Annotated in this window: 112 protein-coding genes, 1 tRNA gene and 2 pseudogenes (1 of these 115 only partly in view); 61 read left to right on the top strand and 54 right to left on the bottom strand. The window is 71.8% G+C overall.

Translation table 11 applies throughout. The features are described from left to right. Positions 1–166 precede the first annotated feature (166 nt). The 3 genes from ACPXBU_RS29120 to ACPXBU_RS29130 all read left to right on the top strand — a co-directional run bounded on the left by ACPXBU_RS29120 (position 167) and on the right by ACPXBU_RS29130 (position 4810). Positions 167–1204, top strand: a complete 1038-nt coding sequence (locus tag ACPXBU_RS29120; protein WP_425760582.1) for a lactonase family protein — start codon at positions 167–169, stop codon at positions 1202–1204. Between the two features lie 157 nt (positions 1205–1361). After that, positions 1362–3119 carry a substrate-binding domain-containing protein gene (locus ACPXBU_RS29125; RefSeq protein ID WP_425760584.1) on the top strand — a complete coding sequence of 586 codons (1758 nt, stop codon included), beginning with the start codon at positions 1362–1364 and terminating at the stop codon, positions 3117–3119. A gap of 209 nt (positions 3120–3328) precedes the next feature. Further along, on the top strand, positions 3329–4810 hold the full coding sequence (locus tag ACPXBU_RS29130; RefSeq protein ID WP_393373955.1) for a sugar transferase: 1482 nt from the start codon (positions 3329–3331) through the stop codon (positions 4808–4810). A gap of 10 nt (positions 4811–4820) precedes the next feature. Here ACPXBU_RS29130 and ACPXBU_RS29135 read toward each other — a convergent pair whose 3' ends face one another. Continuing rightward, positions 4821–5951, bottom strand: a complete 1131-nt coding sequence (locus ACPXBU_RS29135) for a PP2C family protein-serine/threonine phosphatase (protein ID WP_425760586.1) — start codon at positions 5949–5951, stop codon at positions 4821–4823. Between the two features lie 59 nt (positions 5952–6010). On the opposite strand from ACPXBU_RS29135, the gene ACPXBU_RS29140 reads away from it, so the two are divergent. Beyond that, the gene (locus tag ACPXBU_RS29140) at positions 6011–6676 is read left to right on the top strand and encodes a MarR family winged helix-turn-helix transcriptional regulator (protein WP_425760588.1); all 666 of its coding nucleotides are present in this window, start codon (positions 6011–6013) and stop codon (positions 6674–6676) included. A 36-nt stretch (positions 6677–6712) separates the two neighbouring features. Here ACPXBU_RS29140 and ACPXBU_RS29145 read toward each other — a convergent pair whose 3' ends face one another. Further along, complete coding sequence (locus tag ACPXBU_RS29145; protein ID WP_425760590.1) at positions 6713–8323, bottom strand: SpoIIE family protein phosphatase; 1611 nt, start codon at positions 8321–8323, stop codon at positions 6713–6715. A 126-nt stretch (positions 8324–8449) separates the two neighbouring features. Further along, the gene (locus ACPXBU_RS29150) at positions 8450–9688 is read right to left on the bottom strand and encodes an ROK family protein (RefSeq protein WP_425760592.1); all 1239 of its coding nucleotides are present in this window, start codon (positions 9686–9688) and stop codon (positions 8450–8452) included. A 78-nt stretch (positions 9689–9766) separates the two neighbouring features. Between ACPXBU_RS29150 and xylA the strand changes: the two genes are divergently transcribed. The 3 genes from xylA (at position 9767) to ACPXBU_RS29165 (ending at position 13975) form a co-directional block, all read left to right on the top strand. Next, positions 9767–10954 carry a xylose isomerase gene (gene xylA / locus ACPXBU_RS29155; protein WP_425760597.1) on the top strand — a complete coding sequence of 396 codons (1188 nt, stop codon included), beginning with the start codon at positions 9767–9769 and terminating at the stop codon, positions 10952–10954. A gap of 9 nt (positions 10955–10963) precedes the next feature. Then, entirely contained in the window at positions 10964–12391 is a 1428-nt protein-coding gene (xylB, locus tag ACPXBU_RS29160) for a xylulokinase (RefSeq protein ID WP_393373938.1), read from the top strand. A 129-nt stretch (positions 12392–12520) separates the two neighbouring features. Then, entirely contained in the window at positions 12521–13975 is a 1455-nt protein-coding gene (locus ACPXBU_RS29165) for an MFS transporter (RefSeq protein ID WP_393373935.1), read from the top strand. A 493-nt stretch (positions 13976–14468) separates the two neighbouring features. On the opposite strand, the gene ACPXBU_RS29170 is transcribed toward ACPXBU_RS29165, so the two are convergent. From ACPXBU_RS29170 to ACPXBU_RS29190, 5 genes are all read right to left on the bottom strand, one after another. Continuing rightward, positions 14469–16142 (bottom strand): glycoside hydrolase family 13 protein, encoded by a 1674-nt coding sequence (locus tag ACPXBU_RS29170; protein ID WP_425760758.1) that lies wholly within the window; start codon positions 16140–16142, stop codon positions 14469–14471. Between the two features lie 30 nt (positions 16143–16172). Further along, positions 16173–17219, bottom strand: coding sequence for a LacI family DNA-binding transcriptional regulator (locus ACPXBU_RS29175; protein ID WP_393373933.1), 1047 nt, complete (start codon positions 17217–17219; stop codon positions 16173–16175). Between the two features lie 69 nt (positions 17220–17288). After that, entirely contained in the window at positions 17289–18257 is a 969-nt protein-coding gene (locus ACPXBU_RS29180) for a carbohydrate ABC transporter permease (protein ID WP_393373931.1), read from the bottom strand. Position 18258: 1 nt separating this feature from the next. After that, on the bottom strand, positions 18259–19305 hold the full coding sequence (locus ACPXBU_RS29185; RefSeq protein ID WP_393373928.1) for a carbohydrate ABC transporter permease: 1047 nt from the start codon (positions 19303–19305) through the stop codon (positions 18259–18261). Between the two features lie 70 nt (positions 19306–19375). After that, positions 19376–20722, bottom strand: coding sequence for an ABC transporter substrate-binding protein (locus ACPXBU_RS29190; RefSeq protein WP_393373925.1), 1347 nt, complete (start codon positions 20720–20722; stop codon positions 19376–19378). A gap of 250 nt (positions 20723–20972) precedes the next feature. Here ACPXBU_RS29190 and ACPXBU_RS29195 point away from each other — a divergent pair, with 250 nt between their 5' ends. Continuing rightward, on the top strand, positions 20973–21746 hold the full coding sequence (locus ACPXBU_RS29195) for a peptidoglycan DD-metalloendopeptidase family protein (RefSeq protein ID WP_393373923.1): 774 nt from the start codon (positions 20973–20975) through the stop codon (positions 21744–21746). A gap of 49 nt (positions 21747–21795) precedes the next feature. Here ACPXBU_RS29195 and ACPXBU_RS29200 read toward each other — a convergent pair whose 3' ends face one another. The 5 genes from ACPXBU_RS29200 to ACPXBU_RS29220 all read right to left on the bottom strand — a co-directional run bounded on the left by ACPXBU_RS29200 (position 21796) and on the right by ACPXBU_RS29220 (position 24228). Continuing rightward, positions 21796–22290, bottom strand: coding sequence for a TspO/MBR family protein (locus ACPXBU_RS29200; RefSeq protein WP_425760602.1), 495 nt, complete (start codon positions 22288–22290; stop codon positions 21796–21798). Between the two features lie 160 nt (positions 22291–22450). Then, positions 22451–22594 (bottom strand): GPGG-motif small membrane protein, encoded by a 144-nt coding sequence (locus ACPXBU_RS29205; protein ID WP_007464364.1) that lies wholly within the window; start codon positions 22592–22594, stop codon positions 22451–22453. Then, entirely contained in the window at positions 22585–23361 is a 777-nt protein-coding gene (locus ACPXBU_RS29210) for a metallophosphoesterase family protein (protein ID WP_393373917.1), read from the bottom strand. The genes ACPXBU_RS29205 and ACPXBU_RS29210 overlap by 10 nt, the downstream gene beginning before the upstream one ends. A 10-nt stretch (positions 23362–23371) precedes the next feature. Next, on the bottom strand, positions 23372–23647 hold the full coding sequence (locus ACPXBU_RS29215) for a hypothetical protein (RefSeq protein WP_393373915.1): 276 nt from the start codon (positions 23645–23647) through the stop codon (positions 23372–23374). Next, complete coding sequence (locus tag ACPXBU_RS29220; RefSeq protein WP_393373912.1) at positions 23644–24228, bottom strand: nucleotidyltransferase; 585 nt, start codon at positions 24226–24228, stop codon at positions 23644–23646. The genes ACPXBU_RS29215 and ACPXBU_RS29220 overlap by 4 nt, the downstream gene beginning before the upstream one ends. 183 nt (positions 24229–24411) lie before the next feature. Here ACPXBU_RS29220 and ACPXBU_RS29225 point away from each other — a divergent pair, with 183 nt between their 5' ends. Beyond that, on the top strand, positions 24412–25083 hold the full coding sequence (locus ACPXBU_RS29225; RefSeq protein WP_393374043.1) for a thymidylate kinase: 672 nt from the start codon (positions 24412–24414) through the stop codon (positions 25081–25083). Here ACPXBU_RS29225 and ACPXBU_RS29230 read toward each other — a convergent pair. Beyond that, entirely contained in the window at positions 25068–25760 is a 693-nt protein-coding gene (locus ACPXBU_RS29230) for an SDR family NAD(P)-dependent oxidoreductase (protein WP_425760605.1), read from the bottom strand. The genes ACPXBU_RS29225 and ACPXBU_RS29230 overlap by 16 nt on opposite strands. Positions 25761–25932: 172 nt before the next feature. Here ACPXBU_RS29230 and ACPXBU_RS29235 point away from each other — a divergent pair, with 172 nt between their 5' ends. The 4 genes from ACPXBU_RS29235 (at position 25933) to ACPXBU_RS29250 (ending at position 30287) form a co-directional block, all read left to right on the top strand. Continuing rightward, a complete protein-coding gene (locus tag ACPXBU_RS29235; RefSeq protein ID WP_425760607.1) occupies positions 25933–26949 on the top strand; it encodes an NAD-dependent epimerase/dehydratase family protein in 1017 nt (338 codons plus the stop codon). Positions 26950–27025: 76 nt separating this feature from the next. Next, a complete protein-coding gene (locus ACPXBU_RS29240) occupies positions 27026–27940 on the top strand; it encodes a MurR/RpiR family transcriptional regulator (RefSeq protein ID WP_393373903.1) in 915 nt (304 codons plus the stop codon). Further along, on the top strand, positions 27937–28893 hold the full coding sequence (gene murQ / locus ACPXBU_RS29245) for an N-acetylmuramic acid 6-phosphate etherase (RefSeq protein ID WP_393373901.1): 957 nt from the start codon (positions 27937–27939) through the stop codon (positions 28891–28893). The genes ACPXBU_RS29240 and murQ overlap by 4 nt, the downstream gene beginning before the upstream one ends. A 398-nt stretch (positions 28894–29291) precedes the next feature. Further along, entirely contained in the window at positions 29292–30287 is a 996-nt protein-coding gene (locus tag ACPXBU_RS29250) for a sigma-70 family RNA polymerase sigma factor (protein ID WP_393373898.1), read from the top strand. A gap of 71 nt (positions 30288–30358) precedes the next feature. Here the strand turns inward: ACPXBU_RS29250 and ACPXBU_RS29255 are convergent, their stop codons facing one another. Continuing rightward, positions 30359–31336 (bottom strand): NlpC/P60 family protein, encoded by a 978-nt coding sequence (locus ACPXBU_RS29255; RefSeq protein ID WP_425760611.1) that lies wholly within the window; start codon positions 31334–31336, stop codon positions 30359–30361. 508 nt (positions 31337–31844) lie between these two features. On the opposite strand from ACPXBU_RS29255, the gene ACPXBU_RS29260 reads away from it, so the two are divergent. Then, positions 31845–32345 carry a DUF6232 family protein gene (locus tag ACPXBU_RS29260; protein ID WP_425760613.1) on the top strand — a complete coding sequence of 167 codons (501 nt, stop codon included), beginning with the start codon at positions 31845–31847 and terminating at the stop codon, positions 32343–32345. A 48-nt stretch (positions 32346–32393) separates the two neighbouring features. On the opposite strand, the gene ACPXBU_RS29265 is transcribed toward ACPXBU_RS29260, so the two are convergent. Together ACPXBU_RS29265 and ACPXBU_RS29270 are read right to left on the bottom strand one after the other, a co-directional pair. Then, a complete protein-coding gene (locus ACPXBU_RS29265; RefSeq protein ID WP_425760615.1) occupies positions 32394–32723 on the bottom strand; it encodes a DUF3817 domain-containing protein in 330 nt (109 codons plus the stop codon). A gap of 25 nt (positions 32724–32748) precedes the next feature. Beyond that, positions 32749–33171 (bottom strand): hypothetical protein, encoded by a 423-nt coding sequence (locus tag ACPXBU_RS29270; RefSeq protein WP_425760617.1) that lies wholly within the window; start codon positions 33169–33171, stop codon positions 32749–32751. 131 nt (positions 33172–33302) lie between these two features. On the opposite strand from ACPXBU_RS29270, the gene ACPXBU_RS29275 reads away from it, so the two are divergent. The 3 genes from ACPXBU_RS29275 to ACPXBU_RS29285 are packed head-to-tail and all read left to right on the top strand — an operon-like array spanning position 33303 to position 34566. Further along, a complete protein-coding gene (locus ACPXBU_RS29275; RefSeq protein ID WP_393373887.1) occupies positions 33303–33638 on the top strand; it encodes a DUF6158 family protein in 336 nt (111 codons plus the stop codon). Next, positions 33638–33970 carry a hypothetical protein gene (locus ACPXBU_RS29280; RefSeq protein ID WP_393373884.1) on the top strand — a complete coding sequence of 111 codons (333 nt, stop codon included), beginning with the start codon at positions 33638–33640 and terminating at the stop codon, positions 33968–33970. The genes ACPXBU_RS29275 and ACPXBU_RS29280 overlap by 1 nt, the downstream gene beginning before the upstream one ends. Before the next feature lie 53 nt (positions 33971–34023). Beyond that, a complete protein-coding gene (locus ACPXBU_RS29285; RefSeq protein ID WP_393373881.1) occupies positions 34024–34566 on the top strand; it encodes a DUF1360 domain-containing protein in 543 nt (180 codons plus the stop codon). A gap of 56 nt (positions 34567–34622) precedes the next feature. On the opposite strand, the gene ACPXBU_RS29290 is transcribed toward ACPXBU_RS29285, so the two are convergent. From ACPXBU_RS29290 to ACPXBU_RS29300, 3 genes are all read right to left on the bottom strand, one after another. Further along, positions 34623–34817: a hypothetical protein gene (locus tag ACPXBU_RS29290; protein ID WP_393373878.1), complete on the bottom strand. Its 195-nt coding sequence runs from the start codon at positions 34815–34817 to the stop codon at positions 34623–34625. 23 nt (positions 34818–34840) lie between these two features. Beyond that, the gene (locus ACPXBU_RS29295) at positions 34841–35074 is read right to left on the bottom strand and encodes a hypothetical protein (RefSeq protein WP_393374041.1); all 234 of its coding nucleotides are present in this window, start codon (positions 35072–35074) and stop codon (positions 34841–34843) included. Between the two features lie 414 nt (positions 35075–35488). Next, the gene (locus tag ACPXBU_RS29300; RefSeq protein WP_393373875.1) at positions 35489–36583 is read right to left on the bottom strand and encodes a 3-deoxy-7-phosphoheptulonate synthase; all 1095 of its coding nucleotides are present in this window, start codon (positions 36581–36583) and stop codon (positions 35489–35491) included. Positions 36584–36857: 274 nt separating this feature from the next. On the opposite strand from ACPXBU_RS29300, the gene ACPXBU_RS29305 reads away from it, so the two are divergent. Further along, complete coding sequence (locus ACPXBU_RS29305) at positions 36858–37076, top strand: hypothetical protein (protein ID WP_393373872.1); 219 nt, start codon at positions 36858–36860, stop codon at positions 37074–37076. Here ACPXBU_RS29305 and ACPXBU_RS29310 read toward each other — a convergent pair. Further along, positions 37043–37780: a phosphodiesterase gene (locus ACPXBU_RS29310; RefSeq protein ID WP_425760620.1), complete on the bottom strand. Its 738-nt coding sequence runs from the start codon at positions 37778–37780 to the stop codon at positions 37043–37045. The two genes, ACPXBU_RS29305 and ACPXBU_RS29310, sit on opposite strands and share 34 nt — an antisense overlap. Before the next feature lie 101 nt (positions 37781–37881). On the opposite strand from ACPXBU_RS29310, the gene ACPXBU_RS29315 reads away from it, so the two are divergent. From ACPXBU_RS29315 to ACPXBU_RS29330, 4 genes are all read left to right on the top strand, one after another. Then, on the top strand, positions 37882–39171 hold the full coding sequence (locus ACPXBU_RS29315; RefSeq protein ID WP_425760622.1) for a M16 family metallopeptidase: 1290 nt from the start codon (positions 37882–37884) through the stop codon (positions 39169–39171). Then, the gene (locus tag ACPXBU_RS29320) at positions 39168–40505 is read left to right on the top strand and encodes a M16 family metallopeptidase (RefSeq protein ID WP_425760624.1); all 1338 of its coding nucleotides are present in this window, start codon (positions 39168–39170) and stop codon (positions 40503–40505) included. Before ACPXBU_RS29315 ends, ACPXBU_RS29320 begins: the two co-directional genes overlap by 4 nt. 243 nt (positions 40506–40748) lie before the next feature. Then, positions 40749–41774, top strand: a complete 1026-nt coding sequence (locus ACPXBU_RS29325) for an aspartate-semialdehyde dehydrogenase (RefSeq protein WP_425760626.1) — start codon at positions 40749–40751, stop codon at positions 41772–41774. 117 nt (positions 41775–41891) lie between these two features. Beyond that, a complete protein-coding gene (locus tag ACPXBU_RS29330; protein WP_425760628.1) occupies positions 41892–42332 on the top strand; it encodes a PPOX class F420-dependent oxidoreductase in 441 nt (146 codons plus the stop codon). A gap of 160 nt (positions 42333–42492) precedes the next feature. On the opposite strand, the gene ACPXBU_RS29335 is transcribed toward ACPXBU_RS29330, so the two are convergent. Then, the gene (locus tag ACPXBU_RS29335) at positions 42493–43074 is read right to left on the bottom strand and encodes a nucleotidyltransferase family protein (RefSeq protein ID WP_393373859.1); all 582 of its coding nucleotides are present in this window, start codon (positions 43072–43074) and stop codon (positions 42493–42495) included. 144 nt (positions 43075–43218) lie between these two features. On the opposite strand from ACPXBU_RS29335, the gene ACPXBU_RS29340 reads away from it, so the two are divergent. The 5 genes from ACPXBU_RS29340 to ACPXBU_RS29360 all read left to right on the top strand — a co-directional run bounded on the left by ACPXBU_RS29340 (position 43219) and on the right by ACPXBU_RS29360 (position 47893). Further along, the gene (locus tag ACPXBU_RS29340; RefSeq protein WP_425760631.1) at positions 43219–43926 is read left to right on the top strand and encodes a TMEM175 family protein; all 708 of its coding nucleotides are present in this window, start codon (positions 43219–43221) and stop codon (positions 43924–43926) included. 72 nt (positions 43927–43998) lie between these two features. Next, on the top strand, positions 43999–44415 hold the full coding sequence (locus ACPXBU_RS29345; protein WP_357067067.1) for a CBS domain-containing protein: 417 nt from the start codon (positions 43999–44001) through the stop codon (positions 44413–44415). Positions 44416–44621: 206 nt separating this feature from the next. Then, positions 44622–44993, top strand: a complete 372-nt coding sequence (locus ACPXBU_RS29350; RefSeq protein WP_393373853.1) for an SCP2 sterol-binding domain-containing protein — start codon at positions 44622–44624, stop codon at positions 44991–44993. After that, on the top strand, positions 44993–47053 hold the full coding sequence (locus ACPXBU_RS29355; protein ID WP_425760633.1) for a glycogen debranching N-terminal domain-containing protein: 2061 nt from the start codon (positions 44993–44995) through the stop codon (positions 47051–47053). The genes ACPXBU_RS29350 and ACPXBU_RS29355 overlap by 1 nt, the downstream gene beginning before the upstream one ends. Positions 47054–47137: 84 nt before the next feature. Then, positions 47138–47893: a lysophospholipid acyltransferase family protein gene (locus ACPXBU_RS29360; RefSeq protein ID WP_393373848.1), complete on the top strand. Its 756-nt coding sequence runs from the start codon at positions 47138–47140 to the stop codon at positions 47891–47893. Positions 47894–47923: 30 nt separating this feature from the next. Here ACPXBU_RS29360 and ACPXBU_RS29365 read toward each other — a convergent pair whose 3' ends face one another. From ACPXBU_RS29365 to ACPXBU_RS29385, 5 genes are all read right to left on the bottom strand, one after another. Next, positions 47924–48646: a hypothetical protein gene (locus tag ACPXBU_RS29365; protein ID WP_425760636.1), complete on the bottom strand. Its 723-nt coding sequence runs from the start codon at positions 48644–48646 to the stop codon at positions 47924–47926. Positions 48647–48718: 72 nt separating this feature from the next. Continuing rightward, the gene (locus ACPXBU_RS29370) at positions 48719–49432 is read right to left on the bottom strand and encodes a response regulator (protein WP_393373843.1); all 714 of its coding nucleotides are present in this window, start codon (positions 49430–49432) and stop codon (positions 48719–48721) included. Continuing rightward, a complete protein-coding gene (locus tag ACPXBU_RS29375) occupies positions 49405–50613 on the bottom strand; it encodes a hypothetical protein (RefSeq protein WP_425760638.1) in 1209 nt (402 codons plus the stop codon). The genes ACPXBU_RS29370 and ACPXBU_RS29375 overlap by 28 nt, the downstream gene beginning before the upstream one ends. After that, complete coding sequence (locus tag ACPXBU_RS29380; RefSeq protein ID WP_393373839.1) at positions 50603–51778, bottom strand: sensor histidine kinase; 1176 nt, start codon at positions 51776–51778, stop codon at positions 50603–50605. The genes ACPXBU_RS29375 and ACPXBU_RS29380 overlap by 11 nt, the downstream gene beginning before the upstream one ends. A 117-nt stretch (positions 51779–51895) precedes the next feature. Beyond that, a complete protein-coding gene (locus ACPXBU_RS29385) occupies positions 51896–52291 on the bottom strand; it encodes a VOC family protein (protein WP_425760641.1) in 396 nt (131 codons plus the stop codon). A 154-nt stretch (positions 52292–52445) separates the two neighbouring features. Here ACPXBU_RS29385 and ACPXBU_RS29390 point away from each other — a divergent pair, with 154 nt between their 5' ends. Next, positions 52446–53447, top strand: coding sequence for a hypothetical protein (locus tag ACPXBU_RS29390; RefSeq protein ID WP_425760643.1), 1002 nt, complete (start codon positions 52446–52448; stop codon positions 53445–53447). Positions 53448–53710: 263 nt separating this feature from the next. Next, positions 53711–54424: a GAF and ANTAR domain-containing protein gene (locus tag ACPXBU_RS29395; protein WP_425760759.1), complete on the top strand. Its 714-nt coding sequence runs from the start codon at positions 53711–53713 to the stop codon at positions 54422–54424. 65 nt (positions 54425–54489) lie between these two features. On the opposite strand, the gene ACPXBU_RS29400 is transcribed toward ACPXBU_RS29395, so the two are convergent. Then, on the bottom strand, positions 54490–54813 hold the full coding sequence (locus ACPXBU_RS29400) for a plasmid stabilization protein (RefSeq protein ID WP_393373832.1): 324 nt from the start codon (positions 54811–54813) through the stop codon (positions 54490–54492). 431 nt (positions 54814–55244) lie between these two features. Here ACPXBU_RS29400 and ACPXBU_RS29405 point away from each other — a divergent pair, with 431 nt between their 5' ends. Both ACPXBU_RS29405 and ACPXBU_RS29410 read left to right on the top strand, forming a co-directional pair. Beyond that, on the top strand, positions 55245–55991 hold the full coding sequence (locus tag ACPXBU_RS29405; protein WP_393373829.1) for a GAF and ANTAR domain-containing protein: 747 nt from the start codon (positions 55245–55247) through the stop codon (positions 55989–55991). Between the two features lie 308 nt (positions 55992–56299). Beyond that, positions 56300–56623, top strand: a complete 324-nt coding sequence (locus ACPXBU_RS29410) for an STAS domain-containing protein (protein ID WP_393373827.1) — start codon at positions 56300–56302, stop codon at positions 56621–56623. A 25-nt stretch (positions 56624–56648) separates the two neighbouring features. Here ACPXBU_RS29410 and ACPXBU_RS29415 read toward each other — a convergent pair whose 3' ends face one another. Both ACPXBU_RS29415 and ACPXBU_RS29420 read right to left on the bottom strand, forming a co-directional pair. Continuing rightward, on the bottom strand, positions 56649–57698 hold the full coding sequence (locus ACPXBU_RS29415; protein ID WP_425760646.1) for a hypothetical protein: 1050 nt from the start codon (positions 57696–57698) through the stop codon (positions 56649–56651). Continuing rightward, positions 57698–58195, bottom strand: a complete 498-nt coding sequence (locus tag ACPXBU_RS29420; protein ID WP_425760648.1) for a SigE family RNA polymerase sigma factor — start codon at positions 58193–58195, stop codon at positions 57698–57700. The genes ACPXBU_RS29415 and ACPXBU_RS29420 overlap by 1 nt, the downstream gene beginning before the upstream one ends. A 707-nt stretch (positions 58196–58902) precedes the next feature. Here ACPXBU_RS29420 and ACPXBU_RS29425 point away from each other — a divergent pair. Next, a complete protein-coding gene (locus tag ACPXBU_RS29425) occupies positions 58903–59187 on the top strand; it encodes a MerR family transcriptional regulator (protein ID WP_393374035.1) in 285 nt (94 codons plus the stop codon). A 130-nt stretch (positions 59188–59317) separates the two neighbouring features. Here ACPXBU_RS29425 and ACPXBU_RS29430 read toward each other — a convergent pair whose 3' ends face one another. Next, positions 59318–60403, bottom strand: coding sequence for a GTPase (locus ACPXBU_RS29430; protein ID WP_425760650.1), 1086 nt, complete (start codon positions 60401–60403; stop codon positions 59318–59320). Positions 60404–60576: 173 nt separating this feature from the next. Here ACPXBU_RS29430 and ACPXBU_RS29435 point away from each other — a divergent pair, with 173 nt between their 5' ends. The 3 genes from ACPXBU_RS29435 (at position 60577) to ACPXBU_RS29445 (ending at position 62289) form a co-directional block, all read left to right on the top strand. After that, a complete protein-coding gene (locus ACPXBU_RS29435) occupies positions 60577–61104 on the top strand; it encodes a hypothetical protein (RefSeq protein WP_393373817.1) in 528 nt (175 codons plus the stop codon). A 109-nt stretch (positions 61105–61213) separates the two neighbouring features. Continuing rightward, positions 61214–61711 carry a DUF4304 domain-containing protein gene (locus ACPXBU_RS29440; RefSeq protein WP_425760652.1) on the top strand — a complete coding sequence of 166 codons (498 nt, stop codon included), beginning with the start codon at positions 61214–61216 and terminating at the stop codon, positions 61709–61711. After that, positions 61690–62289 (top strand): hypothetical protein, encoded by a 600-nt coding sequence (locus ACPXBU_RS29445; RefSeq protein WP_425760653.1) that lies wholly within the window; start codon positions 61690–61692, stop codon positions 62287–62289. Before ACPXBU_RS29440 ends, ACPXBU_RS29445 begins: the two co-directional genes overlap by 22 nt. A gap of 91 nt (positions 62290–62380) precedes the next feature. Here ACPXBU_RS29445 and ACPXBU_RS29450 read toward each other — a convergent pair. Continuing rightward, positions 62381–62456: transfer RNA gene (locus ACPXBU_RS29450), tRNA-Arg, on the bottom strand. Positions 62457–62616: 160 nt separating this feature from the next. Here ACPXBU_RS29450 and ACPXBU_RS29455 point away from each other — a divergent pair. Continuing rightward, positions 62617–63312 (top strand): hypothetical protein, encoded by a 696-nt coding sequence (locus tag ACPXBU_RS29455; RefSeq protein ID WP_425760655.1) that lies wholly within the window; start codon positions 62617–62619, stop codon positions 63310–63312. Between the two features lie 68 nt (positions 63313–63380). Here ACPXBU_RS29455 and ACPXBU_RS29460 read toward each other — a convergent pair whose 3' ends face one another. After that, positions 63381–64430, bottom strand: a complete 1050-nt coding sequence (locus ACPXBU_RS29460; RefSeq protein ID WP_425760657.1) for an alpha/beta hydrolase — start codon at positions 64428–64430, stop codon at positions 63381–63383. A 153-nt stretch (positions 64431–64583) separates the two neighbouring features. Next, positions 64584–65006, bottom strand: a complete 423-nt coding sequence (locus tag ACPXBU_RS29465; RefSeq protein ID WP_393373806.1) for an HPF/RaiA family ribosome-associated protein — start codon at positions 65004–65006, stop codon at positions 64584–64586. A 304-nt stretch (positions 65007–65310) separates the two neighbouring features. Here ACPXBU_RS29465 and ACPXBU_RS29470 point away from each other — a divergent pair, with 304 nt between their 5' ends. The 3 genes from ACPXBU_RS29470 to ACPXBU_RS29480 all read left to right on the top strand — a co-directional run bounded on the left by ACPXBU_RS29470 (position 65311) and on the right by ACPXBU_RS29480 (position 68976). Beyond that, the gene (locus ACPXBU_RS29470; RefSeq protein ID WP_425760659.1) at positions 65311–66117 is read left to right on the top strand and encodes a single-stranded DNA-binding protein; all 807 of its coding nucleotides are present in this window, start codon (positions 65311–65313) and stop codon (positions 66115–66117) included. A 283-nt stretch (positions 66118–66400) separates the two neighbouring features. Then, complete coding sequence (locus ACPXBU_RS29475; protein ID WP_425760661.1) at positions 66401–67438, top strand: cobalamin biosynthesis protein; 1038 nt, start codon at positions 66401–66403, stop codon at positions 67436–67438. Further along, positions 67435–68976, top strand: coding sequence for a cobyric acid synthase (locus tag ACPXBU_RS29480; RefSeq protein WP_425760663.1), 1542 nt, complete (start codon positions 67435–67437; stop codon positions 68974–68976). The genes ACPXBU_RS29475 and ACPXBU_RS29480 overlap by 4 nt, the downstream gene beginning before the upstream one ends. 416 nt (positions 68977–69392) lie before the next feature. Here ACPXBU_RS29480 and ACPXBU_RS29485 read toward each other — a convergent pair whose 3' ends face one another. Further along, complete coding sequence (locus ACPXBU_RS29485) at positions 69393–69794, bottom strand: rhodanese-like domain-containing protein (RefSeq protein ID WP_088949799.1); 402 nt, start codon at positions 69792–69794, stop codon at positions 69393–69395. 565 nt (positions 69795–70359) lie between these two features. Between ACPXBU_RS29485 and ACPXBU_RS29490 the strand changes: the two genes are divergently transcribed. From ACPXBU_RS29490 to ACPXBU_RS29510, 5 genes are all read left to right on the top strand, one after another. Continuing rightward, complete coding sequence (locus tag ACPXBU_RS29490) at positions 70360–70983, top strand: uridine kinase family protein (protein WP_393374027.1); 624 nt, start codon at positions 70360–70362, stop codon at positions 70981–70983. 84 nt (positions 70984–71067) lie between these two features. After that, positions 71068–72201, top strand: a complete 1134-nt coding sequence (locus ACPXBU_RS29495; protein WP_425760665.1) for a M48 family metallopeptidase — start codon at positions 71068–71070, stop codon at positions 72199–72201. A gap of 21 nt (positions 72202–72222) precedes the next feature. Further along, positions 72223–73584, top strand: a complete 1362-nt coding sequence (locus ACPXBU_RS29500) for a dipeptidase (protein ID WP_425760667.1) — start codon at positions 72223–72225, stop codon at positions 73582–73584. Between the two features lie 123 nt (positions 73585–73707). Continuing rightward, positions 73708–73914 (top strand): hypothetical protein, encoded by a 207-nt coding sequence (locus ACPXBU_RS29505; protein ID WP_030333429.1) that lies wholly within the window; start codon positions 73708–73710, stop codon positions 73912–73914. A 149-nt stretch (positions 73915–74063) separates the two neighbouring features. Beyond that, positions 74064–75656, top strand: coding sequence for an ATP-dependent DNA ligase (locus ACPXBU_RS29510; RefSeq protein ID WP_393374023.1), 1593 nt, complete (start codon positions 74064–74066; stop codon positions 75654–75656). An 18-nt stretch (positions 75657–75674) separates the two neighbouring features. On the opposite strand, the gene ACPXBU_RS29515 is transcribed toward ACPXBU_RS29510, so the two are convergent. Continuing rightward, complete coding sequence (locus tag ACPXBU_RS29515; RefSeq protein ID WP_425760669.1) at positions 75675–76553, bottom strand: hypothetical protein; 879 nt, start codon at positions 76551–76553, stop codon at positions 75675–75677. 102 nt (positions 76554–76655) lie between these two features. Continuing rightward, positions 76656–77477 carry an SURF1 family cytochrome oxidase biogenesis protein gene (locus ACPXBU_RS29520; protein WP_393373790.1) on the bottom strand — a complete coding sequence of 274 codons (822 nt, stop codon included), beginning with the start codon at positions 77475–77477 and terminating at the stop codon, positions 76656–76658. A gap of 171 nt (positions 77478–77648) precedes the next feature. Here ACPXBU_RS29520 and ACPXBU_RS29525 point away from each other — a divergent pair, with 171 nt between their 5' ends. Further along, positions 77649–79052 carry a cobyrinate a,c-diamide synthase gene (locus ACPXBU_RS29525; protein ID WP_393373788.1) on the top strand — a complete coding sequence of 468 codons (1404 nt, stop codon included), beginning with the start codon at positions 77649–77651 and terminating at the stop codon, positions 79050–79052. Positions 79053–79082: 30 nt separating this feature from the next. On the opposite strand, the gene ACPXBU_RS29530 is transcribed toward ACPXBU_RS29525, so the two are convergent. Further along, positions 79083–81212, bottom strand: a complete 2130-nt coding sequence (locus tag ACPXBU_RS29530) for a transglycosylase domain-containing protein (protein WP_425760671.1) — start codon at positions 81210–81212, stop codon at positions 79083–79085. A gap of 121 nt (positions 81213–81333) precedes the next feature. Between ACPXBU_RS29530 and cobC the strand changes: the two genes are divergently transcribed. The 5 genes and pseudogenes from cobC (at position 81334) to ACPXBU_RS29555 (ending at position 86446) form a co-directional block, all read left to right on the top strand. Beyond that, the gene (cobC, locus tag ACPXBU_RS29535) at positions 81334–82419 is read left to right on the top strand and encodes an Rv2231c family pyridoxal phosphate-dependent protein CobC (protein ID WP_425760673.1); all 1086 of its coding nucleotides are present in this window, start codon (positions 81334–81336) and stop codon (positions 82417–82419) included. Beyond that, complete coding sequence (gene cobT, locus ACPXBU_RS29540; RefSeq protein ID WP_425760760.1) at positions 82419–83540, top strand: nicotinate-nucleotide--dimethylbenzimidazole phosphoribosyltransferase; 1122 nt, start codon at positions 82419–82421, stop codon at positions 83538–83540. Before cobC ends, cobT begins: the two co-directional genes overlap by 1 nt. Positions 83541–83580: 40 nt before the next feature. Beyond that, positions 83581–84087, top strand: a pseudogene (locus ACPXBU_RS29545) (precorrin-2 dehydrogenase/sirohydrochlorin ferrochelatase family protein); the annotation flags it as partial. 138 nt (positions 84088–84225) lie between these two features. Further along, positions 84226–85026: pseudogene (gene cobA / locus ACPXBU_RS29550) on the top strand (uroporphyrinogen-III C-methyltransferase); the annotation flags it as partial. A gap of 133 nt (positions 85027–85159) precedes the next feature. Next, entirely contained in the window at positions 85160–86446 is a 1287-nt protein-coding gene (locus tag ACPXBU_RS29555) for a hypothetical protein (protein ID WP_425760675.1), read from the top strand. Positions 86447–86524: 78 nt separating this feature from the next. On the opposite strand, the gene otsB is transcribed toward ACPXBU_RS29555, so the two are convergent. The 4 genes from otsB to ACPXBU_RS29575 all read right to left on the bottom strand — a co-directional run bounded on the left by otsB (position 86525) and on the right by ACPXBU_RS29575 (position 91349). Next, positions 86525–89104, bottom strand: coding sequence for a trehalose-phosphatase (otsB, locus tag ACPXBU_RS29560; RefSeq protein WP_393373776.1), 2580 nt, complete (start codon positions 89102–89104; stop codon positions 86525–86527). Positions 89105–89130: 26 nt separating this feature from the next. Further along, positions 89131–90531 carry an alpha,alpha-trehalose-phosphate synthase (UDP-forming) gene (locus tag ACPXBU_RS29565; protein ID WP_030488230.1) on the bottom strand — a complete coding sequence of 467 codons (1401 nt, stop codon included), beginning with the start codon at positions 90529–90531 and terminating at the stop codon, positions 89131–89133. 144 nt (positions 90532–90675) lie between these two features. Further along, complete coding sequence (locus ACPXBU_RS29570) at positions 90676–91068, bottom strand: hypothetical protein (protein WP_393242248.1); 393 nt, start codon at positions 91066–91068, stop codon at positions 90676–90678. Beyond that, entirely contained in the window at positions 91065–91349 is a 285-nt protein-coding gene (locus ACPXBU_RS29575) for a hypothetical protein (RefSeq protein ID WP_393373773.1), read from the bottom strand. The genes ACPXBU_RS29570 and ACPXBU_RS29575 overlap by 4 nt, the downstream gene beginning before the upstream one ends. Positions 91350–91559: 210 nt before the next feature. On the opposite strand from ACPXBU_RS29575, the gene ettA reads away from it, so the two are divergent. From ettA to ACPXBU_RS29595, 4 genes are all read left to right on the top strand, one after another. Then, entirely contained in the window at positions 91560–93236 is a 1677-nt protein-coding gene (gene ettA / locus ACPXBU_RS29580) for an energy-dependent translational throttle protein EttA (RefSeq protein ID WP_425760678.1), read from the top strand. 12 nt (positions 93237–93248) lie between these two features. Further along, positions 93249–93695 carry an acyl-CoA thioesterase gene (locus ACPXBU_RS29585; RefSeq protein WP_393373769.1) on the top strand — a complete coding sequence of 149 codons (447 nt, stop codon included), beginning with the start codon at positions 93249–93251 and terminating at the stop codon, positions 93693–93695. After that, a complete protein-coding gene (locus tag ACPXBU_RS29590) occupies positions 93692–94426 on the top strand; it encodes a hypothetical protein (protein ID WP_393373766.1) in 735 nt (244 codons plus the stop codon). The genes ACPXBU_RS29585 and ACPXBU_RS29590 overlap by 4 nt, the downstream gene beginning before the upstream one ends. Before the next feature lie 131 nt (positions 94427–94557). Next, positions 94558–95142, top strand: a complete 585-nt coding sequence (locus ACPXBU_RS29595; protein WP_393373764.1) for a YbjN domain-containing protein — start codon at positions 94558–94560, stop codon at positions 95140–95142. A 19-nt stretch (positions 95143–95161) separates the two neighbouring features. On the opposite strand, the gene ACPXBU_RS29600 is transcribed toward ACPXBU_RS29595, so the two are convergent. The 6 genes from ACPXBU_RS29600 to ACPXBU_RS29625 form a co-directional block, all read right to left on the bottom strand. After that, positions 95162–95590 (bottom strand): globin, encoded by a 429-nt coding sequence (locus tag ACPXBU_RS29600; RefSeq protein WP_393373762.1) that lies wholly within the window; start codon positions 95588–95590, stop codon positions 95162–95164. A 114-nt stretch (positions 95591–95704) separates the two neighbouring features. Beyond that, positions 95705–97090, bottom strand: a complete 1386-nt coding sequence (locus tag ACPXBU_RS29605) for an MFS transporter (RefSeq protein ID WP_425760682.1) — start codon at positions 97088–97090, stop codon at positions 95705–95707. Positions 97091–97324: 234 nt separating this feature from the next. Next, the gene (locus ACPXBU_RS29610; protein WP_393374018.1) at positions 97325–98347 is read right to left on the bottom strand and encodes a mechanosensitive ion channel family protein; all 1023 of its coding nucleotides are present in this window, start codon (positions 98345–98347) and stop codon (positions 97325–97327) included. Positions 98348–98433: 86 nt separating this feature from the next. Beyond that, complete coding sequence (locus ACPXBU_RS29615; RefSeq protein WP_425760684.1) at positions 98434–98841, bottom strand: arsenate reductase ArsC; 408 nt, start codon at positions 98839–98841, stop codon at positions 98434–98436. Then, on the bottom strand, positions 98838–99572 hold the full coding sequence (locus ACPXBU_RS29620) for an aquaporin (RefSeq protein ID WP_425760686.1): 735 nt from the start codon (positions 99570–99572) through the stop codon (positions 98838–98840). The genes ACPXBU_RS29615 and ACPXBU_RS29620 overlap by 4 nt, the downstream gene beginning before the upstream one ends. Continuing rightward, positions 99569–99940: an ArsR/SmtB family transcription factor gene (locus tag ACPXBU_RS29625; protein WP_393373755.1), complete on the bottom strand. Its 372-nt coding sequence runs from the start codon at positions 99938–99940 to the stop codon at positions 99569–99571. The genes ACPXBU_RS29620 and ACPXBU_RS29625 overlap by 4 nt, the downstream gene beginning before the upstream one ends. Positions 99941–100099: 159 nt before the next feature. Between ACPXBU_RS29625 and ACPXBU_RS29630 the strand changes: the two genes are divergently transcribed. Beyond that, the gene (locus tag ACPXBU_RS29630) at positions 100100–100546 is read left to right on the top strand and encodes an ArsI/CadI family heavy metal resistance metalloenzyme (protein WP_425760689.1); all 447 of its coding nucleotides are present in this window, start codon (positions 100100–100102) and stop codon (positions 100544–100546) included. 123 nt (positions 100547–100669) lie between these two features. Here the strand turns inward: ACPXBU_RS29630 and ACPXBU_RS29635 are convergent, their stop codons facing one another. Together ACPXBU_RS29635 and ACPXBU_RS29640 are read right to left on the bottom strand one after the other, a co-directional pair. Beyond that, positions 100670–101365 carry a cation diffusion facilitator family transporter gene (locus tag ACPXBU_RS29635; protein ID WP_425760691.1) on the bottom strand — a complete coding sequence of 232 codons (696 nt, stop codon included), beginning with the start codon at positions 101363–101365 and terminating at the stop codon, positions 100670–100672. Then, positions 101362–101724, bottom strand: coding sequence for an ArsR/SmtB family transcription factor (locus ACPXBU_RS29640; RefSeq protein ID WP_425760693.1), 363 nt, complete (start codon positions 101722–101724; stop codon positions 101362–101364). Before ACPXBU_RS29640 ends, ACPXBU_RS29635 begins: the two co-directional genes overlap by 4 nt. Positions 101725–102073: 349 nt before the next feature. Between ACPXBU_RS29640 and ACPXBU_RS29645 the strand changes: the two genes are divergently transcribed. Together ACPXBU_RS29645 and ACPXBU_RS29650 are read left to right on the top strand one after the other, a co-directional pair. Then, a complete protein-coding gene (locus tag ACPXBU_RS29645) occupies positions 102074–102610 on the top strand; it encodes an HNH endonuclease (protein WP_030333470.1) in 537 nt (178 codons plus the stop codon). Between the two features lie 130 nt (positions 102611–102740). Then, entirely contained in the window at positions 102741–103319 is a 579-nt protein-coding gene (locus ACPXBU_RS29650) for a nitroreductase family protein (RefSeq protein WP_425760695.1), read from the top strand. Positions 103320–103349: 30 nt separating this feature from the next. Here the strand turns inward: ACPXBU_RS29650 and ACPXBU_RS29655 are convergent, their stop codons facing one another. Next, a complete protein-coding gene (locus ACPXBU_RS29655; RefSeq protein WP_425760697.1) occupies positions 103350–104939 on the bottom strand; it encodes a DUF6194 family protein in 1590 nt (529 codons plus the stop codon). 55 nt (positions 104940–104994) lie between these two features. Between ACPXBU_RS29655 and ACPXBU_RS29660 the strand changes: the two genes are divergently transcribed. Further along, on the top strand, positions 104995–105771 hold the full coding sequence (locus tag ACPXBU_RS29660; protein WP_425760699.1) for a TioE family transcriptional regulator: 777 nt from the start codon (positions 104995–104997) through the stop codon (positions 105769–105771). Between the two features lie 266 nt (positions 105772–106037). Here ACPXBU_RS29660 and ACPXBU_RS29665 read toward each other — a convergent pair whose 3' ends face one another. From ACPXBU_RS29665 to ACPXBU_RS29675, 3 genes are all read right to left on the bottom strand, one after another. After that, on the bottom strand, positions 106038–106808 hold the full coding sequence (locus ACPXBU_RS29665) for a class F sortase (RefSeq protein WP_393374015.1): 771 nt from the start codon (positions 106806–106808) through the stop codon (positions 106038–106040). 75 nt (positions 106809–106883) lie between these two features. Next, complete coding sequence (locus ACPXBU_RS29670; RefSeq protein ID WP_425760701.1) at positions 106884–107408, bottom strand: hypothetical protein; 525 nt, start codon at positions 107406–107408, stop codon at positions 106884–106886. 134 nt (positions 107409–107542) lie between these two features. Then, complete coding sequence (locus ACPXBU_RS29675) at positions 107543–107995, bottom strand: Lrp/AsnC family transcriptional regulator (protein WP_393373736.1); 453 nt, start codon at positions 107993–107995, stop codon at positions 107543–107545. A gap of 148 nt (positions 107996–108143) precedes the next feature. Between ACPXBU_RS29675 and ACPXBU_RS29680 the strand changes: the two genes are divergently transcribed. The 3 genes in view from ACPXBU_RS29680 to ACPXBU_RS29690 are tightly spaced (at most 14 nt apart) and all read left to right on the top strand, a layout consistent with a single transcriptional unit that may run on beyond the window. Beyond that, positions 108144–109046, top strand: a complete 903-nt coding sequence (locus ACPXBU_RS29680; RefSeq protein WP_425760761.1) for a tryptophan 2,3-dioxygenase — start codon at positions 108144–108146, stop codon at positions 109044–109046. A 14-nt stretch (positions 109047–109060) separates the two neighbouring features. Next, positions 109061–110335: a kynureninase gene (kynU, locus tag ACPXBU_RS29685; RefSeq protein WP_425760704.1), complete on the top strand. Its 1275-nt coding sequence runs from the start codon at positions 109061–109063 to the stop codon at positions 110333–110335. After that, positions 110332–110862: the start of an FAD-dependent oxidoreductase gene (locus ACPXBU_RS29690; protein WP_425760706.1), read on the top strand. The gene runs 798 nt beyond the window's last position; only the first 531 of its 1329 coding nucleotides appear in the window; its start codon is at positions 110332–110334; its stop codon lies beyond the right edge, outside the window. The genes kynU and ACPXBU_RS29690 overlap by 4 nt, the downstream gene beginning before the upstream one ends.

The following is a 110862-nucleotide window of genomic DNA, read 5'->3' on the forward strand; positions in this document are numbered from 1 at the left end:
CCCGAGGCCAACCCGCCACCCGCCAACAACGCCTCACCTTCAACACACCCGACTGACAGCAAAGTGAAACGCGCTCTGAGATCCGGCCGGCAAAGCCGGTTAACCGGCGGGCGATGCGGGCAGCCTCTGGTTGGATCAGCGGAGGACGCCGGCTAAGGAGTGGGACGTGAGTGGTCAGGGTGAGGTCGTCCACATCGGGGGCTACACCGCGCAGAGTGGTGGGCGGGGCAGCGGCATCGTCGCCGCGCGTCGCGACCCGACGACCGGGGCGCTGACCCCGCTCGGCACGGTGGCGGTCACGCCGTCCCCGTCCTTCCTGGCGCGGCACCCCACCCGCCCGGTGCTCTACGCGGTGAACGAGTTGACGGCCGGGGAGATCAGCGCCTGGCGGGTCGGGCCGGACGGCGGGCTGGATCCGCTGGGCAGCCGGTCGACAGGTGGCGCGGAGCCCTGCCACCTCGCGGTGCTGCCCGACGGCGGCCACCTGGTGGCGGCCAACTACGGCAGCGGCAGCGTGGCGGTCTTCGCGCTCGACCCGCAGGGGGTGCCCGGCGAGCGCACCGACCTGGTGGTGCACGAGGGGCACGGCCCCGACCCGGAGCGGCAGGACCACGCGCACGCCCACATGGTCTCCCCGGGGGCGGCCCGGGGTCCGCTCCTCGCGGTGGATCTCGGCACCGACTCGGTCTACCGGTACGACCTGGACGAGGCGAGCGGACGGCTGGTGCCCCGTGCGCCACGCGTCCGCACGACACCCGGCACCGGGCCCCGGCACCTGGCCCGCCACCCGGACGGACGACGTTGCTACCTCGTCGGCGAGCTGGACGCGTCGGTCGCCGCGTACGAGCTGACCGACGACGGGGCGTTGCACAGGCGGGGTCGGGTCGAGGCGAGCGAGCGGCCGGGTCATGTGCAGCCCTCGGAGGTCGCGGTCAGCCCGGACGGCCGGTTTCTCTACGTCGCCAACCGGGGGGTGGGGACCCTGTCGGCCTTCACCCTGGCCGGGGAGCTGCCCACGCTGGTGGCCGAAGTGGAGACCGGTGGGGAGTGGCCCCGGCACTTCGCGCTGATCGGGGAGCACCTGTATGTCGCCGACGAACGGGCGGACATGGTGCGGGTCTTCCGGCGCGACATCGAGACCGGTGTTCCGGAGGCGGTCGGGGAGCCGGTGTCGGTGCCGAGCCCGACGTGTGTGCTGCCCTGACGGCCGACACCGGGACGTGCGGTTCGCGCTGAATCGACAACACCTCGGGGCCGCCGCGTCACACTGTGTTGCTAAATAGTGGTGAACTGTTTCTCATGCGTAACTTTAGGCCGAACGGATGTGGCAGAGACGGCACCTTGTACGCAAGATGGTCACCGTGTCAGCAGGCCGCCATCGCATGCGTTCGAAACTCCACCTAGCAGCCGCAGCCGCGACGGCTGCGGTGCTCGTCGTCACGGGCGGCGCGTGGTTCGGCTATCGGGAGTTGATCCAGTCCAAGTGCACGGGTGAGATCCGGCTTGCGGTGGCGGTCGCCTCGGAGCTCGCACCCGCCGTGGACGCCGCCGCGTCCCAGTGGGTCAAGGACGGCGCCGCGGTGGGCACCGACTGCATCCGCGTCGACGTCTCCGCGTCCGACCCGGTCGACGTGGCGGCCGTGGTGGCGGCCAAGCACGGCGCGGTCCTCGCCGGTGTGGGGCAGGCCAGCGGCACAGCGGTCAGCCCGGACGTCTGGGTGCCGGACTCCTCGACCTGGCTGTTGCGGTTGAAGAAGGACGCGACCGCGTTCGCCCCGACGAACGGCGCGTCCATCGCCCGCAGCCCCATCGTCGTCGCGATGCCCGAGCCGATCGCCACGCGGCTGGGCTGGCCGGACAAGAAGTTCAAATGGACCGACCTGCTCAACCAGGTGAACAACACCAGCACGCCGCTGCGTACCGGGATCGTCGAGCCGACCCGCGACGCCGCCGGTCTGTCCGGTCTGCTCTCGCTGACCGCTGCCGCCAACGGTGCCGGCGTTGACGCCCAGCGCAAGACCGTCGGTGCGCTACGCGCGCTGGCCACCGGGCGTTCCTCGCTCCGCAACGACCTGCTGGCCCGGTTCCCGAAGGCCAACGACGGGACCACCATCGCCAGTTCTCTCGGCGCGGCGGCCCTGTCCGAGGAAGACGTGATCGCCTACAACAGCGAGAAGCCGCCGGTGCCGCTCGCCGCGCTCTACATGGAGCCGGCCCCGATGCCGCTGGACTACCCGTACGCGGTGCTGCCCGGGATCGAGCCGAGCAAGGCGTCCGCGGCCCGGGTGCTGTTCGAGCTTCTCACCAGCCCCGCCTTCCGGGACCGGCTCGCCGCGCAGTCGCTGCGCGCGCCGGACGGTAACTGGGGCGAGGGCTTCAAGGCGCCGCAGGGGGCCCCGAGCCCGGCCAGTGGTGCGCCGACCACGCCAGCGAACGGTGGTACCGCCGCGGGTGGGCTGGACCCGGCCGCGATCCAGCGGGTCGTTTCCAGCTGGTCGATCGCCACCCAGTCCGGCCGGATGCTGGCCGTCATCGACGTCTCCGGCTCGATGAAGGACCCGGTGCCCTCCGCGAACAACCGGAGTCGGGAGGAGGTCACCGTCGAAGCGGCCCGTCGTGGCCTCGGCCTCTTCGACGACTCCTGGTCGATCGGCCTGTGGACCTTCTCCACCAAGCTGGTCGGCAACCGGGACTACCGGGAGTTGGTTCCCATCGGGCCGCTCTCCGGCCAGCGGGCCCAGTTGGAGGGTGCGCTCGGCGGCGTCAAGCCCTCCGATGGCAACACCGGCCTCTACGACACGACGCTCGCCGCGTACCAGGCGGTGCAGGACAACTGGCAACCCGGTCGGGTCAACTCGATCGTGCTGTTCACCGACGGAAAGAACGAGGACGACGACGGCCTCAACCAGCAGCAGTTGCTCGCCAAGCTCAAGCAACTCGCCGATCCGGATCGGCCGGTCCAGGTCATCATGATCGGCATCGGCGAGGGCGTCAGCAAGGCCGAGCTTGAGTCGATCACCAAGGTGACCGGCGGCGATGTCTTCGTCACCAAGGACCCGAGCGAGATCGGCAGCATCTTCCTCAGCGCCATCGCGCGGCGTCCGCCGGCACCGCGCTGAGCTGACGTACTCCACGTTGGAGGCCTGCCAACCGGATCTGGTAGGCAGGCCTCTTTTTGGCTTCCAGGTTGAAGAAAAGTGACGGCAATACGTCCGAAGCAATCGGCAGTCATAGTTATCGAGGCAGGATGTCGACTGTTCCGGCAGAGCCGGTCCGCCTCCGGTCCGACCCATTGGCCGGGGCCATCCTGAGCAGAGTGGGAGGGCCAGTGACCGCGGCGACACTGTTGACCCCCGCCACCACGGCGGAGCCGAACGACAAACGTGCCGGGCTGGTAGCGCGCGCCGACGAGCGGTCCTACGTACGGGTCATGGTGGTCCTGGACACCACCGTGCTCATCGTCGCGCTGCTCATCGGTTATGTCACCCGCTTCGGCGACGACCAGCCGTCCGGCTCCGAGGTCCCGTACGTGCTGGTGGCCCCCGGGTTGGTGCTGGCCTGGCTGATCTCGCTCAAGGCGCTCGGCTGCTACGACGACCGGGTGATCGGTTACGGGGCGGACGAGTACCGGCGGGTCAGCTCCGCGAGCCTGCGCCTGGCCGGCGCGATAGCCATCATCGGCTACATCACCGAACTCGGCGTCTCGCGGGGCTTCCTGGGCATCTCCTTCGCGGTGGGCACCGTCGGGCTGGAGGTGGCGCGGTTCGGCGCCCGAAAGCGCCTGCACCGGGCCCGCTCGATGGGTGCCGGCTGGTCGCGCCGGGTGCTGGTGGTCGGTGACACCGCCCACGTGTTGGAGTTGGTGCACACGTTGCGCCGCGAGCCGTACGCCGGTTACCAGGTGGTTGGCGCGTGCATCCCGGACGCGCTGCTCGCACCGGTGGCGCAGCGACTGGGCGACGTACCTGTGGTGGGGTCGTTCCGGGGCATTCCGGAGGCCGCCACGGCCATCGGCGCGGACACCGTCGCGGTGACCGCCTCCGGTGAGCTGACCGCGACCCGGCTGCGCCGCCTCGGCTGGCAGTTGGAGGGCACCGGCATCGACCTGGTCGTGGCGCCCGCGCTGACCGACGTCGCCGGCCCGCGAATCCACACCCGCCCCGTTGCCGGCCTGCCGCTGATCCACGTCGAGGCGCCGGAGTTCCGCGGTGCGCGCAAGTTGGTGAAGGGGCTCGTCGACCGGTCGGCCTCGTCGCTGGCGTTGGCGCTGCTGATGCCGCTGATCGCGGTCATCGCCCTGGCCATCAAACTGGACAGCCGGGGCCCGGTGCTCTTCCGGCAGGTCCGCGTCGGCCGGGGTGGGGAGGAGTTCGGCGTGTTCAAGTTCCGCACCATGGTGGTGAACGCCGACACGCTGCTCGCCGAGCTGACCGCGCGCAACGAGACCGACGGCCTGATGTTCAAGATGCGCCACGACCCCCGGGTCACCCGCGTCGGCCGGCTGTTGCGCAAGTGGTCGCTCGACGAGCTGCCGCAACTGGTGAACGTGCTGCTGGGCCAGATGAGCATGGTCGGGCCCCGGCCGCCGCTGCCCTCGGAGGTGGCCCGCTACGACGGCGACGTGGCCCGGCGGCTGCTGGTCAAGCCCGGCATGACCGGGCTGTGGCAGGTCAGCGGCCGCTCCGACCTGAGCTGGGAGGACGGCATCCGGCTCGATCTCTACTACGTGGAGAACTGGTCCCTCGCCGCCGACCTCACCATTCTCTGGAAGACCTTCGGCGCGGTCCTGAACGGCCGCGGGGCATACTGACGACCGCTTGTCACGCTTGCGGGCCGGCCCAGTCCAGGCAGACGACCACCGCGTCGTCGACCAGGTCACCGGCCACGAAGGCGCGCAGGTCACCGATCAGGGACCGGACGGCGTCCAGTGGCTCCATCGGCCCGGTCCGGCGCAGGAACCGGTCCAGTGCCGTCTCGCCGTAGCGCATGTGCTGCCCGGTGGCCTCCACCACCCCGTCACTGACGACGAAGACCCGGTCGCCGCGTTCCATCGGGAACTTCTGCTCGTGGTAGTCGGTCTCCTCGAACATGCCGAGTGGGAACTGCGCCTCCAGGGGCTGCTCGGTGACCTCACCGTCGCGCAGCAGGACCAGCCGGGGTGAGCCGGCGTCGACCACGGTCATCATCCCGGACCGCAGGTCCAGCTCCATCAGCAACGCGGAGAGGTGCTGCTCCCCCCGGTACAGGTCGTAGAGGGCCCGGTCGGCGAGGGCGGCCTGGTCGGCCAGGCTCAGCCCGGCCCGGCGCGCGTTGCGCAGCGCGTGGGTGGCCAACGAGGTGAGCAGGGAGGCGGCGACGCCCTCGCCGGTGCCGTTGATCGTGGACAACCACAGCCGCTGCCCGTCGTCGGACCAGTCGAAGCTGTCGCCGCGGACCGCGTACGCCGGCTCCAACTGCCCGGCCAGGCTGAACGAGGGACGGATCCGGCTGCGGCCGGGGAGCAGGTCCCACTGCATCTCGGCGGCCAGGGTGAGGCGCTGGCTGCGCCGTGCCGCCCGGTAGACGTCGGTGCCGGCGGAGACGGCCGTCACCTCGTGGGCGAGCGCGGTCGCGATGTCGGCCAGCTCGGCGAGGACGACCCGGTCGTCCGGGACGGGCGCCATGCGCAGCACCCCTCGACGCTCGCCACGCATGGTCACCGGGAACCAGGCGGTGCCGTCGGTCAGTATCGGCGACTGGTGGTCGAAGGCGCGCCAGGCGGGATGCCCGGGACTCGTGATCGAGTCACCCTCGGTGAGTGGCAGCAACTCCGAGAGCCGGTAGTCGACCTGGTACAGCTCGACGTCGGTGATCGCGTACGAGTGGGCGACCACCGCACCGATACCACCGACGAGCCGGTCCGCCGGTGTCTCGTTCAGGGCACGGCGTGCCTGATTGACCGGTTCGCTCATCGTCGCTCCTTCGCTGAAAGCTCGACCACCAGTGGTTTCGGAGTATTCTCGGGGCCACCATGGCTGAACTGCACCGTCGGACGGACCCCGAGACGAGTATGGCTGCCGCGTTGGACGCGGCGGCCGCTGCCCTGTTGGGCATCTGGGAATCCACCCGGGAGGGCGCCGCCGGCCGGGTGTCCGGCGCCCAGCTACGGGCGGTGACGGTGGTGGAGCAGCACGACGGGATCAACCTGCGCCGGCTGGCCACCCGGCTCGGCATGCTGCTCAGCTCCGCCAGCCGCCTCTGCGACCGGTTGGTCGCCGCCGGCCTGCTGGAGCGTGAGCCGGGCCGCTTCGACCGGCGGGAGATCTCGCTGCACCTCACCCCGGAGGGCAGCCGACTCCTCGCCGAGCTGCGGGCCGACCGTCAGGCGCAGCTCGCCGTCGTACTGGCCGGGATGAGCCCGGAGGGCCGCGACGCGCTGCTGGGCGGCCTGCGGGAGTTCGACGAGGTCACTCGCCGGCAGCAGGCGCAGAGCACAGCGGAGTCGGGTGAGCCGACGCAATCGGGGGACTGGCCGGACGACCCGGACCGGCCCGGTGGGCGCTCCGGAGACTCGTCGGTCGACCCGGACCGGCGGCCCCGCACGGCCTGGGCGGGCCCCTCGGGTGAGCCGGCGCTGTCGATCGGCACCGACCGGGACCGGCCGGCCGCCGAACCGCCGGTGGCGCGGACCGCCTGACCACCGCGTCGACCCGGCCCTGGGTGGGGCCGTCGGTCACCCCGTTGTCGAGGCGCCCACGGCCAGCATCGCGATGTCGTCGTGGGCCTCCCCGGCCAGCCAGTCGTCGACCGCTTGCCGCACGCGGTCGACGAGCGCCGTCGGCGACCGCCCGGCCACCGAGGCGAGCGCGGCGCGCAGCCGGGCCGCACCGAAGGTCGCCAGGTCGTGCGGCCTACGCGCCGCGGTCACCCCATCGGTGTACGCGAGCAGCAGGTCCCCCGGATCGAGGTGCACCCGGGTCTCGGTGAATCGTGCGACGGTCAGCGCGCCGACCGGCATCCCCCCGACCGGGACCGTGGTGACCCTGCCGTCGGCGGTGACCAGCAGCGGGGCCGGGTGGCCCCCTCCGGCGATCCGGATGTCCAGCCCGGTGGGCCCGCGGTCGATCGCGCCGAGCAGCAGGGTGGTCAACTGGCTGCGCCGCGCCGCGTCCGGGGCGTCGCACAACGCCTCGTTGAGGAGCTGGATCAGCTCCAGCGGGCGCTGCTCGACAAGTCGCAGCGTCCGCAACGACTGGCGGACCCGACCGGTCAACACGGCCGCGCCGACCCCCTTGCCGCACACGTCGCCGAGGGCGAACAGGGCCCCACGCGGGTGTGGGAACACCTCGTAGAAGTCGCCACCGATGCGCAGGGTGTCCCCGGCGGCCCGGTACCCGGCGGCCAGGGCCACGCCGGGCACGGTGGGCAGCTCGGGCGGCAGCAGGCTGGTTTGCAGCACCTGCGCCAGGTGGGTCTGCTCGCCATGGAGGTCGGCGCTTGTCAGCGCGGCGCCGGCCCGGGCGGCGAACTCGCGGGCCAGCTCGACGTCACGCGCGGCGAAGCCGGCCCGCCCGGCTCGGCGGATGAGCAGCAGGGCGCCCGCCGATCCGTCGGCGTTGAGCAGCGGGCTGACCAGCACCGTGCCCGGGCGGCCGAATCCGGGCGGCAGCATGGCGGCCAGGTCGGCGGGCTCGGCGTCCGGCCAGGGGTGCGGCTCGGCGACAGTGCCGGCCAGCGCCTCGGCGAGGCCGGGCACGGCGTCGGTACGTGCGGTGCGGGCCGTCCCGGTGACCGGGGCCGGCTCTCCGTCGGCGTACCGGATCCAGCGGGTGTGCGGCTCGGTCGGGGCGGCCGGTCGGGGCAGTGCCACGGCGACGTCGGCCAGGTACGGCACGGCGAGGGTGGTGGTGGCCAGGAGCACCCGGTCGCGGTGCAGGGAGAGCGCGAGCCGGCTGCCGGCCTGGGCGAGGAACTCCCGGTGGGAGCGTTCGGCCCGCAGGGCTGTGGTGTGGGCGTGCTCGTCGGTGACGTCGCGGACGTACCACGCGTACCGGGAGCCGGTGAGCTGTCGCCGGGTGCCGTGCAGCCGCCGGGCGTGGTGCTCGGTGTCGAACTGGGCGGCGTCGTCGGCGACCGCGCGGGCCAGGGCGGCCACCGGGCAGCCGGCCAGGTCGGTGCCGACGGTGATCTCCGGGAGCAGTTGCCTCGCCCTGGCGTTGGCCAGCGTGACCCGACCGGTTGGGTCCGTGGTCAGCACGGCCTCGGTGAGCCCGTCGAGCAGCTCGCGGGCGAGTCTCGTGTCGGCCGACCGGGTGGTGCCGCTGGGTTGGCGGGTCGCGGTCACCGCCCGACGTCACCGCGCGTCTGACGACCTGTGCGCATGCTGCTTCTTGCCTCCTCGCCGCGGATCGCTGCCTGGGGAAAGGCTACCGAGCCCCGTGGGCGCCCGACCAGCGAGCGAGGGCGTCGATCAGCCGGAGCGACCCAGCCAGCCGGCGGGCTGGGCGATGATCCGGCGGGCCACCGACCCGGCGGCGCCCACCGCGGCGGCCTCCGCGCCGAGCGTCGACGGTCGGACCGTGACCGGCGACCAGGCGGCGGTGAGCACCCGGCTGGCGATCTCGGCGAGCACCGGCGGGCACAACCAGGGCGCCAGCGCCGCGTAACCGCCACCGAGCACCACGGTGTCCAGGTCGAGCAGGTTGACGACACCTGCCACCGCGACACCGAGCGCCGTCCCGGCGTCGTGCAGCGCCCGCAGCGCGTCCGGGTCACCGGCCTCGGCCAGCTCGGCCAGGCGCGCTGTCGCGGTGTCCGCGGGGAGTTCCGTCCGAGCCAACCCGGCGGCGGTCACGATCGCCTCCTGGCCGGCGTACTGCTCCAGGCAGCCCTGGCCGCCGCAGCGGCACGGACGGCCCTCGGGGTGGACCGGAAGATGCCCGATCTCGCCGCTCCACCCGCGGACGCCCCGGAACAGCGCGCCGTCCAGCACGATGCCGGCGCCGATGCCCACCTCCCCGGAGATGTGCAGGAAGCTGGCCGGACCGGGTGGCCGGGAGTGCAGCTCGCCGAGCGCGGCGAGGTTTGCCTCGTTGTCCACCACAAGCGCCGGGATGCCGGGCACCTGCTCGACGAGCGGAGGGTGCTCGGCGAGCAGCGCGGGCACCGGCACGTCGCGCCAGCCGAGGTTCGGCGCGAGCCGGACCAGCCCGGTGTCGTCCACCAGGCCGGGCACCGCGAGCGCGGCACCGACCAGGGTGAGGCCCTCGCCGGCGGCGACGTCGCGGGCCGTCTCGGCGATCTCGACCAGCTGGGCGAGGGCGTCCGCCGGGGCCACCGGGCGCAGGTCGGCCCGGTGTACGGTGCGGTGCCGGACCTGTCCGGCGAGGTCCACCACGCAGACCGCCAGGTAGTCGACGTTTACCTCCAGGCCGAGCCCCGCCGGCCCCTGGTCGGCCAGGACGAGACCGCGGGCCGGCCGGCCGGCGCCGGCGCGGGGCGCGGGCTCGGACTCGCTCACCAACTGCCCGGCGAGCAGGTCCTCGACCACCGCGGACACGGTGGCTCGGGTCAGGCCGGTCGCGGTCGCCAGGTCGGCCCGGGACGGAGGTCGGTCGGCCGTGGCGATCCGGCCCAGGACCAGGGCGAGGTTGAGCTCGCGCAGACTGCCCTGACGGACTGCGCCGGCCGGGGCGTGGGTGAGGCTCACCCCTTGACAGTGCCATAGGGTGAGCAAATAATTCAATCGCTGAACAAATAGCGGACAACACCACCCCGGAGGTCGCTCATGGCACCCCGTCCCACCCCCGCCGACAAGTTCTCCTTCGGCCTCTGGACCGTGGGCTGGCAGGCTCGCGACCCGTTCGGTGACGCCACCCGTCCCGAGCTCGACGCGGTCGAGGCGGTGCACCGGCTCGCCGAGCTGGGCGCGTACGGCATCACCTTCCACGACGACGACCTGATCCCGTTCGGCGTCGACGCCGCGACCCGGGACCAGCACATCGCCCGATTCCGCAAGGCCCTCGACGAGACCGGCCTGGTGGTGCCGATGGTCACCACGAACCTCTTCACCCACCCGATCTTCAAGGACGGCGGCTTCACCAGCAACGACCGCGACGTCCGCCGGTACGCGCTGCGCAAGGTGCTGCGCCAGGTCGACCTGGCCGCCGAGCTGGGCGCCAGCACGTTCGTGATGTGGGGCGGCCGCGAGGGCTCCGAGTACGACCTCGCCAAGGACGTCCGCGCCGCCCTGGACCGCTACCGCGAGGCCGTCGACCTGCTCACCCAGTACTCCATCGACAAGGGCTACAACCTGCGGTTCGCCCTGGAGCCCAAGCCCAACGAGCCGCGCGGCGACATCCTGCTGCCGACCATCGGGCACGCGCTCGGCTTCATCTCCCAGCTGGCCCACCCGGAGCTGGTCGGCCTCAACCCGGAGGTCGGCCACGAGCAGATGGCCGGGCTCAACTACGCCCACGGCATCGCCCAGGCGCTCTGGCAGGGCAAGCTGTTCCACCTGGACCTCAACGGCCAGCGCGGCATCAAGTACGACCAGGACCTGGTCTTCGGCCACGGTGACCTGATGAACGCGTTCGCCCTGGTGGACCTCCTGGAGAACGGCGGCCCCAACGGCGGGCCGGCCTACGACGGGCCGCGGCACTTCGACTACAAGCCCTCCCGGACCGAGGACATGGACGGTGTCTGGGCGTCGGCGGCGGCCAACATGAGCACGTACCTGCTGCTCAAGGAGCGGGCCGCCGCGTTCCGCGCCGACCCCGAGGTGGTGGAGGCGCTCGCCGCCAGCAAGGTCGGCGACCTGAACACGCCGACGCTCAACGCGGGTGAGAGCTACGAGGAGTTCCTGGCCGACCGGTCCGCGTTCGAGGACGTCGACGTCGACGCGGTGGCCGAGCGGGGCTTCGCCTTCGTCCGGCTCAACCAGCTCGCCGTCGAGCACCTGCTCGGCGCCCGCTGAGGCCCCGCCATGCCGTTGGTCGCAGGCGTTGACTCGTCCACCCAGTCCTGCAAGGTGGTCATCCGGGACGCGGAGACCGGCGCTCTGCTGCGGCAGGGCCGGGCACCGCACCCGGACGGCACCGAGGTCGACCCGGAAGCCTGGTGGCAGGCGCTGCGAAGCGCCGTCGACCAGGCCGGCGGGTTGGCCGACGTGGCGGCGATCTCCGTCGCCGGCCAGCAGCACGGCATGGTGTGTCTCGACGAGGACGGCCGGGTGGTCCGCCCGGCACTGTTGTGGAACGACACCCGATCCGCCGACGCCGCCGCCGACCTCGTCGAGGAGGCCGGCGGCGGCGCGGCCGGGCGTCGGTTCTGGGCCGAAGCCGCAGGCAGTGTCCCGGTGGCCAGCTTCACCATCACCAAACTGCGGTGGCTGGCCACCCACGAGCCGGAGGCGGCGGCCCGCGTGGCCGCCGTCTGCCTGCCGCACGACTGGCTGACGTGGCGGCTGGCCGGCGCACCGGGGTTGGGCGCGCTGCGCACCGACCGTGGTGACGCCAGCGGCACCGGCTACTGGTCGCCGGCGACCGGCGACTACCGACCGGACCTGTTGGAACGGGCCTTCGGCCGGCAGTTGGTGCTGCCCGAGGTGCTCGGTCCGGCGGAGTCGGCCGGCAAGCTGGCCGACGAGCTGGGTGGGTCGGGCGGCGCGCTGCTCGGCGCGGGCACCGGGGACAACGCCGCCGCCGCGTTCGGCGTCGGTGCCGGCCCCGGTGACGTGGTCGTCTCGATCGGCACGTCCGGCACCGTGTTCAGCGTGGCCGACGTGCCGGCCGCCGACGAGAGCGGTGCCGTGGCGGGTTTCGCCGACGCGTCCGGTCGTTTCCTGCCGCTGGTCTGCACGCTCAACGCGGCCCGGGTGCTGGACGCCGCCGCCGCGCTGCTCGGCGTCAGCCTGGACGAACTGGCCGACCTGGCGCTCTCCGCGCCGGCCGGTGCGGACGGGCTGGTCATGGTGCCCTACCTGGAGGGCGAGCGGACGCCGAACCGGCCGCTCGCCACCGGCGCGGTGCACGGGCTGACCCTGCGCACGTCGACCCCCGCGCACCTGGCGCGGGCCGCCGTGGAGGGCATGCTCTGCGCGCTCGCCGACGGCCTGGACGCGCTGACCGCGCAGGGTGCCACCGTCCGCCGGGTCATCCTGGTCGGTGGCGGAGCCCGGTCGGCCGCCGTGCGTCGGATCGCCCCGCAGGTCTTCGGCTGCCCGGTCGTCGTGCCGCCGGCGGGGGAGTACGTCGCCGACGGCGCCGCCCGGCAGGCCGCCTGGGTCGCCCTGGGCGGCCCGACGCCGCCGAACTGGGCGGTCGAGGGCACCGAGGAGTACGCGGCCGAGCCGGTCCCCGCCGTGCGCGACCAGTACGCGGCGGCTCGCGGGTTGGTGCTCGACAGGCGCTGACCGGGTGGCTCGCCCAGCGGTCCCTGATCGGCCTGAGCGTCGGGATCGACGCGGGTGGGTGCCGGCGCAAGCCGACCGGCACCCACCCGCGTGACGGCCCCCTCGGCGGGGTCTGGTTGGCTGCCGGTCATGACGGTGAGCAGTGGCGGGCCCGACCGGGGTCGGGCGACGCCCGACTCACGCCCGCCCGGCCGGGGCGGCGGTCCGGCGCACCGGTTGTACAGCGTCGTGGTGTTCGTGCTGCTCGCCTCCCTGGACAACGTGGCGATCGGGCTGGTCCCACCGCTCTACGGCCCGATCTCCGACGCGTTCGCCGTGTCGGGGCGGCTGCTGGGTCTGGTCACCGCGGTCAGCTTCCTGGTCAGCGCCGTGGCCGCGGTCGGTTGGGCGTACGTCGGTGACCGGACCAACCGCAAGCGGCTGCTCATGGTGGGCACGCTGCTCTGGGCGGCCGGCACCGGCGGCAGCGCGCTCGCCGGCGGCTACCTGACCTTCCTGGCCGCACAGTTGGTCGCCGCCGTTGGCCTCGGCGCGGTCGGCTCGGTCGGGTTCTCCGTGGTCACCGACCTGATCTCACCGACCCGGCGCGGGCTGGTGATGAGCTTCTGGGGCCTCTCCCAGGGGATCGGCACCCTGGCGGGCACGCTCGTCGGTGGGCTGCTCGGGGCGACCGACTGGCGCCGACCGTTCCTGATCCTGACCGGCGTGGGCCTGGCCGCCACCGTGGCCTACCTGTTCACGTACGACGTCCGGCGTGGCCAGAGCGAGCCGGAGCTGGCCGACCGGTTGGACGCCGGCGCCGAGTACGACTATCGGATCAGCCGCGCCGACCTGCCGCGCATCCTGGCCCGACGGACCAACAGGTGGCTGATCCTGCAGGGTCTGACCGCGCAGGCCGCGTTCGGCTCACTCGTGTGGCTGCCGGTGCTCTTCGCCGAACGGGCCGAGGCCCAGGGCTACTCGACGTCGACGGCTGTGGTGGTGGGCAGCGTCTTCGCCACGCTGTTCCAGCTCGGCGGGGTGCTCTCCATCGTGGGCGGCCTGATCGGCGACGCGGCGCAGCGGCGTACCCCTCGGGGTCGGGCGTTGGTCGCCGCGGTCGGCATCCTCGCCGCGCTGCCGTTCTACCTGGTGCTGTTCTTCGTCCCGGTGACCATCGACGTGCCGGACGGCGCCAGCGGCGGCGCGGTCGTGGGCGCGGTGCTGACCAGTGTGGTCACCGAGCCGTCGGTGGGCCTGAGCCTGCTCACCGCGATCGTGGCGCTCGCGCTGACCTCGGCCAACTCGCCGAACTGGTTCGCGCTGATCGCCGACGTGAACCCGCCGGAGCACCGGGGCACCGTCTACAGCCTGGGCAACCTTGTCAACGGGGTCGGTCGTGCGGCCGGCAACGGGTTGGTCGGGGTGGCCTTCCAGGGGCTGCGGGTGGCATTCCCGCCGCCGTTGAACTTCGCCGTCGGGTTGGCCGCGTTCCAGCTCTTCTTCATCCCCACCGGCGTCATGTACTGGCTCGCCTCGCGCACCTCACCAGCGGACATCGAGAACGTGCACGACCTGCTGCACACCCGCGCCAACCGCCTCTAATCCCGCACCGCGCGACCGCACTAGGTGATTGCCGGGCTCGCACCGCCCTGCTCCGCGATCTTGCACTTCCTGTCCCGACACAAGGGGCATATCACCTATATGAACAACCGAAACCGCAAGATCGGCGCGAACGTCTCGCGAGACACGCCCCGACCTACTGCACCCCCCAGGAGTCCCGTGATGCCTGCCCCGCCGACCGGCACCCCACGCACCCCTGGCCGACCAACTGGGTCGAAGGACAAGACCACCCCGGCACACCAGCATGATCGGCGAGACAGTGCCCATTGACGAACAACCGCTCGCCCTGACACAACGGCGTTGTCGTTGAGGTAGTGGTATCCCGCGGTCTTGAGGCCACTCCATCATTGATATTGCGCGATCTTGAGGCTACGGGCGCGGCGAGACGACCGCGTCGGCCTCGGCGAGGGGCGCGGCCCGTCCGGCCCGTCCGGCCCGTCCGCGAGTACCGCGGGACGGGCCGGACGGCTCAGGGTCAGCCCCGCAGCCAGACGGTGACGTCGGTGGGCACCGCCCCGTCGTCGTCCAGGGGTGCGCTGGTGGCCAGCACCTCGGCGCCGGCCGGCACCGGCACCGACGCCGTACCGAAGTTGGTCAGCACGGTCAGGTCGCCGTTGCGGAAGGTCAGCGACTCGTCGTCGGACGACACCCACTCCAGGGTGCCGCGACCCAGCCCGTGCTCGCGGCGCAGTCGCAGTGCCGTGCGGTACAGCTCGTACGTCGAGCCGGGAACGTCGCGCTGGCGGTCCAGCGCGTACTCCGCCCAGAGCGCGGGTTGCGGCAGCCAGCTCGCGTCGGTGGGCCCGAAGCCGTACGAGGGGGAGTCGGCCTCCCACGGGATCGGCACCCGGCAGCCGTCCCGGCCGCGCTGGGTGTGCCCGCTGCGCGCCCAGGTCGGGTCCTGCCGGGCCTCGTCGGGCAGCGTGGTGTGCTCGGGCAGCCCCAACTCCTCACCCTGGTAGAGGTAGGCCGAGCCGGGCAGGGCGAGCATCAGCAGGGTGGCCGCCCGGGCCCGGCGCAGGCCGAGCGCGGCGTCCGGCTGCGGGTCGCCGATGCCGATGCCGTTGGGCCGTACGGTGCCGATCGGCAGGCCGAGCCGGGAGGCGTGCCGCACCACGTCGTGGTTGGACAGCACCCAGGTGGTCGGCGCGCCGACCGAGTCGGTCGCCTCCAGCGAGCGGGTGATCACCGCGTACTGGGCCGGCGCGGTCCACGCGGCGAGCAGGTACTCGAAGTTGAACGCCTGGTGCATCTCGTCCGGGCGGACGTAGCGGGCCAGCCGCTCGGCCGGCTCCACCCACGCCTCGGCGACCAGCACCCGTTCGCCGGGGTAGCTGTCGAGAACCTGCCGCCACTGCCGGTAGATCTCGTGTACGCCCTCCTGGTCCCACATCGGCGGGCGCGGCTTGTCGATCTCGTTGCCGGAGAGGATCTCCTGTGGTTCCTGCCAGTCGGCCAGGTCGGCCTGCTTGATCAGGCCGTGCGCCACGTCCACCCGGAAGCCGTCCACCCCACGGTCCAGCCAGAACCGCAGCACGTCCAGGAACTCCGCGTGCACCTCCGGGTTGTCCCAGTTGAGGTCCGGCTGGCCGGTGTCGAACAGGTGCAGGTACCACTGGCCGGGTTGCCCGTCGGCGTCCACCGTCCGGGTCCAGGCCGGGCCGCCGAAGACGCTCTGCCAGTCGTTCGGCGGCTGGTCGCCGGCCGGTCCGCGACCGTCCCGGAAGATGTACCGGGAGCGTTCCGGGCTGCCGGGCGCGGCGGGCAGCGCCGCCTGGAACCAGCGGTGCGCGGACGAGGTGTGGTTGGGAACCAGGTCGACGATCACCCGCAGGCTGCGGGACCGGGCCTCGGCGATCAGCTTGTCCGCGTCGGCGAGGGTGCCGAACAGCGGGTCGATGTCGCGGTAGTCGGCCACGTCGTAGCCGGCGTCGGCCTGCGGCGACGGGTAGAAGGGGGAGAGCCACACCGCGTCCACGCCCAGCTCGGCCAGGTGGTCGAGGCGGGCGGTGATGCCGGGCAGGTCACCGATCCCGTCACCGTCCGAGTCGGCGAACGAGCGGGGGTAGATCTGGTAGATGGTCGCCTCGGTCCACCAGCCGGTGACCGGGTGGCCGGAGGCGTTCTGCTGCGTCGGGTCGGTGTTCAGGGTCGTCTCCCGTGGTGCGGTGTGTGGATTTCAGTGTGCCCGGGGTGGTGCGGTCGAGTCCCGGACCACCAGGCGGGTGGGCAGGATCACCGGTGTGTCGCGGCCGGCGTTCCGTTGACTCAGGATGGGGCCCGGAGGGCGTGCCCCGAGCGGGTCGAGCAGCATGCGGGCGGCGAGTCGTCCCTGTTCGGCGGCGGGCTGGGCGATGGTGCTGAGTCCCAGCACACCGGCCAGGTCGTGGTCGTCGATGCCGATCACGCTGACGTCCTGCGGCACCCGCAGCCCGGCGTCGCGTACCGCGGTCATCGCCCCCATCGCCATCTCGTCGCAGGCGGCGACGATAGCGGTCGGCGGTTCGCCACTGGCCAGCAACTCGGCGGTGGCCCGGTTGCCGCCGTCGATGGTGAAGGTGGACTCGACATCCAGGCTCGGGTCGGGCCGCAGGCCGGCGGCGCGCAGCTCCGCCCGGTAGCCACGGCGTCGGTCGAGGTGGGTGGTGAAGGCCAACTCGTCGTCCGGGTCGCCGGAGATGTGCGCGATCCGGTGATGGCCGAGGTCGATCAGGTGCCGGGTGGCGGCCCGGGCGGCCGCGACGTCGTCGATGCGTACGCAGGGCCAGTGGGGAACCCTGCTGCCCGAGCTGATGGTGACCCCGGGCAGGTCCAGGGTGGCCAGCGCGGTCAGGTCGGCCGGCCGGAGTGGCGTGGCGACGAGCATGATGGCGTCCACCCGTTTGTGCAGGTTGGCCGTGCGGAGAACCCGCTGGCGGACCTGCTCCCGGCCGCCCAGGTTGTAGAGCAGCAGGTCGTAGCCGGACTGGTGGAGGTACTCCTCGACCGCCTCGACGACGGTGCTGAAGAACCAGCGGGTGATCCGGGGGACCACCACCGCGACGGTGCCGGTCCGGCCACCGGCGAGCCGGGACGCGCTCGGTGAGACCGCGTAGTCGAGTTGCTCGGCGGCGGCGAGCACCCGGTGCCGGGTGGCGGCGGAGACCGTCGGGAGCCCGCGCAGGGCTCGCGAGACGGTGGCCGTGGACACGCCGGCCAACCGGGCCACATCATCGATCCTCGTCACGGTATCCCCCGCTCGGTGCCCGATGCGCCCGCCGCCGCCCGAGGGGCCAGGCGGCGGCGGGCGGGCGGGTCAGCCCTTGACGCTGCCGGCGAGTAGACCTCGCACGAAGAAGCGTTGCAGGGACAGGAAGACAATGAGCGGTACGACGATGGAGACGAACGCGCCGGCGGTGAGGCGCTGCCACTCGTTGCCCCGCGTGCCGGCCATCTCGGCGAGCCGGACGGTGAGCGGGGCGGTCTCGTTGCCGCCACCGGCGAAGATCAGCGCGACGAGCAGGTCGTTCCAGACCCAGAGGAACTGGAAGATGCCGAACGCCGCGAGGGCCGGGGTGATCAGCGGCAGCACGATGCTGCGGAAGATCTTCGGGTGGGTGGCCCCGTCGACCCGGGCCGCCTCCATCAGGTCCCCGGGCAGCTGCGAGATGAAGTTGTGCAGCAGGAAGACGGCGAACGGGAGCGCGAAGCAGGTGTGGGCGAACCACACCTGGACGAACTTCTGTTCGTCGACCAGGTCCCAGGCCGGCATCAGGGTGACCCCGCCGAGGGTGACGCCGGTGGAGAAGAACTTCAGCAGTGGCACCAGGGCCATCTGCAACGGCACGATCTGCAACGCGAAGATCGCGATGTAGACCCAGTCCCGGCCGCGGAAGTTGATCCAGGCCAGCGCGTACGCGGCCAGGCACGCGAAGGCGAGTGGGAAGAGCACCGACGGAATGGTGATCGCCAGGGAGTTGATGAAGGACCCGGCGAGCTGCCCGGAGGACGACGACCGCCCGAACAGGACCTGCTGGTAGTTCTCGAAGGTGAACTGCGGGTTGGTGAACGCGGTCCACCAACCGGTGGTCTTGATCTCGTCCTCGGGGCGGAGGGACGAGACGAGCAGGCCGAAGGTCGGGATGGTCCAGACCACCGCGATGATGACCGAGACGAGGGTCGCGGTGCGGCTGTTCAGCCGCTTGCGGACCCGTCCGGCAGCGGTGGTCGGGGTGCCGTCGGTCTTCTGGGTGCCGGCGGCGACGGTGGGCGTTGCGGTGGTCATCTCAGCCCTCCCGCTGCTGACGGAGGTTGCGGATCTGGTAGATCACGACCGGGATGACCAGGATGAAGAGGAAGACCGCGAGTGCGGAACCCTGCCCGTTCTGGCCGTACCGGAACGCCTGGTTGTACATCTCGCTGGCGATCACGCTCGTGTCGTAGTTGCCGTTCGTCGAGGTCCGGACGATGTCGAAGACCTTGAGCGTGGCGATCGTGAGCGTCACCACCACGACGATCAGCGCCGGCCGGATGCTCGGCATGGTGATCCGCCAGAACATCTGCCAGGCGGTGACCCCGTCGAGTCGGGCGGCCTCCACGATGTCGCCGGGGATGGCCTTGATCGCGGCGGAGAGCACCACCATGGCGAAACCGGCCTGGATCCAGACCATGATGACGATCAGCAGCAGCGTGTTCAGCGGTGATTCCAGCAGCCACTGCTTCGGCTCACCGCCGACGCTGACCACGATCTGGTTGAGCAGACCGATCTGGTCGCCGTCACCCCGGTAGGCGTAGACGAACTTCCAGATGATGCTGGCGCCGACGAAGGAGATGGCCATCGGCAGGAAGATCAGTGACTTGGCCACCGCCTCGAACCGGGCCTTGTCCACGAGTACGGCGTAGATCAGGCCGAACCCGGTCGCCACCAACGGGACGAGGAGCACCCAGACCAGGGTGTTGATCAGGACCCGGACGATCGAGTCGTCGGAGAACATCCAGCCGTAGTTGCGCAGACCCACCCAGTTGGTGCTGCTTCCGTCCATCAGGGAGAGCAGCGTGGTGCGGATGGCCGGCACGACCAGGCCGATGATGAGCAGCAGCAGCGTCGGCAGCAGGAAGAAGAACGCGAAGAGCCCCTCCCGCTGCTTGCGTCGGCGGGGCAGCGGGCCCCCGCCCACGGAGGCCGCGACGAGCTGGGCCTCCCGCCTGCGGGCGAACCAGGCCGGCACCACGTCGAGCAAGAGGAGCAGACCACCCACGACCACCACGAAGGCGACCAGCCCGTACATCAGCATGAGGAACTTCGGCTGCTGATCGGCGAAGTCGAACTTCATCAACCCTCCCTTCCGGGTCCACCTCGGCCGGTGGCCCGGCCCGCGATCGCGGACCGGGCCACCGCCGGGATCACTTAGGCCAGCTGCTCTCGATGCCCTGGAGCACCGGGGCGGTCGGCTTGCCGTTCAGCCACTCGACCATGCCCTTCCAGAACGTTCCCGCGCCGACGGCAGCCGGCATCAGGTCCGATCCGTCGAAGCGGAAGGTGCCCGTCTTGTCCTGCAGGATCTGGACGGACAGCTTGTCGATCGGGCTGGCGACGTTGGCGATGTCCAGCTTGTTGTTCGCCGTGACCCAGTTGCCGAGCTTCGCGCGGCTGTTGACGTACTCGGCCGAAGCCAGGTAGGTCTGCACCGCCTGGACCTCGGGACGGTCGGCGTAGCCGACGACGAACTCGCCCGCGCCCAGCACCGGCTTGCCCTTGGCGGCGTCGATGGCCGGGAAGTAGAAGGCGAACGCGTCGCCGTCCTGGGCCACCTTGGTGCCCTCGGGGAACTGGTTGGCGTAGAACGACGCCTGTCGGTGCATCGCGCACTTGCCGGTGGTCACCGGCAGGCCCGCCTCCTGGAAGGCGGTGGTGGTGATGCTCTTGACGCCGCCGAAGCCGCCGTTCATGTACTTGTCGTTCTTGAGGATGCTGCCGGCGCGGTCAACCGCGTCGACGATCTTCGGGTCGTTGAACGGGATGGCGTGGGTCGTCCACTGGTCGTAGACCTCGGGGCCCTGGGTCCGCAGGACCACGTCCTCGATCCAGTCGGTGGCCGGCCAGCCGGTGGCGTCACCGGACTCGACGCCCGCGCACCACGGCTTCATGCCACTGGCGGCGATCTTGTCGCTCAGGGCGATGAGCTGGTCCCAGGTGGTCGGAACCTCCCAGCCCTTCTCCTTGAACGTCTTCGGCGAGTACCAGACGAAGGACTTCACGTTGGCGCCGAGCGGCACGCCGTAGAGCGTTCCGTTCACGGTGCCGTACTTCAGCCAGTCGGCCGGCATGTTCTGCTCGGCGAGGGCCTTGGTGTCGGCGCTCAGGTTCTTCAGCTTGCCGGCGTCCGCGAAGCGCTTCACCAGGCCCGGCTGGGGTACGAAGGCGATGTCGGGGGCGTTGCCGCCGTCGACCCGCACGGGGAGCTGCGCTTCGAACTCGCCGCTGCCCTCGTAGTCGATCTCGATGCCGGTGCACTTGGTGAAGTCCGACCACGAGCGCTCCAGCAGGTCGGCCTCGGCGTCACGGATGGACGCGTAGATCGAGACCTTCTTGCCGTCGTGGCCCTCGTACTTGTCGTATGCGGCGCACTCGGCGGAGCCCGCGTTGTTGCTCTTCTTGTCGTCGCCGGTACCGCAGGCGGTGGCGCTGAGCGCCAGCCCGAGTACGCCGGCGATCACGAAGGCCTGGCGTGGTCTGGTAAAGACCGCCATGCCGTCCTCCTTCCTAGCCGGCGCGGTCGTGCTGGTGACCCGTCGCCGGTCCGATTGGGCGTGCACACATGTAAGCGCTTGCATTCGCTCCGGTCCACCCCCAGTCAGACACGAGCGAGTAACAATCCCGAAACCTGCGGTCTGCCTGGTGAGCGCGCTGCCGGGACTGATCTTCGGCCCTTTCGAAGTTTGACGATATCTGTCAGGCTGAGCGCACCGGATCGAAGGTTTTCGACATAGGAGGAGCTGTATGCGCAAGCGGTGGATGAGCCTGCTGGTGACGGGCCTGCTCGTCGGGGGAGCGCTGGTGCCGGCGAGCCCGGCGCTGGCCGCGCCGACCTTCAAGGTGCCCTTCCCGTGCGGCCAGTCCTGGTCCGGCCAGACGAGGTCGGACCACAGCCCGGCGTACGCCGTCGACTTCAACCGCACCGACGACGTCGGCGACCCCGTGGTGGCCAGCGCCCCGGGCACCGTCGACCGGGTGACGGATCTCGGCGGCACCAGCTACGGCAAGTACGTCCGAATCAACCACGGTGGCGGTTACAACACCTACTACGCCCACCTCAACGGCTTCAACGTCTCGGTCGGGCAGACGGTCGGCTACGGCAAGGTGCTCGGCTGGGTCGGCAGCACCGGTGGCTCGACCGGCCCCCACCTGCACTACGAGCAGCGCCTCAACGGCGGCGACGTCCAGGTCCGCTTCAACGGCACCCTCGGCCTCTACTGGGGCACCAAGACCTACACCAGTGACAACGGGTGCTCCTCGGGCAGCGGCAACGGCACCGTCGACACCAGCGGCACCGCGTTGACCGTCCGCTCCGGCCCCGGCACCGGGTACGCCTCGGTGGGCACCGTCGCCGACGGGACCCGGGTGACCATCGCCTGCCAGACCAGCGGCACCAGTGTCACCGGCACGTACGGCACCAGCTCGATCTGGGACCGCATCGGCTCCGGCAGGTACATCGCCGACGCGTACGTGTACACCGGTTCGGACGGATACATCCCCGGCGTCCCTCGCTGCTGACCCGGAAACGGCAACGGTCCCGGCGGTCGGCGCCGCCGGGACCTGTCGGTCAGGAGTTCAGCCGCCAGATCGACAGGTTCAACGCGGCGGCGAAGGTGACCCAGGCCCAGTAGGGCAGCAGCAGCGCGGCCGCCACCCGGGACACCCGGGCGAACAGCACCACGGTGAGCCCGATCGCCAGCCACATCACCACGATCTCGGCGAACGCCAGCCCGTACTGCCCCGCGCCGAAGAACAGCGGGGTCCAGATGGCGTTGAGCACCAGTTGCGCGGTCCACGCCCAGAGCGCGGTCGAGAAGCCGACCCGCCGCCACACCAGCCAGCCGGCCACGGCGATCAGCGCGTAGAGCAGCGACCACACCGGGCCGAACAGCCAGGAGGGCGGCGCCCAGTCGGGCTGCCGCAGGCTCGCGTACTCGTCGGTGGTGCCCTGCACCCCCAGCCCGCCGATCGCCGCCGCGACGAAGACGGCCGCGGCGAAGCCGACGAGGGCCCACCACCGTCGCCGGCCGGAGGTCCTCGGCGCGTCCTGAGATATCTCCATGGTCGAGATAGTTTCCCTTCGGCGGCAGCTCAAACCGCCGACGGTGGCACGAACGCCCACAAAAAAGCGCCGGGATCGCCGCGGCCGGTGCTCCTGTCGGGAGGACGGAGCTCCGGTCGCGGCGACCCCGACGGGTCCCGGTTATGACGTCGTGCGAACGCTAATTGAAGATGCTGACACCACCCGGGCCGACCAACAGCCCGACAACGATGAGGACGATGCCCCACAGGATCTGCCGGCGGAACAGCGCGAGGATGCCGGCGACCACGAGTACGACTGCGAGAATCCAAAGAATCAGCTCCATGACCTCTGAATACCCGACGGTCCGAGCGTGGAAACCTGGTCGGTATCAAGTTGATCGCCGACATGGAAGACGCTGTACGCCTGCTTGATCACCGGGTGCGCGACGTTGCGGACGCGTACCCCGCCGGGGGTCGTGCCGCGCTCGCTGCCGGCGTGCGCGTGCCCGTGCAGGGCCAGCGCGGTGGGCGCCGAGTCGATCGCCTGTCCCAACTGGTACGACCCGAGGAACGGGTAGATCTCCAACGGCTCGCCGACGAGCGTGTCCGGCACGGGCGCGTAGTGGGTGAGGGCGACGAGCATGTCGCAGTCGAGCGAGCGCAGCGCGGCGCCGAGGCGGTCCGCGCTGTCGGTGGTGGTCCGTACGAAAGCCTTCATCTCCGGCTCACCGAAGTCGCTCGCGCACCGCCCGGCGAACCCGCCGCCGAAGCCCTTGACCCCGGCGATGCCGAGCCGGCCGCCCGCGCAGTCCAACACCACGCCGTTGCCCTCCAGCACGGTGATGCCCGCGTCCTCGAGCACCTTGACCACCTGGGGCACCTGGTCACACTGGTGGTCGTGGTTGCCCAGCACGGTCACGACCGGTACGGCCAACCCACCGAACTCCTGCGCCACGCAGCGCGCCTCGGCCTCGGTGCCGTGCCGGGTCAGATCCCCGGCCAGCAGCAGCACGTCGGCGCACTCCGGCAGTTCTTCCAACGCCGGTCGGAACCGTCCGACCACGTCCTCGTCCAGATGCACGTCACCCACCGCGGCGATCCGGATCACCATGGAACCTCCCTCAGGGCAGTTGCTCGATCTCCGTTGGCGCCTGGGCGCGGATCACCCCGATGTCGCTGGCGATCGGTACGTCAGGAAAGCGCTCGGACACCCGGCGCAGGATCTCCGCGCGCCGGTGCGGGCTCTCCACCTCGCCGTACAGCACGAGGGCGCGGTCCCGTCGGACCACCGTGATGCCCTGTTCGGCGACGGCGGGGTCCTCGGCGAGCAGGCGCTGGATCTCGGCTTCGACGTACTCGTCCGGTGGCCCGGCGCCGATGTCGTGATGATGGGTCACGGTGTCCCCTCTCCTGGCTGGGTGCCGACCGCCGGCACCACCTCCAGCCGGTCCAGCAGCACCAGGAACGCCTCGGCGTACGGCGAGTGCTGCGTCTCCTTGCGTACCCTTTCCCAGTCGATCTGCTCCCGCAGTGACCGGGCCAGCGGCAGGCCGCGGGCGAAGTCGCAGTAGTGCTGGGAAAAGCTGAGCAGTTTGTGCACCATCAGCTGGGTGGCGGACAGCACCGGCATGTGGATCGCGTCCACCGGCCGGATGACCGTGTCGGCGAACGTCTCCTCGGTCACCGGTGTCTCGATCGGCCGGTGGATGAGGTCCACCATCCGGCCGTCGTCGAAGACCTTCACCAGCCAGTCCTCGGGTGGTCGCTGGGCGACGAAGCCGGCGGCCACCAGGGCCTCCAGGGCCTGCTCCACGTCGGCCTCCCGGATCAGGAAGTCGACGTCGTGCTCACTGGAGTGCCCCCCGTGGGCGTAGACGGCGAAGCTGCCACCCAGGGCGAACGGGATCTCGGACTGCTTGAGCACGGCGGCGACCTTCTTGAGGGTGTGCACCAGACTCTCGTCCCCGCGCTCAGCCATCTGGATCTCCCGTCGTCGTGTTGGTGGACCGGCGGTTTGGGTTTCAGACTCCCGTACCCGGCATTCCGGTCGGCCACACCTGCTGGGGACTCGGTCGGGCGTCAACAGGGCCGAAACAGCACAAACCTCGCGGGGTCGGTGCGGCGGTCGGATAATCTGTGGAGGGTGGCCAGATCATCGGGGATGCGACGCGGCAGGGCCCGGTTGCGCACCGTCGCCCTGATCGGCATCGACGGTTCGGGCAAGACCACGCAGGCGCACCGGCTGGCCGACGCGTTGACGGCCGCCGGGAGCCCCGCCACCTACCGCCGCAACGCCAGCGGGCGCCGCTGGCTCGGCCGCGTCGCCCACCGGCTCGGCCGGCCGGACGCGCAGCGGCTCGTCGGGCGTGACGGCATGCTGGCGGTGGAGTCCGTGCTGCGCTGGCTCGCCATCGCCGTAGCCCTGGTCACCTGCCTGCTCACCGGCCGGACCGCGGTGATGGACCGCTACTCGGCCTGCCAGTACGCGAGCATCCGCGCCCACGGCGGACACCGCTGGGAGCGGCTGGCCCGAGCCGGCTACCGACTGTTCCCGACCCCGCAGGTCACGTTCCTGCTCGCGGTCGACCCGGCGGAGGCGTACCGGCGTATCGAGGAGCGCGGCACCGACCACGAGACGATGGGCTGGCTGACCGCGGCGGACACCGCCTACCGGGCCCTGCCCGAATATCCGAGCTTCGTGCTCGTGGACGCGGGCCGTCCGGCCGAGGAGGTGACCGAGCAGATCCAGGCGCACCTGGGGACCTGGCTGCCGGCGTCCCCCCGGGCCGCGGAGGGGGATGGTGACCCGGTGGTGGCTCAGGCCCGCCCGTAGACCGGCACGGTGGCGCCGCTCGTCGGCGCGGACTCGGCCGACGCGAGGAACCGGATCACCGACGCGATCTCGGCCGGGGCCACCCAGCGGGAGTGGTCGGCGTCGGGCTGGGCGGCCCGGTTCGCCGGGGTGTCGATGACGCTTGGCAGCACCGTGTTGCAGCGCACGTCGCGGGACCGGTACTCCACCGCGATCGCGTTGGCCAGAGCCAACACCGCCGCCTTGGCCGTCACGTAGCCGGCGGCGCCGGGGAACGGGGCGACCGCCGCGCGGGCCGCCACGCAGACCACCGCGCCGCCGCCGGCCGCCACCAGGTGGGGCAACGCGGCCTGGGTGACCAGGTAGGTGGGTCGCAGGTTGACGGTGAGCATCCGCTCGAAGTCCTCGACCGGCGTCTCGTGCACCAGGCCGCCGCTGGCGTACCCGCCGACCAGGTTGACCACCGCCCGCAGCGGCGCGGCCGACTCGCCGGCGGCGGCCTCGACCGCCCGCGCGGCGCCCGCCGGCTCGCTCAGGTCCGCGACCAGTCGGACCAGGTCGTCCGCCGCCGGGCCCGACCCGGGCCGGGCGGTCCGCTCCGGTACGACCACCCGCCAGCCCGCCTCGACGAACGCGCCCACCACGGCCCCGCCAAGCCCACCGGTACCCCCGGTAACCAACACACTCCGCCCCGCCATACCCCCAACCTACTGCCCCCACCCACCCACCCCCCACCCCCACCCCACCGCTCCGTCGATCATGGAGTTATTGCCGTGACACGCCGATCGGAGTGGCAACAACCTCATGATCACCGTCTGCGGTGGGCAGATTCGTTGGGGCGTTCGGAGGTTGAGGGCGCAGGATCGGCCGATGCGGATCCTCGTTCTTGGCGGTACCCGGTTTCTCGGCCGGGCGGTGGCTCGACTCGCCGTCGCGCGGGGGCACGACGTGACCTGCGCGGCCCGGGGCGTGTCCGGAGCCGTGCCGGCCGGCGTCCGGTTCGTGTCTGTGGACCGGGACGATCCCGGGGCGCTGGCGCCGCTCGCCGACGCCGGTTTCGACGCCGTGGTCGACGTGACCCGCCAGGTCAGTCACGCCCGGTACGCGCTCACCGCCCTCGCCGAGCGGGTCGGACACTGGTCTTTCGTGTCGACGATCTCGGTGTACGCGGACAACACCACCCCGGGTCAGACCGCGTCGGACGCACCGGTGCTGCCGCCGGCCCCACCGGAGGTGGACGGCCTGCCCGACCCGGACAACCGCTGGTACGGCGAGTGCAAGGTGAGCATCGAGCGGCTGGTCCGGGAGCGGATGGGTGTGGACCGCTCGTTCATCTGCCGGGCGGGGCTGATCGTCGGCGCGGAGGATCCGAGCGACCGCTTTCCGTACTGGGTGCGGCGGCTGTCGGCCGGCGGAGAGGTGCTCGCGCCCGGCCGGCCGACCGACCGGGTGCAGTTCGTGGACGTGGCCGATCTGGCCGGCTGGCTGCTGCACGCCGCCGGCACCCGCCTCGCCGGCACGTACGACGGCACCGGGCCGGCGATGTCCCGCGCCGACCTGCTGCACGGGGTGGCCGCCGGGCTGGGAGTCGCCGATCCGGTCCTCACCTGGGTGGACCAGGAGTTCCTGCTGGCCCACGACGTCCGCGAGTGGTCGGGAGAGCGGGCCCTGCCGCTGTGGGTGCGGCTGCCGGAGTCCGGTGGCCTGATGGACCGGGACGCGCGACCGGCCCTGGGCGCCGGGCTGGCGGTCCGTCCACTGTCCGACACTGTTCGGGCGACGGCGGCCTGGATGACAGCGGACCCGGCCGCCGTCCGGCAGGGGGGACTGGACCCGGCGGGTGAGGCGGCGGTGCTGCGGGAGTGGCAGGCTGTGCGGGACCGGTGATCCGGCCGTCGAGGTGTTTTCGTCGTCCCGGCCGGTCATGGTTGACGCTCACGCCAGGTGAAAGTAAGTTTCATCCGTGGCGAAGAGTCCGAAGATTTCTGCGAGTCAGGAGCCCGGTGGGCTGATCGTCCACATCAGCGGGCTGCTGCCGTCGCTGTCGCCCGCCGAGCAGCGGGTTGCCCGGCTGGTCGTCTCCGACCCGGCCGCCGCGTCCCGGCGGACCATCACCGACCTCGCGACCGCGGCGGAGACCTCGGAGGCGACGGTCATCCGATTCTGCCGCTCGGTCGGCATGGACGGTTACCCCCAACTGCGGATCCGGCTCGCTGCCGAGGCCGCCCGCCGGATCGAGCCACCGGACGCCCGGGTGGTCGGCGGTGACATCCCGCCCGGCGCCGACCTCGCCCAGATCATCGCCACCATCGCGTTCAACGACGCCCGTGCGGTCGAGGAGACTGCCGAGCAGCTCGACCCCGCCATCTGTGAGCAGGTGGTCGAGGCGATCAACAGCGCCGGTCGGATCGACATCTACGGTGCCGGCGCCAGCGGGTTCGTCGCATCGGACTTCCAGCAGAAGCTGCACCGCATCGGCCGGATCGCCTTCTACTTTCCGGACGTGCACACCGCGCTGACCTCGGCCGCCCTCCTGGGCCGGGGCGACGTGGCGATCGGCATCTCGCACAGCGGCACGACCTCCGACGTGATCGAGGTGCTGGAGCAGGCGCGTACGCGGGGTGCCGTCACCGTGGCGCTCACCAACTTCCCGCGCTCGCCGATCACCGACGTGGCGGACTTCGTGTTGACCACGGCGGCCCGGGAGACCACCTACCGCTCCGGGGCGACGGCCAGCCGGCTGGCCCAGCTCACCGTGGTCGACTGTCTCTTCGTCGGGGTGGCCGCCCGCAACCGGGCTCGGGCCCGCAAGGCCCTGGAGTCGACCGCCGAGGCGGTCCAGTCGCACCGGGTGGGTGCCAACCGGAGGCGGCCGTGACGCCCGGTGCGGTGGAACCGGACGAGGACCTGCCCGCACCGCACGCCCGCCCGACGGTCCGGGTGGGCGCACCCACCGAACGCCGCAACCCGCTGAGCGTCGACCTCGACCTGATGTCGACCCGGGACGTGCTCACCGTGATCAACGAGGCGGACCGGCGGGTGCCGGCGGCGGTCGCCGCGGTGCTCGACGAGATCGCCGCCACCGTCGACCTGGCGGTCGAGGCGCTACGCGGCGGCCACCGGGTGCACTACTTCGGGGCCGGCACCTCCGGTCGGCTCGGCGTCCTCGACGCGGCCGAACTCGCTCCCACCTTCAACTCGCCCCGGCACTGGTTCTGCGCCCACCTCGCCGGTGGCCCGGACGCCATGTGGCGGGCCGTGGAGGACGCCGAGGACGACGACCGGGGCGGCGCGGTCGAGGCGGCCAGTTGTGTACGCACCGACGACCTGGTGGTGGGTCTGGCGGCGAGCGGACGCACGCCGTACGTGCTCGGGGCGCTCGCCGCGGCCCGCGCCAAGGGCGCCTCGACGGTGTTGCTCTGCGCCAATCCGGAGGCGGAGGCCGCGCGGTCGGTGGACGTGTTCATCGGGGTGGACACCGGACCCGAGGTGGTCACCGGGTCTACCCGGATGAAGGCGGGCACGGCGCAGAAGTTGGTGCTCAACACGTTCTCGACAGCCGTCATGGTGCGCCTGGGGCGGGTCTACTCGAACCTCATGATCGATATGGTGGCCACCAACGCGAAGCTCCGCGGACGAATGATCTCGATTCTCATCGAGGCCACCGGCTGCTCCGAGGAGGTTTCCCGGCAGGCGCTCGCCGAGGCCGACGGTGACCTGAAGACGGCGCTCGTCTCCCTGGTCTCCGGAGCCGAGGTGGACGCCGCCCGGGCCGCGCTGGCCCGCTCCGCCGACCAGGTACGCGGTGCCCTCGCCCTGCTCACCCCCTAGGGCCTCGACGACACAGGCCTAGGCTCACCGCGCCCCGGGAAGCGAACGGGGCTTCGGATTGTTCATCTGGCCGGGGGGTAATACACCCCTGAGGATGAACCGACCGGTCCTTCGACGCGTATCTGGCAGTGACCAGGATCGCAGCGTGGTGGTGACCCGGGTCGCTGTGCCCCCACGGCGGGCGGTGTTGCCATGGTGTGTGACCCGTGCGTGGTGCCCAGCGGCGAGCCATCCGACGGGATGCTGACAGCAAACGTGGACCGTGCTCTCAGCTAAGACTCAGGCATTCGTGACACTTTCGACTCACCACACGGAATCCCCGACACGTCTCATCTGTTGTGTAGGTGTCAGCACCGATGCGCACAGCAGAAGTTACCAGGGGTTGACGGACGTGGGGTATGGCAAGGAACCGGGCAACCGGCGCGAGCGAGGGGACCGTGGGCAACGTGGACAAGAACATCGGCATGCGCACCGATCAGGTGGCCGAGGAGCGCGACCTGGTCGGCGTCTACCTGCACGAGATCTCTCGGACGCCACTGCTGGACGCCGCCCGGGAGGTCGATCTCTCCAAGGCGATCGAGGCCGGCCTCTACGCCGAGCACCTGCTCGGTGAGGATGCCGCCCCCGGCGGTACCGACCGGGATCGGGCTGACCTGGAGTGGCTGGTCGTCGAGGGGGAGCGCGCGAAGGATCTCTTCATCCGCGCCAACCTCCGACTTGTCGTGTCGATCGCCCGCCGCTACGTGCGGTCGGGCATGCCCATGCTGGACCTGATCCAGGAGGGCAACACCGGCCTGGTCCGGGCGGTCGAGAAGTTCGACTACGAGCGCGGCTACAAGTTCTCCACCTACGCCACCTGGTGGATCCGTCAGGCGATCAGCCGGGCGATCGCCCAGCAGGAGCGCACCGTCCGTCTGCCGGTGCACCTGGTGGAGGACGTCAACCGGATGCGCAACGTGGCCCGGCAGTTGACCCGTGAGCTGGGCAGCGACCCGGAGCCGGAGCAGATCGCTGCCTCCCTCGGCGTCACCGTCGAGCGGGTCAACGAGCTGCGCCGCTGGTCGCAGGACACCGTCTCGCTGGACACCCCGGTGGGCGACGACGGCGACACCAGCCTCGGCGACCTGGTCGCCGACAGCGACGCGCCGTCGCCGGAGGACATCGTCCTCAGCGGCCTGGAGCGGCAGCGCATCGAGGGGCTGCTCAACCACCTCGACGACAGGTCCGCCGGCATCATGCGGGCCCGCTACGGGCTGGAGGACGGCCGGGAGCACTCGCTCACCGAGGTCGCGTCCCGGTTCTCGCTGTCCCGCGAGCGGATCCGGCAGTTGGAGATCCAGGCCCTCGGCCGGCTGCGTGAGCTGGCCCGGGCGGAAGGGCTGCAGGCAGCCTGACCTGGTAGTAATGACGGCGAACGGCCGGCGTCCGATAGGGGGACGCCGGCCGTTCGCCGTTGCCGGGTCCGCTAGCGGACCCGGCCGTAGCCCTGGATGGACATCATGTTCATGCCCCGCTTGAGCACGTTGCGGCCCGCGCTCGGCGCGTCGATCACCTGGCCGTCGCCCACGTAGAGGGCGACGTGCCCGAGCCCGCTGTAGAAGACGAGGTCACCCGGGCGCAGGTCGCCCCGCCCGATGTGTGCGACGGCACCCCACTGCATCCGGGTGTTGTGCGGCAGGGACTTGCCGGCCGCCCGCCAAGCCGCCGAGGTCAGCCCGGAACAGTCGTAGCCGTTGGGCCCGTCGGCTGCCCAGACGTACGGCTTGCCCACCGCGCCGAACGCGTAGCGCACGGCGGCGCCGGCGTCACCGGCCACCGCGGGCACGTCCTTGGCCACGGTGGCCGCGGCCTTCGGCTCGGGACGCTCGGTGGCCGCCCCGTACGCCTGCCGACGCAGCTCGTACAGCTTGGCCAGGTCCTGTTCGATCTGCTTCTTGCCCGTCGCGAGCTGACGGGCCCGCGCGGCCTGCCGGGCCAGGGTGGCGTCCAGGCTGGCCTTCTCGTCCAGCAGTCGTCGCTGGTCGGCGGTGAAGCCGGAGATGCTCTCCTGCCGCTGGCGGGTGAGCTGGTCGAGCGTGCCCAGCCGATCCAGTAGGGCGGCGGAGCCGCCGGCACGCAGCAGGGCGTCCGCGGTCCGTAGGCCTCCGCTCTTGTACGCCGTGGTGGCCAACTCGGTCACGTCGGCCCGGCTCTGCTCGGCCTGCTGCTCCAGCGGGCCGATGCGGGCCTTCAATCGGGCCACCGAGGCCTCGTTGGCCTTGATCTCCTCACGCAGTTTGTTGTACGACTCCACCACCCGTTCCAACTCGGCCGAAGATGTCTCGATCCGGCGGGTCAGGTCGGCGGGGGACGGCTCGGCGCGTGCCACCGCCGTCGGGGCGATAAGCGCGGCCGACATGCCGGCCAGCGCCACGGTACGCAGCAGGTTTCTCAGGGATGACAAGAGCGAAAGGCCCCTCTCCCACGGCCGCCGGGGCTGCTGACGCCCTCGGCGACACCGGCCGGGGCCACCCGGGCGGACGGCACTGGGCCGGACCGGCGCACACAACCTAACCCGGGACGGATGTCGCTCGCAGTTGAAGCAGGGGCGAAAGTTGGGCGAGTGGCTGCTCGTGTTCCTGCGCTGGATGGCGCTGCGGACACCTGCTGCGGCCGGGTAGCGCCCCTTTTAGGCCTGCTGACGGATATACGACTTTCGTCGTTCCGGGCGTATGCCGTCGGATGATGGCTGGCCATAACCGATAAAAGGCGAAATGGATGCTGTTTCTGGGCGATGTCCCTCGTCGGGGTGAGCTGTCGAGAACCGGTAACTGCCCAGGTCGGCTGGCGTTGCACAAACACAATGGGTGCTGACGCCGGGAATCCCGTCGGCAGACAGCGGTAGTCGTCACCGTCGGGCACCTCGGCCAAGCGTCCATGCGGGAGGAACCGTGAATCGTGAAGGCGCAAGGGTGCGACCGCCGCGAACGGTGCCGGGTAGCCGGTCCACCCTGCTGTACGCCCGGCCCGGCATCATCGTGACCGTCGACAGGTTCACCGTCGGCCGCACCAGTTACCGGGTCGCCGACCTGACCCATCTGCGCACCACCCGGGGCCCGCACGACCGGATCGCCGTCCGGGCCGTGATCATCACCGCCAGCATGCTCGGCGGCGTCGGGCTGCTGCTCGGCTTCACCGGCGGGCTGCACCGCCTGACCGCAGGGGCCTACCTCATCCTCGGTGCGGTGTTCCTGCTGCCGGCTGCGCTGGCCCTGGTCGGCGATCGCTGGCGCCCACCGCCGCACGAGCTGTGGGGGTGGTACGGGGGAGCGGAGGTGCTGCTGTTCAGTGCCGACGACGAGCGGCAGTTCGGCCAGGTCACCCGGGCGCTGTTGCGGGCCCGGGAGGTGAACAGGTACGGCGGCTGGGTCGACCCGCTCGCCTCCGCCGAGCCGTGGCGGCCCAGCCGTTGAGTCGACGGACGGTGGGCCCGCGCTCGCTGGGCGTCGGCACCCAGCCGCTCAGCGGGCGGCCGGCTCCGGGGCCCGGGTCTCCTGCGGCGCGGCCACCCAGGCGCTGACCCGGCGCTCGGCGTAGAACGAGACGAACGGCACGGTCCCGGCCAACATCACCAGCAGCATCCGCTTCAGCGGCCAGTCGGCCCGACGGCTCAGGTCGAACGCGGCCACCAGATAGATCATGTAGAGGAACCCGTGCGCGGGCCCCACCGTCTCCACCACGACCGCGTTGTCGAACACGTACTTCAGCGGCATGCCGATCACGACCAACAGGATCAGCACGACGCCCACGATCCAGGCGATCGCGCGGTAGCGGGTAAGGGCAGCGCCCACCTTCGTCCGTCCTTCCGAGCCCGGCTCAGCCGGGATAGTCACCGGGTCGGGCGCCCGGATTGGCGCTCAACCATGACAGGTAGTTGTTGTAGGCGGCCAGGTCCGTGTCCTCGACGGCGTCGCCGCCGGACGGCATCCGGGACACCCGCACCGGTCGGCGTACCGCCGGTCGGGACCCCGCGGTGACCGCCGGCGCGGGCTCGGCGGCCGGCTCGGCCGAGGGCACGTCGGTGTCGGTCGCCCGGCGACGGGCCAGCTTCACCTCACGCCACCAGACATAGACCACGAAGCCGGCGAAGATCGGCCACTCGACCGCGTACCCCCAGCTCAGGCTGTTGCCGGCGGCGGCCCGGCTGATCTGCCACCAGCCCAGCCCGAGGAAGCCCACGACCAGCACGACCATGGCCACGTGACGTGCGATCCACGCCGGGGTCCAGAGCCGCCTCATGGCACCGAGAGTACCGGGGGCACCGCCGGTCTCCGACACCGTGTCGTAGTTGTCGCGCGGCCGGGAGGGTTTGGCGTCACCACGCCTGGGCAATCGTCTAGACGCCAGCCCAAACGAGATCAAGGGGGGCGATGATGACCGGATCGGTACGTGAGGACGGCTTTGCGTCCAACGGCAGCACGGATATGAGCCCGGAGCAGCGGGTGCCCGAGTGGGGTGGCGATCACCTCGCCGACCCGGCGGGCGCTCTCGACGGCGACCTGCTCGGCATCGACCCGACGGAGTTGACCGACGAGGACCTGATCCGCGAGATGCACAGCCTGCACCGCACCCGCCTGGACACCCTGCGACACGCGGCGGACTCCGCGCTCGCCAACCACCTGCGGCGCACGGCGGAACTCGAGACCGAATACCTGGCGCGTCACCCGGGCCGGGAGGTCGACCCCAACCGTCTGCGGGACTCCTGATGCCGGCGCGCGCCGTGCGCGGGATGTCCGCGCCACCCGAGGTGGTCTTCAACACCGCCACCGACCCCAACCGGGCCGCTGCCTGGCTGCCGGAACCGCTGCGCGGAGGCGGCGCCCCCGCCGCGGATATCAACGGTGCGGAGTTGCGAGCCCGGTGGGGTGGCGACGCCGACTGGTCCGCCGAGATCCGGGTCGAGTCGGCCGATTCCGGCGGCGCCCGGATCCAGCTTGACCTGGCCGACGGTTCGGACGGTTCGGGTCCGGACCAACTGGCCGACGAGGCGCTCACCAACCTGGCACGCGAGGTCGCCGACAACCTTCAGGCCGGCTGAGGCGGCCCCGCGGCACGCCGCTCCCACACCACCACGAGATGTAAGGAGACCGGGTGAGCGACACTGGCCTGCGACAGAAGGCGGCGCGGCTGCGCCGGGCGTACGCGCCGCACGAACACCGGCCGCTCGGCGGCTATCTGGTGGCGATGGGCGCCTACGCCGGAGTGACCGGGGCACTCGCCGGTCTGGTCAAGGTGACAGGTCGACAGGTGCCGGAGCGTCCCGCCCCGTCCGACGTCGTGTTGCTCTCCATCGCCACGCACAAGCTGAGCCGGCTGCTGTCCAAGGACGCCGTGACCAGCCCTCTCCGCGCGCCGTTCACCCGCTACGACCGCCCGATCGGCAGCGGTGAGGTGATGGAGCAGGTCCGTGACTCGGGCAGCCCGACCCGGCATGCCATCGGCGAGCTGCTGAGCTGCCCCTTCTGCCTGGCCGTCTGGGTGGCCACCGGGCTGACCGGGGGCCTGGTGCTGGCACCCCGGCTGACCCGGCTGGTGGCCACCGCGCTGACGGCGGTCGCCGCGTCCGACTTCCTCCAGATGGCGTACGCGACGGCACAGCAGGCCGCCGAGGGTGGGCACCACGACGACGACTGATCGAACAGACGCACGAAGGGGGCCGGCAGACGCCGGCCCCCTTCGTCGTACCTGCCTCAGCGCTCCATGCCGGACCAGCCGTGCGGCGACTCCGGCTCGCGTTCGTCCTCGTCCGCCCCGGTGACGACGTCCCGGTCCACGGCGGTGCGGTCGTGTTCGTTGGCGAAGTCCGGCTCGGGCGTGGTGTCCCTGCCCTTCGGCGGTTGGCCCAGCGCCGGCACCTTCTCGTCGTGGTCTTCGTGGTGCGTCATGTCGGTGTCCCTTCTGCGGTGACTCAGCCGATGGAACCGCCCAGCAGGTCGCTGGCCTCGTCCACCGAGTACTCGCCCTCGGGCAGCGCGTCGATTCGGGCGAGCAGATCCGGCGAAAGTTCGGCGGCCACCGCCTGTCGGTAGATCTCCGCCTGGGTGACCCGCTCCTGCGCCCGGTAGACGTCGTTCAGCAGGTCGTCGAGGGCCCGGGTGTCCGGCTCGTCGGTCACGAATGCGTCGTCGGTCACCTCGATCAGCTACCCGGGGCGGAATCGGTCAAACGCACCGCTGACTCGTCTGCGCCGCCGGGCGATGGCGCTGTGAGGTTCCCTTTGCTCTGCACCCGCGCATGCGACAGTCACCGCCCGTAGGCGGCGCGCGGGTGGGTGCAGAGCAAAGAACGCGGCTGCTGCTGGTCGGTCGACTCGGCCTGTCCGGTCTGCTCGGAGTTCGGGCAGACCGACAGAGACAGCGCCGCCCCCGGCCTTGTGGGCCGGGGGCGGCGCTGGTGTCGGTGTGCAGGTCGCCTCTCGGCGAGTGGCACTACGCGGCTCCAGCCGGACGGTATTCCGCGAAGGCTATTTAGGTGAGGCCCGGGGACACATGACACACCGACACCTCGGTCAACGAGTCGACCCCCGCCCGTGTTCCACGCGCCGCAGTGGCGGCGGTCACACCGTCGCGGGCAGGGTGGCCCGCCGGGCCCGCACGGCGGAGGCCAGGTGGTCGAGCACCTCGACGGTGTCGTCCCAGCCGAGGCAGGCGTCGGTGACCGACCGGCCGTACTCCAGCTCCCGGGTCGGGTCGAGATCCTGCCGGCCGGGCAGCAGGAACGATTCCAGCATCACGCCGGTGATCCCGCGCTGGCCGGCGGCCAGCTGGGCGGCCACGTCGGCGGCGACCCGCGGCTGGTTGCGGTGATCCTTGCCGCTGTTGGCGTGACTGGCGTCGATCACCAGCCGCTCCGGCAACCCGGCCGCGCGGAGCAGGTCGAGCGCTCCGGCGACCGAATCCGCGTCGTAGTTGGGCCGGCCGCCCCCACCGCGCAGCACCAGGTGGCCGTCGGTGTTGCCCCGCGTGTGCATGATCGCCGGGGTGCCGGAGAAGTCGATGCCGGGGAAGACGTGGGGCACCCCGGCGGCGCGGATCGCGTCGACAGCGGTGCTGATGCTGCCGTCCGGGCGGTTCTTCATGCCGATCGGCATGGACAGACCCGAGGAGAGCTGGCGGTGCACCTGACTCTCCACGGTACGGGCGCCGATCGCACCCCAGGCCACCGTGTCCGCGATGTACTGCGGCGTGATCGGGTCGAGGAACTCGCAGCCCACCGGCAGGCCGACGCGCAGCACGTCGAGCAGCAGCGCCCGGGCCAGCCGCAGACCGGTGTTGACGTCCCCGCTGCCGTCCAGGCCCGGGTCGTTGATCAGGCCCTTCCAACCGACAGTCGAACGCGGCTTCTCGAAGTAGACCCGCATGACGATCAGCAGGTCGTCGGCCAGCCGGTCGGCTGCCGTACGCAGACGCCGCGCGTAGTCGAGGGCAGCGGCGGGGTCGTGCACCGAGCAGGGGCCGACCACCACCAGCAGGCGGTCGTCCTCGCGATCGAGCACGCGACCCACCGCACGGCGACCGGTCAGCACGGCCGACGCGAGCGAGGCGTCCAGGGGCAACTCGTGGTGTAAGAGGGCGGGCGTGGTCAGCGGCACGACACGGTCGATTCGCTGATCGCTGACCCGATCGGTCTCCGGGGTCGTCACGGTGGGCATCCTTCCGCCGACCGTGCCCGGGGCCGGTGCCCGGGACGAGCCGGCTGCTCGTACGCAAAAGGGCAGGAACGACAGCTCCTGCCCAGCCGGCTCGGTCCGTGGTGACGTCAGTTCATGGTGAAGTCACCGGCGTGCGAGCCGGCTGCCTAAACCATCGATAGGAACGCGTCACGGGGACCAGCCTACCCGACCGGACGGGAACCGCCGGCCCGTCGTCCCAAGATGCGGGGCGGAGACCGCGTGCCAGGGGCGGGGTCGGGGTAACAGGGGTGCCATGACTGACGAGCAGAGCGATCAGGAACGGGTGGAGTCCCGCGCCCACCACCTCCTGCCCGAGGAGGCCGCCGTGGGCAGCGACGACCCGGAGGCGCAGGCCGAGGCCATCCTCGCCGAGTCGGACATCCGGGAGGCGGACCAGAACGCGGCGCCCGACACGGTGCTGGAACGTCGTACCTCGGATCAGACGGTGGTCGCGGTCGAGCCGCCGGACTGAGCGGCGGCCCCGCGTGCCCGGCGGGACCCCCGGTAGGTGTGCTCCCGCAGCCAGGCCAGCGGACCTGCCGCCCGCAGTTCGGGTGGCAGGTTCCGCACCGGGTCGAACGCGAGCGCTGCGTCCTCCTCGGCGCTGAGCGGGGCACCGAACTCGACCTGCCCCACCGGCCGCCACGGCCCGACGGCGGACGCGACCGCCAGCACCAGGCGTGGCGCGTCCGTCCTGGTCGCGGCGGCCACCGTGTGCAGGCTGCGCCCGAGGTCGATGGAGTCGGGGTCGGCGAGCGCGGCCAGCCAGAGCCGGCGCCGGCCCGCGCGGTAACCCACGATCGTGCTGTACGTCCCGGTGAAGCAGCGTCGGGGCAGCGGCAGGTTCCGCAGCAGCGGGGCCGCGCCGCTGGAGCTGACCAGCAGGTCGAACGGTCGACCGGTGTCCCGGTGCAGGCGCAGCGCGACGCCCAGCACGTCCGGCCAACCGCCGGGCGTGGGGGTGCCCTTGGAGAACCGGACGGTGGCCCGGTACCGGCCGGGGTCGTCGAGCAGGCCGACCCCGATGGGTGGTCCGGGCGTACCCCAGATCACCACCTCGCCGACGAACGAGCGACCGGCCGGATGCAGCAGCCGGCCGTGGCGCAGCCGGCCGAGCGCGGCGCTGGCACGTTCGACGACGGCGGCGGACCGGGACGGGGGCGGGGTGACGGTCATGGCCCTCCGGTACCCCGGACGGCGGCCTCGATGCCCGGGGTCGGCGCGCTCGACCCACCACACGTCACCTTTCCGCCCGCGAGATCGGATAGCGTCGGGGTATGCCCGACAGTGGTTACCCCTGGCCCATTGAGACGTCCCGACTGGACAACGGCCTGCGCGTGGTGGTGAGTGAGGACCGCACCGCGCCCGCCGTGGCCGTCAACCTCTGGTACGACGTCGGTTCCCGACACGAGCCGACCGGGCAGACCGGCTTCGCCCACCTCTTCGAGCACCTGATGTTCGAGGGCTCGGTCAACGTGGCGAAGACCGAACACATGAAACTGATCCAGGGCTCCGGCGGCTCGCTCAACGCCACCACCAACCCGGACCGGACCAACTACTTCGAGACGGTCCCGACCGAGCACCTGGAGTTGGCGCTCTGGCTGGAGGCCGACCGGATGGGCGGCCTGGTCCCCGCGCTCACCCAGGAGACGCTCGACAACCAGCGGGACGTGGTCAAGAACGAGCGCCGGCAGCGGTACGAGAACGTGCCGTACGGCGACGCCTGGCTGCGTCTGCTGCCGCTGCTCTACCCGGCGGGTCACCCGTACCACCACGCGACGATCGGCTCGATGGCCGACCTGAACGCCGCCGACCTCGCCACCTTCCAGGCGTTCCACCAGACCTACTACGCGCCGAACAACGCGGTGCTCACCGTGGCCGGCGACGCCACCGCGTCCGACGTGTTCGCGCTCGCCGACAAGTATTTCGGCGCGCTGCCGGCACGCGACGACATCCCGGCCGCCCCGGACGGTCGCAACGTCCCGGCGACCGGGCAGACGGCGATCGAGTCGGTAAGCGCCGACGTGCCGGCGCCCCGGGTGTACGTCGCCCACCGCACCTACCCGTTCGGCAGCCCGGAATACCACGTGATCAACGTGCTGGCCACCGTCCTCGGCAGCGGTCGGGGCAGTCGGCTCTACCAGCGCCTCGCCGACGGTGAACGGATCGCGCAGCCGGACCTGGTCGGGGCGTACGGGGTGGACCTCGCGCACGCCCCGGCACCGCTGATCGCCACCGCCACCGCCCGCCCCGGAGTGAGCGCCGAGCGACTGGCCGAGGGGCTGGCCGAGGTCGTCGACGAGTTGGCCACCGTGCCGGTCACCGCCGCCGAGCTGGATCGGGCCAAGGCGATGCTCAGCACCGGATGGTGGCGTCAGCTGTCCACCGTGGACGGCCGCGCGGATCTGCTCGGCCGGTACGCCACGCAGTTCGGTGACCCGGCCCGCATCGCCGACCAGTTGCCGGGTCTGCTCGCGGTCACCGCCGAGCAGGTCGCCGAGGCCGCCGCCGACGTGCTCGCCACCGACCGGGTGCTGCTGACCTACCTGCCCGAGGAGACCTCATGACGCTGATCGCCGACCGTCCCGCCCCGGGTGCCGCCCGTCCGTACCGGTTCCCGCCGGTGGTCCGCCGCGCCGTGGCCGGTGGCCAGGTCGTCGCCGCGCACCTGCCGGGGCAGAACCTCGCCGTGGCCCTGCTGCTGCTCGACGTGGGCGCGAGCCAGGAGCCGGTCGGCAAGGAGGGCCTGTCCGGCGTGCTGGCCAAGGCGTTGGAGGAGGGGACCGCGCAGCGGGACGCCGCCGCGTACGCGCTCGCCGTCGAAGGGCTGGGCACCGCGTTGTCGACCGGGCTGGACTGGGACTCGTTCCAGGCCAGCGTGGTGGTCCCGGTGGACCGGCTCAGCGCCGCCGTGGAGTTGCTCGCCGAAGCGGTCCGGACGCCGAGGCTGGACCCCGCCGACGTGCGTCGGGTCCGGGACGACGAGGCGACCGCGCTGCGGATGGACTGGGCCAACCCGGGTCCCCGCGCCGACGCCGCGCTGCGCGGTGACCTGTTCGGCGCACAGAACCGGTGGGGCCGGCCGATGTACGGCGACCCGGAGTCGGTCGCCGCGCTGGACGTGGAGGACATGACGGTCTTCCACTCCGAGTGGTTCCTGCGTCCCGGCACCCTGATCGTCGCCGGCGACCTGGACCGGATCGACCTGGACGCGCTGGCCGCCGCGGCGTTCGCCGGCACCGGTGGCGGCCCGGCCGAGCGGGGTGGCCCGATCGACGTGCCGCTGCACGCCGGACGGCGGATCATCCTGGTGGACCGACCCGGCTCGGTGCAGTCCACGCTGCGGCTGGGCCACCCGTCGCCGCACCGGGCGCACCCCGACCACGTGCCGATGACGCTCGCCGGCACGGTCCTCGGCGGGGCGTTCACCTCCCGCCTCAACCACCTGCTCCGCGAGGTGCACGGCTACACCTACGGCGTCCGGGGTGACTTCGCCTCGTCCCGCCGCTTCGGTCGGTTCGGGGTCAGCTCCGGCGTGCAGACCGCGGTCACCGTGCCGGCCCTGGTCGAGGCGGTGGGTGCGATCAGCCGTACCCAGGCCGGTGGGGTGACCGAGGACGAGCTGGCGGTGGCCCGGTCCTGGCGGGCCGGGCAGCTCTCGGTCGAGTTGCAGAGCCCTCGGGCGATCGCGTCCGCGCTGACCACGCTCGTGGTGCACGACCTGCCGGACGACTACCACGCCCGACTGCGGGAGTCCTTGCTCGCCGCCGACGTCGACCAGGTCTCCGCGGCGGCGGCCACCCACCTGCACCCGGACGCGCTGACCCTGGTCATCGAGGGCGACGCAGCCGTCATCCGCGACGACCTGACCGCAGCATCCCTAGGCGACCTGCTCCCCTAACCCGCCGCCCAGCGCCCCCCGCGCTCCGCGCCCCCCACGCGCCCCGCGCCCCGTCCCTCGTTGATCATGAGGTTGTTGTCACGCGCCGCGGCGTGTCGCGGCTGTAACCTCATGATCAACCGGGGGTGGGGGGTGGGCCGGGGGTGGGTGAGTGGGTGGGTGGGGGGTGGGGTTCTGTGATGTGCGGCCCGGCGGTGGGAAAGGGGTGCCGGGTTCGGGGGTGGGGTCGGTAGCCTCGCGGGCATGAGGATCGGCATTGTGGGGGCCACCGGCCAGGTCGGTGGCGTGATGCGGCAGGTGCTGGCGGAACGGGAGTTCCCGGCGGAGCAGGTGCGGTTGTTCGCCTCGGCGCGGTCGGCCGGGCGGGCGCTGCCGTGGCGCGACGGTGAGGTGACAGTCGAGGACGCCGCGACCGCTGACTATTCCGGGCTGGACATCGTGCTCTTCTCCGCCGGCAAGGGCACCGCCCGGGAGTTGGCCCCCCGAGTCGCCCAGGCCGGCGCCGTGGTGATCGACAATTCCTCGGCGTTCCGGATGGACCCGCAGGTGCCGTTGGTGGTCGCCGAGGTCAACCCGCACGCGGCCCTCGATCGTCCCAAGGGCATCATCGCCAACCCCAACTGCACCACGATGGCCGCGATGCCGGTGCTGCGCCCGCTGCACGCCGAGGCGGGGCTTGTCGGTCTGGTCGTCTCCACCTACCAGGCGGTCTCCGGTGCCGGGCTGGCCGGCGTCGCCGAGCTGGACGAGCAGGTCCGCAAGGTCGCCGAGCACGCCGCCGGGCTGGCCTTCGACGGGTCGGCCGTGGAGTTCCCCGCGCCGCGCTCGTTCAGCCAGCCGATCGCCTTCAACGTCCTCCCGCTGGCGGGTTCGATCGTCGACGACGGCTCGTTCGAGACCGACGAGGAACAGAAGCTGCGCAACGAGAGCCGCAAGATCCTGGAGATCCCCGACCTCAGGGTCTCCGGCACCTGCGTCCGGGTGCCGGTCTTCACCGGCCACTCGCTGCAGATCAACGCCCGGTTCGCCCGGCCGCTCACCCCGCAGCGCGCCCACGAGTTGTTGGCCGACGCGCCCGGCGTGGCGTTGACCGACGTGCCGACACCATTGCAGGCCGCCGGGCAGGACCCGACCTACGTGGGTCGGATCCGCGCCGACGAGACCGTCGAGTACGGGCTGGCCCTGTTCTGCTCCAACGACAACCTGCGCAAGGGCGCCGCGCTCAACGCGGTGCAGCTCGCCGAGCTGGTCGCCGCCGAGCGACGCTGACCGTCGCGGTCACCCGAGCCCTCGCCGACGACCGGCGAGGGCTCGGTCGTGTTCGGGCGGAGCGGCGGTCGGATGGGCGTGCTTTGATGGGACGAAGCCGACCCCCTGGAGGAGACCGTGCCGGATGACCGCACCCAACAGGCGCTGACCGACCTGATCTCCGGCCGTTCGATGGGCGTGCTGGCGACGATCAAGCGGGACGGGCGGCCGCAGCTGTCCACAGTGGTCTACTCCTTCGATCGGGACGCCGGCCTGATCCGGGTCTCGGTCACCGCCGGCCGGGCCAAGACCGCCAACCTGCGCCGGGACCCGCGCGCCAGCTTCCACGTCGGCAGCGAGGACGGCTGGGCGTACGCCGTGGTCGAGGGGCGCGCCGAGCTGACCGCGCCCGCCGCCGAGCCCGGCGACGAGACGGTGGAGGAGCTGGTGGCGCTCTACCGGGCGCTCAGCGGCGAGCACCCGGACTGGGACGAGTACCGCCAGGCCATGGTCGACGACGGGCGGCTGGTGTTGCGCCTGCGCGTGGAGCGGATCTACGGAATTCCGCCCCGGGGCTGACGCGCGCCCGCCGCGGTGGGCTTCCGCGCCCGGCGCGGCGGGGCCGGGCTGCCAGCGCCCGTCGCGGTGGGCTACCCACGCCCGTCGCGGTCGGCTGCCTGCGCCCGTCGCGGTGGGTCGACGCGCTCGTCATCGTGGCTGATGCGCCCCTCGCTGCTGGTCAGCCTGGTTCGATCACGGTCACCCCGGGCCAGCGCCGCGCCGGCCGGTGCCGGGCCAACCGCTGTCGAGACCCGGCCACGTCCACCCGGGCCGGGTTGTGCCGCCAGATCCCGCCCAGCAGATCCGCCAGACCGTACGGGGCGCAGACCTCCAGTCGATCGGCCGAGTCCAGGCGGACGGCCACCGCTGTCGCGTACTCCGGCCAGGTGGCGATCGCTTCGGCGACGCTGCGGTACGGGGCGATCGGGTCACCGCCGAACGTCGCCGCGTACCAGGTGTGCACCGCCGCCTGGTTCCGTGCCTCCCACGGCGGCTGCGGCCACGCCCGCGCGAGGAGGGCGGTGGCCTCGTGGTCGTCGTCGCGGGTCAGCCTCGCCGGGTCGAAGAAGACCACGTCCACGTCCCGGACGGTCGTCGGGTCGAACCCTTCGCCGTAACGTTCGCCCCAGACCAGGTCGCGCAGGACGCCCGCGCCGATCCAGGCGTCCGGCAGCCCGGAGTCACGTACCACGCCCAGCGCCCGGGTCAGCCAACGGCTGTCGTCGACAAGTTCCCGCAGTTCCCCCTCGCCCGGTATCACCCGCCCACGTAGGCGGCGGAGCCGAGGAGTGTCGCCCACGGGCGGGTGTGCCGCCCGCCGACGGGTATAACGCGCTGCCGCGCGACTCGCGGAAGGGCAGGCACGCGGGAAGGCGGAAGAGCAGGAACGCGGGGAAGGAGTGGGATGGGTGACGACACGACACGTGACGAGACCCGCCCCGGCGGCCCGACCCTGCGTCGGGAAACGTCCCGTCTGCTGTCGTTCAGCGACGGTGTCTTCGCCATCATCATCACGCTGCTGGTGCTCGACCTCCAGCCACCCCGGGTGGGGCGCGGTCAGTTGCTGCACGCGCTTGTCGAGCAGTGGCCGGCGTACCTCGCCTACGTCACGTCGTACGTCATCGTGGCGGTCAGTTGGATCAACCACCGGGCCACCTTCAATCGGGTGACAAGCAGTGGCAAGGGCCTCCAGTGGTACAACCTCGGGGTGCTGTTCAGCACCGCGCTGCTGCCGTTCGCCACCTCGGTGCTCTCGCAGGCCCTGCGGGAGGGGGACCGGGCGGACCAGCGGACCGGCGTGGTCCTCTACGGTCTGGCCGGCGCGTTTCTCTCGGTGACCTGGCTGGGGCTGTACCACTACCTGGCCCGACATCACGATCTGTTGGACGAGGCCGTGACGGGTTCGTTCTTTCCCAGCGAACGGGTACGGGCCGCGGCCGGCGTCCTGGGGTACGGGCTGGCGGTTCTCGTCGGATACCTGGTCAACCCGCTGTTCGCGCTTGTGGTCTTCCTGCTGCTGCCGATCTTCTTCTCGCTGACCAGCAGCGGCCTGTACGAGTTGCGGCGCCTGCGGCACCCGCGGCACTCACACCCGCGGCACCCGCGCAGATAGACACCGGCGGTCGGCGTTACCCCCTCCCGGGCGGCGGGTAGACGGCCGTGCCGACACCGAGAGGGGAGCACCATGACAACGGTCGGAGAGTTCATGACGACCCGGTTGGTGACGATGGACGGCAACGAGACGCTCATCGCCGCCGCGCAGGAGATGCGCGACAGTGCGATTGGTGACGTGGTGGTGACCGATGGCGACAACGTGGTCGGCATCGTCACGGACCGGGACATCACGGTGCGTGGTGTCGCGGAGAACATGGAACCCGGCTCGACACGACTGGGCCAGATCACCACCCGCGATGTGATCACCGTGAGTCAGTACGACGACGTGGTGGCCGCCGCGGACCTGATGCGCACGTACGCCGTACGCCGGCTTCCGGTGATCGACGACGGGCGCCTGGTCGGTCTGATCTCGATGGGTGACCTCGCGGTCGAACGCGAACCGCAGTCGGTGCTCGCGGACATCAGCGCCGACGATCCGAACAACTGACCGTCCGCCGCGGGCGCGCGCCGGCTCTCCCCTCGCGGGAGGGCCGGCGTCGCGCTGCCGGGACGACGCCGCCGCTCACCCGATCCGGGCGAGGTTGACCGGAGGAGCGGCGGGGACCCGTGCGGGGACGTGCAACGCCGGCCGGCCGCGCGACGCGCGAGCGCGGTGCGGGATCTGGGGCCCGGCAACTGGGAGGAGTGGACTCGATGGTGGACGCGACCACGAGGTTCTTCGAGGACCTGGACCGGCGGGGGTACGAACCCCTGCTGGCGAAGACCTCCGGGACACTGCGTATCGACCTGCACGAGGGGGCGCAGACCCGGCACTGGCTGCTGAGAATCGACCACGGCCGGGTCGACGTGAGCCAGGAGGACCGGGAGGCCGACACGGTCATCGGCGCGAGCCCCGTCCTTTTTGACGACATCGCCGCGGGCCGCGAGCACGGCCTCGCCGCGCTGTTGCGGGGGGACATGACGGTGACCGGTGACGCCCGGCTGGTGGTGCAGGTGGAGCGGATCTTCCCGAGTTCACCGGACGCCCGGGGGCCCCGTCGACGCTTCGCGGGGGAGGGGTACTGATGGGGCAGTCCAACACGGTTCGGATCCTGGACGGCAACACGTTCGTCGTCTGCGAGGACACCGGCGACATCGAGGCGACTCCGAGCGAGCCGACCGGGCTCTTCTCCCTCGACACCCGGTTCCTGTCCACCTGGGTGCTGACCGTCAACGGTGAGCGGCTCAACTCGCTCTCCTACGACGATCTCCAGTACTTCGAGTCCCGGTTCTTTCTCGTCCCGGGGATGGCCACGCACTACGTGGACGCGAAGCTGTCGATCATCCGCGAGCGTGCGGTGGGCGGCAGTTTCTGCGAGCAGCTCACCATCCTCAACCACGACGAGAAGCCTGTCGATCTGGAAGTCCGGATGGACGCGGCGTCGGACTTCGCCGACCTGTTCCAGGTCAAGGACGAGATCCTCAACAAGAAGGGCGAGATCTACACCGAGGTCGAGTCCGACCGGCTTCGGCTGGGCTACCGCCGGGGCAACTTCCGGCGGGAGACGGTCATCTCCTCGTCGATGTCGGCGCGGTACGACCGTGAGGGTTTCGCGTACACCGTGCACCTGGAGCCCAACGAGCAGTGGGAAGCCTCGATCGACGTCCAGACGCACGCGGTGGGTCCGGGCGGCCGGGACCTGCGGTTCGGGCTGCGCGTGCACGGCAACGAGCGGCTCGCCCTCCAGCACGACCTGGAGCAGTGGATCGCCGACGCTCCGAAGGTCAACAGTCAGCACGGTCGGGTGGCCAGCACCTACCGGCGCAGCCTGATCGACCTGGCCGCGCTGCGCTTCTCGCCCCTGTCGCTGGGCGGCGCCACCCTGCCGGCCGCCGGCCTGCCCTGGTTCATGACCATGTTCGGTCGGGACAGCATCTTCACCTGCCTGCAGACGCTGCCGTTCACCCCGCAGTTGTCGAAGACGACGCTGCGGATCCTCGCCTCGTTGCAGGGCAGCCGGTTCGACGACTTCCGCGACGAGGACCCGGGGCGCATCCTGCACGAGATGCGGTACGGCGAGACCGCCGCCTTCGAGGAGCAGCCGCACTCGCCGTACTACGGCTCGGTGGACGCGACGCCGCTGTTCGTGGTGCTGCTCGACGAGTACGAGCGGTGGACCGGGGACGTCGCGCTGGTCAAGGAGTTGGAGCAGGAGGCCCGCGCGGCGCTGCGCTGGATCGACAACTACGCCGACCTGGTCGGCAACGGCTACATCTGGTACGAGCGGCGCAACACCGACACCGGCCTGGAGAACCAGTGCTGGAAGGACTCCTGGGACTCCATCTCCTACTCCGACGGCACGCTGCCACCGTTCCCGCGGGCCACCTGCGAGGTGCAGGGGTACGCGTACGACGCGAAGGTCCGCGCGGCCCGGATGGCCCGCCAGTTCTGGGGCGACCCGGAGTTCGCCGACGAGTTGGAGCGCGAGGCGGCAGCGCTGAAGGAGCGGTTCAACCGGGACTGGTGGGTCGCCGACGGCGAGTTCTACGCCCTGGCCCTGGACCCGGACGGCCGCCAGTGCGACATCCTCAGCTCCAACATCGGCCACCTGCTGTGGAGTGGGATCGTCGAACCCGAGCGGGCGGAGAAGCTCGCCCAGCACCTGGTGGGGCCGCGGCTCTTCTCCGGTTGGGGCGTGCGGACGCTCGCCGAGGGGGAGGTCCGGTACAACCCCATCGGCTACCACAACGGCACGATCTGGCCGTTCGACAACTCGTTCATCGCCTGGGGCCTGCGCCGGTACGGCTTCGCCGAGGAGGCCGCCACCATCGCCAACGGCATCCTGGACGCGGCCACGTACTTCGACGGCCGGTTGCCGGAGGCGTTCGGCGGCTACCCGCGGGACCTCACCAAGTTCCCGGTGGAGTATCCGACAGCGTGCAGCCCGCAGGCCTGGTCGACGGGCACCCCGCTGCTGCTGCTGCGGACCATGCTCGGTCTGGAGCCGCACGACGGTCACCTGGCGGTCGAGCCACGACTGCCGGTGGGCATGGGGCGGATCGAGGTGCTGGACATCCCTGGTCGCTGGGGTCGGGTGGACGCGTTCGCCCGGGGCCGACTGGACCTGGACAAGCTCGCCGACTGACCGACCGGCCCGCCGAGCCGGCGGCGGCGCGCGACCCGCGCCGCCGCCGGTCCGCCACCCAGCCGGGCAGGGTAGATTCTGCGGATGCCGGAGCTCGTGTACCCGCCCGTTATCGCCGCTGCCAAGACGATGTTCCGTCTCCTCGATCTGAAGATCACCATCGAGGGCGCCCACCACGTGCCGCGTACCGGCGGGGCGGTGCTGGCCGGCAACCACATCAGCTACCTCGACTTCATCTTCGCCGGTTTCGGCGCGAACGCGTCGGGTCGGCTGGTGCGTTTCATGGCCAAGAAGTCGGTCTTCACGCACCGGGTCTCCGGCCCGCTGATGCGCGGGATGCGGCACATCGAGGTGGACCGGGACGCCGGCGCGGCCTCGTTCCGCACCGCCGTCGCCGCCCTCAAGCGCGGCGAGATCGTCGGCGTCTTCCCGGAGGCGACGATCAGCCAGTCGTTCACCGTCAAGGAGTTGAAGAGCGGCACGGTCCGGATGGCCCGCTCGGCGAAGGTCCCGGTGCTGCCGGTCGCGCTGTGGGGGACCCAGCGGCTCTGGACCAAGGGCCGCCCGCGCACTCTCACCCGCCGGCACACGCCGATCACCATCCTGATCGGTGAGCCGATCGACCCGGCGGACTTCCCGAACCCGAACCTGCTGGCCACCGAGCTGAACACCCGGCTCGGCGCGCTCGTCGACCGGGCCCAGCGGGAATACCCGGACGCGCCGGCCGGCCCGGACGACACCTGGTGGCTGCCCGCGCACCTGGGCGGCAGCGCCCCCACTCCGGAGGAGGCCGCCGCCCTGGAGGCCGCCGAGGAGCAGCGACGCGCCACGAGCGTCTGACGTCACGGTGGCCGGATCCGGCCGTCGGCTTCACCGCTGCCCGGATGCCGCGCCGCCTGCGAGCCCGCCCCACGGTGCCGGGTCCGGCCCGGAGCGGTAGTAGTCGTCTCGGGAGTAGAACTCCACCGGGAGCGAACCGGGCAGCGTGACCCGGGAGTCCCCGGCCAGCAGGCCGGGCCCGGCCCGCAGCAGCAGCACGTCGCGCTCCTGGGCGGAGAGGTCGACAAGTTGGGGACGGGTGAGCCGGAACTCGGCCACCGCCCGGCGGACCTGCCGGGCCAGCGCCGCCACCGCCGCGGACGGCCCACCGAGGGCCAGCGCCGGCTGCTGGATGGTGCGCAACGCGTCGCACACAATGAACAACTGTGTCGGCGCGTCCGGCTCGGCTGTCGGCAACTCCAACCGGGACGGCCACTGCCAGCGGATCTGCCCGCTCATCAGGCCGCTCAGCCGCGCGGGCGGCCGTGCCCGGGGCGTGTCGTCGACGACAAGCGACAGTTGGGCGCCGCTGCCCACCCAACAGATCCGCTGGTCGGTGACGGTCACCGAGACCGGCCCGGGTAGCTGCCAACGGCGCCGTGCCTCGCTCGGCCCGAGCAGGTAGCCCGCGACCAGCAGCCGGTGCCGCCCGAGCACCCGCTCACCGGGCGCGGGGCGCAGGTCGTAGCGGCGATCCAGGATTGGCCCCACATCGTCGTCCAGTGCGTCGAACCGGTGGGGACCGATAAAGAAGGGGGACGTGTCGGCGTGCATCGTCACGACCTTCCGGTCAGCTGGCTTGTGTAAGCAGCCTGGCGGATCGGAGGGACGCTGTCATGACGCCTGTTAGGGGGTCGGCCGGTCGTGTGTCGCGTGTGACCGGTAGATGCCGATCTCCTCCGGGCGGACGAGGCCGTCCTCGATCGCGCGGGCGAGCAGCGCCGACTTCGTGGCCGCCGGCCGCCCCGCCCGGGTGTACTTGATCCGCGCCCGGTCGACGTACTGCTTCACGGTGTGCTCGCTGATCTGCATCCGGCGGGCCACCGACGCCTTGGACATCGACTGGAACCAGAGCAGCAGCGCCTCACGCTCCTTGTCGGACAGCATCGGCCGGTCCGGCCGTGGGTCGCCGACCATCGCCCCGGCCAGCGCGGGCGGCACGTACGGCCGGTCGCTCGCGGCGGCCAGCACTGTCGCCACGCAGTGCTCCCGGCCCTCGTGCTTGGCCAGGAACGCCACCGCCCCGGCGTCCAGCGCGGCGAGCATTGTCGGCGGGTCGGTGTGCTCCGAGTAGACCACCACCCGCCGCCCGGCGGCGCTCAGCTCGGCCAGCTTGTCCAGCGCCATCCGCCCGTGCAGCCGCAGGTCGAGCAGGATGACGTCGGCGTCCGGCGCCGTCCGCAGCACCTCGTCCGGGTCGTCCCCGGTGGCCAGTACGGTCAGCCGCGGCTCGGTGGCGAGCCAGGCGCGGACCCCCTCGACCACCACCGGGTGGTCGTCGACGATCGCCACCCCGATCGGCCGGTCGCCGGTCACCGCCGCCACTGGGTCTGCGCCCATCTGATGCTTCCGTCCCGTTCGTAGAGGTGCTCCACCCGTCCGTCGTCGTGCTCCCCCGGGGGTGGACCCGTGGCGTCCGGACCCTCCCGGTCCGGTGTGACCAGACTGACCACCACCTCGTCCGGACCGGAGACCACGGTCAGCCGGGCCCAGTCGCGGGCGTCGGCGAGGACGCCGGTGAGCGGGTCGGCGAGCCGACGTCGGATCTCCACCGGCAGCGGCGGCGGCGTGCCGATGGTGACCAGGTCGATCGGCAGGCCGCCGCGTTCGGCGAGGTCGGCGGCCGCTCGCAGCTCGTGCAGCAGCGGGTCGGGCACGTCGTCGGACTCGGCGATCAGTCGGCGCAGCCGGGCGGCGGCCAACACGCAGCGCCGCTGCACCTCGGGGTCGTCCGGGTCGGCCTGGCCGACGGCCAGCTCCCCGAGCACACGCCCGGCCGTCGAGCCGACCAGGGCGAGCCGGTCCCGGCGTTCCCGCAGGCCACGCTCGGCGGCGTCGCGCTCCGCCGCCATCGCGTGGCCGGCGGCGGAGACGGCCGCCCGTTCACGCGCCAGGCTCACGATCGTCGCGCTGCCCACGAACACCGCCACCGGCAGGGAGAACGTGCCGTAGACGTACATCACGTAGCGGGCCACGTCGGCCGGGTCGGGGCCGTGCCCGAGCACCGCGAGCAGCGCGATCGCCGCGTGCGTGCTCAGCAGCGCGACCAGCCCCGGCACCCGCCGGCCCCAGAGCGCCAGCACGAAGAACCAGCCGAGCGTGCCCCAGACCCAGTTGGCGGCGGTGAACAACTGCCCCTCGCCGACTGCGGCGAAGACGGCCACGTCGACGGTCAGCAGCAGCCCGGCCAGCGGCCACGGCGGCAGCGGCGAGCCGCGCAGCAACCGCACTCCGGCCACCGCGCCGGCCACCGCGACCACCACCCAGCCGCCGAGCACCACAGCCGGCGCGGTGAACTCCGCGCGGGCGGCCAGCACCGCCGGCAGCCCGATGGCGACGTGCCAGGCCAGTGCGATGGCCACGGCGGCGATCCGGGCGCCCCGGTCGGACGCCTGCGCCACGGCGGCCGGCGCGGCGACGCCCGCCGTGGTCGCCGGCTCCCGGGGTGGGGGCACGCTGGTCCGGTCCGGCGCCTCCGTCGCGACGGTGGGGGGCGCCGGAGCGCCGAGATCAGCCGACACCGGGCCACTCCAGTCGGATCCGGGTGCCAGCCCCGGGTGCCGATCGCACGTCGGCCCGCCCGCCGACCGATGCCATCCGGCCGTGGATCGACTCGCGCAAACCGTACCGGTGGGGCGGGACGGTGGCCGGGTCGAAGCCGGGGCCGTCGTCGTCGACCTCGACCGCGACGCCGATCGCGTCCCGGCTCAACCGCAGCCTGACGCGCGCACCCGGCGCGTGGCGGACCACGTTCGACAGCGCCGCGTAGGCGCTCTCGCTCATCGCGTCGGCCACACCGGAGGGAACCGTGCAGGGCGCCAGGTCCAGGTGCGCGGAAAGCTCGGGCAGGCGGGCCGCCACCGCCCGCAACCGTCCGTCCAGCGGCACCGGCCCGTCGCCGGCCACCGGGCCGACCTCGCTGAGCGCGACAAGGGTACGCAGGTCGCCGCCGCACCGGTCGCGGAAGCTGGCCGAGGACCCGGCCACCGCGCCGAGGCCCACCATGGTGAGGGTGCCGAGCACCGTGTCGTGCAGGTCGCGGTTCTGCTGGCGTTCGGCGTCGCGGGCGGCGCGCGCGACGAGCGCCTCCCGGGTCAGCCGCTGGTGCTCGACGAACGCGCGGTCGGCACGACCGATGCGTCGACGCATCACCGCCACCATCATCGCCGTGCAGGCGGTCTGCACCAGCAGGGTGGCCGCGTGCGCCCGAGCCTCGGTGGGGTCACCGGCCGCCTGCGCGCCCGTCGCGTACGTGGCGGTGACGAGCAGCCCGGCCGGGATCGACCAGCGCGCCGGGGCGGCGGCCTGTGCGTTGATCACCGTGGTGCTGGCCAGCACGGCTATCCAACTACCCTCGCCGGGCAGCACACCGGGCGCGACAAGCACGGGGATGAGAAGGCAGGCCACCGCGGTGAGCGCGACGTCGGCCGCGACCAGGTGCCCGGTGATGCCGTGGCGTATCGCCCGGTAGGCGTACCAGAGGGACCAGCCGGTGAGCGTGGCCACCACGGGCAGCAGCACGGCCGGATCGACAGGCGGGGCCTGCACCGACAGCGCCACGGCCCCGCCGATCACGCCGCAGGTCAGGCGCAGCAACGCCGGGATGGTGGTGAAGATGAGGCCCAGCGCGCCACCGGCCGGATTGTCCAGCGTGGGCGGCACGGCGGGGGCGGCAACGGCCGGCATCGGGAAGTGTCCTTCCGACAACGACCCGGTAGGGGTCCGCGCGGCAGAAATCGACATCGGAGAATAGCACGAGCTAGGTGGAGCGTAACCCACTGTACGTGCAATATCGCCGATGCGTCACGGCGTGCTGCGGGGTTGCAGCAGGTCCCACCGATTCCCGTAGAGATCGGTGAAGACCGCCACCGAGCCGTACGCCTCGTGCCGCGGCTCCTCCAGGAAACGCACCCCGGCAGCCACCATCCGGGCGTGGTCGCGCGCGAAGTCCTCGGTGTAGAGGAACAGCCCGACCCGGCCACCGGTCTGGTCGCCGACCCGGGCCCGCTGCTCGGCCGTGCTCGGCCGGGCCAGTAGCAACGCCGTCTCCCGGGCGCCCGCCGGGCGCACCACCACCCAGCGGGAACCGTCCGGTCGAGCGGTGTCCTCCAGCAACTCGAAACCGAGGTCGCCGACATAGAAGTCGATCGCCTCGTCGTACTCCCTGACCAGCAGCGCGACAAGTCCCAGATGTGCCATTCGGTCATCATGCCGGCGGACGTCACCCCTCTGCCCGGCGGCGTCCCCGCCGGTCACCCGCGTCACGCCCGACGGCATGCCGTCGCGACCAGGTGGTCGGAACCGAGCGCGCCGGTCGCTCGTCTGATCCCCGGGTGGAAAGGTGGTGAGCCGGATGCGCTCGGGTCGAACGACACTGACGGTGGCACTGCTCGGCGTGGCGCTGAGTGGCTGCGGTGGCACGGACAACGGGCCGGGCGGCGGTGACAGGCCCGGCCCGGCGCAGATCGTCGAGAAGTGGACCTCCTGCGCCGAAGCGGCACCACAGGCTGGCGCGATCCTGTCCGTGCCGACCACCGGGGCGCCGACACCGGCCGGGGTCGAACCGAGGATCGGGCGCATCGATTCCGCGTTCACCCCGGTCGCGGCGGTGCTCTGCGGGCGGGAGATCCGTCCGGGCACCGGCGGAGGGCAGGACCAGGTCGCCACCGAGCGACGCGCCACGCAGATCGACTCGCTCGTCGCCGCGCTGCGTCTGCCCGATCAGGAATCCGGCCGGGACACCGCCTGCAGCCTGGAGATGCTCGTCCCGCCGTGGTTGGCCCTGCTCGACGACCGGGGCCGTTGGCTGCGGCCGTCCCTGCCGTCGGGCGGCTGCGGCAAGCCACGCCCGGAGGTGCTGGCCGCACTTGCCGAGCTGTCCACGACCACCGTGGACAGCCGGGTTGTCGAGCAGGTCGAAGACCCGGCCGCCGAGGCCGCCGGATGCCCGCAGCGGTGGACGGACCTGGTGTCTGTGGAGACCCGCGACGGCCGGCCCAGGCCTGCCGCGCCGGCCACCTCGCCGGCCGCCGGGCCGCTGCGCCTCTGCGTCTACGAGGTGCCCCCGGCACAGCGGGGCGGTGGCAAACCGGCAGGCGACTTCGTGTACGGCGGGCCGCTGCCCGCCGAGCGTCAGGCGGGTGTGCTGCGGGCGCTGTCCAATCGCCGGGCGGTGGCCGACTGCGCCACCCCGGCGTCCCGCTTCGCGGTGCTGCGCCCACTGGACGGCGGCACCGGCCCCGACCGGTACGTGGAACTCGACGGCTGCCGACGTTTCCTGGTCACGGCGTCGACAGGTGGCGGGCAACTCGGTCAGGGCGACGACGCGCTGGCGGCCCTGTTGGGGCCGGTCTGAGCCGGCCCGCCGGGCCCCCGTCGGGTGGCACCCGCCGCGCCCTCGGTCGGGGCGCTGTCGTGGGACGCCTGGCGGCCAGGGGGGTAGGGTGAAAATTCTGTAGCCCACACCCCCCGTGGGGCGAGGCGAGCCGACGTCAAGAAAGCGGCGTCAGTCCCAGGTCTATCCGAGGATCTGTGCAGCAGCGCGCCACGCGTGCTGCCATCCGCGCGCCCATCGGCTCCGCTGCCCGGCGGGCGCGCCGGCCCGAGGACCTGGTGCACATGCCCCGCCTGCCGATCGACCCTGCCGGCGCGTTCGCCGAACTCGGGAGCATCAAGCTCGCCGAGGTCAATCTCGACGAGGTCCTGCAGCGGGTCGCCGAACTCGCGAAGCGTGTCCTGCCCATGCCGGTGGAGGCGTCGGTCACGTTGATCCGCGGTGGGGTCGGACACACGGCGGCGTTCACCAACGAGGTGGCCCGCGAGATGGACGAGCGGCAGTACGCCCAGGGGCGGGGTCCCTGCCTGGAAGCCGCGGCCAGTGGCGACGTCGTGTCCGTCCCCGATCTCGCACACGAGGACCGGTGGCCCGAGTGGGCCGACCGCGCGCGGCAGCAGGGCCTGGGCAGTTCACTGTCGATCGGCCTGCCGATCCAGGAGGCTGTCGTCGGAGCGCTGAACGTCTACGCGCACACAGCCAGGGCCTTCGACCACGAGACCGTGACGGTGCTGGAGACGTTCGCCTCGTACGCCGCGGTTGCCCTGTCCAACGCGCAGCTCTACGACAGCACCGCGAACCTCGCCCGACAGATGCGCGAGGCGATGGCCAACCGGGCGGTCATCGAGCAGGCCAAGGGCATCATCATGGGCGAAAGACGCTGTGGCCCGGCCGACGCGTTCGCGATCCTGTCGAAGGTCTCACAGGACTCCAACCGCAAGGTCCGCGACGTCGCCCAGGCCCTCGTCGACCGGGCGGCCGGGACGTCCGAGGCCTGACGGACCCGACCGTGGTGGGGCGCCGGCAGCCGACGTGCGCCGGCGCCGCCCACCCCGAAGGCTCGCTACTTCGACAGGGCGCGCTCCAACTCCGACTTCGACATCGAGGAGCGCCCCTTGATGCCGCGCTGCTTCGCCTCGTTGTAGAGCTGCTCCTTGGTGCGACCCTGCGCGCCGCTGTGTGAGCGCTTACCGCCGCGATGCCCGGACGACACGTCGTTTCGCGACGACCGGCTCGACGTGCGCGCCTCACCCGAGCGGGCCCGTTCCTTGTTCACCGTGCGGGCGGCGATCTCCTTCGCCCGGCCGGTGGAGGCGCCGCGCTCCTGCGCGCTCTCCTTGATGTGCTCGTACTGCCGCTCCCTCTTGGGGCTTGATCCTGCTGGCATCGGTGCCTCCCGCAGCCGCTGTCGGGTGAGGTCGAGACCCGGCTCGCACGCCCGAGGTGCGATCGAGACAGCCCAGGCCGGGTCGTCGCGCTCACGCTTCTCGGGCCACCATGCCCAGTCGCCACTGTGCTCAAACGACTGACGCGAAGGGTCCGGCCCGATCGGTACGCCGCATGCCGTCCACGTAACCCGTCGTCGGAGCGCCCGCGCTGGGAACGATGGGCTGCGCCTTCGCCGCCGCCCCAGGTGGCGTCGTATAGTTGTTGCCGCAGCCGACGCCTGGGCGTCGGCCACTCAGCGTCCAGCAGCGGGCGCCGGGCTCGGTTGGCGAGCCTGTGCGGCGTCCCGTGCTCGCGGTGCGCCATCACCACGCGCGCTGCCGTCGCCTTCCTGCAACCGGTACGCGCCCCGGGCACGAGGACTTTGAAGTCATGGCACAGCAGCGCATTGATCCCAATGCGGCGATCGTCGAACTCGGCCAGATCAAATTGGGCGAGACCGACCTGTCCGGAGTGTTGACCCAGGTCTCCGGGCTCGCGCGGCGAACGATCCCCGGCGCGGAGGAGGTGTCGGTGACGTTGTTGAAGCAGGAGGGGGCGCACACCGCCGCGTTCAGCGGCGAGATGGCGCTTCGACTCGACGAGCTGCAGTACGAGTTCGACCAGGGTCCGTGTCTGGAGGCGGCCAGACGGGCCACCGTCGTGTCGGTTCCGGAGATGGCTCAGGAGGCTCGCTGGCCGGAGTGGGCGGCCCGGGCCGTGCAGGACGGAGCGCTCAGTTCCCTGTCGATCGGGTTCCCCATCCAGGAGACCGTGCTCGGCGCGCTGAACATCTACGGGATCGAACCGGGCGCCTTCGACGACGAGGCGGTCACTCTCGCGCAGACGTTCGCCGGGTACGCCGCCGTCGCCCTCGCCAACGCGCACCTGTACGACACGACAGTCAACCTGGCCGCGCAGATGCAGTCGGCCATGCAGAGCCGCGCCGTCATCGAACAGGCGAAGGGCATCATCATGGGCGAACGCCGCTGTACCCCGGACGAGGCGTTCGCCGTCCTCGCGAAGGTCTCCCAGGACTCCAACCGCAAGCTGCGCGACGTCGCGGCCGCGCTTGTCGAGAGGGCCGCCCGACCGGCGAGCCCCAAGCGTGATCGCGGTGACGCGGGATTCCTGCCGTGAACCCTCGACGACGGGCCGCTGGCGCAGCCCCGCCACGGCGGTCGGACACGGGTGGTTCCGGCTGAATTCGGCACCGGTGCACGAGTCGACTGGCGGTCGTCGGCCCTTGCTATTACCGTTGAGTTCGGGTCAAGCCACGCGCCCATCCTGTTACAGATCTTGACAGGAGGCGCGAGCCTATGATTGAACGTCGCTCACTTTTTCCGACCCAGTTCGCCCGTCCCCCTGCGGCAATCAGCCCGGGGCGGGCCGCCCCAGGGACACTCGGCATCCGCCCGACTGCTGCCCCCGCTGAGCAGTCGTTCCAGGTGACTCGCTTCACCGAGCCCATCGACCTGAGCGCGACCATCTCCGCCGACCGGATGGTCGTCGCCCCGGTCGGATACGTCGACATGGACACCGCGCCACGCCTGGCGACGGCACTGTTCAACGCGGTCGACAGCCACCCCGAAGTCTGCTGCGACCTGACCGGCGTCGGCTTCTTCAGCGCCGCGGGTGTGCACGTCCTCCTCCTGGCGCTCGACCGGGCGGAGCGGGTCGGTTCCCGCTTCACGATCCGAGGCGCCAGCGGAGTCACGATGCGGGTGCTGCGGATCACCGGGGTGGCGCCTCTGCTCATCGGCCCCGAATGAGGCTGGGTCCACGGCTGCGGTGGCGTCACCAGGTGTCGGGGCGGTCCAGGTCGCGGGTCGGCTGGTAACCGCCGAGGACCACCAGGCCGTCCGACTCACCGTAGCCCTGACCCCAACCCTTGCGGAACGCCTCGACGACGCAGGGCTTCACGGTCATCTCCAGGACGTCACTGCCCTGCCGGCGAGCCCGGTAGGGGCCCGCGACGAGATCCCCGGACCGGGCCTTGTCGCCGTCGGGGGCGAGTTGCGCCCGGACGGTCAGCCAGCGACCGCCATCGTCACCGACGACGAGCGAGCCCTTGACGAAGTTGCCATGCTCCGACCGGCCGAACGTGACCGAGCATTCGCGCACCCGTGCGCCGGGAGGCAGCGACTCCAGGCGGAACGGCACGACACAGCGGTGGGCCGCGTCGAACCGGACCCGGCTCGCCGTGGCTGTCGCCTCGTCGCGGCTGCCGGCGTACGTGTCCAGTTGGGCCCAGAGCCCGTCGCCGGGTTGCCAGCGCACGAACCAGAGCTTCTGGTCACCGGACGTGTCGAACCAGGCGACCCCCGGGCGGTCACCGACTCGCACGTCGGTGCGGGCCTGCGGCCGCCCGGCCGAGGACAACGTCTGCTGCAACTCGTCCAACGCCGCCACCGTGCGCGCCAACGCGAACCGGGCCTGACCGGTCGGTCCCCGAAACTCGACGCTCTCGACGCCGCGCCCGGCGCGCCAGGTCGCGTACTCGGCGCCGTCGGCCAGGGAGTCGGTCGAGAAGTGCACCGTGTCAGGATCGGCGCCGACGTCCTCGGGGCGTGCGGTGGCGCCGAGCTGCCCCGCCGCTTCCGGCAGCATGAGCGCCGAGACCGGCACGATCGGGTCATCGGTGCTCCCGTCGATCGGCATCGTCAGCACCGCCGCGGTGAGGGCGACGCACATCGCCGCCGCGCCCCCGGCGACGAACCCACGGCGACGCCGTCGAAGCCGTCGACCCCGACGGCGGGCCTGTTCCACGATGGGTGTCGGGTCGATGTCGCCACCCGCGCGCTGCGTGAGCGTCGCGGTGAGCCGCTGATCGAGGTCGCTGAACATCAGAACCCTCCTGTCCGGGCGGGGATCGTGGCTTCCTGCCGCTTCCTCAGCGTCGCCAGGGCACGCTTCGCGTGGGTGCGAACGGTGCCTGCCGAACACGCCAGGATCTCGGCGATCAGCACGTCGTCCAGATCCTCGTAGTAGCGCAGAACGATCACGGTGCGCTGACGGGTCGGCAGCTCACGGACGAGCCGCCACAGCGCGTCGCGTTCGGCGACCACGGCGGCCTCGTCCGCACTGCCCGCCCGGTCCGTCACGGCGGCGACCGAGACCTCCCGGCTGCTGCGCCGACGCCACCACGAGTTGTGGGCGTTGACGAGCATCCGTCGGACGTAGGCATCCGGTCGGTCCGTCCGGGAGATGCGCCCCCACCGGGCGTACGCCTTGGCGAGGACCTCCTGAACGAGATCCTCGGCTCGGTGCTCGTCGTCGGTCAGCAGCCGGGCGAGCCGGATCAGCGCCGAAGTGCGAGCGAACGCGTACTCCTCGAACGTCACGCCCTATTAACGCCGTAGCTCGGCCGGCCCGTAGACATCCGCCGGGCCTTTCCGTCGGCTGCGCGGCGTCGGCCCGGCCCGGCGGCGTCACCCTTCTCCGCACGGCCGACGGGCTGCTCTCGGCGGCAGAGAAAATCTCTGCGCGAAGCGCTAGATATTCTTGCCGCCGTGGGGTAACGTTCCTGAGGTCGAAGACGGAGCACGTAAAGACGCTGACGTGACCGCCCCACCCGAGGGCGAAGGAGCTAGGCCAGGAAGTTCGTGGCCCGCTCGGTTCTGTCGCAGTTGGTTTTACGCACGAGAAGTCGCGGGTGAGGCCGAGGCTCGTTCAGGGCTTCACCCGAGGTAAGCAAGGTTCGTCGTACGTGTCAGGGCCATGAAGTCGCGTGGGGCTCGGACACCGACGGACAGCACGAGGAATGACAGAGGAAATCAGAGGCAAGGGAGGGCATTACACCGTTGGATCGCCCGCTGCCAGCCGCACTCGTGGGCTGGATGCGGACACCGCAGTTTCCATCGAACGAGAGGTGGTCTCCGGTCACGCTTATGCGATCCTCGCACCCGATGCCGTCGTCGACGGCCGGTGCGGACAAGACAAGCCGACGTTCTGTCGGCAGATGGTGTTCCTGACCCACAACCCTTGGGCCCCGGTGCTTTCGAGCACCGGGGCCCTCGTGATGGAGGTTTTCTTGACCCAATCCGACGACATGCTCGACGACGAGGACTACCCCGCCTACACCATGGGTCGCGCCGCCGAAATCCTCGGCTGCTCGCAGGACTTCCTCCGTCGGCTCGGCGACGCCAAACTGATCGACCCCCAGCGCTCCAGTGGCGGGCACCGCCGCTACTCCCGCTATCAGCTGCGCCTGGCCGCGCGCGCCCGGGAGATGTGCGACCAGGGCACCGACATCGCCTCGGCCTGCCGGATCATCATTCTCGAGGACCAACTCGAAGAGGCCCTTCGACGCAACGAGCGCTACCAGCAGGGCTGAACACACCCCACGCATGCGGCCTCCCGCACCTGTGACGCCGAGCGCCACGCGGTCCCTCCCACCCGGGCAGGGGCCGTTCGTCGTCCCGGAGGGTCTCGGTCGGGTCCGGATCGATCGGATCGGCGGACCGCTACTGTCCCAGGAACTTGACGGCTGCGGCCACAATTCCAGAGACAAGCCAGGAGCCGGCAGCCTTCAGTTTGTCCAACAGGCCGGTCGACGCTCTCGTGGCGATCACGGACTCAGTGGTGTTGATCTGCTGAGTGTTCACGGTGATGTTGGCGGTACCAGCCCCCACGTTGATCGTCGTGTGTTGAACGGGTACCCCGTCGGAGACGTACGACTGGGTGTTCGTGGGTGGGGTGGACGTCGGGCGCCGACCGGCAGGCCGGACAACGGCCGCCGGCGTCGCGACATCCGGCGTGGTCGCCCGTCGCGGAGCCGGCGTGGGCGTGGTTGCCGGCGCGGGCGTGGGCGCCGGGGCGACTGCGGCACCCTTGCCGCGTCGGGGTTTGGTCGGCTGCCGCGGCGGGTCAGGGTCGCCCTCATCCGAGGCGTCCTCGGTGGTGACCCGCGAGATGGTCGACAGCACGAACGCGTCGAACCCAGGCGCGCTCACGCGCTCCAACATGGCGAGCCAGAGCTTTGCCATCCATCGCGACCGGTCAGGGGTACGTTCGCGAGTGTTCGTCACCGGGACGAAGGGAATCCGGTGGGCGCGGTCGCCGACCACCTTCTCCATCGCTTCGCGCAGCGCCGCGCTCCGCTGGGCCAGTTCTTCGGGATAATCGCGGCGGGTGAACTTGTCCGCACGGGTGAGCACGACGACGGCACGGTCCCACACGCCGTGGCCAAATTTTCTGGTGAGCGCTCCGAGCGTGTCGTATTCGCTGCGCTCGACCCGGGTGTCGTCGAGCTTGGTGACGAACAGGACAAGATCGATCTCGCCGGCCTCCTGCTCGATCAGCGCCAGATAACGCTCGTCGTTGGACCGGTCCCACCCGGCGTCACCGAACCCCGGCGTGTCGATGAGGACCATCGTCGATTCACGATATTCGGCGTCGTACCGCTCGATCTTGGCGGTTGTCGGTCGGTATTTTCCGGTCTCGGCGACCGCCGCGCCGACAACAGAGTTGATGATGCTCGACTTGCCCACGCCGGTCCGGCCCACCACCAGGATCCGGGTCGAGCGCTGCTTGGGGGGTTTGTGGCTCACCAGACTCCTGTCTGTGCAACCGGATCCCTACTGACAGCGAGCGTCCCACACAACGTCAAGCGTGCCGCTGTGCCGCCCTCCCCAGCACCTTCCACGAGAAGCCGATCCTCGATGCCGTCAAGCCGTCCTCTCCTCGTGACCACCTGGTGACCGTCGGTGCTCACGCTGAAGGGATGCGACGGACGGGGATGCTGGGACTGATCTGCGCGTTGGTGCTGGCAGGGCTGACCGGCTGCAGCCCGGTCAAGGAGGGCGCGGTCGGGGTACGGCTGGACGCCGACGGCCGGCTGGTCGGGGTGTTCGACTGGTGCCAGGGCAAGAAGGGGACTGACGACATCACCCTCTTTCTCGGCAGTGACGACGGTGGGGTCACCGACACGGTGATTCAGCTCGAGCGGGATCCCGGCCGCAGCGCCCGCACGGCAGAGGAAGTTGTGCTGCTCAACCCGGCGGACGGCTGGCAGACGAAGCTGGCACCGTCCGCGCTGGACGACGACCAGATCTACGACCTGCGCTCGTGGAACAGCGACGGCGGGCCGGTGGAAGACTTCCCGTTCCGGATCAGCGAGCTGCGCGGCCGGACCGGCTCCGCCGTGATCCTCACCAAGCGGTGGGAGGGCGAGGACCAGGGCGGCTACGTCGCGACGTTCCATACGCTCGGGAGCTTCGCCCGCTACGCCAAGACGGTGTGCGACGACTGAAGGGGTCGCGCCTGACGATGGACACCTGCCGGTGGCCGCCGGCTCGATCTAGCCGGTCGTCCATGCTTGACTTCGGGTTCCGGCTCTCCGAGCACGAGCGGGTGAGGACATGGGCGACGTGCAGGCTGCCTATCGAGCGATGCTGCGCGACGATGTCGCTCCTGCTCTGCGTGCCCTCGGCTTCACGGGGTCGGGCTCGCGGTACACCCTGCCGGACCCGGAGTCCTGGGCGCTGCTGGGCTTCCAGTCCTCGCGGTACAACACCGGAGAGCACCTGACGTTCACGGTCAACCTCTGCGCCGTACCCCTGATCCTCTGGGAGTCCCGCAGGCGTGAGCAGAGCCAGCTACCCCTGAAGCCCTCGCCGGGCACCTACTACGGTGACTTCGTGTGGTCCTGGCGGCTCGGCCACCTGATGCCAGTGAATGAGGACGTCTGGTGGGACCTCGACGAGGACGCTGAGGTCGCGGACGTCGCGAGCGAGGTCGTCACCGCCATCGAGGCGTACGGCCTTCCCGCTCTCCGCGAACACCTTCGAACAGGTACGGGCGGCCGGCCGGTCCCGCAGAGCCCTAGGCTGACCCAATGTCGGCCGAGCACCACGTAATTGACCTCGTCGAGACCGACCGTCAGCCGGCGGACCGAGCCGCCCCTGCCCGCCGTGCGGCCAGCCGGACGTGGAACGTACGGCTCGTGGCCGCCTTCGCGGTCGGCATCGTGCTCGGCGGTGCCGGTGTCGGTGTGTTGCGTTCGTCGCGGGAGGAGCGACAGCGAAACGCGACGGTCTCCCTCGTGGCGTTTCCCGCATCCACCAGCAGCAGTTCGGGTGGGGACACCGAGGTCGTCCAGATGGACGGGCAACTGGCGGTCATCAACGCCGGCCCCGCGCCCGTCACGGTGAAGTCGGTCAGCGGTCAACGACCTGGTGTCCAGGTCCAGGACACCGGCCACACTCGACTCGTGCGCCCCGGCGGCACCGCCTGGATCAGTGTCGAGCTGCGCATCGAGTGCGCACTCGCCTTCGGGAGCGAGCCGCTGTCGATACGGTTCTCCGTCGAGACCGCCGACCGGCAGGTCAGAGAGGTCAGCTATTCCGTGGCCGTAGCGGGAAGCGCCTGGCACCAGGGGGCCGAGCGTCCCTGCGCGAGCCTCGCCGAGATGGCGAGGCGCCAGGGCCAGCGCTGACGCGGACCAGGTGATCCGCCTCCCCGGGGGGCAGGTCTCCGCCGAGCGGGGTGCGGGCGACGTCCCACGGTCCGCTGACCTGCGGTGAGGGTGGTGCGCCCGGCAGGATTCGAACCTGCGGCCTTGGGATTAGAAGTCCCCTGCTCTATCCGCTGAGCTACGGGCGCGTGTGGCGTGGATGTCGCGCCCAGAGGGTACCGCCGCCCTGCTGCCCGGCGGCGAAAAGGGTGCCCGCGTCCACGTTGCCGAGCAGGGTCTCACGTTGACCGCGCGGCGGGCATCCGGGTTCCCGCGGTCGGACCTGGCCTCGGACCGTACCTTTGGCTGGTGCTGCTGGATCCCGACGTCGAGAACGACGTCGCCTACGAGCTGTGCCAGATCGTCGGTCGGGCCATCCTCCCGTACCGGTCGGGCGATGATGTCGGCACCGCGTTCTTCTTCCGGGGCGGCGAGGACCCGGTGGGGGAGTCGCTGCTGACGGCGGCCGACCTGGTCGGCGCGCCGGGTGGCGAGCTGGGTTTGCGGGCGAGTATCACCGAGCCGGCCGGGGTCGCCCCGGCCGCCGTCCCCGCGGTCGAGATCGTGCCCGGCTGGTCCCGTTTCCCGGGCGACGGGGTCGCGGTACTGCCGACCGCCGGCCTGCACCGCTACGCCGGGGACGGCGGCTGGCGGTGGCGGGTCCAGCCGGTGCCCGCGGGGATCGCCGCCGGGCCCGAGGTGGTCGCCCGCCTCACCGCCGACGCCGGTTCCGCTTTCGTGCTGGCCCATGGGGTACGCGAAGACGGGTCGCGCCCGCTGGAGGTCGCGATCGAGCGGGTGGTCCGCGACGGGGACGCCGCGCGGATCACCACCGAACTGCCGAAGGGGTACGTCGGCGCGCCGGTCTTCGTCGTCCAGCCCGACGCCACGGGGGAGTTGTCGCCGTACTGCCTGGGTCTGGTGCTGCCCGGCACCGGAGAGCACCCGGTGGCGACCTTCGACCGCATCCGCGCGGTCCTCCCCGCGACGCCGGGCGACGTCTAACCCCCAAGTGCCGCCACCCTCCGCTCCGCAACCGCCGGGCGCCGGTGCCCGGCTAGTTGATCATGAGGTTATTGCTCCGACACGCCGATGGGAGTGGCAATAACCCCATGATCAACGGGGTCGGGAGGGTGGGGGACGGCTGGGGCGGTCGGGGCGGCCGGGGCGGTGGGGCCGGCGGCGAGGAATGCCTCGGCCCAGCGGCCGACCTCGTCGAAGACCTTCTTGCGGACGGCCGGGCCGGAGAGGGTCAGGTCGTGCATCCCGCCGTCGAAGCGGGCCAGGGTGACGTGGCGGCCGAGGCGGGGCGCGTACCGGACCATGTGCTCGACGTCCAGCACCGCGTCGGCCAGGGTCGCGTTGTCGTGCCACCGGGTGCCTCGGAAGGAGCGGGTCGAGCAGGCCAGCAGCACCGGCACCTGGATGTCCAGACCGGCGCGCAGCCGGCGCTGGCCGGTGCGGATCGCGTTCAGCCAGCCGGCCCGGACCGGGAACCCGGCCAGCGGCTTCCACGCCAGGTCATAGGTCCACTCGCCGCGGTGGTCGGAGTGGAGGCTCTCGCCGTACACGGTGCCCAACCCGAGCGGCAGGATGCGGTGCGGCGCCCTGCGGCCCAGCCGGGAGACGGCGGCCGCGAGGGGTCGGCGCACCGCCCAGGGAGCGTTCAGGTCGAAGAAGGGGCTGTTGAGCACCAGGCCGTCGACGGTGCCGGTGTCGCGGCGGGCGTCCGCCCAGAGCGAGATGATCAGACCGCCGGTGGAGTGGCCCATCGCCAGCAGGGTGTCGTGCCCGTCGTCGGCACGGATGATGTCGGCGGCGGCGTCCAGCTCGGGGAAGTAGTCGCTGATGTCGCGGCAGAAGTTCGGGGTCTGGCCCGGGAGCAGACTGCGACCGTACTTGCGCAGGTCGAGCGCGTAGAAATCCCAGCCGCGCTCGGCGAAGAAGTCGGCCAGATGCGTCTGGAAGAAGTAGTCGACGAACCCGTGGACGTAGAGGACGGCCCGCCCGGTGGGGCGCTCGGCCCGCCGCCGGACCAGGGTCGCGACGACAGGTCCCTCGTCGTCGGTGCCCAGGTCGATCGTCTGCCGCTCGTACGGCGGTCCCAACACGTCCGGTTCCACGACCGCGACGCTACGCCGCCAACCTACCCAACGGTAGCCCTCGTCCCGCCCACCGCGCCCCGCCCTCGCGATCTTGCACTTACTGCGGCGACATAACAAATAAAAGGCCGCTTTTCGGGATGCGAAAGTGCAAGATCGCGGGGCGGGGTGGGGTCAGGCGGTCTCCGCGTCGGCGCGCTCGGGGTCCTGCTCGTCGGTGAGGTCCAGCCCGCCCTGGGGCTGGGGGATGTCGCGCAGGTGCTTGTTGTGCCGGGGCTCCTGACGGGTCTTGGCGTCGTTGAGCCGGCGGCGCAGATCGTCGCGGACGTCGTTCAGCGCGGCGTGCAGGTCCTCCTCCGTGGAGGTGGTGACGATCTTCTGTCGGCCAGCGATCCAGCACTCCAGGGTGACCTTCTGGCCACGCGCTTCCCGGTCCTTCACCGACACCTCCAGCTCGGTGGCGTCAGCGTGGAAGCTGGCCAGCCGGGCGTCGAGCGTGGTGAATTGCTCGGCGATCCAGTTGCGGTCGCCCTGCGAGAACCCCGCGCCCACCCGCAGGCACTCGGCGACGGTGGCCGGGTTCGCCGCGGCGCTCATCGCCGCGCCTCGGAAACGATCGCGGAGCCGATTCTGGTGATCATCATGGCGCTGACCTCTCGTCGACGTGGAGCTGTCGGTGGTGCGTTGATCAAGTGCTTACCCACTGTGGTTGGTCTCGGAAACCGCCGACGCCCGACTGGGCGGGTCGGCCGTACCACATCAGGGCGTGATCAGGGCGTTGTCCACAGGTGGATTCGTTGTCCACAGGTTCGAGCGGGGCGCTGGCGATGCTCGCCCGCAGCACCGAGGCTCGATGTCGAGTCGACTCGCGCTGGCAGGCCCCGATCCCCCTGGAGGGACGATGTTCGACACCTACGTAACAATTGTCGGCAATGTGCTGACTGCTCCCGAATGGCGACGCACCAGCCAGAGCAACACGCTCGTGGCCAACTTCAAGGTCGCCTCCACCGCCCGCCGACTCGACCGCGACAGCGGCCGGTGGGTCGACGGCAATTCGCTCCGCGTACGCGTCAACTGCTGGCGCAAGCTCGCCGAAGGCGTGGCGGCCTCCGTGATGGTCGGCGATCCGGTGGTGGTCTGCGGCCGGCTCTACACCCGCGACTGGACCGACGACGCGGGCAACCACCGCACCCTCTACGAGTTGGAGGCGGTTGCCGTCGGCCACGACCTGTCCCGGGGTCGAGCCCGGTTCCTGCGCAACCGGCCGAGCATGACCACCAGCACCACGGAGGACGCCGAGGCCGAGAGTCGGGTGCACGGCGAACCCACCGAGCCGGTGCCGCCCGGCCACGAGCCCGTGCTGCCGGACGACCGACCGCTGGACGACGACTTCGAGCTGCCCGACTACGCCGCGCTGCGGTCCAGCCCGTTCGCCGACGACCCGCTGGACGCCGATGTTCCTCCGATCGACTCGTCCGACGCGCTGTCGTCGTCCGACCGGGTTCCCCCGACCAGCGGGCAGATCGGGCAGGGCACCGGCCCGACCGGCCTCGACGCCGAGGTGGGGCTCCCGATCGAGGCGAATGACAACGGCAGCGACCGCGACCCGGACGACGAGTTGGGGCCGGTGCCGGACGAGGGGCAGCCTGAGCCGGTGCCGGCCGGCCGGGGGCGGCGTGGCCGAGGCCGGATCCCGCAGCCGGCCTGACCGGTCGTTTCGACGAGTGCGGCAGTTTGGCGATCACGAGCCGGGCGACACGAGGTTCCGGTGCTGATCGTCATGGCTGCGGCAGGACGGGCCCACGTGGCCTGGCACGACGGGGGCGGGGTGGCGGCGCGGCCAGCGCCGTCACCCCGCGTGACACAGTTGTGGGGTCGGCGGAGCCGCGTCGGCCGCGGCCCGCTACGAGGTGCTGCCCGCCCGAGCGCGCTGTGGGTCAGGCTGGTTTTCGGGACGCTCGTCTAGGCTGGCCGGCTTGGAGGTGGTGTACGTGCGACGGACCGCGCCGGTGGCGAACGCGGTGGGGCTGCTGGCCGGGTACGCGCTGGACAGGCTGCTCGGTGATCCACGCCGGTGGCACCCGGTGGCCGGCTTCGGGCAGGCCGCGGGTGCTCTGGAGCGCCGCCTCTACCGCCCGGACCGGACGGCGGGCGCGGCGTTCACCGCGCTGGCCGTGGGCGGGCCGGTGCTGCTCGGGGCGGTCGCTGCCGCGGCTACCCGGCACCGGCCGGTGACCCGGGCGGTGCTGGTGGCCGCGGGCACGTGGACGGTGCTGGGTGGTCGTACGCTGCGCCACGAGGCCACGGCCATGGGTCGGACGCTGCGTGCCGGTGACCTGCCCGCTGCCCGGCGACGCCTCGGCCACCTCTGTGGGCGGGACCCGTCGACGTTGGGCGAGTCGGAGTTGGCCCGCGCCACCGTCGAGTCCGTCGCCGAGAACACCTCCGACGCGGTCGTCGCCCCCCTGGTCTGGGGTGCGGTCGCCGGCCTGCCCGGCCTGCTGGGCTACCGGGCGGCAAACACCCTCGACGCGATGGTCGGGCACCGGTCGGCACGCTACGCCCGGTTCGGCACCCCGGCCGCGCGGTTGGACGATCTCCTCAACCTGGTGCCGTCGAGGATGACCGGGTTGCTCACCATCGCCGTCGCGCCGGTCGCCCACGGGGATCGGCAACGGGCCTGGCGGGTATGGCGGCGTGACCGCAACGACCACCCGAGCCCCAACGCCGGGCAGTGCGAGGCGGCGATGGCCGGCGCGCTCGGCGTCCGCCTCGGCGGGCGCAACGTCTACTTCGGGCGCTCCGAGGTGCGGCCGTTCCTCGGCGACGGCCCTCGCCCGGAGGCGCGCCACCTCAAGCGGGCCGCCCGGATCTCCGGCGCGGTCGGGCTGGCCGCGGTCGGGCTGGCCGCCGCCTACCCGGTGACCTTCGGCCGTCTGGTCGGCGCCGCGAGTCGGCGCGGGCTGTCTGCCCTGACCGCGGGGCGTGGGGTGTCTGCCCTGACTGCAGGGCGGGGGAGCGGGCGGTGAGCGGCGGGCTGCTGGTCGCCGGCACGACCTCCGACGCCGGCAAGAGCGTGCTCACCGCAGGCATCTGCCGCTGGCTGCACCGACAGGGCGTGAAGGTGGCGCCGTACAAGGCACAGAACATGTCAAACAACTCGGCGGTGGTCGTCGGGCCGGACGGGCGCGGCGGCGAGATCGGACGGGCCCAGGCCATGCAGGCCGCCGCCTGTGGCCTCGCACCCGACCTGCGGTTCAACCCGGTCCTGCTCAAGCCGGGCAGCGATCTGGCCAGCCAGGTGGTCCTGCTCGGCGAGGCGGTCGACACGATCACCGCGGGCACGTTCCGGCACCTGCGCCCCCGGCTCGCCGAGACCGCGTACGCGGCACTCGCCGAGCTGCGCGACACGTACGACGTGGTGATCTGCGAGGGCGCCGGCAGCCCCGCGGAGATCAACCTACGGGCTGGGGACTACGTCAACATGGGGCTGGCCCGGCACGCCGACCTGCCCACCATCGTGGTCGGCGACATCGACCGGGGCGGTGTCTTCGCCTCGATGTTCGGCACCGTGGCCCTGCTCGACCCGGCCGACCAGGCGCTGATCGCCGGTTTCGTGATCAACAAGTTCCGGGGTGACCGCGGGCTGCTCCAGCCGGGGCTGGACATGCTGCGCCACGTCACGGGTCGGCCCACGTACGGGGTGCTGCCCTGGGCACTTGACCTGTGGCTCGACGCGGAGGACTCCCTCGCCTACGGCCGGGTGCTCGGCCGCCCCGCGGCCCCGCACGGCAGCGAGTGGTTGGACGTGGCGGTCGTCCGCCTACCCCGGATCAGCAACGCCACCGACGTGGAGGCGCTGGCCACCGAGCCGGGCGTTCGCGTACGCCTCACCATCGAGCCGGCCGAGTTGGCCGCCGCCGACCTGGTCGTCCTGCCCGGCTCCAAGTCCACCGTCGCCGACCTGGCCTGGCTGCGCGAAACCGGCCTCGCCGACGCGGTGATCACCCACGTGGCGGCCGGTAAGCCGCTGCTCGGCCTCTGCGGCGGTTTCCAGATGCTCGGCCGCGCCATCCACGACACGGTGGAGAGCCGACGAGGCAGCGTAGCGGGGCTTGGTCTGCTGCCCATCGAGATCACCTTCGATCCCCGCAAGACCGTCCGGCAGTCGGTGGGCACCGCCCGCGGCGACGTCGCGGTGCGCGGTTACGAGATCCATCACGGGTACGTCTCGCACACCGACCCCACCCTGGCCCCGTTGCTGACGGCCGACGACGGTGTCGGTGAGGGAGCCGTGCTCGGTGTGGTGCACGGCACGCACTGGCACGGGGCGTTCGAGTCCGACGGGTTCCGCCGCTGGTTCCTCACCGAGGCGGCTCGCCTGGCCGGGCGCACCGGGTTCCGGGTCGCGCCGACGACGAGCTTCGCCGCCGCCCGGGAACGTTCCCTCGACCTGCTCGGTGACCTGGTCGAGGAGCACCTGGACACCGCTGCCCTCTGGCGTCTCATCGAAGCCGGCCCACCCGTCGGCCTACCCTTCATTCCACCCGGCGCCCCGCCGTCCTGACCCACCCACCGTCCCCTGCGGAGTGTCGGGGGCGGGGCCGCACGCGGGGCGTTCGAAGCCTGGTCGTGCGCCGGACGATGTCACGGGTCACCACCTCCGCATGATCGTGCACGATCCTGGTTGTAGTGGCCTCGTGGGCGACAGGAGGGGACTGGATCCTGGATCGAGCACGATCTTGAGCCCGGCCCGGGCGTGCGAGCCCGCGACGCAGCGAGGTGGCGGGTCTGTGACGTGGCGGGTCGGTGACGTGGCGGGCTGTGAGGTGGCAGGTCAGCGACGTGGTGGGTCCGTGACGTGGTGGGTCGGTGAGGTGGCGGGTTTGTGACGTGGCGGGCCGGTGAGGTGGAGGGCTCGCGACGCGGGTGAGCGCCGGCAGGTGGGTGCTGAACGTGGCCTGGGGTTGGGCGCGGCGGGACTCAGGGGCGGATGTCGGCTGGCCGGTCGGTCGTGGGCAGGCCGGCGGCGAGCCAGGCGTCCACACCGCCGATCATGTCGGTCGCCCGGCGTAGACCGAGGGTCTGCAGGCTGGCGGCGGCGAGGCTGGAGCTGTAGCCCTGCCGACACACCAGCACGATCTCCCGGTCGTATCCGGTGGCTTCCGGGATCCGCCAGGCGCTGGCCGGATCGAGCCGCCATTCCAGTACGGTCCGGTCGATGACGACCGCCCCCGGCAGGTCGCCCTGTTCACGGCGCTGCAGGTCGGTGCGGGTGTCGACAAGCAGCGCGCCGCCGCGGACCGCCTCGACGGTCTGCTGCGGAGTCAGTCGGTGCAGCCCGGCGCGGGCCTGTTCGAGTAGGGCGTCGATACCGGGGCTCATCACGTCTCGGAGCACCACCCGATCATGCCGATTTGGTGGCGCCCCGGGCGGCGAACGGGCCGCCCGTCACCCGTCGCCGCCCCAATTCCCCCGGACGTGACGGCACCCGGCCAGGGCGGTCAGCCGGACGTGTCAGCGCGGCCGACGTCGAGCACCGTTGCAACCTGATCCACTCGCCCTCAGGGATGTCGGGGTGTCCCGCTAGCCAGATACCGCGACATCAATGATGTGGAGTCGATCATCCCGGACTGCGGTCGCGCCGGCATACTTCGGTCATGCACCGGGCGAGGCTGTGTTGAGTCCCGACACCGGCCGTCCGGTGTCGGGCCGCGAAGCCCTGAACAGCGCAGGACTCCCGCCCGACAAGGCCGCGCCGGCCGACGAGCTAGAGGGCGCAGACAATCCCAGGCACACCGACGAGCCCGGGAACACCGACAAGCCCGAGAACACCGACAAGCCCGGGAACATCGACGGGGCCGGGAGCGCCGACGAGGGCGGCGGGGTCGGGAACACCGACGAGCCCGGGAATACCGACGGGGAGTTGGTTGGCCGTCGGGGTGGCGGGTTGGCCGTGGTGGTCGTCGAGGCGTACGCCGAACTGGCTCGTCGGGTGCTCGCGGACCCGGCGCGGTTGGGGCGGACCCGGCTCGTCGCGGTCGACGGGCCGAGCGGCGCGGGCAAGAGCCGGTTCGCCGCGCACCTCGCGGATGCCCTGGCGGCGCGGCTCGGCGGTGACCGCCCGCCCGTGGTGCACACCGACGACCTGCTCGACGGTTGGGACGATCAGGTCACCTTCTGGCCCCGGCTCGACGGGCAGGTGCTCGCCCCGCTGCGCGAGGGGAGACCCGGTGCCTACCGGCGCTACAGCTGGGTGCGGCAGCGCTTCCTGGACCGGCCGGTGCCGGTGCCGGCAGCGCCGGTGCTGGTGGTGGAGGGGGTGAGCGCCGCACGCGCGGTGGTCCGGCCGGAGTTGACCCTGGCGGTGTTCGTCACCGCGCCCGCGTCGTTGCGGCTGGCCCGCGCGGTCGCCCGGGACGGGTCGGAGATCCTGCCGGAGCTGCGTCGCTGGCACGCCGGGGAGCGGGCGCACTTCGCCGCCGATGGTACGGCCGCCCGCGCGGACCTGTTGGTGGACGGCGCGCCGACGCTGCCGTACGACGCGGACCGGTACTACACGCGCATCCGCTGAGCGGGCAGTGGACGACCGGCATCGGCTGCGGCACGATGCGAGGAGGCCGCGGCACGATGCGCGACGGCGAACGGGGGACTCATCATGTCGGCAACGGACCCGCCCGCGCGGCGCCGGATCACGCTCACCGGGATCAGCTCGCGGGCCTGGGAGCACCCGGCCGACCGGGGCGCCCTTGTCGCGTTGCGGGAGCTGCGCGGTTTCGACGACGTGGTGCGGTCGTTCTTCGGCATGTGGAACGAGCGCGGCTTCCGGCTGTCCGTGCTGGCCTCCGGCATCCGGGTCGACCATCGGCAGTATCCGGCCGTGTGGCAGCGCTACACCGAGGCGGCGGCGGTGCTCGACGTGGCCGAGCTGCCGGAGCTGTACGTGACCCAGTCGCCCTGGTTGGGCGCCGAGGCGGTTGGCCTGGAACGGCCGTTCATCGTGCTGAACTCCGCGTGCGTGCAGCAGCTCGACGAGGACGAGCTGCGCTGCCTGCTCGGCCACGAGTTGGGGCACGTGGGCAGCGGCCACGCGGTCTACAAGACCATGCTCATGATCCTCACCCGGTGGGCGACGAACCTGAGCTGGTTGCCGGTGGGCGCGATCGCGCTGCGGGCGATCATCGCGGCGATGCTGGAGTGGTGGCGCAAGGCGGAGTTGTCCGCCGATCGGGCCGGTCTGCTCGCCGGGCAGGACCCGGCCGCCGCGCTGCGGCTGCTGATGAAGCTCGCCGGCGGCGGTGACCTGTCGCAGATCGACACGACCGCGTTCCTGGAGCAGGCCGCCGAGTACGCCGGGGGCGGCGACCTGCGCGACAGCCTGCACAAGATCCGGATGACGGCGTGGAGCACCCATCCCGCGCCGGTGGCACGGGCGGCGCAACTGCGCCAGTGGGTCGACTCCGGGGCGTACGGGCGGGTGCTGGCCGGGGACTATCCGCGCCGTGACGACGACAGCTCGACAAGCGTCTCCGAGGAGATCAAGGCGGCTGCCGACTCGTACCGGGAGGAGTTCAGCCGCTCCACCGACCCGCTTGTCGGGTTGCTGCGCCGGTTCGGCGACGGCGCGAGCGACGTCGGCGAGTGGGTCGGCGGTACCGCCGGCCGGGCCCGCTCCTGGGTGGATGCCGCCACCGAGGCGGCGGGCCGCGCGCAGCGCGCCGGCCGGGCCGCCCCGGGTGCCGCCCCGGCGGACGGCGATGCTGGTACGGGCTCCGCCGGCACGCCCCGGTAAGGCCGGCATACGATTCCGGTCATGACCTCTCCGATCCTGTCCGAGTCCGAGGTGCGGGCCGCCGTCGAGCGGGAGATGCCCGGCGTACGCGCCGACCTGGAACGTCTCGTCCGCATCCCCGGCATCGCCTTCGAGGGCTTCGACCACTCGCACGTGGAACGTTCCGCCGAGGCGGTCGCCGAACTGCTGCGCGGCTGCGGCCTGGATGTCGACATCGTGCGTTCCGGCGGTCAGCCGGCAGTGATCGGCCGTCGCGCCGCCCCGCCCGGCGCGCCGACCGTCATGCTCTACGCCCACCACGACGTGCAGCCGGTCGGCGACCTGTCGCTGTGGGAGTCCGACCCGTTCGAGCCGGTGGAGCGGGACGGTCGGCTCTACGCCCGGGGTGCGGCCGACGACAAGGCCGGCATCATGGCGCACGTGGCGGCCCTGCGGGCGTACGGGGACGCGCTGCCGGTGGGTGTCGTGCTCTTCGTCGAGGGCGAGGAGGAGTTCGGCTCCGACTCGCTGGAGCGGCTGCTCGCCGAGCACCGGGACAAGATCGCCTCGGACGTCATCGTGATCGCCGACTCCGGCAACTGGGACATCGGCGTACCGGCGCTGACCACCTCGCTGCGCGGCCTCGTCAACTGCTTCGTCGAGGTACGCACGCTGGACCACGCGGTGCACAGCGGCATGTTCGGTGGCGTGGCGCCGGACGCGCTCACCGCGCTGGCCCGGTTGCTGGCGACCCTGCACGACGACGCCGGTGACGTGGCGGTGGCCGGGCTGGTCGGCCGGGAGGGCGCCACCGTCGACTACCCGGAGGATCGGTTCCGGGCCGAGGCCGGGTTGGCCGAGGGTGTGCAGTTCATCGGCACCGGCCGGATCACCGACCGACTCTGGACCAAGCCGGCGCTGGCGGTGCTCGGCATCGACGCCCCACCCACCGGCGAGGCCCCGAACGCCCTGGTCCCGGCCGCGAAGGCGAAGCTCAGCATCCGGCTCGCGCCGGGCGAGGACCCCAAGCGGGCGTACGCGGCGGTGCGCGCGCACCTGGAGCAGCACGCGCCGTGGGGCGCCCAGGTGACAGTCAGTTTCGAGCACGATGGCAACCCGTGCGTGATCGACGCGTCCGGGCCGGTGTTCGACGCCGCGCGTTCGGCCTTCCGGGCCGCCTGGGACGGCACCGAGCCGGTGGACATCGGCGTCGGCGGCTCGATCCCGTTCATCGCCACCTTCCAGGAGATGTTCCCGAAGGCGGCGATCCTGGTGACCGGAGTGGAGGACCCGCACGCCCGCGCGCACGGCCCGAACGAGAGCCTGCACCTGGGGGAGTTCGCGAAGGTCTGTCTGGCCGAGGCGCTGCTGCTGGGCAAGGTGGCGGTGGCGGCCGGCGCCTAGGGTCTGCGCCGCCTGGCTCCCGGTCGGGGCACTCGGCGGGACGTTGCGTATCGGATCGGCAACGTGGGTCTGATCTGGGGCTTTACGGCGTGTCGCACGGCCGTCTGTTATAGCCTTTCGTACATGAGTACGAACGAGGTGATGGCCCGGTTGGGGGCCGCTGTCAGCGCACTGGGAGATGTCGACGTCTCCGCGTGGTCCGAGGACACGCTCAACGAACAGCTCGGTGAGCTCTCCGCCGCTCTGGTCGCCCTCGACTCGGTGCTCTCCCGGGTCGCCGGCGAGGTCCGTGCGCGGGGGTTGCGCATCGAGGAGCCCGTCTCCGCCTAGGGCGTGTCAAAGTCCTCGGTCGAGCCGCCGCAGGCCGGCCAGGGGCTTTGACACACGCCCTGGATCCGTCGCCCACGTTCGTGGGCGGCACCCTGCCGACACCGCCCGGGCACGGCAATGCCCGGGCGGTGTCGGAGGTGACTGGCAGGATGGGCGGCGTGCGGTTCCTCGACCTGGCAGCGACGTCCGCGGCCGTGGGCGCCACCAGCGGCCGGCGGGCCAAGGTGGAGCTGCTCGCTGACGCGTTGCGCCGACTCGACCCGGCCGAGGTCGAGCCCGGCGCCGGCTACCTCGCGGGTGAGCTGCGTCAACGGCAGACCGGGGTGGGCTATGCCAGCCTTCGTGACCTGCCGCCACCGGCGGTCGAGCCGACGCTGACCGTGGCCGCCGTCGACGCGGCCATCGCGCAGATCGCCGCGGTGCACGGCACGGGTTCGCAGACCCGGCGTCGGGCGCTGCTCGGTGCCCTTTATGCGGCGGCGACGGCCGACGAGCAGCGCCTGCTCACCGGCCTGTTCAGCGGCGAGCTGCGGCAGGGCGCGCAGGCGGGGCTTCTCGCCGACGCGGTGGCGCGGGCCGCCGACGTGCCGGTGGCTGCGGTCCGCCGGGCGTTGTTGCTCGCCGGTGACCTGCGCGCCGTGGCGGTGGCCGCGCTGGCCGGAGGAGCGGCCGAGCTGGCCGGGTTCGGCCTGCGGGTGGGCCGACCGTTGGCGCCGATGCTCGCGCAGAGCGCACCCTCGGTCGACGAGGCGCTCGCCGCGACGGGCACGCCGGCGGTGGTCGACGTCAAGCTCGACGGCATCCGCATCCAGGTGCACCGCTCCGGCACGGACATCGCCGTCTTCACCCGCAGCCTCGACGAGATCACCAGCCGGGTGCCGGAGGTGGTCGCCGCGGTCCGGGCCCTGCCGGGGCGGGAGTTGGTGCTCGACGGCGAGGCGATCGGCCTCGACGAGACGGGGCGACCACTGCCGTTCCAGCAGACGTCGAGCCGGGCCGCCCGACGCACCACCCCGAGCACCACCGGGCGCACACCTGTCGCGCCGGCGGTGCTCGCGGCGGCGGCCAGCACGGGCGCGACGGTGCTGACTCCGTACTTCTTCGACCTGCTGCACCTCGACGGTGACGATCTGATCGACAGGCCCGGCCGGGAGCGGTGGGCCGCCCTCGCCGGTGCGGTGGATTCGTCACTGCTGGTCGGGCGGATGGAGGTCGACGGCCCCGAGCAGGCCGCCGCCGCGTTCGCCGCCGCGCTCGACGCCGGGCAGGAGGGCGTCGTGGTCAAGGCGCCGGACGCCCCCTACGACGCCGGTCGGCGCGGTGCCGCCTGGGTCAAGGTCAAGCCACGACACACCCTCGACCTGGTGGTGCTCGCCGTCGAGTGGGGCAGTGGCCGGCGCAAGGGCTGGCTGTCGAACCTGCATCTGGGCGCGCGTGACCCGCACACGGGCGGCTTCGTCATGCTCGGCAAGACGTTCAAGGGGCTCACCGACGAGCTGCTGCGCTGGCAGACCGAGCGTTTCCTCGACCTCGCCGTGGAGCGCGGCGACTGGGTGGTGCGGGTCCGCCCCGAGCAGGTGGTGGAGATCGCCTTCGACGGGGTGCAGACCAGCTCGCGCTATCCCGGCGGGATGGCGCTGCGGTTCGCCCGGGTGGTGCGATACCGCGACGACAAGTCCGCCGCCGAGGCGGACACCATCGACGCCGTCCGCGCCATCCACGCCGGCCGGGTCACCGGCTGACGGCCGCGCCAGCCCCGATCACCTGCCGGACAACGACCGGGCGTAGTTGACCTGGTTGTTGACGTGCTGCACCTGGCCCTGGTCGCTGACCGGGATCCGGGCCACGTACTGCTGATGGCCATTGGTGACCGTGACCTGCACGGTGCCGTGGTGGCGGGTCTCCTTGACCAGCAGGAAGAGCAGGCTGAAGAAGGCCAGGCAGAAGAAGCCGACGATCGCGCAGACAAGCGCCCAGGTGGCCACCTTCTCCTCGCGTTGCCAGTAGTCGGCCACGTGCCAGGTGGCCCCGGCCAACGGCAGCACCCCGGTGGGCGTGCGGATGATCGGCGGGCACACCGAGATTTCGGCGATCTGCACCGCGACCACCTCCGGCCCGGCGTGGCCGAGCGGCGCCGGGTGCGCCGACACAAGTGCCGGTGGGTACGGCCCGGACACCGGCCACGCCCCGCCGGGCGGCGTCGAGTGCTGCGCGGGCGGGCCGGAGAACGGCGGCGTCGAGAACGGCGGTGCCGGCGGTGCCGAGAACGGCGGTGCCGGTGGCGCCGAGAACGGTGCCGTCTGCGCCGGCGGCACCGGCGACGCGGAGAACGGCGGTGCCGCTTGCCCCGGGAACGGCGGTGCCGCTTGCCCCGGGAACGGCGGTGCCGCTTGCGCCGGGAACGGCGGTGCCGCTTGCGCCGGGAACGGCGGTGCCGCTTGCGCCGGGAACGGCGGTGCCGGAGGCGCGGGGAACGGCGGTGCCGGAGGCGGTGTGGCCTCTGGCGGCACGCTCGGGAAGGGTGTCGTGGGCGGGGTCGTCGGCAGCGCCCCGGTGGACGAGGTGGCGCTCCACGGATCGATCGCCGGTTGCGGCTGGGTCACCGGCTCCGGCGCCGCGGCCGTGGGATCCGAACTCACCGAGACCTCCAACGCGGGATCGTCACGTCGCGCAGGCTACCGGCTGCCCCGTCGTGCCGCATGCCCCCGCGTGTCCGTGTGGGACGCGGACCCGGGCCTCGGTCAGGCCGACGCGCTCGGCGTCGGCTCGGCGGCCCGGTCCAACGGGGCCGCGGTGACGCCGATCCCGGCGGCGCGGCGGGCCTCCCGGCGGGCCACCCAGCCGTAGCCGAACAGGGCCATCACCGCGAAGAGCCACCACTGCACGACGTAGCCGAAATTCTGCCAGTTGTTGGCGTGCCCGACGGGCACCGCCTTGAACACCGGGTCGGCCGCCGGGGTCTGCTCGTCGAGCAGCAGGTAGGCGCCGTAGACGGGGTACGGCAGCTCGCCGGCGAGACGCGAGACGCCGATCCGGCGGATCTCCAGTCGCCCGTCGCGTCGCGCCACCGCGCCGGCGCCGCTCTCGGTCTCGTGCACCCGACCGACCACCGTCACGTCGCCGGTCGGCACGGCGGGCACCGACGGCTGGGCGGTCGCCCCACCCGGCGCCGGCGGGATCCAACCCCGATCCACGAGCAGCGCGGTGCCGTCGGTCAGCACCAGCGGGGTGAGCACCTCGAAGCCGACCCGGCTGTCCACCGTCCGGCCACGGACCAGCACGGTGTTCGTCGGGTCGTACCGGCCGGTGACGGTGATCCGGGTCCAGACCTTGTCCTCGGCCGGCGCGGGCCCGACCGTCCCCGCGCCGCCGGTCGGGGCGCGCAGGGCGTCGGCCAGTGGCGTCGGGGCCATCCGCTGGCCCGCGTCGATCCGCTCGTTGACCTCGGTACGCCCCCGGTAGCGGTCCAGCTGCCAGTCGCCGAGGAACACCATCACGGCGGCGGCGACCAGGGTCAGCGCGAGAGCGCCCAGCCAGCGTGGGCTCAGCAGGAACCGGTACACAGCACGAGGCTACCCGTATGACCGGCACCACTGACCTGGACCGGGCCGGGACCGCGCCGCCGGCCCCGGTTGGCGGTGCTCGCCTCGACAGCCGGACGGGTATCGTCACGCCGACGGATCGGCCCCGGTCGTCCCCGTCGCGTACCCGCCGCCGCTCGCGAGGAGTCGATAATGACCGTCGTGCCGCGCCTGGTGCTCAGCGCGCCGTCCTCCGGGCACGGTAAGAACGCGCTGGCGATCGGGCTGCTCGCCGCCCTGGCGGAGCGTGGGGTCGACGTCGCCGGGTTCAAGCTCGGGCCGGACCACGTCGACGCCGCGTACCTCGGTCTGGCCGCCGGTCGTCCCGGTCGGGTGATCGATCCCCGGCTGGTCGGCACCGACCGGCTCGCCCCGCTGGTGGCGCACGGCGCGGCCGGCGCCGGGCTCGCCGTGGTGCAGGGCAGCATGGGGCTGTACGACTCGGTCGGCGGCCGCCCCGAGCAGGAGTCCACCGCCGCCGCGGCGGCCGCGCTGCGCAGCCCGGTGGTGCTCGTTGTCGACGTGGCCGCGATGGGTCAGTCGGTGGCGGCCCTGGTGCACGGTTTTCGCTCGTACGACGAGCAGTTGTGGCTCGGCGGGGTGATCCTCAACCGGGTGGCCTCCTCGCGGCACGAGGGCATGCTGCGCGAGGCGTTGGACGACGTGGGTGTGCCGGTCTACGGTGCGCTGCGTCGGCACGACCTGCCGGCGGTGCTGCCGTCGCGGCGGCACGGCGTGGCACCGGTGGTCGACGGGTCGGCTGACGCCGTCCGAGCGGTTCGTCGGCTGGGCGAGGCCGTCGCCGCCACCGTCGATCTGGAACGGCTTCTCGGGCTGGCCCGCTCGGCCCCGCCGCTGACGGCCCCGGCCTGGTCCGCCGAGGAGGTCCTCGGCGGGTTCACCGCGCCGGCGAACCGCCCGCTCGTGGCACTCGCCGGTGGGCCGGGTGGCAGCTTCAGCCACCCGGAGACCGCCGAGCTGCTGCGGGCCGCCGGCGCCGAGGTCGTCACCGTCGATCCGCTGCGCGACGAGGCGCTGCCGGTCGGCACCCGCGCGCTTGTCGTCGGGGGCGCGCTGCCCGAGGCGTACGCCGAGCAGTTGTCGGCCAACCGGCGGCTCTGCATCGCGGTGGCCGAGTTGGCGCGGACCGGGCGTCCGGTGATCGCCGAGGGCACCGGGTTGCTCTGGCTGGCCCGCGAGCTGGACGGGCTGCCGATGTGCGGGGTCCTCGACGCGGTAGGTGTCAGTCGGGACGGCCTGGTGGCCGGCTACCGGGAGGCGACCGCCCAGACCGACAGCGTGGTCGCCGCCCACGGCACGGTGCTCGTCGGCCACAAGGCGCACCGTGCGGTGCTGACCCCCCGCGCTGGTCAGCGCCCGGCGTGGAGCTGGGAGGGCGGCACCCCGGAGGGCTTCGTCTGGCGCAGTGTGCACGCCTCGCAGCTCACCCTGCACTGGGCCGGTCATCCGGCCACGGCCGCCCGGTTGGTCGCCGCGGCGGCGACCGACCCGACGACCGAGGTGGTGCCGGTGGAGTCCGGCGGGGTGCCGGCCTGATCCCTCGGCCGGCGGTGCGCCACCGCCGCGTCAGCCGACGATCGCGTCCGACGGTGGGGTGAACTGGCGGGTCGGTGTGCCCTTCAGGCCGTCGCGGAGGGTCTCCGCGACCGCCTTGATCGGGATCTGGGACTGCCCGTCACCCACGGCGTTGAACGGGTTGTCCGGGTCGGAGATGAAGCTCGCCGCGGCCAGCTCCGGGGTGTAGCCGACGAACCAGGCGGACCGGGTGCTGTCGGTGGTACCGGTCTTGCCGGCCACCGGGCGTCCGACCGTGCCCCGGACGCTGTCGGCGGTGGACCAGCCGCCGCAGCTACCGCGCGCCGGGGTGTCTCCGGTCGGGCAGCGGGCGGCGTCGGTGGCCGCCCGAGCGGCGTCCGCGCTGACCACCTGTCGGCAGCGTGGCTTGGCCACCTCGCGATGGATGCCTCCCGGGGTGGAGTACGTGGCGGGCGTGCCGTCCCGATTCATGATCGACTGAACGGGGATCGCCTCGCAGTAGCGGCCGTCAGCGGCGATGGCGGCGTAGGCGTTCGCCATCTCCAACGGGGTGGCGTCGGAGACGCCCAGGGTGAACGCGCCCCACTTCTTCACCTTTGTCGGGGACGCCTGTTCCCGGTCGACGTCGGTGCGCCACCGCAGCCCGAGTTGCTCGGCCAACCGGACCGCCCGGTCCGCGCCGACCTTCTCCTCCAGCCACACGAAGTACGTGTTCACCGACTTGCCGAAGCCGGACCACATGGTCTGCTGCCCGGTCATGGCGCCGCTGGCGTTCGAGGGCGCCCACCCGTCGTAGACGGCCGACTTGTAGCGGTAGGGGGCGTTGAACGAGGTGGAGAGCGTCATCCCCGAGTCCAGCGCGGCAAGCATCGGGAACATCTTGAACGTGGACCCGGCCTGGTAGCCCGCCAGGTCACCGCCGCCGAGCAACGGCGCGACCGTGTTCGGGTAGTTGGCCTTCACCTTCGGCCCGGCCTCGGGGTTGGAGCTCTGCGGGTTCTCGTCGAGGTCCAGCGAGTACGTCCGGTTCACCGCCATCGCCTTGACCCGGCCGGTGCCCGGCTCGGAGACCACGATCCCGTTGGCGAACGGGCTGCCGGTGGCCTCCTTGCTGCCGACGTTCTTCTCCGCCGCCGCCTGGATCTTCGGGTCGAGGCTGAGCACGATCCGGTAGCCGCCCCGGCGCAGCTTGTCCATGCGTTCCAGCGGGTTCGCGCCGAAGGCGGGCTGCGCGCTCCACCAGTTCTTCAGGTAGTCGCAGGCGAAGCCCCAGCTGTTGTACTTCTCCGCCACCGCGGCGCAGTCGTGCGGCGGGGTGGTCAGTTTCAGCCGGATCGGCTCCGCCTTGGCGGCGGCGGCCGAGTCGGGGGAGAGGTAACCGAGCTGGCTCATCCGGTCCAGCACGTAGTCCCGCCGCCCGGTGGCCTCCTTCTGGTCGGAGTCGGCCGGGTCGTACTCCGACGGGGACTTGACCAGCCCGGCGAGGGTGGCGGCCTCGACCGGGGTGAGGTCCTTCGGGGTCTTGGAGAAGAAGATCTCGCTGGCCGCGTAGATGCCGTACGCCCGGTGTCCGAAGTACGCCGAGTTGAGGTAGCGCTCCAGGATCTGCTCCTTGCTCAGCTCCTTCTCCAGGTCCAGCGCCATCCGCATCTCCTTGACCTTGCGCAGGCTGGTCTGCTGGGTGGCTTCCTGGACCTCCTTGGGCGTGGTCGAGCTGTCCCGCAGGGCCATCCGGACGTACTGCATGGTCAGGGTCGACGCGCCCTGGGAGCCGCCGGAGCGGGCGTTGGACACGAAGGCGCGGGCCACGCCCTTCGGGTCGACGCCGTGGTGCTGGTAGAAGCGCGAGTCCTCGGCGGCGATGATCGCCTGCTGGATGTTCGGCGACATGTCCGACAGCTTGGTGTACTGCCGGTACTCCTCGTAGAACATGGTCAGCACGGTCTTGCCGTCCGGGGCGTAGACGTAGGAGGTCTCGGCGGGCAGGGCGGTGGTCAGCACTCGGGTCTTCTGCTCCACGGCGTGCGCGGTGGCCTTCGCGCCGAGCCCGGTGAGGGCGACGAGTGGGTACGCGGCGGCGGCGATCACGATTCCGGCGATCAGTCCGGCGCGAAGAAGAGGGACGAGTCGACCAGCGGCAGCAAGGGGTCGGTTACTCACATTGCCAAGTTATGACATTTCCGATTCGTACCTGAGAAGAACTCTTAAACCGGCAAGTGGTGACGCGGCTTACGCCGCGATCGGCTGTCCCACCGGCCGCCTTCCCGGCAGGATCGCGGGCATGTCTGATCAGCCGAGCGGAATGGTCGCCACCGCCGGGGTCGAACCGGACCTCGCGCACCACGGCGACGCGGAGGTCGGCGACGGGCTGATCGACCTCGCCGTCAACGTCCGGCAGGCGCCGGCCCTCGCCTGGTTGGCCGACCCGATCGCCGCGACCCTGACCGATCTGGCCCGCTACCCGGACCCGGCGCCGGCCCGGGCGGCCGTCGCGGCCCGACACGGCCGTCACCCGAACGAGGTGCTGCTCACCGCAGGCGCCGCCGAGGGCTTCGTGCTGATCGCCCAGGCGCTTCGCGGGGTGCGCCGGCCGGTGGTGGTGCACCCCCAGTTCACCGAGCCGGAGGCGGCGCTGCGGGCTGCCGGGCATCCGGTCGAGCGGGTGCTGCTGGACCCCGCCGACGGCTTCCGGCTCGACCCGTCCCGGGTGCCCGCCGACGCCGACCTCGTGATGATCGGCAATCCCACGAACCCGACGTCGGTGCTGCACCCCGCGCGGACGGTGGCCGCGCTGGCCCGCCCCGGCCGGGTGCTCGTGGTCGACGAGGCGTTCGCCGACACCACGATCGCCACCGGGCACCCCGGCGAACCGGAGTCGCTTGCCGAGCGTCGCGACCTGCCCGGTCTGCTCGTCCTGCGCAGCCTCACCAAGACGTGGGGCCTGGCCGGCCTCCGGATCGGCTACCTGCTCGGGGCTCCGGAGCTGCTGGCCCGGCTGGCCGCCGTCCAGCCGCTCTGGGCCGTCTCGACACCCGCGCTGGCCGCCGCGTCGGCCTGCGCCAGCACCGTCGCGGTCCAGGCCGAGCGCGCGATCGCCGCCGATCTCGCCGCCGACCGCGACCACCTGGTCACCCGCCTCGCCGACCTGCCCGGTGTACGCGTCGTCGGCCGCCCGGCCAGCGCGTTCGTCCTGCTGCACGTGCCGGGCGCGACAGCGATCCGGGCCGCCCTGCGCGAGCGCGGCTGGGCGGTCCGCCGGGGCGACACCTTCCCCGGCCTCGGCCCGGACTGGCTGCGGGTGGCGGTACGCGACCGAAACACGACCGACGCGTTCATCGAGGCGCTGCGCGAGATCATGGAGGCATGATGCTGGAGACCACGATCGGGGCGATCCGACCAGCGGACGAAGCGGCCATGGCCGCCGCCCGTGAGCTGCACGGCCGGCTGACCAAGCCGGCGGGCTCGCTGGGCGCGTTGGAGGAGCTGTCGGTACGCCTCGCCGGCCTCGCCGGGGCCTGCCCACCACCGCTGCCCGAGCCGGCCGCGGTCGCGATCTTCGCGGGCGACCACGGGGTGCACGCCCAGGGGGTCAGCCCCTGGCCGCAGGAGGTCACCGGGCAGATGATCGGCAACTTCCTGGCCGGTGGGGCGGTGGTCAACGCGTTCGCCCGACAGGCCGGCGCGTCGGTCACCGTAGTCGACGTCGGGGTGGCCACCCCGCTGCCCGCCACCGACCCGGCCGTGCTCGACCCGGTTGGGTCCGGTCCGGTTGGGTCCGGTCCGGCCGTGCTCGACCTGGCGGTGCCCCGGCTGGTTGCCGCGTCGGTCCGCCGGGGCACGCGCGATTTCACGGTGACCGCCGCACTCACGCGGGACGAGGCGCTGGCGGCGGTGCAGACCGGCATCCGGATCGCCGACGAGCTGATCGACGCGGGAGCCGGCATCCTGCTCACCGGTGACATGGGCATCGGCAACACCACCCCGGCCGCCGCGCTGATCGCTGCGTTCACCGGCGCCGACCCGCTCGACTCCACCGGTCGGGGCACCGGCATCGACGACCCGACCTACGCGCACAAGGTTGCCGTGGTGCGCGCCGCGCTGACCCGGCACGCGCCCGACCCGGCCGACCCGCTGGGTGTGCTGGCCGCCGTCGGTGGCCTGGAGCACGCCGCGCTGGCCGGGCTGATCCTGGGGGCCGCCGCCCGCCGTACGCCGGTGTTGCTGGACGGCGTGATCGCGGTCTCGGCCGCGCTGGCCGCCGCCGCGTTCGCCCCGGACGCGGTCTGCGCCATGGTCGCCGGGCACCGTTCGGCCGAGCCGGGTGCGACCGCGGGACTGCGGCACCTCGGCCTCGACCCGCTCATCGACCTGGGGCTGCGCCTCGGCGAGGGCACCGGCGCACTGTTGGCGTTGCCAGTGGTCAGCGGCGCGGTGCGGGTGCTGCACGAGGTGGCCACCTTCGACTCCGCCGGGGTGGCCGAGAAGTGACGAGGCGCAGCGAGCGAGCCGTCCGCTTCGGTGGTGCGGCGTGACCTCCAATCCGTACCCCCTTGGTTTGCGGCTCGACGGGCGGCGGGTGGTCGTGGTGGGTGGTGGCGCGGTCGCCACCCGACGGGTGCCCGCGCTGCTGGACGCCGGCGCGGACGTCCTGCTGGTGGCCCCGGAGCTGACCCCGGCGCTGCGCGCCCGGGTCGACGCGGGTCGGCTGCACTGGGTGCCACGCCGGTTCCTGCCCCAGGACCTGGACGGCGCGTGGCTGGTCCAGGTGGCGGTCGACGACCCGATGGCGGCCGCTTCGGTGAGCGCCGTCGCCGCCGAGCGGCGGATCTTCTGCGTCCGGGCCGACGACCGGACCGCTGCCACCGCCTGGACCCCGGCGGTGACCCGGCACGGCCCGGTCACCGTGGCGGTGCTCGGCGGCGGTGACCCCCGGCGGGCGATGACCGTCCGGGACGCGATCCGCGACCTGCTCGCCGTCCGCCTGGCGCCGGGCGGAGGACAGAGCCGGCCCGCCGCTTCGCCCGCCGCGACCGGCTTGGGTGGCGTGGCCGGCTCGACTGGCGCGAGTGGCTCGGGTGGCGTGACCGGCGCGGTTGACGTGGCCGGCGCGAGCGGCTCGGCTGGCGTGGCGGGCTCGGGTGGCGTGGCGGGCTCGTCTGGCGTGGCGGGCTTGGGTGGCGTGGCCGGCTCGGGTGGCGTGGCCGGCTCGGCTGGCGCGAGTGGCTCGGCTGGTGTGGCCGGGCGGCCGGCGGGGCGGGTGGCGCTGGTCGGGGCGGGGCCGGGTGATCCGGAGCTGATCACCGTGAAGGGGTGGCGGCTGCTCACCGAGGCCGACGTGGTGGTCGCCGACCGGCTGGTGCCCGGCCTGCTCCTCGACGAACTGCGCCCGGACGTCGAGCTGGTGGACGCCTCGAAGATCCCCTACGGACCGTCCCGGGCCCAGGAGGAGATCAACCAGATCCTGGTCGACCGTGCGCTGGCCGGCGCCTTCGTGGTGCGGCTCAAGGGCGGCGACCCGTACGTCTTCGGCCGGGGCGGCGAGGAGCTGCTGGCGTGTGCGCAGGCCGGCGTGTCGGTGACCGTGGTGCCCGGGGTGACCAGCTCGATCGCCGCTCCCTCCGCGGCCGGGATTCCGGTCACCCATCGGGGGGTGGCGCACGAGTTCACAGTGGTCTCCGGGCATGTGGCACCCGACTCACCGGCGTCGCTGGTGCGTTGGGAGGCGATGGCGGGCCTGCGCGGCACCCTGGTGATCCTGATGGGGTTGAAGAACCTCGCCGCCATCACGGCCACCCTCGTCGCCCACGGTCGATCGCCGCAGACGCCGGCCGCCGTGGTGCAGGAAGCCACGACGGGTGCCCAGCGGGTGCTGCGATCCACGCTCGGCGCGGTGGCCGCCGACGCACTCGCCGCTGACCTGCGCCCGCCCGCGGTGGTCGTACTCGGTGACGTGGTGGGTGCCCTCGACGGCTGACCGGCGGCCCGGACGGTAGATCTTGGACACTTTCCGTTAGGCCGCGCTAACGGAAAGTGTCCAAGATTGCCAGTTGCGGCGGGGATCCGGCACGGTTACCGGGTTGTCGGTGGCTGTCGACACAATGTCGCCCATGCTCACCGTGAAGGATCCTCACGAGACGTGGCGGACGGAACTGCTCACACCTGTCGCGCTGCGGTGCGCAGGCCCCGGCCTGACCACCACCTTTGAGGATCTCCCCTCACGATGGCGTGACGCTCCGGTCCGGACCCTGCGGTGCGCGGACCCGGACGGCTCCTGGGCCGTCCTGGTCACGGTGGTCCGCGGCTATCCCCAACATCCGGGCGACTCGCTCGTCGGCAACGAGTTCGGCCGTGACCCGCACACCGGCTACGACCTGGACGCGCCCGGCAACCTGGTGTACGAGCTGCAGGTGACCGAGGACGACGGGTCCGACGAGGACGAGCTGCTGGCGTTCCGGCTCTTCGGTGACCCCCGGGCGGCCGGGGCGGAGGTGCTGCGGTGGGCCGGGAAGAAGGCGGCGTACTCGGTCAGCCCTCCGGTCGAGCGGGCCGCGGTGCGACAGCGCCGGGACCGTCGGCAGTTCGACAGTCGGCAGGCCAGCGCGGCATCGCCGCTGGTCCGGATCGGCGCGGTGTCGGACGAGGCCGCCGCCGACGTCGACGCCGTCGACGGGTCCGCGTTGTGCTGGCACTTTCCGCGCGGCAACACAGGCGCCTACCTGCGGTCCGCGGTCGTCGCACTTGCCGGTTACGGCGAGCAGCGGCCGCACCTGCGAGGCCGGTGGCTCACCGCACGGGTCGAGGGCGACGAGTTGGTCATCGGCGTCGACGAGCTGATCCCGGCCAACCAGCGGCACCGCTGGGACACCGCCCGCTGGCTGTGGGACCGCCGACAGGCGGACACCCCGGCGGGGCTTCGCTGGCAGGTCGATCGGGTCGAGCAGGCCGCCCCCGGGGTCGCGGCCGTCCGCCGTGGCGCGTTGCCAGAGGCGCTGACAAACGCCGGGGTGGAGACGGAACCGGAGCTCGACGCGTTGCTGACCGGGGTGCCGTACCGGCTCTCCGACGCCGAACTCACCCCGACCTGGGTGGCGAACCTGTACCGCGGTCTCGCCGACCTCGCGCCCTGGCGGCTGGACGCGGCGTACCGGGGATGGCGTGACGGCCGGCAGGCACTGGGGCTGCCGGTTCGGGATCCGGTTGTCCTCTTCGGCCTCGGCGGCGTCGGCGCGGCCCGTAAACCGAAGCTCGCGCTCGACCACACCGGCGACGCCCCACTGCTGTGCCTCACCTACACCGGCAGCAGCGCGGTGCTGCCGTACGCGCACTGGACGGTGCCCACCGACCTCGACGCCCGCCTGTACGGGTGGCAACCGAGCCTGCCGTACCCGGGCTGACCGACGTCTGTCGGCGCGGCGGCGTACGACGGGGCCGGAGCGCGCCTGCGCTCCGGCCCCGTCACACGCGCGGTCGAACTACTGCTTGAGCATGTTGTCCAGCAGCAGGGCACAGCGGATCAGCCCGAGGTGGCTGTACGCCTGCGGGTGGTTGCCCAGCCCGCGCTCGGCGAGCGGGTCGTACTGCTCCGGGAGCAGCCCGGTCGGACCGGCGGTGAGCACCATCTGTGCGAACAGCTCCTCGGCGTCGGTGCGGCGGCCGGTGCGCAGGTACGCCTCGATCAGCCACGCCGTGCAGATGTGGAAGCCGCCCTCACGGCCGGGCAGGCCGTCGTCCCAGTGGTAGCGGTAGACGACCGGGCCGCTGCGCAGGTCCGCCTCGATGCGCAGGACTGTGGACAGGAAGCGCGGGTCGTCACCCGGGAGCAGGCCGGAGAGCCCGATCCAGAGCGACGAGGCGTCCATGTCCTCGTCCCCGTACGCGACGCTGTACGCCTCGACGTCGGAGTGCCAACCCTGCTCCAGGACGTTGGCGCCGATCCGGTCGCGCAGGTCCTTCCACTCCGGCCGGTCCTCGCCGCCGTGCTCGCGCATCACGTGCAGCGCCCGGTCGACGGTCATCCAGCACATCACCTTGGAGAAGACGTGGTGCCGTGGTGGCAGCCGCGCCTCCCAGATGCCGTGGTCCGGCTCGTGCCAACGGCGGCGGACCGCCTCGACCATGTTTTCCAGGACCCGCCACTCGTCCTCGCGGACCGAGCCGCGAGCGTCGGCGACGGCCGCGATCAGGTCGGCGATCGGGCCGAAGACGTCGAGCTGGAGCTGGTGGTTGGCGAGGTTGCCGACCCGGACCGGCCGGGAGCCGGCGTAGCCGGGCAGCGTGTCGATGACCGCCTCGGCGCCCAACTCGTACCCGTCGATCGTGTAGAGCGGGTGCAGTCGCTCCGGGTGGCCGCCGGTGCGCTCGATGCAGCCGTCCACCCAGCGCAGCAGCGCCTCGGCCTCCTCGACGGAGCCCAGGTCGACGAGTGCGCGGGCGGTCAGCGCGGCGTCGCGCAGCCAGCAGTAGCGGTAGTCCCAGTTGCGGACGCCGCCCAGCTCCTCGGGGAGCGAGGTGGTCGCCGCGGCCAGGATCGAGCCGGTGGCCTCGTGACAGAGCCCGCGCAGGGTGAGGGCGCTGCGCGCGACCAGGTCACGGGCGGTGGACGGCAGCCGGAGCGAGGCCACCCAGTCCTTCCACGGCTGCTCGGCGGCGGCCTGCCGCTCGTGGATCGGCACCCGGTGGTGCTCCAGGCTGTGTGTGCCGAAGCGCAACTCCAGTACGACCTGCCCGCCGGCGGCGGAGAGGTCGACGATCGCCTTGGCGGTCTCGTACCCGCCGTCGTTGCCGACCTCCCACTCCACGCCGGGGGCGTAGAGCGCGACCGGCTCGTTGGAGCCGAGCACCAGCAGACCGTCGCCGATCGGCTGCAACTGCACGGCGACCTGACCGAACTCGGGCCTCGGCGCGAACTCCACCCGGGCCTTGCCGCTGCCGGTGAGCACCCGGATCAGGGTCGAGTCGCCGGTGATGACGGCGGGGCTGTCGTCCGGAGTGGTCTCCCGGGCCGGCTTGTCCAGCCAGTCGGTGACGGTGAGCCCGGACCACCGGGTCTCCACTGTCATCGTGCCGGAACGGTAGCGCTGGCCCAGCGGGATGCCCCCGCGTTCCGGGGCGACGCTGAAGTGACCGGCCGGGCTGCCACCGACCAGGTCGGCGAAGATCGCCGCCGAGTCCGGCTTGGGGTGACAGAGCCAGCTCACCTTGGCTTCGGGGGTGAGCAGAGCGACGGTACGACCGTTGGCCAGCATGGAGTGCCGCTCGATCGGCACCGCCCGCTCGCCGAACAGCCAGTGCCGTCGGGTCTCCAGCAGCAGCGCCAGCGCGCGGGCGGCCTCCAGCGGGTCGCCCACCCGGTAGCTGGCCTGGGTGTCCCCGGGGCCGATCTTGATGCCGAGGTCGGGACCGTGCAGGTGGCCGAACGCGTTCTCGTCGGTGACGTCGTCGCCGATGAACAGCACCGCGCTGGAGGCGAGCTGGGTCCGCAGTTGGTCGAGTGCGGTGCCCTTGTGGGTGGCCACGACGGAGAGCTCGATGACCTCCTTGCCCTGGGTCACGGTGACGCCGTCGAAGCTGGCCGGGCCGTTGCGGACGGCCTCGATGGCGGCGGCGGCGACCTCCGGGTCGACCCCGCGGGTGTGCACGGCCACGCTTGCCGGCTTGCGTTCCAGGCGGATGCCCGGGTGCGCGGCGGCGATCTCGCGCAGCGCGTTGCGTACCTGCTGGCGCACCGCGACCAGCTCGGGGGAGAGCCGCTCGACGAAGCCGATGTCGAACTCGGAGCCGTGGCTGCCGACGAGGTGCACCTCGCTGGGCAGCCGGGACAGTGCGGCCAGGTCGCGCAGCGCCCGGCCGGAGACGACCGCCACGGTTGTCTGCGGCAGCGCGGCGAGCGCGCGGACCGCGGCAACCGACTCGGGCAGTGGGACGGCCGTGCTCGGGTCCTCCACGATCGGCGCGAGTGTGCCGTCGTAGTCGCAGGCGACCAGGAGTTGGGGGACCCGGGCGATCCGGCCGATGGCGGAGCGCAGCTCGGGGTCCATCACCCCGGTGGCCATGGCGGCTCCATCGTTGACGGTCGTGTTCACTCGGCCTCCGCCTCGGGAACTCCGAGCTCGGAGAGGAAAGACTTGGCCCAGTGGCCCACGTCGTGGGTACGCAGGTGACGTTGCATTGTCCGCATCCGGCGGCGTGCCTCGGTTTTCTCCACGTGCACTGCCCGGAGCAGGGCGTCCTTGACCGCGTCCGGGTCGTGCGGGTTACACAGGAATGCCTGACGCAGCTCCGTTGCGGCGCCAGCAAACTCACTGAGCACGAGCGCGCCACCCTGGTCGGCGCGCGACGCCACGTACTCCTTGGCCACCAGGTTCATGCCGTCGCGTAGCGGTGTCACCATCATCACGTCGGCGGCGACGTACATCGCGGCGAGTTCACTGCGACTGTACGACTGATGCAGGTAATGCACTGCCGGCACGCCGACCCTGCCGAATTCGCCATTAATCCGGCCAACCTCGCGTTCGACCTTGACCCGTAGTGCCTGGTAGTGCTCGACCCGCTCGCGGCTGGGCGTGGCCACCTGCACCATAACCGCGTCGGGAACTGTCAACTTTCCGTCAGCAAGCAACTCGCGGAAGGCCTTGAGCCGCAACTCGATGCCCTTGGTGTAATCCAGCCGGTCCACGCCCAGGATTATCGTCTTCGGATCGCCCAACTCGGCGCGGATCTGCTTGGCCCGAGCCTGGATCGCCGGGTCGGCGGCCATCCGCTCCATCTCCTGGGTGTCGATCGAGATGGGGAAGGCGCCCGCCTTCACCTGCCGACCGTCGACCTGGATCATCTGCCCCTCGTAGCGCAGCCCGAGCAGGTGCCGCGCCAGCCGGACGAAGTTCTGTGCGGCCAACCGCTGCTGGAAGCCGACCAGGTCCGCGCCGAGCAGGCCGCGCAGGATCTCGGTGCGGAACGGCATCTGCATGAACAGCTCGATCGGCGGGAACGGGATGTGCAGGAAGAACCCGATCCGCAGGTCCGGGCGCAGCTCACGGAGCATCGCCGGGACCAACTGCAGCTGGTAGTCCTGCACCCAGACCGTCGCGCCCTCGGCCGCCACGTCCGCGGCGGCCTCCGCGAACCGGGCATTGACCAGGCGGTACGCCTCCCGCCAGCGGCGCTTGTAGGCAGGTGTCTCGACCGCGTCGTGGTAGAGCGGCCAGATCGTCGCGTTGGACTGGCCCTCGTAGTAGCGCTCCAACTCCTCGGCGCTCAGCGGGACCGGGTGCAGCCGGATCCCCTCCAGGTCGAACGGCTCGGGGGCGGCGCCGGTGCCGCCGGCCCAGCCGACCCAGGTGCCCTGGTGTTCGGCGAGCACGGGGTGCAGCGCGGTGACCAGCCCCCCAGGGCTGCGTCGCCACTGTCGGCCCTCGGGAGTGCTCACCTCGTCGACCGGCAGACGGTTCGCCACTACGACAAAGGAGCTACGGACGGTCACGATCGGCCACCTCCGGGTACTGACGGGTCCACCGCGAATGAGCGTACTGAGCGTAGCTGCGGCGTCTTGTGCCTCGTGCCGGAGTCTCCTACCCGCCCCGTACGCGCTGAAATCCCCAGGGTGATCTTGTCGACAGCCCATCGATCAGAGGTCGATGATCGGCCATTCCTTGGGCAGCACCTCGCCGAGCAACTCCCGCCGATCCGTCATGATCGGCACGAGGGGGTGGGCGGCGGCGTCCATCGCCAGCTGGGCCAGGTCCGTGTGCCCGGCCATTCGGCGTGACCATCCGCCGAGAAACGAGCACATGTTCGGCTCGACCGGGGTTACGCGGATGTGCGGCAACGCGGCGAGCACTTCGAGCATTTCCCACTGGCCGGGAGTGGCTTCCTGGTGTGCACGGACGAGGCAGAGCGCCGGCACCAGCACGTGCACGCCATAGTCGGCGGCTTCCGCGATGCGGTGACCGACATCCCGTTCGGACGACGAATAGGCCAGCAGGGCTGTCGCGTCCAATGCCAAGCCGTAGCCCGTCACCGGGTGGCCCTCGCACGTGCCGCCAAGACCTCTGCCTGGAGCTGGGCCGCCTGTTCGCGTAGTTCGGGGGTGATGCTCGCCCGCAACTGCTCCATCTCGGCGTGTACCCGCGCTACGCCCTCGTCGGTGATCTCGAAACCGGCCCGCCGGAGGATCTCCCGCGTCTTCTCCCCGGCCACCCTCCGTCGCAGAGACTCGGCGACGTAGGCGGAAGCGTTCGGCTCGTCGGCCAGTCTCTCCGCAAGATCGTCGGGCAGGCTGATGGTGATCTTCTTGGTCATACCGAAACCGTAATTTGCCTTACCGGCTCTGGCAAGGAGACTCGCCCGCGTACTCCTGGGGCGGGGTGATGTGGGCGAAGCGCGGCGTACCTGTCAGGATTGACGATGGCGTGCGCGCGGCCGGCTACCGGCCGGCGGCGGCGGGCGGTCCTCGCAGCCCGCGCCCGCGCCGCCGATCAGCGACAGCAACCGACGGAGGTAGCCCGCACCGTGGCCCAGTACATCTACGTCCTGGAAAAGGCCCGCAAGGCGCACGGCGACAAGGTCGTGCTCGACAACGTGACGTTGAGCTTCCTGCCGGGAGCCAAGATCGGTGTGCTCGGTCCGAACGGCGCCGGTAAGTCCAGCCTCCTCAAGATCATGGCAGGACTGGACAAGCCGAGCAACGGCGAGGCCCGGCTCATGCCCGGCTACACCGTCGGCATGCTCGCCCAGGAGCCCCCGCTCAACGACGCCAAGACCGTGCTCGGCAACGTCGAGGAGGCGGTTGCCGAGACCAAGGCCAAGCTGGAGCGGTTCAACAAGATCGCCGAGCAGATGGCGACCGACTACTCCGACGAGCTGATGGAGGAGATGGGCAAGCTCCAGGAGGAGCTGGACCACCTCGACGCCTGGGACGTCGACTCCAAGCTCGAACTGGCCATGGACGCCCTGCGCTGCCCGCCGCCGGACGCCGACGTGACCCAGCTCTCCGGTGGTGAGCGTCGCCGGGTCGCGCTCTGCAAACTGCTGCTGGAGGCGCCCGACCTGCTGCTGCTCGACGAGCCCACAAACCACCTGGACGCGGAGAGCGTCTCGTGGCTGGAGCAGCACCTGGCCAAGTACGCCGGCACCGTCATGGCGATCACCCACGACCGGTACTTCCTCGACAACGTGGCCGGCTGGATCCTGGAGCTGGACCGTGGCCGGGCCATCGGCTACGAGGGCAACTACTCCACCTACCTGGAGAAGAAGGCCGCCCGCCTGGCCGTCGAGGGTCGCCGCGACGCCAAGATGAAGAAGCGCCTCACCGAGGAGCTGGAGTGGGTCCGCTCCAACGCCAAGGCCCGCCAGACCAAGTCCAAGGCCCGCCTGGACCGGTACGACGAGATGGCCAACGAGGCGGAGAAGACCCGCAAGCTCGACTTCGAGGAGATCCAGATCCCGCCGGGCCCGCGACTGGGCAGCACGGTGATCGAGGCGGTCAACCTCAGCAAGGGCTTCGGCGACCGGCTGTTGATCGACAACCTGTCGTTCTCGCTGCCGCGCAACGGCATCGTCGGCATCATCGGCCCCAACGGCGTCGGCAAGACCACGCTGTTCAAGACCATCGTCGGGCTGGAGCAGCCGACCGGCGGCCAGGTCCGGGTCGGCGAGACGGTCTCGCTGTCCTACGTCGACCAGAACCGCGAGGGCCTCAACGGTGACAAGACCGTCTGGGAGGTCGTCTCCGACGGGCTCGACTACCTGATGGTGGGCAAGGTCGAGATGCCGTCGCGGGCGTACATCGCCGCGTTCGGCTTCAAGGGACCGGACCAGCAGAAGCCGACGAAGGTGCTCTCCGGCGGTGAGCGCAACCGGCTCAACCTGGCGCTGACCCTGAAGATCGGCGGCAACGTCATCCTGCTCGACGAGCCGACGAACGACCTGGACGTGGAGACGCTGTCCAGCCTCGAGAACGCGCTGCTGGAGTTCCCCGGCTGCGCCGTGGTCATCTCGCACGACCGGATGTTCCTGGACCGGGTCGCCACGCACATCCTGGCCTGGGAGGGCGACGACCAGGACCCGACCAGGTGGTTCTGGTTCGAGGGCAACTTCGAGGCGTACGAGAAGAACAAGATCGACCGCCTCGGCGCGGAGGCTGCCCGGCCGCACCGGGTGACGTACCGCAAGCTGACCCGCGACTGACCGGCCGAGAAGGTGTCTGACCGCTTCGTCTACCACTGCACGCTGCGCTGGTCCGACCTGGACGCGTACGGGCACATCAACAACTCGCGCTTCCTCACCCTCTACGAGGAGGCGCGGGTGGCGTTGATGTTCGCCGGTGGCCGGGCGTGGGGGGTCGGCTCGTTCGCCGACGGGGTGGTGATCCGCCGGCACGAGGTCGACTACCTGCGCCCCGTCGACTACGCGTTGGGTCGGGCCACCGCGGAGGCCGCGCCCACCGTCCGCATCGAGCTGTGGGTGGAGGAGATCCGGGCCTCCCGGTTCACCGTCGCCTACGAGCTGTACGACGGCGAGGTGCTGGCCAGCCGGGCCCGCTCGGTGCTGGTGCCGTTCGACCTGACCCGCCAGGTGCCCCGCCGGATCACGCAGGAGGAGCGGGACTTCCTGCTCACCTACGCACCGCAGGGCGGCCTGGCGTGACCCGGCCGGGCACGGGACAGGCAGCGGCGTCGACCCCGACGCACGGTGTGGTCGGGGTGGCCGACGCGGGTGCCTTCCTGGCTCGGCTGGTCCGGCTGGACCGGGCGGCGCCGGTCCGGTTGCGGCCGGCCGGTGTGCCCGGTCGGATCGCCCTCTGGGCCCGTCTGCCGTGGCAGGTGCTGGTGGTCCGGACGGTGGCCGGTGAGTCGGCCGACGGCAGCGCCGAGGACGTCACGGTGGCCGCCGCGGAGCTGCTCGCCGAGCTGGAACGCGGCGGTACGGCCCGGCCGGCCCGCCGGGACGCGCAGTGGCGGTGGCCGCTGCCCCCGACGCGCAGTCGGACGGTGGAGGCGCTGCCCGTTGCCGAGCTGCGGCGGATCGCGGACGCGGCGGCGGGCACCCTGCGTACGGCCAGCGAGCAGGGCGTGGCCGGCCGCGCGGTGGGTCAGCGGGCGCTGCGGGACGCGCTGCTCGACCACGTCGCGGTGCTCGTCACGCCGGACGGACCGCCCGCCCCGCCGGTCGAGGTGTCGCAGCGACTGGTGCAGGGGGTGGTCCGGATGGGCTTCCTCGGCGCCGCCGACGGCCCGTCCACCGACCACGACGAGGCGACCGTTCAGGTCCGGGTGGCCGGACGTTGGGTTGGCCTGGCGGGACCATACGGAGCGGCATGGTTGCAGACGGCCACGGATCTTGCGGTAACGCCCCTCGGTACTCCTCCGAACGGATGACCCCTGCTCATTCTTCTGGGCTGGGGCGGTCGTTGGGGGGGTGCTTCAACTCGGCTGTCCGGGTACCGTCCATGCTCGGATCCAACGCACCGTAGGCGACTGGATCCGCTGGGGAGTGAGGTGCGCGAGCGATGCCGTGGTGGTCATGGCGCCCCGGTCCCGCCGACGGCGGCGATCCGGAAACCCGAAGCGGGATCACAGTGGAGAGCGCGGTCCGGGTCGGACCGCCCAACCCTCGCCAGCCGGGGGACGACTGCCCGGCCAGCGAGCGACCGGCTTTGCCCGAGATGCTGGCCACCGTCGAGCCGGTGAGTCTGCGTCGCGTGTGCGACGCACTCGACCTGCTCGACGTGCGGTACTTGGCCGACGGCGACGGCAACCTGCTGGCCATGTGGGAGCGGCACGCCGTGCTGGTCACCCTCGAAGGGCCGGAGGACGAGATCCTGGTCATGCGGGCACGCCCGCACGCCACCGTCCCGCCGGACTGGGCCGACCGGGCCTACCGGGTGGTCAACGAGTGGAACCACACCCGCCGGTTCTGCAAGGCCTACATCGGCGACCCGACGGAGCGCGGCCAGTTGCCGATCTACGCCGAGCTTCAGGTGCCGCTCGGTGCCGGCACCCACGACGCGCTGCTCGTCGAGATGCTCGACTGCGGCGCGGCGGTCGCCACCAGCTTCGTGGACTGGCTGCACGACGAGGGCGCGCTGCTCTGACGCTGCCCCGGCCCGACGATCAGCCACCGTTGGCCGGGTCCTCCTCGGCGTTGACCATGAAGTACGCGGCCCGCTCCAGGTAGTCCCAGAGCGTGGCGGCGATCGCCGGTTCGAGGTCGAGCCGGTCCACGGCGCGGCGCATGTTCCGTAGCCAGGCGTCCCGCTCGGCCGCCCCGATCCGGAACGGCGCGTGCCGCATCCGCAGTCGCGGGTGACCACGCTGGGCGGAGTAGGTGTTCGGTCCACCCCAGTACTGCATCAGGAACAGGGTCATCCGATCCGCGGCCGGCCCCAGGTCCCCCTCCGGGTACATGGGCCGCAGCAGGGGATCGGTGGCGACGCCGGCATAGAACTCGTCGACAAGCCTGCGGAAGGTGGGCTCGCCGCCGACCGCTTCGAAGAGGGTCGTCGAAGCACCGGGACGCTCGGATTCGCCTGCGGGGTTCACCGTTCCATCCTGCCAGGTGCGCCGGGCGCGAGACCGACCCGCGCACCGTGCGTCGGATCACGCCGGGCCGATGCCCCGCGCCCGGCCCGCACGGGTCCGCAGGGGCGGGCCGGGTCAGGTGACCGCGTGCCGGCGGTGGCCGTCGCTGGTACGCGGCTCGGGAGGGCCTGCCGCCGTGCCGCCGCCGGCGGCGTCGTCCGGGTGGCCGGGCGGCTCGGCATTGGCCGCCGTGGCTGCCGCGATCGCGTCGCTGAACGCCTGCCGATCCGGCCAGCGCAGCGCGGCCACCACCATCAGCACCACGCCGGCCGCGCTCCACAGCCCCACCACGAGGGGGATGGTGTCGAAGCGATCGGCGATCAAACCGGTCGCCAGCACCGCGAAGCCCTGGATGACCTGGACGCCGGTCGCCATCACCCCGAAGGCGCGGGCGCGGATGCCGTTGGGGAGCGCCTGGACGAAGAGCCCGTTGGCCATCGGCAGCATGCCGGCGACCGCGAACCCGCAGATAGCAGCCAGCAGAGCAACCGCCAGCGGGGGCGGATCGAACAACGTCGGCACCAGCGCCAGTGGGGCGAGGACCGCGAGCGGCCGCATCAGCTTCAGTCGGCGGGCCGGCCCGAACAGGCGGCTCACCAGCAACCCGCCGAGGATGAAGCCGACCGGGCTGGCCGCCATGATCACTGCTTGGGCCGTGGTCGCGCTCATGTCGCCGCGGCCCTCCTCGTTGGCCCAGCCGACGGCCAACCCCTCGGGAATGATCGAGAAGAGCATCGCGCTGAACACCAGCACCGCGATGGCCCGCAGCACCGGTGTGCCGAACACGATGGTGAAGCCCTGGCGGGTCTCCTGCAGCAGGTGGCTGCGCTGCGCCGGGTTCGGCACCGCCGAGCGGTGTCGCACACCGAGGCGGACCAGCAGCGCCGACGCGCCGAACGTGGCCGCGTTGAACAGCAGCGCGACCCGCGGGTCGTAGGAGGCGGCGGCGGCGCCGAGCACGTATCCGACGATCTGGGCCGCCTGCCCCGCGCTGCCGTTCAGCGACAGCCCGAGCACCAGCCGGTCCCCGGCGAGCATCTGCGGCATCAACGCGGACTTCGCCGCCTGGCTCGGCGGGTTGGCGAGCGTGGCGGCGAAGATCAGCACCAGCACCGCCTGGTACGGCAGTTGCGGGATGGCGATGAGCAGCATCAACCCCATCCGGATGAGGTCACACGCCACCATCACCCGCCGGTACGGGTATCGCTCCGCGAGTGCGGCGAGCACCGGACCACCGAGCAGCCAGGGCAGGAAACTCACCGCGAAGGCGGCCGCGGAGAGCCCGACCGAATCGGTCCGCTGATAGACCAGCACGGTGACGGCGGCCTTCGCGACATAGTCGCCGACCCAGGAGAGGGCGCCCGCCACGAACACGGCGCGGAACTCGTGCTGGGCGAACACCTCGCGAAAAGTAGCGGGGCCTTCCGCGGAAGGTCGCTCGTCGGGCACCGTCGCCTCCATCGGCCTCCGGGTTGGCCGCTCGTGGCAGCCCGGCCGGATGCGCTCGTCAGATCTACGGATCAGCGAGGTTGTGATCACGCTTTGGCGGGAACGCGTGCTCCGGATTCTGCCCGATCGTCTGACAACTATCTAGGCCGAACGGCTCATTCGTCGCATCCCCGACTGAACGAACGGACGATACCTGAGGGGCCGGGCGGCTCGCGACCCCTGAATTCGAGGACGACGACGGGTGGGTCAGGTGGCACCCCCCTGACCCGTTTCACCGTCCGGCAACGGGCGGGGAGGAAGCCCGGGAAAGATGCGGGCCGCCGCGATCTGCGCGGTGATCCCCGAGTTCTCCAGCGCCTCCGCCAGCCGCCGACGCAACTCCCGGCCCACCGCGAACTGCCCGTCCGCTGTCGTCTTCACCACCGTGCGGATGACCGCACCGTCCACCGTCACCTGCTCGACACCCAGCACCTCCGGCGCCTCGACGATCTCCGGCGACAGCTCCGGGTCGAGTGCGACCGAGGCGGCCGCGGTCCGCAGGACGGCGGTGGCCTCCTCGGTGCTGTTGAACCCGATCGGTAGGTCCACCACCACGAGCGCCCAGCCCTGGCTCTTGTTGCCCACCCGGATGATCTCGCCGTTGCGGATGTACCAGAGCACTCCGCGACCGTCGCGCACAGTGGTCACCCGAAGCCCGACCGCCTCGACCACGCCCATCGCCTCGCCCAGGTCGACGTTGTCGCCCACGCCGTACTGATCCTCGATCAGCATGAACAGGCCGGCGATCAGGTCCTTGACCAGGCTCTGCGCGCCGAAGCCCAGCGCGACGCCGGCGATCCCCGCGCTGGCCAGCAGCGGGGCCAGATCGAAGCTGAACTCACGCAGGATCATCAGCAGCGCGATGCCGAAGACGAACGCGGTGGTCAGACTGCGCAGCACCGAGCCGATCGCCTCGGCCCGCTGCCGTCGCCGCTCGGGCACGAACTCGGTCGGGTCGACGGCCGCGCTGGGCACCCGCTCGCGCAGCGGTCGCAGCATCGTCGGCACCGCGCCGTCGGTCGTGGTGCGGACCAACCGGTTGATCGTGCGGTGCACCGCCCAGCGGGCCACCATCGCCAGCGCCAGGATCAGCAGCACCCGCAGTGGCTTGAGCAGGATCCAGTAACTGCCCTCGGCGAACCAGGCCGAACTGGTCCAGTCGTACAGGAATTCGCAGGAGGAACTGCCCTGGCAGTTCACCGACCCGCCGGTGGACAGGGCAAGGGGCATCACGCTTGCGGCACTCACCCTGTCTTCGTACCGCAAGGAGCCCGAGCGCCCACCGCCGACCCACCGGCAGGTGAGGGACGAGCGCGCTAGCGCGTCGGCTGGATGCTGGCGAGCAGTTCGGTGATCCTCGTTCTGATGTCGTCGCGGACCTGGCGGACGACGTCGAGGGATTGGCCGGCGGGGTCGGTGAGCTTCCAGTCTTCGTAGCGTTTGCCGGGGAAGACGGGGCAGGCGTCGCCGCAGCCCATGGTGATGATGACGTCGCTGGCGTGGGCGGCGTCCCAGGTGAGCCGGGCTGGGATTTGTTCGGTGATGTCGATGCCGACTTCGCGCATGGCTTCGACGGCGACGGGGTTGATCTGGTCGGCGGGTTCGCTGCCCGCGGAGCGGACCTCGATGGCGTCGCCGGCGAGGTGTCGGAGCCAGCCGGCGGCCATCTGGGAGCGGCCGGCGTTGTGGACGCAGACGAACAGGACGCTGGGCTTGTCGGTCATCGGGCTTCTGTCTCCGGAGAGAGTCGGGGGGCGACCACGGCGTCGGCGGAGTTCTCGGCACCGGGGTACCAGGCGGCGATGGCGGCGATGGCGACCAGGCCGCCGACGAGCTGCGCGCCGACGAAGCCGGGCAGCGAGGTGGGGGCGATTCCGGCGAAGGTGTCGGTGAAGGCGCGGCCGATGGTGACGGCGGGATTCGCGAATGAGGTGGACGAGGTGAACCAGTAGGCGGCACCGATGTAGGCGCCCACGGCGGCCGGAGCCGCACTGCTGCGGCCGGTGCGGGCGAGGGCGAAGATCAGGACGATCAGGCCGGCGGTGGCGACGATCTCGGCCAGCCACAGGTTCCCGCCGATGCGATCGGTGCGGGACCACGTGGCGGCTGGTAGTTCGAACATCAGGTTGGCCAGAACGGTCCCGGTGATCGCGCCGCAGACCTGGGCGGCGACGTAGGCGGCGAGATCACCGGCGGTCAGGCCGGTGCCGGCGCGACGGCCGAGCCACCAGTCGACGACGGAGACGATCGGATTGAAGTGCGCGCCCGATATCGGGCCGAAGGTCAGGATCAACGCGCCCAGCGCCAGGGCGGTGGCGATCGCGTTCTCCAGGAGTTGGAGCCCAACGTCGGTGGGCGAGAGTCGGGCGGCGGCGATCCCGGAACCGACGACGGCGGCGACGAGCAAGGCCGTACCGACGAACTCCGCCGACGCGCGACGGGCCGGCAGGCTCACGCGGTGGCCTCCGCGGAGGTGGCCGAGAGGTCCAGAAGCGCGCGGAGTTGCCGGAACGCGTCCGGGCGGACCCGGTACCAGACCCACGTGCCGCGCCGCTCGGAGTCGACCAGGCCAGCCTCCCGCAAGACCTTCAGGTGATGGGAGATGGTCGGCCCGGACAGCTCGAACGCGGGGGTCAGATCGCAGACGCACATCTCCGGCACCGAAGCGATCATCGACATCAGCCGTAGCCGGACCGGGTCGCCCAGGGCCTTGAACAGTGGCGCGACCACTGCTGCCTGGTCGGTGTCCATGGGGCGAACCGCGATCGGCGCGCAGCAGGCCACCGCGTCCAGGCTCATCACCGGCAGGGCTTGTTTCGACATTTCTCTAGGTTGACAGATTTCAAAACAAGGTGCAACGTTGGGTCCTGCTTCGAAAAGCATCAAGACAAGGGCGTGGTGGGCAAGCCGTTGTACGGAGGCCTGCAGCGCCGAGGCCCACTCCGACCAGCCACCACACCCTCCAGATCGGTAAGGAGAGTCATGTCCCGCGTTCAGCTCGCCCTGCGTGTGTCCGACCTCGAAGGCTCCGTCGCCTTCTACTCCACGCTGTTCGGCGTCGAGCCCGCCAAGCGCCGCCCCGGCTACGCCAACTTCGCCGTCGAGAACCCGCCGCTGAAGCTCGTCCTGCTCGAAGGCGAGCCCGACCAGCCCACCGTGATGGACCACCTGGGCGTCGAGGTGTTCAGCACCGACGACGTCAACGCGGCCACCACGCGCCTCACCGACTCCGGTCTGATCACCCTGGAGGAGAACGGCACCGAGTGCTGCTACGCCCTCCAGGACAAGGTGTGGGTGCGCGGCCCTGGTAACGAGCCCTGGGAGGTCTACACCGTGAAGGCCGACTCCGACCAGTTGGAGAAGGCCACCGAAAGCGCCTGTTGCACACCCGCTGCCGAGAAGGAACCGGCCACCGGTTGCCGCTGCTGATGCCGGGACGCCCTCCCCGCTCTCCAACTGGAGGGCGAGGGCGGGGGCGGTGGCGTGAGCGAGCGTGGTGTGTCATACGGCTCAATCAACGTCAATTGTCACGGCGTACACCCAGGCCGGACCTCAGGCCTTCTGGTCCGCGCAGCAGCCGTCGGCGCAACCCGAGGTCTGGCCGCCGGCACCGCTGGCAGGGAGGGGTGCGCAGTCGTCGCAGTGCTCACCGCGCCATGCCTCGATACCTTCCTTGACGGCTACCCCCGCGATCACGAGTGCGGCGATCGGGTCGGCCCACGACCAACCCCAGGCCGCATTGAGGGCCAGGCCCACGAGCAGCACCGCAGACAGGTACGTGCACAGCATCGTCTGCGTCGAGTCGGCCATGACTGTTGCGGAGCCGAGTTCCCGGCCGGTGCGACGCTTGGCCCGAACGAGCAGCGGCATCACGAGCAGCGATGCGACGGCGAGGCCGATGCCGACCGGGCTGGCCTCGGCGTCTCCACCGCTCAGCAGCGAGCGAGCGGCGTCGAAAGTGACCCAGGCAGCCAGGGCGAAGAACGACGCGCCGATGAGGCGTAGCGCCATTCGTTCCCGATCCTCGGGCACCCGAGAGCGGAACTGCCAGATCAGCACCGCTGCGCTGGATACCTCGACGAACGAGTCCAGGCCGAAGCCGATCAATGCCGTGGAGGAGGCCGCTGCGCCAGCGGCAATGGCGACCAGGCCCTCGAGAAGGTTGTAGCCAGCAGTGGCGTAGGCGAGCCACAGGCTGCGGCGTGACAGCACTGCCCGTCGCTCCGGAGTCAGCAACGACGCGCTCATGCGTGCACTCCCGAGGTGGTGGAGTCGGCGGGCTTCCCGTAGACCGGGCACAGGGCTACGGCCTCGCCAGTCGCAGCGAGAACCAGTTCCGCCGAGCGCAGCAGGTCCAGCAGTTCGGGCCGGGTCAGGGCGTAGAACGACTGGCGACCTTCCACCCGGTAGTCGACCAGGCCACAGTCACGAAGGCAGGCGAGGTGCTTGGACACGGTCGACTGCGCGAGCCCCAGCTCTCCAGTCAGGTCGACCACCCGAGCCTCGCCGGACGCGATCCGTCGCAGGATCGCCAGCCGGGTCGGGTCCCCCAGGGACCGGAACAGCGCCACGGCCGGAGTCAGGCCGGGGGTGCAATCAATCGCCATAGCGCGATGATAGCCAGATTCAGCGATGATTGGGGTGGTGTCGGCATGACCCTCGGCGACGGTGGGGCGGAAGATCATCGGGCACGGATCCGGCACGACTGAGGCCGGCAGAAGCTGTCGTCCGGTGTCCGACAACGGCAGTGTTCTCCCAGGCCCAGACGGCGATGCGCCCGGATGCGGATGATCCTCATACCTCATGCGGGATTAGTACGTGCAATCCGGGGTCCGATCAGGGACTATTGGCGCAACGGACGTCGGTGATCGGCCCGGCGTCGACCGTGTGGGTGGTCATGCCCGACCGCGGTCGACGGCGGTACGCAGCAGCCGCTGAACCGGGAGGGTGATCGCGATGCCTGACATACGACCCACGGTGGGCTCCGGCGCGTTGGTCCTCAACGCCACCTACGAGCCGCTGTGTGTCGTGTCGGTGCGTCGCGCCGCGATCCTCGTTCTCTCCGCCAAGGCGGTCTGCGTCGCCGACGGCGACGGCATCCTGCACAGCGCCCGCGACGCGCTTCCGGTGCCCTCCGTGGTCCGGCTGACCCGCTTCGTCCGCGTGCCGTACCGGACGCACGTGGGGTTGTCCCGGCGGGCGATCTTCGCCCGCGACGGGTGGCGGTGCGCCTACTGTCGAGGCCCGGCCGAGACCATCGACCATGTCTTCCCCCGCAGCCGGGGTGGCCGGCACGCCTGGGAGAACGTGGTCGCCGCGTGTGCCCGGTGCAACCACACGAAGGGCGACAAGACGCCGGCGGAGATGGGGTGGCGGTTGCACGCGCTGCCCGCCGCTCCGAAGGGCACCGCCTGGCGGGTGCTCGGGCACCGCGCCCCCGACCCCCGTTGGGCCGACTGGCTGGACCTGCGGGAGCCGGAAGCCGCCGCCTGACCAGCGCCGCCGGTGGCATCGATCGCGCCGCGGGCGAGAGCACGGGTGCCGGACGTGGCGCCCGACCCGTCGGGCACGATGGGCTCATGACGCCGCTCTGCCGACACGACAGTGACGACTGCGGTCCGGCATGACCGCCGCGAGGATCGCCCCGGTGCTGCAGAGCCGCTTCAGCCCGCTGCGCTTCGACAGTGACCACCAACTGTCCGACGGGGAGGTGGCGGTCCTGCTGGAGGCGGCCCGGTGGGCACCGTCGGCCGGCAACTCCCAACCGTGGGCGTTCCACCTCCGCCGACGTGGTGACGCGGGGCACGCCGCGCTCGTCGACCACCTCGCCGCGAGTTCACGCCGATGGGCCCCGCAGGCCAGCGCGCTGGTCGTGAACCTCGCACAGCGGGGAGTCGACGACAGCGGGATGGAGTACTCCGAGTTCGCCGACTACGACCTCGGCCAGGCGGTCGCGCACATGACCGTGCAGGCCCACTCCATGGGCCTGGCGTGCCGGCAGTTTCGCGCCTTCAACCTCGACGCCCTCCGCGACACCATGCGCGTCGCACCCGGTTGGCAGATACTCACCATGACCGCCATCGGCGTGGCAGCCGACGACGGCGATCCCGTCCCGCGACACCGCCGCAGCATCACCGACCTCAGCACCGCCGGAGTCGAACCGCCCGACCACGACACGACGGACCAGCCGCGTCGAGCGTAGAACGGCGCGACTGCGGCGCTTGTGGTTGGCTCAGTCCTGCTGGTCGGCTGCCCGGCGGTCCGCGCGCTGGTGACGGTCGGCTGCTCGGCCGTACGCGACCGCGAGCAGCCGGTCGATCTCGGGCAGTAGCTGCGGGCCGGGCATGACGATGCTGCCGAAGCCGTACAGCGCGTAGCCCGGGTGCGGCATGAGGGTGTCCAGCCGGGCGAAGTCGAAGTCGTCCCGGTGCTCCTCGAACGCCTTGGGCGGAAAGCCGAAGCGTCGCTCGAACTCGTCTCGACCCAGGTCCAGGTTGAGGCGGAAGACGCCGGGACGGTCCAGCTGTGCGGCCTCGTCGAAGCCGGGCACATCGTGCTCGACGATTGTGGCGAACGGCTGCCGGCGGTCCGGGCCGACGAAGAAGAACCGGTCGCCCCAGGCCGCCTCGGGTGACCCGTTCTCCTCGCTCGCCACGACCTGCGCGACTCCGGGCAGCGCGACGATCCGGTCGGCGAGCGTGGCCGCGTCGACGCCGGTCGGGACGTGCAGGACCGCGTCGGCGCGCTCGATGGTGGCCCGGTCCAGCGGGAAGTATCGGTAGTCGTGCGTCCGCCGCTCGGCCGGCCCGATGTCGGACGCCGGCACGTACCGGGGGAGGTCGGTCTCCTGCTGGAGCCTGCCCTCGTAGGTCGACGCGGCGGGGGCCTCGATGCCGAGCGCCGGGCTCGCGCCCAGGCTGCCGACGATCACCGCGTACCGGTCACCCAGCAGCGTCGCGACGATCGCGCCGGCGCCGGCCCACGACACGTCCGTGTCGGCAGTCGTCATCGTGCCCGGCTGGCGCTGGAGGTGCGTGTTGTGTCCGAAGACGAGCGTGGGTCCGCGGTGTGCCTCGGCGGAACGGATCGCGAGCAGGTTCTCGGCCATCAGCGCGTCCCGGACCGCGGCCAGGCGGCCGAAGCGTTCCTCAGGGGCCAGTGGGGCGGCGGCCGCGGCGTGGTAGCGCAGCACCGCGACCGCGGACGTCGCGTGCACGAACGCCGCCGACCAGCCGTCGGGCTTCCAGGGCGCCCGCAGATACAGCTCGGTGACGAGGTCGTCGGCGAGCACCCGCAGTGCGCGGGCGTCGGCCGAGCGCCCCACCGACCGACCCGGCTCCCAGATCGCGGCCGTGTCGGTCCACCGCGCCTCGTCACCGACCAGGTCGTCGATCTCGGCGGACCGGTCGAGGCCGAGGAAGTCACACACCCGGGTGAGGTGAAGGCGCGGGCTCGGGGCGTTGGCCATCTCCAACGGGGCGTCGAAGCCGTGGAACGTCAGGCGTTCGGCGGGCGGGCGTCCCGCGTTCCATTCGCGCATCCGCAGCAGCAGGTCGCGGTTGGCCGGGGCGGCGCCGAACCCGTGGCTGAACCCTTCGGCGAGCGCCCGGTCGAGCGGCACGTCGGCGCCACCCTGCACGAACTCGTTGGCGATCAGCCCGGCCGCGCGGTCGCTCTCCACCGCGATCGACAGGTAGCCGTGCTCCGCCAGCGACAGGAAGGCGTCGTTGCGGAGTTGGAGGAAGGCGGACTCGCCGTGCGTCGGCTCGCCGAGCGCGAGCAGGTCCGGGGATACCGCGAGCAGGTCGAGAAGAGCTGGCATTCCATAAACCGTATCGTTGAACCAGCGGTTGAGACTCAGCAGCGACGGAGCACGGGTGACAGCCACACAACCCTCAAACACCGGGGTACGCCGCCCGGTCGACCTCGCACGTGCCCACGGGCTCTCCGCGCAGGCCGTGCGCAACTACGAACGAGACGGCGTCCTGCCGCCGGCCCCGCGCACACCGAACGGCTACCGCCGGTTCACCGAGGTGCACGCCAGGGCGTTGAGTGCCTACCTCGCGTTGATCGCGGGCCACGGCTACGCGGCCAGCGGCGAGATCATGCGGGCCGTCAACCGTGGTGAGATCGACGCCGCGTTGCGCATCGTCGATGACTCCCATGTCCTGCTCCAGCGCGACCGGGAGACCCTGGACGCGGTCGAGACGGCGGTGGCGACGCTCACCGCGACGCGGCCGCAACCGCAGACCCGGACAGCCGTGTCCGTCAGCGTGCTGGCTCACCGCCTCGGTGTCCGGCCCGCCACGTTGCGCAAGTGGGAGCGGGCCGGGGTGCTGCGGCCGGCACGCGACCCGGCGACCCACTACCGGGTCTACCTCCCGGACGACGTCCGCGACGCCGAGCTGGCCCACCTGTTACGCCGCGGCGGGTACCGGCTCGACCACATCGCCGGCGTGCTGCGTCAGGTACGCGGGGCGGGCGGCGCCGAATCGCTCGCCGCGTCGCTGAGCCGGTGGCGGGAACGGCTCACCGAACGCGGCCGGGCGATGCTCACCGGGGCCGCCCGGCTCGCCGACTACCTGGACGCTGCTCAACCACCACCACGCGCCTTGACCAGCGAGGCGAAGACCACCACATTGTCCGCGTATTGATCGGAGTGCCGGCGGCTGTCGGACGGCTCTTCCGGTTGGAGATCGATGGCACCGTCCGCGCCACCGCAGCGGCCTTCGCGGAGCCGGCGCTACGCAGTCTCGACGCCATACACCTTGCCACGGCCCAGGTTCTGACAAACGAGTCCGGAACGGCGCTCATCGCATTCGTCAGTTACGACCGGCGGCTGCTCGACTGCGCCAAGGCCGCTGGGTTGCCCGTGGCAAGCCCAGGCCAGAACTAACCCACGGTCCCGGTCTGCCCGCCCTCACCCTGAACGTGCCTTGACCAGGGACGCGAACACCACCACGTTGTCGGAGTAGCCGGTCTCGCCGCCGACCCACTGGCCGCCGCAGGTGATCAGTCGAAGGCTCGGGTGGCTGAAGTCGCCGTACACCTCGTCCACCGGCAGTCGGCCCTTGTCGAACTTCTCCACCGAGTTCACCTCGAAGACCGCCACGTTACGGTCGGTGCGGGTGACCTCGATCTGGTCGCCGTCGCGCAGTTCGCGGAGCTGGTGGAAGACCGCCGGCCCGCTCGTGGTGTCGACGTGCCCGACGATCACCGCCGGGCCGTACTGGCCGGGGGTCGGCCCCTGGTCGTACCAGCCGGCCTCCTGGGCGCGCGCCGCGTCCGGCACGGCGATGGTGCCGTCCGGAGCGATGCCCACGTCGTGCACGGGCGCCCGCAGGTCGATCTTCTCGATGGCGAGGCTTGTCGGGCGGCTGGCCGGCAGCACCGGGAACTTCTTCGGCGGCGGTCGAAACCCGGCGCTGAGCCGGTCCGGTAGCAGGCTCATCCCGGTCACCTGCTCCACGCCGAGCATCGCGACGATCAGCACCATCACGGCGGCGATGGCCAGCACCGGCAGCCCCGGTCCCGTACCGAAACGGGGTCGGAACGACCGCGCTCCGGCCGGGCGCGGCGACAGCGGGGCGGCCACCGGATCCGGGGTGGCGACACTTGCCGACCCGGCCTGCCCGGCGACCCGACCCAGCCGGCCGGAGGCGCGGGCCACCAGCCGGCCGGAGGCGCGCAGCAGCCGGCCGGCTCGGAAGCGGGCGCGGCGGTCCGGCCGCGCACGCGCGGATCTGCGGGTCATGAGTCATCCGGCTCAGGAGCCGGCTCCGGTCCGACGTCGGCCGCCGGCCATTCCGAGCGCGACAGCGGTGGCGACAAGCGCCACGCCGCCGAGCACCAGCAACGAGCCGGTGCCACGGCCGCCGGCCGTCCCGCCGCCCCCGGTCGCCGGTCCCTTGCTGGGGGAGGCCATGTTCAGCACGGTGAGCGTGGTCGAGGCCGTCTGGCCGTTCTCGCAGCGCAGTTCGACCGGGTAGTCACCGGCCGGCTTGTCCCTCGGGATTGTTGCCTGCCCGGTCAGGAAGCCCTTGTCTGGTTTGAGCATCACGTGCGGAAACGCGTCGGAGTGCACGGTGGACTGGCGGTTGTTGTTGGCGTTGTCGCAGCCCGCCTTGATGCTGACCCGGCTGCCGGCCTGGGCGCTGTTCGGCATCACCTCGACGAAGACGTTCTCGCCGGCGCGCGCCGGTGCGACCGACATCAGGACAAACGCCCCGACCAGCGCAACAAGCGTCAGTGCGAACGAGAGCGCGCGGTTGATCGTGCGGATTCCCTGCATGATTCCCCCCAACCGGCGACGACCGCCGGAACCTCCGCCCTCATTCCGCCTCCGCGCCGCGGCACTCCGGACGGAAGAAAGGGCGTCCCCTGGGCACGCCGCTGCTTTCCCGCTGGCTCGGGGCCAAACCCGGGTCAGCCGCGGCGGGGGGAGGGGAGGGGAGTGATCGGTCGCCAGTCGAGCGGGGAGGAGAGGACCATCGTGCTCGACGGCTGGCCGTACGGGGCGAGCCGGTCGATGACCGCCTCGAAGTCGCCGATCGAGCCGGCGGCCACCTTGAGCATGCTGCACGCGTCGCCGGTGATCCGGTGGATCTCCAGGATCTCCGGCCAGTCGGCCACCGCCGGGTCGTGCAGGATGCAGCGCGCGCCGTAGCAGGACATCCGGATCAGCGCGACCACGGTGCGGCCGGCTCGGGTCAGGTCGACGTGGGCGTGGTAGCCGGTGACGACCCCGGCCTCCTCCAGCCGGCGAACCCGCTCCGCGACGGCCGGCGGGGACAGGTGCACCCGCCGGGACAACTCGCTGAAGGAGAGCCGGGCGTCGGCCTGCAACTCGCGCAGCAGCGCCCAGTCCATGTCGTCCACGCTCAGACCTTACTTTCGTGAACCAACTTCGCCTAGTTGCCTTCGGTTTGCCAGGAGAAGGCGGTGAGAGCCGTTGATTCGGCATTCCGCAGGCCGATCCGACCGCGAGATCATGACGTCGGCTAGTCCGGGGGAGGGAGAAGAGATGGTGGATCAGACGGAGCGGCGGGCGCCGAACCGCCGTGCCACGGTGCAGCCGGTGACCCCCGGGCAGCGTGCCGCGCAGGCGGCGCGCACCGGTGGCGAGCCGACCCTGGAGTTCGCCGACATGGTGCCGTACGACGCGTACGTGCAGGCCAGCGCCCTGCACAAGATGCAGCACCCGCTCAGCAGCGACCCGGGCGAGATGTCCTTCCTGATGGTCAGTCAGATCATGGAGCTGTACTTCGGGCTGACCTGCCACGAGCTGCGGGAGACGCAGCGGCTGATCCGCGCCGACCAGGTCTGGGAGGCGCTGGCCCCGCTGGGCCGGGCCAAGCTGCACCTGGAGGGGCTCAACGCCGCCTGGCAGGGCCTGCGCTGGATGAGCCCGGCCGACTTCAACAGGTTCCGCAACCTGCTCGGCGAGGCTTCCGGCTTCCAGTCGGCGATGTACCGGCAGTTGGAGTTCCTACTCGGGCTGCGCGACCCGACGCTGATCCGTCCGTTCCGCCGGCAGGCCGAGGTGCACGCCGCGCTGAGCGACGCGCTGGCCACCCCGAGCCTCTGGGACGACGTGGTCGCGCTGCTCGCCCGGCGCGGCTTCGACCTCCCCGGCGACCTGCTCGACCGGGACGTGGCCGTCGAACACGACCCGCAGCCGTCGGTCGAGGCGGCCTGGGTACGGATCTACGACGACCACGGCCCGGACAACCACCTGCGGCTGCTCGGCGAGGCGTTGAGCGCTGTCGCCGAGGAGTTCGGCGACTGGCGCTGGAACCACGTCAAGGCGGTGCAGCGGACGATGGGCGCCAAGGTCGGCAGCGGCGGCTCCGCCGGACTGGCGTGGTTGCAGCGCAGCATGTCCCGGGTGGTCTTCCCGGAGCTGTGGTCGGCCCGTACCGCGATGTGACCGGAGAGCGAGACATGCACACCCCAGAACAAGAGGCGCACCGCCTCGACGAGGCCGACCCCGGCCACCGGCACCTGTTCCACGTGCCGCCCGCCGATGGCGGCGAGCACAGCGAGTCGGCGTACCTGGCCGGCAACTCGCTCGGCCTGCAACCCCGGGCCACCCGCGACGAACTCCTGGCCGACCTGGACGCGTGGGGGCGGCTCGGCGTCGAGGGGCACCTGGAGGCGCAACGGCCCTGGCTGCCGTACCACGAGTTGTTGACCGCACCGGCCGCCCGACTGGTCGGCGGCCGGCCCGCGGAGACCGTGGTGATGAACTCGCTCACGGTCAACCTGCACCTGCTGATGGTGAGTTTCTACCGCCCGGCCGGCGTCCGCACCCGCATCGTCATCGAGGACGCCGCCTTCCCCTCGGACAGCTACGCGGTGCGCAGCCAGGCCCGGTTCCACGGCCTGGACCCGGACGAGACGGTGGTCCGGTTGCGCCCGCGCGAGGGCGAGGACGCCCTGCGCACCGAGGACGTGACCGACTACCTGGCCGCCGAGGGTGACCGGGTGGCGCTGGTGCTGCTCGGCGGCGTCAACTACCTGACCGGCGAGTTGGTGGACATCCCGGCGATCACGGCTGCCGGCCGGGCGGCCGGCGCGGTGGTCGGTTGGGACCTGGCCCACGCGGTCGGCAACGTGCCGCTGGCCCTGCACGACTGGGACGTCGACTTCGCCGCGTGGTGCTCCTACAAGTACCTGAACTCGGGCCCGGGAGCGCTGGCGGGCGTCTTCGTGCACGAGCGGCACCTCGGCGATCCGGACCTGCCCCGCTTCGAGGGTTGGTGGAGCACCGCGGCGGCCACCCGGTTCGAGATGACACCGGTGTCCCGACCGCCCGCGACGGTGGAGGCCTGGCAGATCTCCAACCCGCCGATCTTCGCGATGGGCCCGGTGCGTACCTCGCTGGAGCTGTTCGACACGGTCGGGATGAGCGCGCTGCGCGCCCGCAGCCAGCGCCTCACCGGCTGGCTGGAGACGCTGCTCGACGAGGTCGTCGCCGACCGGCCGCTGCGCGTGATCACCCCGCGCGACCCGGCCCGGCGGGGCTGCCAACTCTCGGTCCGCATCGGCGCCGGCAGCGCCGCCGAGCTGACCAAACGCCTGCGGTACGAACACGGTGTCATCGCCGACGCCCGGGAGCCGGACGTCGTCCGGTTCGCCCCGGTGCCGCTGTACTCCACGTACCTCGACTGCTGGCGGGCCGCCGCGGCGCTCGCCGCGACGGTGGGGGCCTCATGACAGCGCGGCGCGACGAGATCGCAGTCATCGGCGCCGGGCTGGCCGGTTGCCTGGCGGCCTGCTTCCTGGCCCGGCGGGGCTACCCGGTGGCCCTCTACGAGCGCCGGTCGGACCCGCGGGTCGGCACGGCCGAGCGCGGTCGCTCGATCAACCTGGCGCTCTCCGAACGCGGGTTGGACGCGCTGCGCCGGATCGGGCTGGCCGAGCAGGTGCTGACCGACGCGCTGCCGATGCGCGGCCGGATGATCCACCCGGTCGAGGGCGAGCAGCAGTTCCAGTCCTACAGCGCGGCCGGCGACCGGGCGATCAACTCGATCAGCCGGGGTGCCCTGAACAACGCCCTGCTGGACGAGGCCGCCGCACTGCCCGGAGTGCGGGTCGTCTTCGACCACCGGCTGGTCGGGCTCGACCCGACCGACGGAACCCTGAACTTCGAAACCCCGCAGGGCACGGTCGCGGCCAAGGCGTCGGTCGTGCTGGGCGCCGACGGCGCCGGCTCCGCGGTACGCGGGCAACTGCTCGCGTAC

Origin of the sequence: Micromonospora sp. DT231 (assembly GCF_049847025.1) — a bacterium.
In the GTDB taxonomy this organism is placed as follows: domain Bacteria; phylum Actinomycetota; class Actinomycetes; order Mycobacteriales; family Micromonosporaceae; genus Micromonospora.

Excerpts from the sequence above, each read along its gene's own strand:
- cobT (WP_425760760.1), top strand. The coding sequence starts at position 82,419 with ATGCTGGAGACCACGATCGGGGCGATCCGACCAGCGGACGAAGCGGCC.
- ACPXBU_RS29135 (WP_425760586.1), bottom strand. The coding sequence starts at position 5,951 with ATGAGCGAACCGGTCAATCAGGCACGCCGTGCCCTGAACGAGACACCG.
- ACPXBU_RS29635 (WP_425760691.1), bottom strand. The coding sequence starts at position 101,365 with ATGAGCGCGTCGTTGCTGACTCCGGAGCGACGGGCAGTGCTGTCACGC.
- ACPXBU_RS29655 (WP_425760697.1), bottom strand. The coding sequence starts at position 104,939 with ATGCCAGCTCTTCTCGACCTGCTCGCGGTATCCCCGGACCTGCTCGCG.
- ACPXBU_RS29190 (WP_393373925.1), bottom strand. The coding sequence starts at position 20,722 with ATGGCGGTCTTTACCAGACCACGCCAGGCCTTCGTGATCGCCGGCGTA.
- ACPXBU_RS29440 (WP_425760652.1), top strand. The coding sequence starts at position 61,214 with ATGGGCGACGTGCAGGCTGCCTATCGAGCGATGCTGCGCGACGATGTC.
- ACPXBU_RS29325 (WP_425760626.1), top strand. The coding sequence starts at position 40,749 with ATGAGGATCGGCATTGTGGGGGCCACCGGCCAGGTCGGTGGCGTGATG.
- ACPXBU_RS29225 (WP_393374043.1), top strand. The coding sequence starts at position 24,412 with ATGCGACGCGGCAGGGCCCGGTTGCGCACCGTCGCCCTGATCGGCATC.
- ACPXBU_RS29230 (WP_425760605.1), bottom strand. The coding sequence starts at position 25,760 with ATGGCGGGGCGGAGTGTGTTGGTTACCGGGGGTACCGGTGGGCTTGGC.
- ACPXBU_RS29435 (WP_393373817.1), top strand. The coding sequence starts at position 60,577 with ATGCGACGGACGGGGATGCTGGGACTGATCTGCGCGTTGGTGCTGGCA.
- ACPXBU_RS29595 (WP_393373764.1), top strand. The coding sequence starts at position 94,558 with ATGCCGTGGTGGTCATGGCGCCCCGGTCCCGCCGACGGCGGCGATCCG.
- ACPXBU_RS29670 (WP_425760701.1), bottom strand. The coding sequence starts at position 107,408 with ATGCAGGGAATCCGCACGATCAACCGCGCGCTCTCGTTCGCACTGACG.
- ACPXBU_RS29220 (WP_393373912.1), bottom strand. The coding sequence starts at position 24,228 with ATGGCTGAGCGCGGGGACGAGAGTCTGGTGCACACCCTCAAGAAGGTC.
- ACPXBU_RS29280 (WP_393373884.1), top strand. The coding sequence starts at position 33,638 with ATGCCGGCGCGCGCCGTGCGCGGGATGTCCGCGCCACCCGAGGTGGTC.
- ACPXBU_RS29345 (WP_357067067.1), top strand. The coding sequence starts at position 43,999 with ATGACAACGGTCGGAGAGTTCATGACGACCCGGTTGGTGACGATGGAC.
- ACPXBU_RS29465 (WP_393373806.1), bottom strand. The coding sequence starts at position 65,006 with ATGAGCGCCGCGGCGAACCCGGCCACCGTCGCCGAGTGCCTGCGGGTG.
- ACPXBU_RS29630 (WP_425760689.1), top strand. The coding sequence starts at position 100,100 with ATGTCCCGCGTTCAGCTCGCCCTGCGTGTGTCCGACCTCGAAGGCTCC.
- ACPXBU_RS29505 (WP_030333429.1), top strand. The coding sequence starts at position 73,708 with ATGAGTACGAACGAGGTGATGGCCCGGTTGGGGGCCGCTGTCAGCGCA.
- ACPXBU_RS29425 (WP_393374035.1), top strand. The coding sequence starts at position 58,903 with ATGCTCGACGACGAGGACTACCCCGCCTACACCATGGGTCGCGCCGCC.
- ACPXBU_RS29350 (WP_393373853.1), top strand. The coding sequence starts at position 44,622 with ATGGTGGACGCGACCACGAGGTTCTTCGAGGACCTGGACCGGCGGGGG.
- ACPXBU_RS29575 (WP_393373773.1), bottom strand. The coding sequence starts at position 91,349 with ATGACCAAGAAGATCACCATCAGCCTGCCCGACGATCTTGCGGAGAGA.
- ACPXBU_RS29360 (WP_393373848.1), top strand. The coding sequence starts at position 47,138 with ATGCCGGAGCTCGTGTACCCGCCCGTTATCGCCGCTGCCAAGACGATG.
- ACPXBU_RS29380 (WP_393373839.1), bottom strand. The coding sequence starts at position 51,778 with ATGCCGGCCGTTGCCGCCCCCGCCGTGCCGCCCACGCTGGACAATCCG.
- ACPXBU_RS29315 (WP_425760622.1), top strand. The coding sequence starts at position 37,882 with ATGCCCGACAGTGGTTACCCCTGGCCCATTGAGACGTCCCGACTGGAC.
- ACPXBU_RS29205 (WP_007464364.1), bottom strand. The coding sequence starts at position 22,594 with ATGGAGCTGATTCTTTGGATTCTCGCAGTCGTACTCGTGGTCGCCGGC.
- ACPXBU_RS29390 (WP_425760643.1), top strand. The coding sequence starts at position 52,446 with ATGCGCTCGGGTCGAACGACACTGACGGTGGCACTGCTCGGCGTGGCG.
- ACPXBU_RS29165 (WP_393373935.1), top strand. The coding sequence starts at position 12,521 with ATGACGGTGAGCAGTGGCGGGCCCGACCGGGGTCGGGCGACGCCCGAC.
- xylB (WP_393373938.1), top strand. The coding sequence starts at position 10,964 with ATGCCGTTGGTCGCAGGCGTTGACTCGTCCACCCAGTCCTGCAAGGTG.
- ACPXBU_RS29195 (WP_393373923.1), top strand. The coding sequence starts at position 20,973 with ATGCGCAAGCGGTGGATGAGCCTGCTGGTGACGGGCCTGCTCGTCGGG.
- ACPXBU_RS29365 (WP_425760636.1), bottom strand. The coding sequence starts at position 48,646 with ATGCACGCCGACACGTCCCCCTTCTTTATCGGTCCCCACCGGTTCGAC.
- ACPXBU_RS29140 (WP_425760588.1), top strand. The coding sequence starts at position 6,011 with ATGGCTGAACTGCACCGTCGGACGGACCCCGAGACGAGTATGGCTGCC.
- ACPXBU_RS29200 (WP_425760602.1), bottom strand. The coding sequence starts at position 22,290 with ATGGAGATATCTCAGGACGCGCCGAGGACCTCCGGCCGGCGACGGTGG.
- ACPXBU_RS29555 (WP_425760675.1), top strand. The coding sequence starts at position 85,160 with ATGCTCACCGTGAAGGATCCTCACGAGACGTGGCGGACGGAACTGCTC.
- ACPXBU_RS29400 (WP_393373832.1), bottom strand. The coding sequence starts at position 54,813 with ATGCCAGCAGGATCAAGCCCCAAGAGGGAGCGGCAGTACGAGCACATC.
- ACPXBU_RS29625 (WP_393373755.1), bottom strand. The coding sequence starts at position 99,940 with ATGTCGAAACAAGCCCTGCCGGTGATGAGCCTGGACGCGGTGGCCTGC.
- xylA (WP_425760597.1), top strand. The coding sequence starts at position 9,767 with ATGGCACCCCGTCCCACCCCCGCCGACAAGTTCTCCTTCGGCCTCTGG.
- ACPXBU_RS29305 (WP_393373872.1), top strand. The coding sequence starts at position 36,858 with ATGACTGACGAGCAGAGCGATCAGGAACGGGTGGAGTCCCGCGCCCAC.
- ACPXBU_RS29500 (WP_425760667.1), top strand. The coding sequence starts at position 72,223 with ATGACCTCTCCGATCCTGTCCGAGTCCGAGGTGCGGGCCGCCGTCGAG.
- ACPXBU_RS29210 (WP_393373917.1), bottom strand. The coding sequence starts at position 23,361 with ATGGTGATCCGGATCGCCGCGGTGGGTGACGTGCATCTGGACGAGGAC.
- ACPXBU_RS29650 (WP_425760695.1), top strand. The coding sequence starts at position 102,741 with ATGACCGCCGCGAGGATCGCCCCGGTGCTGCAGAGCCGCTTCAGCCCG.
- ACPXBU_RS29235 (WP_425760607.1), top strand. The coding sequence starts at position 25,933 with ATGCGGATCCTCGTTCTTGGCGGTACCCGGTTTCTCGGCCGGGCGGTG.
- ACPXBU_RS29605 (WP_425760682.1), bottom strand. The coding sequence starts at position 97,090 with ATGGAGGCGACGGTGCCCGACGAGCGACCTTCCGCGGAAGGCCCCGCT.
- kynU (WP_425760704.1), top strand. The coding sequence starts at position 109,061 with ATGCACACCCCAGAACAAGAGGCGCACCGCCTCGACGAGGCCGACCCC.
- ACPXBU_RS29370 (WP_393373843.1), bottom strand. The coding sequence starts at position 49,432 with ATGGGCGCAGACCCAGTGGCGGCGGTGACCGGCGACCGGCCGATCGGG.
- ACPXBU_RS29470 (WP_425760659.1), top strand. The coding sequence starts at position 65,311 with ATGTTCGACACCTACGTAACAATTGTCGGCAATGTGCTGACTGCTCCC.
- ACPXBU_RS29640 (WP_425760693.1), bottom strand. The coding sequence starts at position 101,724 with ATGGCGATTGATTGCACCCCCGGCCTGACTCCGGCCGTGGCGCTGTTC.
- ACPXBU_RS29525 (WP_393373788.1), top strand. The coding sequence starts at position 77,649 with ATGACCGTCGTGCCGCGCCTGGTGCTCAGCGCGCCGTCCTCCGGGCAC.
- ACPXBU_RS29355 (WP_425760633.1), top strand. The coding sequence starts at position 44,993 with ATGGGGCAGTCCAACACGGTTCGGATCCTGGACGGCAACACGTTCGTC.
- ACPXBU_RS29290 (WP_393373878.1), bottom strand. The coding sequence starts at position 34,817 with ATGACGCACCACGAAGACCACGACGAGAAGGTGCCGGCGCTGGGCCAA.
- ACPXBU_RS29415 (WP_425760646.1), bottom strand. The coding sequence starts at position 57,698 with ATGTTCAGCGACCTCGATCAGCGGCTCACCGCGACGCTCACGCAGCGC.
- ACPXBU_RS29495 (WP_425760665.1), top strand. The coding sequence starts at position 71,068 with ATGTCGGCAACGGACCCGCCCGCGCGGCGCCGGATCACGCTCACCGGG.
- ACPXBU_RS29180 (WP_393373931.1), bottom strand. The coding sequence starts at position 18,257 with ATGACCACCGCAACGCCCACCGTCGCCGCCGGCACCCAGAAGACCGAC.
- ACPXBU_RS29510 (WP_393374023.1), top strand. The coding sequence starts at position 74,064 with ATGGGCGGCGTGCGGTTCCTCGACCTGGCAGCGACGTCCGCGGCCGTG.
- ACPXBU_RS29445 (WP_425760653.1), top strand. The coding sequence starts at position 61,690 with ATGTCGGCCGAGCACCACGTAATTGACCTCGTCGAGACCGACCGTCAG.
- ACPXBU_RS29275 (WP_393373887.1), top strand. The coding sequence starts at position 33,303 with ATGATGACCGGATCGGTACGTGAGGACGGCTTTGCGTCCAACGGCAGC.
- ACPXBU_RS29610 (WP_393374018.1), bottom strand. The coding sequence starts at position 98,347 with ATGCCCCTTGCCCTGTCCACCGGCGGGTCGGTGAACTGCCAGGGCAGT.
- ACPXBU_RS29340 (WP_425760631.1), top strand. The coding sequence starts at position 43,219 with ATGGGTGACGACACGACACGTGACGAGACCCGCCCCGGCGGCCCGACC.
- ACPXBU_RS29385 (WP_425760641.1), bottom strand. The coding sequence starts at position 52,291 with ATGGCACATCTGGGACTTGTCGCGCTGCTGGTCAGGGAGTACGACGAG.
- ACPXBU_RS29300 (WP_393373875.1), bottom strand. The coding sequence starts at position 36,583 with ATGCCCACCGTGACGACCCCGGAGACCGATCGGGTCAGCGATCAGCGA.
- ACPXBU_RS29485 (WP_088949799.1), bottom strand. The coding sequence starts at position 69,794 with ATGAGCCCCGGTATCGACGCCCTACTCGAACAGGCCCGCGCCGGGCTG.
- ACPXBU_RS29615 (WP_425760684.1), bottom strand. The coding sequence starts at position 98,841 with ATGACCGACAAGCCCAGCGTCCTGTTCGTCTGCGTCCACAACGCCGGC.
- ACPXBU_RS29185 (WP_393373928.1), bottom strand. The coding sequence starts at position 19,305 with ATGAAGTTCGACTTCGCCGATCAGCAGCCGAAGTTCCTCATGCTGATG.
- ACPXBU_RS29250 (WP_393373898.1), top strand. The coding sequence starts at position 29,292 with ATGGCAAGGAACCGGGCAACCGGCGCGAGCGAGGGGACCGTGGGCAAC.
- ACPXBU_RS29270 (WP_425760617.1), bottom strand. The coding sequence starts at position 33,171 with ATGAGGCGGCTCTGGACCCCGGCGTGGATCGCACGTCACGTGGCCATG.
- ACPXBU_RS29395 (WP_425760759.1), top strand. The coding sequence starts at position 53,711 with ATGCCCCGCCTGCCGATCGACCCTGCCGGCGCGTTCGCCGAACTCGGG.
- cobC (WP_425760673.1), top strand. The coding sequence starts at position 81,334 with ATGTCTGATCAGCCGAGCGGAATGGTCGCCACCGCCGGGGTCGAACCG.
- ACPXBU_RS29645 (WP_030333470.1), top strand. The coding sequence starts at position 102,074 with ATGCCTGACATACGACCCACGGTGGGCTCCGGCGCGTTGGTCCTCAAC.
- ACPXBU_RS29310 (WP_425760620.1), bottom strand. The coding sequence starts at position 37,780 with ATGACCGTCACCCCGCCCCCGTCCCGGTCCGCCGCCGTCGTCGAACGT.
- ACPXBU_RS29405 (WP_393373829.1), top strand. The coding sequence starts at position 55,245 with ATGGCACAGCAGCGCATTGATCCCAATGCGGCGATCGTCGAACTCGGC.
- otsB (WP_393373776.1), bottom strand. The coding sequence starts at position 89,104 with ATGGCCACCGGGGTGATGGACCCCGAGCTGCGCTCCGCCATCGGCCGG.
- ACPXBU_RS29320 (WP_425760624.1), top strand. The coding sequence starts at position 39,168 with ATGACGCTGATCGCCGACCGTCCCGCCCCGGGTGCCGCCCGTCCGTAC.